Annotated in this window: 102 protein-coding genes, 2 pseudogenes and 3 riboswitches (2 of these 107 running past the window's edge); of the genes and pseudogenes, 60 read left to right on the top strand and 44 right to left on the bottom strand. The window is 68.5% G+C overall.

From position 1 onward, the window contains the following. On the bottom strand, window positions 1-84 hold the 5' portion of the coding sequence (locus OCQ_RS12995) for a SigB/SigF/SigG family RNA polymerase sigma factor (protein ID WP_036396576.1). Its footprint begins 726 nt before the window's first position; only the first 84 of its 810 coding nucleotides appear in the window; the start codon lies at window positions 82-84; the stop codon falls past the left edge of the window. A 777-nt stretch (window positions 85-861) separates the two neighbouring features. Here OCQ_RS12995 and OCQ_RS12990 point away from each other — a divergent pair. Further along, window positions 862-1,761, top strand: coding sequence for an SDR family NAD(P)-dependent oxidoreductase (locus OCQ_RS12990; protein WP_014384806.1), 900 nt, complete (start codon window positions 862-864; stop codon window positions 1,759-1,761). A 38-nt stretch (window positions 1,762-1,799) separates the two neighbouring features. On the opposite strand, the gene OCQ_RS12985 is transcribed toward OCQ_RS12990, so the two are convergent. Beyond that, complete coding sequence (locus OCQ_RS12985; protein WP_041784983.1) at window positions 1,800-2,261, bottom strand: hypothetical protein; 462 nt, start codon at window positions 2,259-2,261, stop codon at window positions 1,800-1,802. 165 nt (window positions 2,262-2,426) lie between these two features. Continuing rightward, a complete protein-coding gene (locus OCQ_RS12980; RefSeq protein WP_014380218.1) occupies window positions 2,427-3,098 on the bottom strand; it encodes a TetR/AcrR family transcriptional regulator in 672 nt (223 codons plus the stop codon). A gap of 184 nt (window positions 3,099-3,282) precedes the next feature. On the opposite strand from OCQ_RS12980, the gene OCQ_RS12975 reads away from it, so the two are divergent. Then, window positions 3,283-5,046 (top strand): N-acyl-D-amino-acid deacylase family protein, encoded by a 1,764-nt coding sequence (locus OCQ_RS12975; protein ID WP_014384803.1) that lies wholly within the window; start codon window positions 3,283-3,285, stop codon window positions 5,044-5,046. 43 nt (window positions 5,047-5,089) lie between these two features. On the opposite strand, the gene OCQ_RS12970 is transcribed toward OCQ_RS12975, so the two are convergent. Next, window positions 5,090-5,692, bottom strand: coding sequence for a TetR/AcrR family transcriptional regulator (locus tag OCQ_RS12970; protein WP_009952430.1), 603 nt, complete (start codon window positions 5,690-5,692; stop codon window positions 5,090-5,092). Between the two features lie 119 nt (window positions 5,693-5,811). Here OCQ_RS12970 and OCQ_RS12965 point away from each other — a divergent pair, with 119 nt between their 5' ends. Further along, window positions 5,812-6,357: an SAM-dependent methyltransferase gene (locus OCQ_RS12965; protein ID WP_014384802.1), complete on the top strand. Its 546-nt coding sequence runs from the start codon at window positions 5,812-5,814 to the stop codon at window positions 6,355-6,357. 17 nt (window positions 6,358-6,374) lie between these two features. Here the strand turns inward: OCQ_RS12965 and OCQ_RS12960 are convergent, their stop codons facing one another. The 5 genes from OCQ_RS12960 to OCQ_RS12940 all read right to left on the bottom strand — a co-directional run bounded on the left by OCQ_RS12960 (window position 6,375) and on the right by OCQ_RS12940 (window position 10,017). Further along, window positions 6,375-7,739 carry a DEAD/DEAH box helicase gene (locus OCQ_RS12960; protein ID WP_014384801.1) on the bottom strand — a complete coding sequence of 455 codons (1,365 nt, stop codon included), beginning with the start codon at window positions 7,737-7,739 and terminating at the stop codon, window positions 6,375-6,377. Further along, window positions 7,736-7,987 carry a hypothetical protein gene (locus tag OCQ_RS12955; RefSeq protein WP_014384800.1) on the bottom strand — a complete coding sequence of 84 codons (252 nt, stop codon included), beginning with the start codon at window positions 7,985-7,987 and terminating at the stop codon, window positions 7,736-7,738. Before OCQ_RS12955 ends, OCQ_RS12960 begins: the two co-directional genes overlap by 4 nt. 76 nt (window positions 7,988-8,063) lie before the next feature. Further along, complete coding sequence (locus OCQ_RS12950) at window positions 8,064-8,435, bottom strand: thiocyanate hydrolase subunit beta (protein WP_014384799.1); 372 nt, start codon at window positions 8,433-8,435, stop codon at window positions 8,064-8,066. 7 nt (window positions 8,436-8,442) lie between these two features. Continuing rightward, complete coding sequence (scnC, locus tag OCQ_RS12945; protein ID WP_009952436.1) at window positions 8,443-9,147, bottom strand: thiocyanate hydrolase subunit gamma; 705 nt, start codon at window positions 9,145-9,147, stop codon at window positions 8,443-8,445. Between the two features lie 33 nt (window positions 9,148-9,180). Continuing rightward, window positions 9,181-10,017, bottom strand: coding sequence for an SH3-like domain-containing protein (locus OCQ_RS12940; protein ID WP_014384798.1), 837 nt, complete (start codon window positions 10,015-10,017; stop codon window positions 9,181-9,183). A gap of 109 nt (window positions 10,018-10,126) precedes the next feature. On the opposite strand from OCQ_RS12940, the gene OCQ_RS12935 reads away from it, so the two are divergent. Continuing rightward, complete coding sequence (locus OCQ_RS12935) at window positions 10,127-10,975, top strand: enoyl-CoA hydratase-related protein (protein ID WP_009952438.1); 849 nt, start codon at window positions 10,127-10,129, stop codon at window positions 10,973-10,975. 80 nt (window positions 10,976-11,055) lie between these two features. Here the strand turns inward: OCQ_RS12935 and OCQ_RS12930 are convergent, their stop codons facing one another. From OCQ_RS12930 to OCQ_RS12895, 8 genes are read right to left on the bottom strand one after another with little or no spacing between them, the layout of a single operon-like run. Then, window positions 11,056-12,732 carry an FAD-binding protein gene (locus OCQ_RS12930; protein ID WP_041784982.1) on the bottom strand — a complete coding sequence of 559 codons (1,677 nt, stop codon included), beginning with the start codon at window positions 12,730-12,732 and terminating at the stop codon, window positions 11,056-11,058. Then, the gene (locus OCQ_RS12925) at window positions 12,729-14,081 is read right to left on the bottom strand and encodes an aromatic ring-hydroxylating oxygenase subunit alpha (RefSeq protein WP_014384796.1); all 1,353 of its coding nucleotides are present in this window, start codon (window positions 14,079-14,081) and stop codon (window positions 12,729-12,731) included. Before OCQ_RS12925 ends, OCQ_RS12930 begins: the two co-directional genes overlap by 4 nt. A 12-nt stretch (window positions 14,082-14,093) precedes the next feature. Further along, complete coding sequence (locus tag OCQ_RS12920; RefSeq protein WP_014711713.1) at window positions 14,094-15,629, bottom strand: acyl-CoA synthetase; 1,536 nt, start codon at window positions 15,627-15,629, stop codon at window positions 14,094-14,096. A 9-nt stretch (window positions 15,630-15,638) separates the two neighbouring features. Next, window positions 15,639-16,511: an enoyl-CoA hydratase-related protein gene (locus tag OCQ_RS12915; protein ID WP_008257091.1), complete on the bottom strand. Its 873-nt coding sequence runs from the start codon at window positions 16,509-16,511 to the stop codon at window positions 15,639-15,641. 16 nt (window positions 16,512-16,527) lie between these two features. Further along, window positions 16,528-16,764 carry a biotin/lipoyl-containing protein gene (locus OCQ_RS12910; RefSeq protein ID WP_008257090.1) on the bottom strand — a complete coding sequence of 79 codons (237 nt, stop codon included), beginning with the start codon at window positions 16,762-16,764 and terminating at the stop codon, window positions 16,528-16,530. After that, window positions 16,757-17,755, bottom strand: a complete 999-nt coding sequence (locus OCQ_RS12905; protein ID WP_014384794.1) for an alpha-ketoacid dehydrogenase subunit beta — start codon at window positions 17,753-17,755, stop codon at window positions 16,757-16,759. The genes OCQ_RS12910 and OCQ_RS12905 overlap by 8 nt, the downstream gene beginning before the upstream one ends. Before the next feature lie 4 nt (window positions 17,756-17,759). Then, a complete protein-coding gene (locus tag OCQ_RS12900; protein WP_014711712.1) occupies window positions 17,760-18,764 on the bottom strand; it encodes a thiamine pyrophosphate-dependent dehydrogenase E1 component subunit alpha in 1,005 nt (334 codons plus the stop codon). Next, window positions 18,764-19,627: a mycofactocin-coupled SDR family oxidoreductase gene (locus OCQ_RS12895; RefSeq protein WP_014384792.1), complete on the bottom strand. Its 864-nt coding sequence runs from the start codon at window positions 19,625-19,627 to the stop codon at window positions 18,764-18,766. Before OCQ_RS12895 ends, OCQ_RS12900 begins: the two co-directional genes overlap by 1 nt. A 285-nt stretch (window positions 19,628-19,912) precedes the next feature. On the opposite strand from OCQ_RS12895, the gene OCQ_RS12890 reads away from it, so the two are divergent. The 4 genes from OCQ_RS12890 (at window position 19,913) to OCQ_RS12875 (ending at window position 23,712) form a co-directional block, all read left to right on the top strand. Beyond that, window positions 19,913-21,136 (top strand): CaiB/BaiF CoA transferase family protein, encoded by a 1,224-nt coding sequence (locus tag OCQ_RS12890; protein ID WP_009952449.1) that lies wholly within the window; start codon window positions 19,913-19,915, stop codon window positions 21,134-21,136. A 269-nt stretch (window positions 21,137-21,405) separates the two neighbouring features. Next, the gene (locus OCQ_RS12885; RefSeq protein ID WP_008257079.1) at window positions 21,406-21,693 is read left to right on the top strand and encodes an ANTAR domain-containing protein; all 288 of its coding nucleotides are present in this window, start codon (window positions 21,406-21,408) and stop codon (window positions 21,691-21,693) included. Window positions 21,694-22,028: 335 nt separating this feature from the next. Next, window positions 22,029-22,880 carry a helix-turn-helix domain-containing protein gene (locus OCQ_RS12880; RefSeq protein WP_008257078.1) on the top strand — a complete coding sequence of 284 codons (852 nt, stop codon included), beginning with the start codon at window positions 22,029-22,031 and terminating at the stop codon, window positions 22,878-22,880. A gap of 7 nt (window positions 22,881-22,887) precedes the next feature. Further along, window positions 22,888-23,712 carry an SAM-dependent methyltransferase gene (locus tag OCQ_RS12875; protein ID WP_008257074.1) on the top strand — a complete coding sequence of 275 codons (825 nt, stop codon included), beginning with the start codon at window positions 22,888-22,890 and terminating at the stop codon, window positions 23,710-23,712. A gap of 23 nt (window positions 23,713-23,735) precedes the next feature. On the opposite strand, the pseudogene OCQ_RS12870 reads toward OCQ_RS12875, so the two are convergent. After that, window positions 23,736-25,423, bottom strand: a pseudogene (locus OCQ_RS12870) (DUF4407 domain-containing protein). Between the two features lie 225 nt (window positions 25,424-25,648). Between OCQ_RS12870 and OCQ_RS12865 the strand changes: the two are divergent. Further along, complete coding sequence (locus tag OCQ_RS12865; RefSeq protein WP_009954143.1) at window positions 25,649-26,206, top strand: hypothetical protein; 558 nt, start codon at window positions 25,649-25,651, stop codon at window positions 26,204-26,206. 106 nt (window positions 26,207-26,312) lie between these two features. Beyond that, the gene (locus OCQ_RS12860) at window positions 26,313-26,741 is read left to right on the top strand and encodes a type II toxin-antitoxin system Rv0910 family toxin (protein ID WP_080588062.1); all 429 of its coding nucleotides are present in this window, start codon (window positions 26,313-26,315) and stop codon (window positions 26,739-26,741) included. Between the two features lie 4 nt (window positions 26,742-26,745). Here the strand turns inward: OCQ_RS12860 and OCQ_RS12855 are convergent, their stop codons facing one another. The 5 genes from OCQ_RS12855 to malQ all read right to left on the bottom strand — a co-directional run bounded on the left by OCQ_RS12855 (window position 26,746) and on the right by malQ (window position 32,738). Then, window positions 26,746-27,027, bottom strand: coding sequence for a LapA family protein (locus OCQ_RS12855; protein WP_008257067.1), 282 nt, complete (start codon window positions 27,025-27,027; stop codon window positions 26,746-26,748). A gap of 93 nt (window positions 27,028-27,120) precedes the next feature. Beyond that, the gene (locus OCQ_RS12850; RefSeq protein ID WP_008257065.1) at window positions 27,121-28,896 is read right to left on the bottom strand and encodes a molybdopterin-dependent oxidoreductase; all 1,776 of its coding nucleotides are present in this window, start codon (window positions 28,894-28,896) and stop codon (window positions 27,121-27,123) included. Between the two features lie 266 nt (window positions 28,897-29,162). Further along, window positions 29,163-29,633: a nuclear transport factor 2 family protein gene (locus OCQ_RS12845; RefSeq protein WP_014384787.1), complete on the bottom strand. Its 471-nt coding sequence runs from the start codon at window positions 29,631-29,633 to the stop codon at window positions 29,163-29,165. Between the two features lie 4 nt (window positions 29,634-29,637). Then, complete coding sequence (locus tag OCQ_RS12840) at window positions 29,638-30,519, bottom strand: LLM class F420-dependent oxidoreductase (RefSeq protein WP_041297849.1); 882 nt, start codon at window positions 30,517-30,519, stop codon at window positions 29,638-29,640. Window positions 30,520-30,554: 35 nt separating this feature from the next. After that, window positions 30,555-32,738: a 4-alpha-glucanotransferase gene (malQ, locus tag OCQ_RS12835; protein ID WP_014384785.1), complete on the bottom strand. Its 2,184-nt coding sequence runs from the start codon at window positions 32,736-32,738 to the stop codon at window positions 30,555-30,557. A gap of 414 nt (window positions 32,739-33,152) precedes the next feature. Here malQ and eccB point away from each other — a divergent pair, with 414 nt between their 5' ends. Together eccB and OCQ_RS12825 are read left to right on the top strand one after the other, a co-directional pair. Continuing rightward, window positions 33,153-34,670 (top strand): type VII secretion protein EccB, encoded by a 1,518-nt coding sequence (gene eccB, locus OCQ_RS12830; RefSeq protein WP_009954151.1) that lies wholly within the window; start codon window positions 33,153-33,155, stop codon window positions 34,668-34,670. After that, window positions 34,667-38,830, top strand: a complete 4,164-nt coding sequence (locus OCQ_RS12825) for a type VII secretion protein EccC (protein WP_009954152.1) — start codon at window positions 34,667-34,669, stop codon at window positions 38,828-38,830. The genes eccB and OCQ_RS12825 overlap by 4 nt, the downstream gene beginning before the upstream one ends. Window positions 38,831-38,873: 43 nt before the next feature. On the opposite strand, the gene OCQ_RS12820 is transcribed toward OCQ_RS12825, so the two are convergent. Continuing rightward, window positions 38,874-40,037 carry a cytochrome P450 gene (locus OCQ_RS12820; RefSeq protein WP_014384783.1) on the bottom strand — a complete coding sequence of 388 codons (1,164 nt, stop codon included), beginning with the start codon at window positions 40,035-40,037 and terminating at the stop codon, window positions 38,874-38,876. A gap of 190 nt (window positions 40,038-40,227) precedes the next feature. On the opposite strand from OCQ_RS12820, the gene OCQ_RS12815 reads away from it, so the two are divergent. From OCQ_RS12815 to OCQ_RS12690, 25 genes and pseudogenes are all read left to right on the top strand, one after another. Next, entirely contained in the window at window positions 40,228-40,422 is a 195-nt protein-coding gene (locus tag OCQ_RS12815) for a ferredoxin (protein WP_009954154.1), read from the top strand. 489 nt (window positions 40,423-40,911) lie between these two features. Further along, window positions 40,912-42,123: a PPE family protein gene (locus tag OCQ_RS12810; protein ID WP_014384782.1), complete on the top strand. Its 1,212-nt coding sequence runs from the start codon at window positions 40,912-40,914 to the stop codon at window positions 42,121-42,123. Window positions 42,124-42,172: 49 nt separating this feature from the next. Continuing rightward, a pseudogene (locus OCQ_RS12805) lies at window positions 42,173-42,334 on the top strand (PE domain-containing protein); the annotation flags it as partial. Between the two features lie 7 nt (window positions 42,335-42,341). After that, window positions 42,342-43,535 carry a PPE family protein gene (locus tag OCQ_RS12800; protein WP_014384781.1) on the top strand — a complete coding sequence of 398 codons (1,194 nt, stop codon included), beginning with the start codon at window positions 42,342-42,344 and terminating at the stop codon, window positions 43,533-43,535. 497 nt (window positions 43,536-44,032) lie between these two features. Beyond that, a complete protein-coding gene (locus OCQ_RS12795; protein WP_014384779.1) occupies window positions 44,033-45,286 on the top strand; it encodes a PPE family protein in 1,254 nt (417 codons plus the stop codon). 331 nt (window positions 45,287-45,617) lie between these two features. After that, window positions 45,618-46,829, top strand: coding sequence for a PPE family protein (locus tag OCQ_RS12785; RefSeq protein WP_014384777.1), 1,212 nt, complete (start codon window positions 45,618-45,620; stop codon window positions 46,827-46,829). 332 nt (window positions 46,830-47,161) lie between these two features. Then, on the top strand, window positions 47,162-47,461 hold the full coding sequence (locus tag OCQ_RS12780) for a PE family protein (protein ID WP_008257045.1): 300 nt from the start codon (window positions 47,162-47,164) through the stop codon (window positions 47,459-47,461). 318 nt (window positions 47,462-47,779) lie between these two features. Beyond that, on the top strand, window positions 47,780-48,076 hold the full coding sequence (locus OCQ_RS12775; RefSeq protein WP_003874404.1) for a WXG100 family type VII secretion target: 297 nt from the start codon (window positions 47,780-47,782) through the stop codon (window positions 48,074-48,076). A 41-nt stretch (window positions 48,077-48,117) separates the two neighbouring features. Continuing rightward, window positions 48,118-48,402: a WXG100 family type VII secretion target gene (locus tag OCQ_RS12770; protein ID WP_008254256.1), complete on the top strand. Its 285-nt coding sequence runs from the start codon at window positions 48,118-48,120 to the stop codon at window positions 48,400-48,402. 107 nt (window positions 48,403-48,509) lie between these two features. Next, the gene (locus tag OCQ_RS12765) at window positions 48,510-49,412 is read left to right on the top strand and encodes an ESX secretion-associated protein EspG (RefSeq protein ID WP_008257042.1); all 903 of its coding nucleotides are present in this window, start codon (window positions 48,510-48,512) and stop codon (window positions 49,410-49,412) included. 267 nt (window positions 49,413-49,679) lie between these two features. Further along, window positions 49,680-51,191, top strand: a complete 1,512-nt coding sequence (gene eccD / locus OCQ_RS12760; RefSeq protein WP_008257040.1) for a type VII secretion integral membrane protein EccD — start codon at window positions 49,680-49,682, stop codon at window positions 51,189-51,191. Then, complete coding sequence (locus tag OCQ_RS12755; protein ID WP_014384776.1) at window positions 51,169-52,992, top strand: type VII secretion-associated serine protease mycosin; 1,824 nt, start codon at window positions 51,169-51,171, stop codon at window positions 52,990-52,992. The genes eccD and OCQ_RS12755 overlap by 23 nt, the downstream gene beginning before the upstream one ends. Window positions 52,993-53,011: 19 nt before the next feature. Continuing rightward, complete coding sequence (eccE, locus tag OCQ_RS12750; RefSeq protein WP_014384775.1) at window positions 53,012-54,211, top strand: type VII secretion protein EccE; 1,200 nt, start codon at window positions 53,012-53,014, stop codon at window positions 54,209-54,211. Next, entirely contained in the window at window positions 54,208-56,037 is a 1,830-nt protein-coding gene (gene eccA5, locus OCQ_RS12745; protein ID WP_041784980.1) for a type VII secretion system ESX-5 AAA family ATPase EccA5, read from the top strand. Before eccE ends, eccA5 begins: the two co-directional genes overlap by 4 nt. A gap of 84 nt (window positions 56,038-56,121) precedes the next feature. Continuing rightward, a riboswitch (M-box (ykoK) riboswitch) is annotated at window positions 56,122-56,296 on the top strand. A 437-nt stretch (window positions 56,297-56,733) separates the two neighbouring features. Then, window positions 56,734-57,903 (top strand): PPE family protein, encoded by a 1,170-nt coding sequence (locus OCQ_RS12740; protein ID WP_014384772.1) that lies wholly within the window; start codon window positions 56,734-56,736, stop codon window positions 57,901-57,903. Between the two features lie 798 nt (window positions 57,904-58,701). Next, a complete protein-coding gene (locus OCQ_RS12735; protein ID WP_407937427.1) occupies window positions 58,702-59,958 on the top strand; it encodes a PPE family protein in 1,257 nt (418 codons plus the stop codon). Between the two features lie 67 nt (window positions 59,959-60,025). Then, complete coding sequence (locus OCQ_RS12730) at window positions 60,026-61,429, top strand: PPE family protein (RefSeq protein ID WP_014380189.1); 1,404 nt, start codon at window positions 60,026-60,028, stop codon at window positions 61,427-61,429. Between the two features lie 56 nt (window positions 61,430-61,485). Continuing rightward, a complete protein-coding gene (locus tag OCQ_RS12725) occupies window positions 61,486-61,812 on the top strand; it encodes a DUF732 domain-containing protein (protein WP_014384769.1) in 327 nt (108 codons plus the stop codon). Between the two features lie 61 nt (window positions 61,813-61,873). After that, window positions 61,874-62,197 (top strand): DUF732 domain-containing protein, encoded by a 324-nt coding sequence (locus OCQ_RS12720; RefSeq protein WP_014384768.1) that lies wholly within the window; start codon window positions 61,874-61,876, stop codon window positions 62,195-62,197. Window positions 62,198-62,483: 286 nt separating this feature from the next. After that, a complete protein-coding gene (locus OCQ_RS12715; RefSeq protein ID WP_041784978.1) occupies window positions 62,484-63,728 on the top strand; it encodes a PPE family protein in 1,245 nt (414 codons plus the stop codon). Between the two features lie 165 nt (window positions 63,729-63,893). Further along, window positions 63,894-65,297, top strand: a complete 1,404-nt coding sequence (locus tag OCQ_RS12710) for a PPE family protein (protein ID WP_014384766.1) — start codon at window positions 63,894-63,896, stop codon at window positions 65,295-65,297. After that, window positions 65,294-65,611 (top strand): DUF732 domain-containing protein, encoded by a 318-nt coding sequence (locus tag OCQ_RS12705; protein ID WP_009957628.1) that lies wholly within the window; start codon window positions 65,294-65,296, stop codon window positions 65,609-65,611. Before OCQ_RS12710 ends, OCQ_RS12705 begins: the two co-directional genes overlap by 4 nt. Before the next feature lie 122 nt (window positions 65,612-65,733). Beyond that, window positions 65,734-66,450, top strand: a complete 717-nt coding sequence (locus OCQ_RS12700; RefSeq protein ID WP_009957627.1) for an MgtC/SapB family protein — start codon at window positions 65,734-65,736, stop codon at window positions 66,448-66,450. Window positions 66,451-66,481: 31 nt separating this feature from the next. Beyond that, complete coding sequence (locus OCQ_RS12695; protein ID WP_014384765.1) at window positions 66,482-67,417, top strand: sterol desaturase family protein; 936 nt, start codon at window positions 66,482-66,484, stop codon at window positions 67,415-67,417. A gap of 94 nt (window positions 67,418-67,511) precedes the next feature. Beyond that, window positions 67,512-68,189 carry an Rv1815 family serine proteinase gene (locus OCQ_RS12690; protein WP_014384764.1) on the top strand — a complete coding sequence of 226 codons (678 nt, stop codon included), beginning with the start codon at window positions 67,512-67,514 and terminating at the stop codon, window positions 68,187-68,189. An 18-nt stretch (window positions 68,190-68,207) separates the two neighbouring features. Here the strand turns inward: OCQ_RS12690 and OCQ_RS12685 are convergent, their stop codons facing one another. Further along, the gene (locus OCQ_RS12685) at window positions 68,208-68,654 is read right to left on the bottom strand and encodes a nitroreductase/quinone reductase family protein (RefSeq protein ID WP_014384763.1); all 447 of its coding nucleotides are present in this window, start codon (window positions 68,652-68,654) and stop codon (window positions 68,208-68,210) included. A gap of 122 nt (window positions 68,655-68,776) precedes the next feature. On the opposite strand from OCQ_RS12685, the gene OCQ_RS12680 reads away from it, so the two are divergent. The 3 genes from OCQ_RS12680 (at window position 68,777) to OCQ_RS12670 (ending at window position 71,644) form a co-directional block, all read left to right on the top strand. Beyond that, window positions 68,777-69,460, top strand: coding sequence for a TetR/AcrR family transcriptional regulator (locus OCQ_RS12680; protein ID WP_014384762.1), 684 nt, complete (start codon window positions 68,777-68,779; stop codon window positions 69,458-69,460). Window positions 69,461-69,597: 137 nt separating this feature from the next. Then, a complete protein-coding gene (locus tag OCQ_RS12675) occupies window positions 69,598-70,101 on the top strand; it encodes a VOC family protein (RefSeq protein WP_009957622.1) in 504 nt (167 codons plus the stop codon). A 49-nt stretch (window positions 70,102-70,150) separates the two neighbouring features. Further along, complete coding sequence (locus OCQ_RS12670) at window positions 70,151-71,644, top strand: FAD-binding protein (protein WP_014384761.1); 1,494 nt, start codon at window positions 70,151-70,153, stop codon at window positions 71,642-71,644. Between the two features lie 91 nt (window positions 71,645-71,735). Here OCQ_RS12670 and OCQ_RS12665 read toward each other — a convergent pair whose 3' ends face one another. Next, window positions 71,736-73,655, bottom strand: coding sequence for an ABC transporter ATP-binding protein/permease (locus tag OCQ_RS12665; protein WP_008257000.1), 1,920 nt, complete (start codon window positions 73,653-73,655; stop codon window positions 71,736-71,738). Between the two features lie 87 nt (window positions 73,656-73,742). Here OCQ_RS12665 and OCQ_RS12660 point away from each other — a divergent pair, with 87 nt between their 5' ends. The 12 genes from OCQ_RS12660 to gcvP all read left to right on the top strand — a co-directional run bounded on the left by OCQ_RS12660 (window position 73,743) and on the right by gcvP (window position 87,139). Beyond that, window positions 73,743-75,386 carry an acetolactate synthase gene (locus tag OCQ_RS12660; protein ID WP_014384760.1) on the top strand — a complete coding sequence of 548 codons (1,644 nt, stop codon included), beginning with the start codon at window positions 73,743-73,745 and terminating at the stop codon, window positions 75,384-75,386. A 37-nt stretch (window positions 75,387-75,423) separates the two neighbouring features. Next, window positions 75,424-77,748: an accessory Sec system translocase SecA2 gene (gene secA2, locus OCQ_RS12655; protein WP_008256997.1), complete on the top strand. Its 2,325-nt coding sequence runs from the start codon at window positions 75,424-75,426 to the stop codon at window positions 77,746-77,748. A gap of 93 nt (window positions 77,749-77,841) precedes the next feature. Beyond that, entirely contained in the window at window positions 77,842-78,471 is a 630-nt protein-coding gene (locus OCQ_RS12650) for a CDP-alcohol phosphatidyltransferase family protein (protein WP_009957616.1), read from the top strand. Next, window positions 78,464-79,375 carry a DUF881 domain-containing protein gene (locus tag OCQ_RS12645; protein ID WP_038536441.1) on the top strand — a complete coding sequence of 304 codons (912 nt, stop codon included), beginning with the start codon at window positions 78,464-78,466 and terminating at the stop codon, window positions 79,373-79,375. Before OCQ_RS12650 ends, OCQ_RS12645 begins: the two co-directional genes overlap by 8 nt. A gap of 52 nt (window positions 79,376-79,427) precedes the next feature. Beyond that, on the top strand, window positions 79,428-79,760 hold the full coding sequence (locus OCQ_RS12640; RefSeq protein ID WP_008256991.1) for a small basic family protein: 333 nt from the start codon (window positions 79,428-79,430) through the stop codon (window positions 79,758-79,760). A 24-nt stretch (window positions 79,761-79,784) separates the two neighbouring features. After that, window positions 79,785-80,597 carry a DUF881 domain-containing protein gene (locus OCQ_RS12635; protein ID WP_008256990.1) on the top strand — a complete coding sequence of 271 codons (813 nt, stop codon included), beginning with the start codon at window positions 79,785-79,787 and terminating at the stop codon, window positions 80,595-80,597. 27 nt (window positions 80,598-80,624) lie between these two features. Then, window positions 80,625-81,023: a glycine cleavage system protein GcvH gene (gene gcvH / locus OCQ_RS12630; RefSeq protein WP_008256987.1), complete on the top strand. Its 399-nt coding sequence runs from the start codon at window positions 80,625-80,627 to the stop codon at window positions 81,021-81,023. Window positions 81,024-81,261: 238 nt separating this feature from the next. After that, window positions 81,262-81,735: a glycogen accumulation regulator GarA gene (garA, locus tag OCQ_RS12625; protein WP_014382626.1), complete on the top strand. Its 474-nt coding sequence runs from the start codon at window positions 81,262-81,264 to the stop codon at window positions 81,733-81,735. Further along, complete coding sequence (gene ftsR, locus OCQ_RS12620; protein WP_014384759.1) at window positions 81,735-82,484, top strand: transcriptional regulator FtsR; 750 nt, start codon at window positions 81,735-81,737, stop codon at window positions 82,482-82,484. Before garA ends, ftsR begins: the two co-directional genes overlap by 1 nt. Window positions 82,485-82,595: 111 nt before the next feature. Continuing rightward, a complete protein-coding gene (locus tag OCQ_RS12615) occupies window positions 82,596-83,090 on the top strand; it encodes a bifunctional nuclease family protein (RefSeq protein WP_008256980.1) in 495 nt (164 codons plus the stop codon). Window positions 83,091-83,345: 255 nt separating this feature from the next. Further along, window positions 83,346-83,975 (top strand): MerR family transcriptional regulator, encoded by a 630-nt coding sequence (locus OCQ_RS12610; RefSeq protein ID WP_008256979.1) that lies wholly within the window; start codon window positions 83,346-83,348, stop codon window positions 83,973-83,975. A gap of 61 nt (window positions 83,976-84,036) precedes the next feature. Continuing rightward, window positions 84,037-84,134, top strand: a riboswitch (glycine riboswitch). Beyond that, window positions 84,135-84,261: riboswitch (glycine riboswitch) on the top strand. It begins immediately after the preceding riboswitch. Window positions 84,262-84,313: 52 nt separating this feature from the next. After that, window positions 84,314-87,139: an aminomethyl-transferring glycine dehydrogenase gene (gcvP, locus tag OCQ_RS12605; protein ID WP_014384758.1), complete on the top strand. Its 2,826-nt coding sequence runs from the start codon at window positions 84,314-84,316 to the stop codon at window positions 87,137-87,139. 20 nt (window positions 87,140-87,159) lie between these two features. Here gcvP and OCQ_RS12600 read toward each other — a convergent pair whose 3' ends face one another. From OCQ_RS12600 to OCQ_RS12570, 7 genes are all read right to left on the bottom strand, one after another. Continuing rightward, complete coding sequence (locus OCQ_RS12600) at window positions 87,160-87,804, bottom strand: TetR/AcrR family transcriptional regulator (RefSeq protein ID WP_014711687.1); 645 nt, start codon at window positions 87,802-87,804, stop codon at window positions 87,160-87,162. Between the two features lie 120 nt (window positions 87,805-87,924). Next, on the bottom strand, window positions 87,925-88,908 hold the full coding sequence (locus OCQ_RS12595) for an oxygenase MpaB family protein (RefSeq protein WP_008256970.1): 984 nt from the start codon (window positions 88,906-88,908) through the stop codon (window positions 87,925-87,927). Between the two features lie 31 nt (window positions 88,909-88,939). Continuing rightward, window positions 88,940-89,830 (bottom strand): oxygenase MpaB family protein, encoded by an 891-nt coding sequence (locus OCQ_RS12590; RefSeq protein ID WP_008256968.1) that lies wholly within the window; start codon window positions 89,828-89,830, stop codon window positions 88,940-88,942. Window positions 89,831-90,180: 350 nt separating this feature from the next. Continuing rightward, window positions 90,181-92,289 (bottom strand): substrate-binding domain-containing protein, encoded by a 2,109-nt coding sequence (locus OCQ_RS12585; RefSeq protein ID WP_014384757.1) that lies wholly within the window; start codon window positions 92,287-92,289, stop codon window positions 90,181-90,183. Window positions 92,290-92,392: 103 nt separating this feature from the next. After that, window positions 92,393-94,588, bottom strand: coding sequence for a malate synthase G (locus tag OCQ_RS12580; protein ID WP_008256964.1), 2,196 nt, complete (start codon window positions 94,586-94,588; stop codon window positions 92,393-92,395). A gap of 312 nt (window positions 94,589-94,900) precedes the next feature. Further along, complete coding sequence (locus tag OCQ_RS12575) at window positions 94,901-95,941, bottom strand: hemolysin family protein (RefSeq protein ID WP_008256962.1); 1,041 nt, start codon at window positions 95,939-95,941, stop codon at window positions 94,901-94,903. Beyond that, the gene (locus OCQ_RS12570) at window positions 95,938-97,308 is read right to left on the bottom strand and encodes a hemolysin family protein (RefSeq protein WP_014384756.1); all 1,371 of its coding nucleotides are present in this window, start codon (window positions 97,306-97,308) and stop codon (window positions 95,938-95,940) included. The genes OCQ_RS12575 and OCQ_RS12570 overlap by 4 nt, the downstream gene beginning before the upstream one ends. Window positions 97,309-97,619: 311 nt before the next feature. On the opposite strand from OCQ_RS12570, the gene OCQ_RS12565 reads away from it, so the two are divergent. Then, complete coding sequence (locus OCQ_RS12565) at window positions 97,620-98,243, top strand: GNAT family N-acetyltransferase (RefSeq protein WP_008256958.1); 624 nt, start codon at window positions 97,620-97,622, stop codon at window positions 98,241-98,243. On the opposite strand, the gene mbtN is transcribed toward OCQ_RS12565, so the two are convergent. The 7 genes from mbtN to OCQ_RS12530 all read right to left on the bottom strand — a co-directional run bounded on the left by mbtN (window position 98,210) and on the right by OCQ_RS12530 (window position 105,687). Further along, the gene (gene mbtN / locus OCQ_RS12560; RefSeq protein WP_014384755.1) at window positions 98,210-99,385 is read right to left on the bottom strand and encodes a mycobactin biosynthesis acyl-ACP dehydrogenase MbtN; all 1,176 of its coding nucleotides are present in this window, start codon (window positions 99,383-99,385) and stop codon (window positions 98,210-98,212) included. The two genes, OCQ_RS12565 and mbtN, sit on opposite strands and share 34 nt — an antisense overlap. After that, entirely contained in the window at window positions 99,386-100,954 is a 1,569-nt protein-coding gene (gene mbtM, locus OCQ_RS12555; protein ID WP_008256952.1) for a long-chain-fatty acid--ACP ligase MbtM, read from the bottom strand. Next, window positions 100,947-101,201: an acyl carrier protein gene (locus tag OCQ_RS12550; RefSeq protein WP_008256950.1), complete on the bottom strand. Its 255-nt coding sequence runs from the start codon at window positions 101,199-101,201 to the stop codon at window positions 100,947-100,949. The genes mbtM and OCQ_RS12550 overlap by 8 nt, the downstream gene beginning before the upstream one ends. A gap of 54 nt (window positions 101,202-101,255) precedes the next feature. After that, entirely contained in the window at window positions 101,256-102,692 is a 1,437-nt protein-coding gene (locus OCQ_RS12545; RefSeq protein ID WP_014384754.1) for a GuaB1 family IMP dehydrogenase-related protein, read from the bottom strand. Between the two features lie 39 nt (window positions 102,693-102,731). Then, a complete protein-coding gene (gene gndA, locus OCQ_RS12540; protein ID WP_014711685.1) occupies window positions 102,732-104,201 on the bottom strand; it encodes an NADP-dependent phosphogluconate dehydrogenase in 1,470 nt (489 codons plus the stop codon). Between the two features lie 101 nt (window positions 104,202-104,302). Further along, the gene (locus OCQ_RS12535) at window positions 104,303-105,253 is read right to left on the bottom strand and encodes a M56 family metallopeptidase (protein ID WP_008256947.1); all 951 of its coding nucleotides are present in this window, start codon (window positions 105,251-105,253) and stop codon (window positions 104,303-104,305) included. Between the two features lie 14 nt (window positions 105,254-105,267). Then, a complete protein-coding gene (locus OCQ_RS12530; RefSeq protein ID WP_014384752.1) occupies window positions 105,268-105,687 on the bottom strand; it encodes a BlaI/MecI/CopY family transcriptional regulator in 420 nt (139 codons plus the stop codon). A gap of 337 nt (window positions 105,688-106,024) precedes the next feature. On the opposite strand from OCQ_RS12530, the gene OCQ_RS12525 reads away from it, so the two are divergent. Next, window positions 106,025-106,447 carry a PaaI family thioesterase gene (locus OCQ_RS12525; RefSeq protein ID WP_008256940.1) on the top strand — a complete coding sequence of 141 codons (423 nt, stop codon included), beginning with the start codon at window positions 106,025-106,027 and terminating at the stop codon, window positions 106,445-106,447. A 50-nt stretch (window positions 106,448-106,497) separates the two neighbouring features. On the opposite strand, the gene OCQ_RS12520 is transcribed toward OCQ_RS12525, so the two are convergent. From OCQ_RS12520 to OCQ_RS12510, 3 genes are all read right to left on the bottom strand, one after another. Next, window positions 106,498-107,883 carry an NAD(P)/FAD-dependent oxidoreductase gene (locus tag OCQ_RS12520; protein ID WP_014384750.1) on the bottom strand — a complete coding sequence of 462 codons (1,386 nt, stop codon included), beginning with the start codon at window positions 107,881-107,883 and terminating at the stop codon, window positions 106,498-106,500. Between the two features lie 196 nt (window positions 107,884-108,079). Further along, entirely contained in the window at window positions 108,080-108,460 is a 381-nt protein-coding gene (locus tag OCQ_RS12515) for a DUF4189 domain-containing protein (protein ID WP_014384749.1), read from the bottom strand. A 212-nt stretch (window positions 108,461-108,672) separates the two neighbouring features. Further along, window positions 108,673-109,350, bottom strand: a complete 678-nt coding sequence (locus OCQ_RS12510) for an SDR family oxidoreductase (RefSeq protein WP_008256934.1) — start codon at window positions 109,348-109,350, stop codon at window positions 108,673-108,675. A gap of 187 nt (window positions 109,351-109,537) precedes the next feature. Here OCQ_RS12510 and modA point away from each other — a divergent pair, with 187 nt between their 5' ends. Further along, on the top strand, window positions 109,538-110,314 hold the full coding sequence (gene modA, locus OCQ_RS12505; protein ID WP_014382617.1) for a molybdate ABC transporter substrate-binding protein: 777 nt from the start codon (window positions 109,538-109,540) through the stop codon (window positions 110,312-110,314). Window positions 110,315-110,350: 36 nt separating this feature from the next. On the opposite strand, the gene OCQ_RS12500 is transcribed toward modA, so the two are convergent. Beyond that, on the bottom strand, window positions 110,351-111,013 hold the full coding sequence (locus OCQ_RS12500) for a DUF2510 domain-containing protein (protein WP_014382616.1): 663 nt from the start codon (window positions 111,011-111,013) through the stop codon (window positions 110,351-110,353). A 229-nt stretch (window positions 111,014-111,242) separates the two neighbouring features. Here OCQ_RS12500 and OCQ_RS12495 point away from each other — a divergent pair, with 229 nt between their 5' ends. The 5 genes from OCQ_RS12495 to OCQ_RS12475 form a co-directional block, all read left to right on the top strand. Next, complete coding sequence (locus tag OCQ_RS12495; RefSeq protein WP_179300665.1) at window positions 111,243-112,040, top strand: ABC transporter permease; 798 nt, start codon at window positions 111,243-111,245, stop codon at window positions 112,038-112,040. A 9-nt stretch (window positions 112,041-112,049) separates the two neighbouring features. Then, entirely contained in the window at window positions 112,050-113,153 is a 1,104-nt protein-coding gene (locus tag OCQ_RS12490; RefSeq protein ID WP_014380167.1) for a sulfate/molybdate ABC transporter ATP-binding protein, read from the top strand. Between the two features lie 141 nt (window positions 113,154-113,294). Then, complete coding sequence (locus tag OCQ_RS12485; RefSeq protein WP_014384747.1) at window positions 113,295-114,437, top strand: alanine and proline-rich secreted protein Apa; 1,143 nt, start codon at window positions 113,295-113,297, stop codon at window positions 114,435-114,437. Between the two features lie 131 nt (window positions 114,438-114,568). Further along, entirely contained in the window at window positions 114,569-114,868 is a 300-nt protein-coding gene (locus tag OCQ_RS12480) for a GlsB/YeaQ/YmgE family stress response membrane protein (RefSeq protein WP_008256923.1), read from the top strand. Between the two features lie 46 nt (window positions 114,869-114,914). Further along, a protein-coding gene (locus OCQ_RS12475; RefSeq protein WP_014384746.1) for a zinc-binding alcohol dehydrogenase family protein crosses the window boundary here: on the top strand, window positions 114,915-115,343 show its beginning. 600 nt of this gene lie beyond the right edge of the window; the window shows 429 of its 1,029 coding nt (coding positions 1-429); the start codon lies at window positions 114,915-114,917; its stop codon lies beyond the right edge, outside the window.

The following is a 115,343-nucleotide window of genomic DNA, read 5'->3' as shown; positions in this document are numbered from 1 at the left end:
CATGTCGACTACGTCGTCGTATGAATCGTCGGATTGTCTGGCGGGCGCCGGAGCGGGACGGGTTGGGGCAATCGTGTGGGTCATCGTGCCGCGCACCTTGTGTTCACTCGATGAATCGTGTAAACACCTGCGCGAGAACAAGTTTGCATTGCTGACTCACTTTCCTGAGTCTATGCAGAAAGACATCGCGGGAATCCCGCACGGTCGCCTCCACTGCATCCTGATCCGCGGGACTTGTCGATTACCCACCGCACACGCGCTACCAACGGGGAATGACTCTCGGGGTGTGTGATCGCCGGAGTCAGTACCAAGCTCAGTAGCCATTGGGGCTAACTGGCCGCTTTGAGCTAAACGGCGACATGTCCAGAAGCGGACTTCATTGGAGACTATACGCCCCCGCGCATCGCACGGCGACCCGTTCCGGTGGGGCTTCGCGCCATCACTTAACTGTTTCCTCGTGCACTCGTCAACGGTCAGCAATCCCCGGATCCGGGGCGGCCGGACGGGACCTGACGTGCCCGCATGGCGCCGAGCTGCGGTGTCGCGAACTTTCCCCGACCGACGATCTAGGGGGCGGCATTCGTCGGCAAACGGAATCGGCGGCCAATCCGATGCCCTTCGCCGCCGATTGCGCTCCGCCTTGGGTCAGTTGCGGGGGGTGCTTGAAGCGCCACCGCTCAGCCGTGTTTGGAGAGCGTCGGGCCGGGGCGCCCACAAGATGATCGGGGTCGATGCTCGCTTCGGTATCGTTCGCCTAATGTTTATCATCCAATCGAGCGGCACGCCTCGCACCGATAACGAGAGCCTTTCGCGCGCAATGCTTTACGCCGAGCTCGGGACGTCTTTCTCCCGGAGCCGTCGGTGACTGGATCCGGCGCGCACGCCCTGCTGGAAGGGCGCGGGGTGGCGGTGTCCGGTGGCAGTCGCGGCATCGGGCGTGCGGTCGCCGAACTGCTGGGCGGCCTGGGCGCCGGTGTGGTGGTCAACGGGCGTGACCGGCACGCGGTGGAGGAGACGGTCGCCGCGATCAGCGCGGCGGGCGGGCGGGCCACCGCGGTGGTGGGCGCCGCGAACGACGAGCGGGTGGCCCAAACGCTCATCGACGAATGCGTCAGCGTGTTCGGGCGACTGGACACGCTGATCAATTGCGCCGGAATCGCCGAGCCGCCGGGCTCCTCTATCCTGAACATCTCGGGGGCCGAGTTCGAGCGGCTGATCGGCGCGCACCTGGGCACGGCGTTTCACACGTGCCGGGCCGCCGCCCCGGTCATGGCCGCGCAGGGGCACGGCGCCATCATCAACACCAGTTCGGTGGCCTTTCTGGGCGACTATGGCGGGACCGGCTACCCCGCGGGTAAAGGCGCCGTCAACTCCCTGACGATGGCCATCGCCGCCGAACTGAAGCCCCACGGCGTGCGGGCCAACGTGGTGTGTCCCGGCGCCCGCACACGGCTGTCCACGGGGCTCGAATACGAAAGACATATCGAAGATCTGCACCGCCGCGGGCTGCTCGACGAGATGACCATGCGGGCCTCGCTCGACAGCGCCCCGCCCGAGTTCGTCGCCCCGCTCTACGCCTATCTCGCCAGCGACTTGGCGCGTGAGGTGACGGGCCAGATCCTCGTCGCCGCAGGCGGTTTCGTCGGCAGCTTCGACCGCCAGACGCCGCGCGTGCTCGGTTATCGCGATCACCATGAGTCCGGACCGTGGTCGGTGGCAGAGGTGCACACGATGGTCGGCGCCGCGACGAAGGCGCGATGAGCGGCGGCACCGAGCGACGAAAAGCCGCCGCCTGCCGCCTAATCCGGCCGGCCGCGTCGTTTACGGACGAACGCACTCGCGGCATGCAGCACCCCGCGGAACGCGTAGGCGGCGGCGACCGACGACAGGACGATCAACAGAATGAACATGGGCAGCCAGCTGCTTCTGGCATGGCTCACGTTCCACCAGACGATCGTGAACAACACCGCGCAGAGCAGCAGCACCACGTCTCGCCAGTTGCCCTGGTAGGACAGTGCGGCCCGGCGCAACGCGCGGCTGCGGTCGGCGGCCTCGACCATGTCGTCGATGCGGGCGTCGATGGTCCGCTGCAGATCGGCACGCCGGTCGGTGGCGTCCGGGGGTAATCGGTCCAGCAGGTCCATGTCCTGTTTGATCATTCCTCGATAGTCGGGACCCTTGAACTGCCCGGCCGCGACCGCGAGCATCACGCCGCCGAACACAGGCGCGCTATCGAGTGCGATTTGTCCCAAGCCCACCATTGCGGCTCCTTGATCGGGTTGTCGTCGACGTCGACTCGTCGAGGATCGCCGAACTCCACGACCAGATCAACCGGCCGGCCGGCCGGACATATCGATGGAAACGTATGGTCACCGACCGCCGGTGCCCCGGCGGGTCCGGTACGCGGCCGACTTCGACCGTCCCGGTCAGGACGCCTTCGACGAGCGCCGGCGCGTTCGCGGCGGCTCGGCGGTGCCCAGCGCATCCATCGTGCGGACCAGCTGCGGGTAGGCGATCGCCGGCCCGATCCAGCGGGTGAGATAGCGCCGCAGATCGGCGCCGCTGCGGGGCGGCCTGCCCGGGTCGGCGAGAAAGGAATGCAGGACCCGCAGCGAGAACTCGTTCAGCTCGTCCAGGCCCGCCTCGTCGAAACCGTAATGCTCCCAATCGATGTCGTAGCGATGCAGCATCGACCGACCGAATGCCAACGCGGTATCGGAGATGATCGAGACCTTCTGGCCACCGCGATGGCGCTGGTTGAGGACGAATTCGACCTGATTGTCCGAGGCCAGCTCCTCGATGGCGAAAGCCATTCCCTCGGTGATGGCCACGACGGGGTCGGTGACGCCGTCGAGGTGCGCCGCCATGCGATCGAGGAAGCCGTCGGCCGAACGCATCGCGGACGCCACCAACAGCGCCTGGGTTCCGGGGAAGTATCGGTAGACGGTCTGGCGGGTGACGCCCAGCGCCCGGGCGACATCGGCGATCCGCAGCGCTGAACCGCGTTCGTCGATGATCTTGTCGGCGGCGTCGAGGATGCGCTCGATCGCCTCCGCGTCGGAAGCCGGCGTATTTCCTGCCCAACCGTGGCTGCGCATGATTTACCGAACGGCAAACCGGTAGGCGGTGATCCCCACAGCTGGATCATAGCGTCCGCCGCCGCACTGTCGTTGCTGGCTAATCGGCGCGTGGCGCGCCGATAACGAGGCCAGACACTATGCCCGGTATGTATGATCACTGCGGATCCAGCAGGCAGGGCGCCTGGCAGAGGGAGGCCGACCGATGCAGTACGACACCGTGATCACCAACGGGCGCTGGTTCGACGGGACTGGAGGACCCTCGGCGGTGCGGGACATCGGTGTGCGTGACGGCCGCGTCGTTGCCATCGCCAAGGGGCTCGACACGGCCGGCGCCGACGTCATCGACGCGACGGGCCAGTGGGTGATCCCTGGCATCATCGACATCCACACTCACTATGACATCGAAATCCTTTGTGCGCCAGAGCTTTCCGAATCGCTGCGGCACGGCGTGACGACCGTGATGCTGGGATCGTGTTCGCTGTCCACCGTTTACCTGGACAGCGTCGATGCCGGTGACATCTTCGGCCGGGTCGAAGCGATTCCCCGGCGCTATGTCATCGAGCACCTCGACGCGGCGCGCTCGTGGACCAATCCCACCGAATACGTGGCCGAACTCGAACGCCTCAACCTCGGTCCGAACCTCGCGGCCTTCATCGGGCACTCGGATCTGCGCGCCGCGACGATGGGCCTGGATCGGGCGACGCGCAAGGACGTGCGGCCGTCCGCCGCGGAACTCGCCCGCATGGAATCGATGCTGAACGACGCGCTCGATGAGGGGTTCGTCGGGATGTCTTCGCAGCAACTGCTGTTCGACAAGCTCGACGGCGAGGTCTGCAGATCGCGCACGCTGCCGTCGACGTACGCGTCCCCGCGCGAGCTGCGCCGCCTGAACGCGATCCTGCGGCGGCGCGACAAGATCCTGCAGTCCGGCCCCGACATCAAGAACCCGCTGTCGGTGGTCTCGCAGCTGCTGACGTCGCTCGGGATCCGCCGGCGCCGCCTGAAGACCAGCCTGTTGTCGGCGGCCGACATCAAGGCCATCCCGTTCGTCATTCACGTCATGGACCGCCTCGCCCGCGTCGTCAACGCCCTCGGCGGCGACTTCCGCTGGCAGCATCTGCCGGTGCCGTTCGAGGTCTACGCCGACGGGATTTCGTTGGTGGTGTTCGAGGAGTTCGGCTCCGGCGCCGCGGCGCTGCACCTGCAGACCGAGATCGAACGCAATCAGCTCATGCGTGACGAGGAGTATCGGCGCAGGTTCCGCAAGGACTACGACAGCAAATACGGGCCCCGGGTCTGGCACCGCGACTTCTTCGATGCCGAAATCGTGGCCTGCCCAGACGAGTCCGTCATCGGCAAATCATTCGGGCAGGTCGGCGTGGAGCGTGGCGGCGTGCACCCGGTCGACGCCTTCCTCGACTTGGTCGTCGAACACGGCGAAAAGCTGCGCTGGCGCACCACGATCTCCAACCACCGACCCGAAGTCCTCAAGAAGATGGCCCAGAGCCCGACCATCCAGATGGGGTTCTCCGACGCGGGCGCGCATCTGCGCAACATGGCGTTCTACAACTCCGGACTGCGGCTGCTGCGGCACGCGCGCGACGCCGAAAAGTCCGGCAGGCCGTTCATCTCGATGGAGCGCGCCGTGCACCGGCTGACCGGCGAGCTCGGGGAGTGGTACGGCATCGACGCCGGGACGCTGCGCGAGGGTGACCGCGCCGACATCGTCGTCATCGACCCCGACAAGCTCGACGAGTCCCTCGACCGCTACGCCGAGCATCCGGTCGAGTCCTACGGCGGGCTGTCGCGGATGGTCAACCGCAACGACGAGACGGTCACGGCCGTGCTGGTGTCCGGGAAACTCGCGTTCGCCGCCGGCAAGGCCACGCCGGCGCTGGGCAAGGAACGATTCGGTCGGTTCCTGCGGGCGGGGAGCCCCTCCCGAAACCTCGCCGCCACCGGGTAGGTAGGCGGCGCGCCGAGCGAATACGCCTGGGCCGCAGGGGTCTTCACGCCACCGAGGCGCCCAGGATGAGGTTGACGGCCTCGTCGAGTTGGCCGGCGATCTCGGCGAAACTGATGAACCGGGCCGTCATCAGCGCACCGGAGAAGGTCATCTGCAGCGTGGACTTCACCGCACGCGGCCAACCCGGCCCCAACGCGGCGCCGATGCGCCTGGACACCTCCTCGCCGATCTGTTCGCGCAGCGGCGTGACCGCCGGATCGTCGGCCATCAGGGCCGCGCCGCACGCGGCGGTCAGCTCCGGCTCGTCGGCGACCACCACCGCCATATCCCGCAGGGTCGCGCTGACCCGGGTCTTGGTCGTCTCGTTGACGTCGGTGTGCAGCGGCAGGTCGCGCAGGAAGCGCAGGTACACCGCCGCGACCAGCGCGCTTTTCGACGGGAAGTAGGTGTAGGCGCTGGCCGGGGACACCCCGGCACGAGTCGCCACGGCGCGCATCGTCAGGTTCGCGTACGACGTTTCCCGCAGCTCCTCGAGCCCGGCATCGAGGACTTTGCGAATCGTCTGGCCCGGCCGGCGATCCGACCTGCGGGCGGCCCCGGCGGCGGCTTTAGCGGCAACGGCCTGGAACGACGCCTCGTTGGACACCCGTCCAGTCTAGGAAGGCGCCGCGCCACCAACAACTTCCGTTCATCGCGGTCGTCTCCACCGCGCGATGCCGCTAGCAGACAACTGTCCAGAAGACGCCGGGTCCTAGAGTGTCGCGTATGGGCGAATCGGACCGGCAACGCTGGGACGAACGGTACGCCGCGAAGGCGCCGCCGTCGCTGGATTCGGTTGGGCCGCCCGGTGTTTTCGCGGGCCACGCGCGGGAGTTTCCCACCGCCGGCACGGCGCTCGACCTGGCCTGCGGGCAGGGAACCGGGTCGGCCTGGCTGGCGTTGCGGGGCCTGCACGTGCTGGGGCTGGACATCTCCGCGGTGGCGGTCGCCCACGCGCGGGAGTTGGCCCGGCGTGCCGCGGTGGCCGACCGCTGTCGCTTCGACGTCGTCGATCTCGACAACGGTCTGCCGGCGGGCGCGCCCGCCGATGTCATCCTCTGCTGCAAGTTCCGGGACCGCCGTCTCGACCGTGCGATCATCGAACGCCTGGCGCCCGGCGGGCTGCTGGCGATCGCCGCGCTCAGCGAGGTGGGGGCGTCCGCGGGGCCGTTTCGCGCGGCGCCCGGCGAGCTCACCGCCGCGTTCGCCGAACTGACCCCGATCGCCGCCGGCGAGGGAGCGGGCCAGGCCTGGCTGCTGGCGCGCCGCTGACCCGTTCCGGACCTCGACTATCTGGTGCTTCCTTGTGGGCGGCTCGAACGGCGACGATCCAGCCGACGCGTCGCGGTGGCGCCGTGGTGCGATGTCGCCGCTTCGGCGGGGGAACTGGTCTTGGGTGACCGGGTGTTGGTCCGCCGACGCCGGTTACCGCCGGTGTTCTGCCGATGCTGGCGCGCGGGAACATTGGCGGGCACCGGGGCCTGATAGGGCGCAACCTCACCCACGAGCGCCTGCACCGCCTCCGACATCGCGGTCACCTGCTGGGGAGCGACTGTGATGCCGGCCTTGCGCAGCAACTCCCGGGTGTCTTGGCGCTGCTCGGGCAGCACCACCGTGACGACGTCACCGGCGCTCCCGGCCCGCGCGGTGCGCCCGGACCGGTGCAGGTAGGACTTGTGCTCGCTGGGCGGATCGATGTGCACGACAAGCTCGACCTCGTCGACGTGTACACCACGCGCGGCGATATCGGTCGCCACCAGCACCCGGGCGCTGCCCGCGGCGAACCTCGCCAGGTTGCGCTCCCGAGCCGGCTGAGACAGGTTGCCGTGCAAGTCGACTGAGGGAATGCCAGATTCGGTGAGCTGCTTGGCGAGCTTTCGCGCTTGGTGCTTGGTGCGCATGAACAGGATCCGGCGTCCGGCGCCGGAGGCGAGCCGGTGCACCAGTTCCTTTTTGGCCTGCGCACTGTCGACGTGGAACACGTGGTGTGTCATCTCGGATACCGGGGAGTTGGCCTCGTCGACGGAGTGCGAGACCGCGTCGCGGAGGAACCGGGTGACGAGCTTGTCGACGCCGTTGTCCAGGGTCGCCGAAAACAACAGGCGCTGGCCACCATTCGGCGTCGCGGCCAGGATCCGCGTGACGCCGGGCAGAAAACCGAGATCGGCCATGTGATCCGCCTCGTCGATCACGGTGATCTCGATCGCGTCGAGGCTGATCAGACGCTGCTTCATCAGGTCCTCGAGGCGGCCGGGGCAGGCGACGACGATGTCGACGCCGGATTTGAGCGCGGACACCTGACGGGTCTGCGAGACGCCGCCGAAGATCGTGGTGACCCTCAGGCCACACGCAGCCGCCAACGGCTCGAGCGTCGCGGTGATCTGCGTCGCGAGCTCGCGGGTGGGTGCGAGCACCAACCCCGAGGGCCGTGCGGGGCGCCGGTTTCCGCGGGAGAGGCGGCTGACGAGGGGAATCGAGAATGCGAGGGTCTTTCCGCTGCCGGTTTTCCCGCGGCCGAGGACATCTCGGCCGGCGAGTGTGTCGGGCAGGGCTTCCACCTGAATCGGGAATGGGTGTGTTATGCCGCGCGCTGCGAGCGCACTGACGATGTGTTTGCCCACGCCGAGATCGGCGAAAGTCTTGTCGGTAGTCACTTTTCGGTGCCTTTCAGGCATCGGTGGTGCCGCGCCGGAGACAAGGAGGTCACGCGGGCATCGGCACGAAGGTGGCGAGATTGCCGGGTGGCAAAATCGATCGCCGCGAGACCAGCTAGTGCGCGATGCACGGTCATCGAGGTGTCAAGCGCGATCTTCATCGCTGGCACCAGTGGGATGAGGAAGCGTTCCACGACGGTGTTGGCATGCAGTGTTGTGAAGCCAACGTTGCCGCCAGCGTAGCGCATCGCCGACCGAAGCCTCTCATCAGCAGCGAAAAACACGCGCTGTTGTGCTGCAACTCACTATTTGCGATGACGTCGCTCAGGATTCCAGCCTGGCGCGCACGGCGGCCAGCCTCGCCTCGAGTTCGGATTCGTCGATGACGCCGCGCGCGACGAGCGAGTGGGCCAGGGCAACCAGCCGGTTCTCCGGGTAGGGCAGTTCGGCGTAGACGGTCGCCGACAGCGTGTCCTCATCCTCCCGCCGCTCGATGAACCCGAGGGCCTCTGCGCCGCAACGGCTTTGGTCGATCGCATCACAAATGCCGTCGAGACTCGTCTGCCAGGGCGGCACCGGGTTGTCGACCCCGTACTTCGCCGCCATGCGACTCCAGACCTGGTTGCGCGCAACGATTTTCGTCAGCGGTGCGACGGTAGAGTCCTCGATGGGACGTGGGGTGTGCGCGGTGCTCATCGGAAGCTCAGGGCGCTGCGGGATGGACGGCGGCGCGGGTCCGGGTGACGGCGTTGGTCGTCACGCCCGGCTTGGGCAGCGCGACACCGATCAGGCAGTCGCGCGTGACGATCTCGGCGAGTTGCTCCTCGGTCCACCCCTGCGTTCCGTCGGGGCGGACGGGCAGCACCATGAAACGGTGCTTCTGGTTGGAGTCCTCCACCCGGATCTCGACGTCCTCCGGCAGGATCAGGCCGAACTCCGCGAGCACCTGGCGTGGCCAGCGGACGATGCGGCGGCGATAGTTGGGCGTCCGGTACCACTCGGGGGAGTTGCCCAGAATCGGCCGCGGATAGCACGAACACAGCGTGCAGACGATCACGTGGTGCAGCGTCGGGGTGTCCTCGAGGACGTGCAGAGCCGTGAAGTCGCTGGGCGTCCCGAAGCCGGTCGGTTCCAGCCAGTCGACCCCCACCTCCTTGCTTGCGGCGAGCGGGTCCGAACGGACCAGCTCCTTGTAGTCGGCGTCGAGCCAGGCCCGCGCCACCAGGTGCGCCGCGGGGGTGGGGCCGATCTGTTCGGCGAACTCGGTGAAGCGTCGATGCTCCTCCGCGGTGAAAAGGCCCTTCTCGATGCACAATTCGCGCAGCGCGATCTCGAGGACTTCGAAGTCGGTGATCTCGTCCACCATGGGCGCTGCGGTGCGCTCGTGATCGTGTTCGTCGGCGCTCATTCGTGGTCCTTTCTTCCGAAGCCGCAGCCGTGGCTAGGCCGATTCGAGCCACCGTTCCGGGATCTCGGTCTGCAGGGTGTCGTTGCCGGGCCCGGTGTAGCCGTGCCACAACTGGGAGAGGTTGAACCGGACGATGTAGAACCACTCGGGCCGTTGGTCCGGGCCGTCCCACGTCTCGTCCTCGGCGGCGGGGCTTTCGTAGGACACGACCGCGATCTCGCCCGTCGCGCCGCGCACATACTCCTGGGTGCGGGTGTAGAGCAGCACGGGGAGATCGCGCACCACGACCCTGTCGCCGACGCTGAACTTCGGTGCGCCGGCCTGCCCGGCATACACCTGGGGGTCGCCCTTGCCCACGGCATGGACGTGGTGGCGGTTGCGGTGGACGGGTGCGGGATCGCCCTCGAACTTCGGCGTCGCCGCCAAGGGCTTTCCGCGCAGGCCGTCGGCGTAGCGTGCCTTGACTTCGGCCATGCGTTCGGCCAATTCGCTCAACCCGATGTGGTGCTTTTCGGTGAGTACGCGTGCCACCGCCAGCAGCCAGCGCCCGTAATAGGGCAGGCCGAGATAGATGGTGCGGCCGAGATCGACGTTGCCCATCCGGCGCCGTTCCTCGGACAGCCAGATCCCACGCCAGCCGAGCACCTCGCACAGGACATACGTGTTGTGCTCCCAGATCTCGTACTGCTTGTTCTCGTACTCGATCGGGGCGTCCGGCTCGCCGCCGACGTCGTGCGGGGTCTTGACATAGGCGGCGAATCGCTCGTGGTCGATGAGATCCGGTGTGGGAGCGTCCGGAAGTTCGGGATAGGCGGATTTGAGCCGGGCCACCAGATCCAGCTGTTGCACCCGGTCGAGAGGAGTCGCCATACCAGCCCCATCCGTCGTCACTGCGCCCCAGTACAGCTCACTCCTCGCGTCGCGATCGCGCAACCGTCAAATCAGCGGCGCGCGGGGCGCGGGAGGGTATGGTCCGACCATGGAGCGTCGCGAGCTCGAAGCGGTCATCTATGAACGCGAACCGCCGATTGCGCGGATCATCCTGAACCGGGCGGACAAGGCCAACACCAAAGACGCGATCCTGGTCACCGAGGTGGACGACTGCCTGCACGAGGCCGACCGCGACAAGGACATCAAGGTCGTCATCCTCAAAGCCAACGGCAAGGGATTCTGCGGTGGGCACGTGGCCCGTTGGGGCCCCGACGAAAACCCGTATCCGGATTTCGGCGAGACGTTCGAGGATCTCTACAAGGGCACCGCCGACCTGTTCCTGTGGCCGACGTTGTACCTATGGGAATTTCCCAAGCCGACCATCTCGCAGATCCATGGCTATTGCATGGGCGGGGGCATCTATCTCGGGTTGCTCACCGACTTCTGCGTGGCGTCCGAGGACGCGTATTTCCAGATGCCCCTTGCCCAAAGCCTCGGCGAGCCCGGCGGGCACACCATGATCGAGCCGTGGCTGCTGATGAACTGGCACCGCACCATGGACTGGCTGCTGCTGGCGCCGACCCTGTCCGCGCAGCAGGCCCTGGACTGGGGTCTGCTCAATCGGGTGGTGCCACGCGATCAGCTCGAGGACACCGTCGAGGAGATGGCGCGCAGGATCGCCCAAATCCCGCTGACCACACTGATGGCGGTCAAGAACAACGTCAAGCGCGCCTGGGAATTGATGGGCATGCGGGTGCACCTGCAAGTCAGCCACATCCTGACGAACATGGTCGGCGCCGCCTCCGATGTGCAGGCGCGGCGCGCCGAGCTCATGCGGTCGGGCATGAAGCCCCGCGAATTCGTCGACCGCGGCGAAAACGAGTCCCCGCCAACGTGACGGCAGTGTCACGTTCGGCGTCGAGCGTGGCGACAGTGTCACGTTCGGCGGAAATGCCCGCCTGACGGGTCCTTTCGCCGTTACTTGCCGGCGGCGTGGCGGGCGGCGACGTACCCGAACACCATCGAGCTGGCGATGCTCGCCCCGGCACCCGGATAGGTCCGCCCCATCACCGTGGCCGTGGTGTTGCCGGTGGCATACAAGCCCTCGATCACCCGATCCCGTTGGTCGAGGACTTGTGCGTGTTCGTTGGTGATCACGCCCCCGCAGGTCCCGACGTCGGACGGGAGTACGCGGGTCGCGTAGTACGGCGCGGTGTCGAGCGGCCCGATCGCGGCGTTCGGCCGATACCCCGGATCGCCGAGGCAGTCGTTGTAGGCCGATTGGCCGCGGCCGAAGTCCGGGTCCAGCCCCTTGGTCGCGTACCGGTTGAACCGCTGGATCGTGCGGGCCAATTCGTCGGCGGGAAGGCCGATTTCGCCGGCCAGCTCCGCGATGGTCGGCGCGCGCTTCACGGCGCCGGACTCGATCAGTTCCGGCGGCAACGGCTGGTTGCGCTTGAGCGGGTTGGCGCTGGTGACGTATCTGCGGACGTATCCCTCGTCGAAGATCATCCAGCAGGGCACGGCCTTGTTGGCGTACATCGCTTTGCCGACCTCGACGTAGGAGTTCGACTCGTTGCAGAACCTGCGGCCGCTCGGGTCGACGTAGATGGCGCCGGGTCGCTGGCGGCCCGAGCCCAGCGAGGCGGCGACCGCGCCGCCGTTGGCGATGAAAACCGAAGGCAGCCACCAGGCCTCGTCGAGCAGATCGGTCTTGGCGCCCAAACGCATCGCCGCCTCGAGCGCCTCACCGGTGTCCCCGGCGTTGGCGATCGACCACTGCCCTTCGTTGGGCTGGTCGCCGCTGTAGCGGCGGCGCATCTCCTTGTTGTGGCCGAATCCGCCCGCGGCCAGCAGGACTCCCTTGCGCGCCTCGACGTGCAACGGCGTGCCGTCGCGCACGATGCGCGCGCCCACCACACGGCCGTCCTCGACGACCAGGTCGGCCATCGCGGCGTTGGTCCACAACGGGGGGTGCCCGTCGCTGAGATCCGTCAGCGCCTTGAGCATTTGACCGATCAGCGATGCGCCGTTGGTGAGGATCTGGCGCCGGCGGGCACGCGCGGCCGCGGTGCGCAGGAACACCCGGGCCGCCACGGCGAAGGCGCGCGGTGAGCGGTTGAAGTATTGAACCGACCGCAATTCGTTGGTCAGCACCACGTATCCGTAATTCTTGGCCAGCGGCGGCTGCACCTTGTCGCGCCAATCACCCAACTGTGCGGCGTCGAAAGGGATGCCCTCGACCGCGCGGCCGGACGCGTTGCCGCCCTTGTGGTTCGGGTAGTAGTCGCTCCAGCCCGCACATCGGATCAGTCGCACACCCTTGCGGGTGAGGAAGTTGATCATCTCGTGGCCGGCCCGCAGGAACGTTTCGCGCCGCTCGGGCGAGGACGCCGCGCCGATGTCGCCGACCACGTCGGCCAGGTAGGCCAGCCCGTCCTCGTGCGAGTCGGCGATGCCGTCGGCCCGCATCAACGGGTTGTTCGGCAGCCAGACGATGCCGCCGGACAGCCCCGTCGAACCGCCGACCAGTGACTGCTTTTCGATGATGAGGGGTTCGAGCCCGCAGTCCAGGGCGGCCAGGCCGGCGACCATGCCGCCCCCGCCGCTGCCCGCGATGAGCAGGTCCACGGAGCGGTCCCACTGCGGGCTCATCGCGCCTCCACGGGGCTCGTCGTGAAGCCGAGATCGGCGATCGGCACGTCGATGGTCGTGTTGGTCTTCTGGATCGCGGGCACCAGCGCGTCGTACGGCAGCCCGGCCAGGAAGCCGTCGATGACACGCTCGAAGTTGGAGATCAATCCTTCGATCTGGTTGGACAGCCGCATGAAGTCAAAGCCCTTGGAATGCAGCCCCTTTTGTTGCCTCGGCAGGTTGGAGAAGTCCTGGGCGGGAATCGGCGGCCAGCGCGGGTCGTCGGGCGCCATCGGTACCGGGGGCGTCGGTTTACCCGCCGATGCGTCGTTGGGAAACCGGGTGAGGGACCAGATCTCGAACAAGGTGTCCTCGGGTCCCAGCGGCCGGATCCGGTACGACGACGCGCTGCTGTAGGTCGGCAGGATGAAGTAGTGCGGGAAGGCGAACCCGATCGCGTCGGTGATGCCGCGGCGGACCAGCTCATTGAGGTCGGGCATGCCGCTGCCGCGCGCGCGATGCCAGGCGACGACGGCGTCGTTGAGGGCGCTGCGCCACGCGGCCATTGCCGCCGCCGGGTCGGGCGGCAGCTCGATGTTCTGCAGGCCCTCGGCGATCCGGATGTCGTTTTCGTGCGTCATCCCGCCCATGCCGTCGCCGAGGGTGCGCATGAAATACAGGCTGCTCGCGACGACCGGGTGCACCGTCGCGGCGACTTCACCCGGCTGCGCGGACGGCAGCAACTGAGGATGGGTCTGCGGGACGTGATAGCCCTCCATGAACGCCGCCGCGGCCAGCTTCCAGTTCACGGGCAGCCGGCACGATTGCCACCACTCGACGCGCAGCGAGTCGACCTGCCAGGCGTCGTAGACCGACGCGAACGGCTCCATCCAGTCCCGCAGCGCCGGCGCGTCGTCGTCGAGGTTGATCCACGCGCAACCGCCCCAGAGCTCGCATCGCACCGCCACCAGCCGAAGGTCGTCGGCGCTCAGGTTTTCCTCGGCGAACGCTTCGGGACGCAGCACGAACGTGTTGTGGCCGTCGAGGCCCCAGCACCAGCCGTGGAACGGGCACACGAAGGTGCGCCGATTCCCGTTGCCCTCCACCAGCTTCACGCCGCGATGCCGGCAGGCGTTGTGATACGCGCGCACGGTGTGGTTGTCCACCCGCGCCACGATGACGGACTGGTCGAGGATTTCGTATTCGACGAAGTCGCCGGGCTTGGGGATCTCCTCGAGCCGGCACGCCATTTGCCACATGCGGGGCCACAACATCTCGGCTTCCAGCGCGTAGAACTCGGGGTCGTAGTAGCGCTGTTTGGGGATCCGATCGGCGGTCCGAACCGCCCACGGTACGTTCCTAGCGTTCATAGCCATCCTCGTTCACACGATCCGCGATACCCGTCCCTGCCAGTACCGTTCGCGGATGCGCCTCTTGTAGAGCTTTCCGTTCGGGTCCCGCGGCAGCTCCGCGTCGAATTCCACGCTGCGCGGGCACTTGTAGCCGGCCAGGCGGGCCCGGCAGTAGTCGATGAGTTCGGCTTCGAGCTCCGGTCCCGCGACCACGCCGTCGGCGGGCTGCACGACGGCCTTGACCTCTTCGCCGAATTCCTCGTTGGGGACCCCGAACACGGCCGCGTCGACCAGCTTCGGATGCATGACGAGCAGGTTCTCCGCCTCTTGCGGGTAGATGTTGACCCCGCCGGAGACGATCGTGAACGTCGACCGGTCGGTGAGGTACAGGTAGCCGTCTCGGTCGACGTATCCCATGTCGCCGAGCGAGCGCCAGCCGCGGTCGTTGCACACCGACGCGGTCTTGGCGGGGTCCTTGAAGTACGCGAAGTCCGGTCCACCTTCGAAATACAGCTCGCCCGATTCGCCGACGGGGAGCTCCCGCCCGTCCTCGTCGAGCACGTGCACCGGGGCCATCGGGATGCCCACCGAGCCGGGGTGGGCGAGCCATTCCCGTGGCCCGATCGTCGTTCCGGCGAATCCTTCGGTCCCTCCGTAGTATTCGTGGATGATCGGTCCGAACCACTCCATCATGCGGCGTTTGACGTCGACGGGACAGGGCGCGGCGGCGTGGATGACGCACCGCAGGCTCGAAACGTCGTACCTGTCCCGGACTTTCGCGGGCAGCTTGAGCATGCGCACGAACATCGTCGGCACGAACTGGGCCTGGGTCACCCGGTGCTCCTCGATCAGCCGCAGCACGGTCTCGGCGTCGAACCTGCGCAGCAGGATCGATGCGGCGCCGACGCGGTTGGCCGCCATGGTGTAGTTCACTCCGGCCGCGTGATACAGCGGCGCGGGGGACAGGTACACACTCGAGGGGCTCATCCCGTATTTGTGGATCAGCGCCAGCTCCAGCACCGCCTGCGCCCAGGACCCGTTGCCGTCCTCGGGCAGCGGCCGCCGCACCGCCTTGGGGCGCCCCGTGGTGCCCGACGAATACAGCATCTCCGAGCCGTCCGACACCGGCGGCGCTTCGCCGGCCGAGGCCAGCGCGTCCTCATACGACTGCCAGCCGGCCATCGACCCCCCGACGGCGATGTGGGTGATCGGCGCGGCATTGGCGGAACGGAGGTGTGCGGCCAGTTCGGGCATCGAGGCGTCGACAAAGACCGCTTTCGCGTCGGAGTCGTCGATGACGTAGGCGACCTCGTCGGGGATGAAATGGGTGTTGACGGGGGTGTAGTAGAGGCCGGAAAGCTGAGCGCCCCAGGCGATTTCGAGGAATTCGGCTCTGTTCGGCAGAACCAGCGCGATGCCGTCGCCGCGACGCAGGCCGGCGTCGTGCAGCAGCGCGGCGACCCGCCGGCTGCGGGCATGCAGCTGGGCGTACGAGATCGCGTCACCGTCCGCGACGATGAGTGCCGGCGACTGGGCGGCACTGCGGGCGTGGTCGGCGATGTTCACCGGCAACCCTTAAGTGGTTGCGGCGCCGTCGGTCTGGGCGGCCGCGGCGGCCTGGCGGCGGGCGTGCTCGGAGGGCAACACCTTGTCCTTGAAGACGGTCTGAATCAGCTGCTGCACGTCCTTGCTGATCGAGGCGAGCGCGACGAGGTCGTTGGAGCTCTGCCAGTGCACCCGCATGCCCATCAGCTCCCAGGCCCGTTTGAGGTTGGCCTTGGTGAGCATCAGCGTCGTCAGCGGCGCCTGGGCGATGTGGCGGGCGATCGCGTCGACCCGGTCGTCGAGGTCCTCACGCTTGACCACCTCGTTGACGAGGCCGACTTCCAGCGCCTTCCTGGCGTCGATCACCTCGGCGGTGAACAGGTAGTAGGCGGCGCGCCGCCAGTTCATGAAAACCCATGGCTCGATGGAACATTCGCCCGACGGCATGCCGAACCCCTGCAGCGGCGGGTAGGAGAAGTAGGCGTCCTCGGAGGCGATGACGATGTCGGTGGTCAGGCCCATGTGCGTGCCGCCGCCCACGCAGTAGCCGTGCACCTGGGCGATGGTGGGTTTGGAGAATTCCCACAGGTTCAATGTCGGCTTGACGAACAAGTCGCTCTGGGCTTTCCACGGATGGCCGGTGACCATCGCGTTCTCGACGAACGACGGGTAGTCGACGGCGTTGTTGCCGATCGCGTGGCCCGAGCAGAAGCCCTTGCCATTGGCCTTGAGGATGAGCACCTTGATGTCGTAGTCGCGGTCGGCGTCGGCCAGCGCCGCGTCGACCTCCTCGGCCAGCTTCTGGTCCTGCGCGTTGGCCTTCTCCGGCCAGTTCAGGGTGACGCGGGCGATGGGGCCGTCCTTTTCGTAGATGATTCTCTCGCGGGTCTCGTTGAGATCCATGGGATACCTTTCTTCGTTATGACGAGATGACGCCGATTTCGGCGCCGATGTCGTAGGTGGTCCCGACCTGGCCCGTCCACCGCACGGTCCCCGTCGCCCCCGCTTCGATCTCCTGCTCGACCTTCTCGGTGGCGATGACGTAGATCGGCGTGCCCGCCTCGACGTGTTCGCCGGCGCCGACGAGCAGCCCGGTCAGTTCGGCCTCCGAGACCGCCACCGAGACCCGGGGGATGCGAATGATGAAGTCAGCCATGCGCCTTCGCCCTCTCGCAGGTGCGCAGGGCCGCTTCGACGATCCGCGCCGGCGACGGATACACCTGGGCCTCGAGCGCCGCCGCGGCCGGGTTGGGGACGAATCGCGCGGCGACCCGCTCGACCGGCGCGGCGAGCTCCCCGAAGAGCTGTGCGTGCAGGATCGCGGCGATCTCCGCCCCGGGGCCCGCGAATTGCACGGCGTCATGGACGATCACGGCTCGGCGCGTGCGGCGCACGGACCCCACGATGGTGTCGACGTCGAGCGGCACCAGGGTGCGCAGGTCGATCACCTCGGCGCTGACACCCCGCTCGCCCAGCGTGTGCGCGGCGCTCAGCGCGTCGTGCACGCAGCGACCGTAGGCGATCACGCTGACGTCGGTGCCCGGCCGCTTGATGTCGGCCTGCCCGAGCGGGATGGAGAACCCGGGCTCGGTGGGGACGGGGCCCTTCTTGCTCTGCAACCGAATCGTTTCGACGAACAGGCACGGATCGGGGTCGAAGATCGCCGCGGTCAGCAGCCCCTTGCCGTCGCGTGGGGTGGAGGGCACGATCACCTTCATCCCGGGGATGTGCATGAACCACGCCTCGAGGCTCTGCGAATGCGTTGCGCCCGTGGCCAATCCGGCATATACCTGGGTGCGGACGGTGATGGGCGCCGACGTGCGCCCGGCGGTCATGAACCTCAGCTTGGCGGCGTTGTTGATCAGCTGATCGGCGGCGATCCCGATGAAATCCATGATCATGATCTCGGCGACGGGCAGCAGCCCGTCGATCGCCGCGCCGATGGCCGCGCCCACGATCGCGGCCTCCGAGATCGGCGTGTCGAGGACGCGGTCGTGGCCGTACTTCGTCGACAAGCCCGCCGTCGGCCCGGAGGCGCCGGGATCGGCGATGTCCTCCCCGAGCAGGAACACCCGTTCGTCGGCCGCGAGCGCCTGGTCCAGCGCGAGGTTGAGCGCCTCGCGCATGGTCATCTCCTTGTCGTCCATGCGCTTACACCGGGAACGCGATCGGGGTGGCGTACACATCGCGGTCGAGTTCGTCGATCGACGGGTAATTCGCGCCCAGCACGGTCCGCAGGGCCGCCTCCACCGCGGCCGCCGCGTCGCTGTCGATGCGGACGAGATCGTCGTGATCGCAGACGCCGGTCGCTTCCAGGTGGCTGCGGAACCGGGGCACCGGGTCGGCGGCCAGCGCCGCCTCGAGTTGTTCGGCGGGGATGTAGGGCGTCCGGTCGCCGAAGTAATGGCCGCGGAAGCGGAACGTGACGCACTCGATGAAGGTGGGGCCGCCTCCGTCACGCGCCCGCCGCAGCGCGTCGTCGAGCGCCGCTTTCACCGCGAGCGGGTCGTTGCCGTCGACGCGCACGCCCGGCATGCCGTAGCCGGCGGCCCGGTCGGCGACGTGTTCGAGCTTCATGGTGTCCGATGTCGGTGTCATCTCGGCGTAGAGGTTGTTCTGGCAGACGAAAACGAGCGGCAGGTCCCACAGCGCGGCCATGTTGGCGGCCTCGTGAAACGAGCCGGTGTTCGTGGCGCCGTCGCCGAAGCTGACCACCGTGACGCGGTCGATGCCCTTGCGTTTGGCGGCCATCGCCAGCCCGACGGCCACGGGTGGCCCGGCGCCGACGATGCCCGTCGAAAGCATCACGCCCTTGGCGGGATTGGCGATGTGCATGGTGCCGCCCTTGCCCCGGCCGGCGCCCACCGTGCGGCCCATCATCTCGCCGTAGATCTCCTCGAGCTGGACGCCCTTGCCGATCAGGTCGTGCAGGCCGCGGTAGGTCGTCACCAGCTGGTCGTCGGGCCGCAGCGCCACGCCCATCGCTGCGGCGATCGCCTCCTGGCCCCGCGAGGGCCAGTACACGCACATGAACTCGCCGGTGCCGATGCCCTTGGACAATCGATCGTCGGCCGCCTTCATCAGCACCATCAATTCGTACAGGCGACGCTCGACGCCCTGCGAGACCGATTGCGGTGCATCGTGTTCGGTGGTCATCACGCTCCCGACCAGGGTTTGACCTTGAGGAAGCCCCCGGCGTCGACGCGCAACTGCTGTCCGGTGATGTAGCGCGCCGCGTCCGAGGCGAGGAACAGCACCGCCTCGCTGATGTCTTCGGGCTCGACGTAGGGGACCGGCATCGCCTGCACGAGCGGGAACACCGGCTCGGCATCCTCGCGAGTCGGCTCCGCCAGATCGGGCCGGAAGGCGCGATACATCGGTGGGCTGTGCAGCATGTCGGTGTTGACGTTCGTCGGATGCACAGCGTTCATCCGGATGGAAAACCGGGCGAGCGCCAACGCGAAGTCGTTGACGTAGTGTGCGGCAGCCAGTTTCGCGAAGGCGTACCCGGCCCCGCCGGGGCCACCGTCGATCCCGCTGGTATTCATCGATGACATGAACGCCGCGTTGGAGCCGATGACGATGATCGACGCGCCGGAGCGCAGGTGTTTGAGGCTCGCGTGCACCAGGTTCAGCACGCCGATGAGATCCACGTCCACCGCGTCGGCGAAGGCTTGCGGCGGCAGACCCGCGGTCAGGGGGCAGATGCCCGCGTTGGCGACCACGACGTCCAGATGCCCGAACTCGGCGACGCCGGCATCGATGGCGGCGGACAAGGCCACGCGGTCGCGAACGTCCGCGACCGCCGTGTACGCGCGTTGCCCTTCCTTTTCGACCAGCCGCGCCGTCTCGTCGAGGTCCTCCGGACGGGCCAGGGGGTATTCGTTGGTTTCGATGTCGGCACACAAATCCACCGCGATGATGTCCGCGCCCTCGGCGGCCAGCATCCGCGCGTGCGAGCGGCCCTGGCCGCGTGCGGCGCCGCTGATGACGGCCACCTTGCCCGCTACTCTGCCCATCGGCCGCCCTTCGTCCGTCCGGCTACGTCGCGATTCACATTGGGGCCCAACGGTATTCGGTGTAACGGCAGCGGGCCCGGGCGAGGATGAGGGGGCCGGTCACCCGTCTGGGCGGTGGCGGGGCGCGCGATCACCGCGGCGGTTGGCGAAACGAGACCTTCGGCCGGCTCCATCGCATCTCTTCCCGGAAAAACTGCGCTGACCTGCGGATGGGCTATCACTACGCCCAAGACTAGCTAGAATATCTAAAATAGCAAGGAATGGCGGCGAGCGAGGGGATTGGCGATGTCCGACGGGGTACTGCGCGGCGTGCGGGTGGTGGAATTGGCGTCGTGGACGTACGTGCCGTCGGCCGGTGCGGCCCTGTCGGACTGGGGCGCCGACGTCATCAAGGTGGAGGGTGTCACCTCGGGCGACCCGGGCCGCGCGCTGGTCGTCGGAGGTTTCACCCGGCAAGCCGCCCGCCCCGACGCCGACTTCATCCTCGAGTTGGGCAACCGCGGGAAGCGCAGCATCGGGATCGACATCAAATCGGCGACCGGCCGTGAGCTGTTCGGCCGGCTGCTGGCCAGCGCGGACGTCTTCTTGACCAATTGGCTTCCGGGCGCGCTCGAGCGGGCCCGCCTGACCGTCGACGACATCCGCTCGTTCAACCCGAAGATCATCATCGCGCGCGGCACCGGGCTGGGCGTGCGGGGACCGGACCGGGACAGGGGCGGGTTCGACGCCGCGACGTACCTCGCGCGGGGCGGGGTCGCGTACACGCTCACACCGTTCGGCACCGAGACCCCGGCGGTTCAGGGGCCGGGTTTCGGTGACCTGCAGGGTGGGGCGACACTGGCCGGCGGTGTCTGCGCCGCCCTGTTCCACCGCGAACGCACCGGCGAGCCCACGATCGTCGACTCCTCGCTGCTGGCCCAGGCGATGTGGTCGATAGCGCCGTCCATTTCGGCCGCCGACTTCTTCGACATCGACGGGATTCCGGGCGCCCCGCCGGGGCTGGCCATCAACCCGCTCGTCAACCGCTACAAGACCAAGGACGGCAGGTGGATCCAACTGGTCTTCCTGCAGCCGGACAAGTTTTGGGTGGGCTTCTGCCGGCGCATGGGCCTGGCCGAGCTGGCCGACGACGAGCGATTTGTCCCGTCGAGCAACCTGATCGCCAACGCGGCCGCGGCGACCGAACTCTTCGCGGATGCGTTCGCCCGCCACGACCTCGCGCACTGGCAACGTGTGCTTGCGGACGAACCCGGCGTGTGGGGCGCCCTGGCGACGCCGCGGGAGACCCTCAACGACCCGCAGGTCGAGCCCAACGGATACGTGGTGACCAACGTGGACGACCACGGCGAGAAGTACCGGATCGTCGCCGCCCCGGTGCAATTCGACGAAACCCCGCCGGCGCCCGCGCGTGCACCCGAACACGGCCAGCACACCGAGGAGATCCTGCTGGAGCTCGACGTCGATTGGGACGACATCGCCAAGGCCAAGGAGCTCGGGGCGATTCTCTAAGGCCGCGCGCGGGGGAGCGACCTAATCGCGGGATTCGCAACCCGTTTCGATACCACGCGTCGCGGATTCCGTGGTTAGCAGCCGATTCCGAAAGGGTCACGGGCGGATATCAATGTCTCCCGCGGTCTGGCAGAACGCAGGCCATCGACAAATCATGGCACAGGGCGCTTTTGAGGTATGCGGCCGCGACGATGCGTAGCACACACGAATTCCTCGTCCGGTACGTGAGTGGCGGATTCATTGACGGCGCCGCAGGAGGTATCCACAGCATGACATCGAACTGGGTTCCCGCCCAGACTTCGTGCGGCCCGCACTCCGGTCGCATCCTCGACACCGCGCGGGGCATCCTCATCGGCCTGCGCCGGTGCCCCTCGGAGGCCGCCCTGGACGAATTGCACAGTGCGGCATTGCGGCACAAGGTTCCGGTGTTCGCGATGGCATGGGCGCTGGTGCACCTGGCCGGCGACGGTCAACAGACACCCAGTTTCGCCGACGCCCAGTCCGCGGCGCGGCACGAATGGGGTCGGTTGTTCGAGTCCGCCGCAGTGCCCTGTTGAGCGGGCACCAAGACGTTGGGACGGCCGAGCTTTCGAGGGGTAACCCGGCCGTCTCCAACTCTCTCGACAACTCTTTCGATAACTCTTTCGATGAAGCACCCGACCGTTCTGCGGGTCGCGCCTTCGGGCTCGAGCTCTATTGGCCGGCTCGCGGGCGCGGCAGCAGGCGCTGGCGGAAAAATCGGGCGGCCCGTCGACCGATGTTTGAAACCGACTACGGCATAAGCCTGTTCCGCTGACGGGCGCACACCGAATCCAAAAGATGTGGGCGTCGAGCGAAGTGCGAGAATGTCATCTGTGGCCGGTGTCCAACGCGATGTGAACCGGGTCCGCTGATGGGCTCGGGGCCCCGGCTGTACCGCCCGCGCTCTAAGCTGGCGGACCATATCGAATTCTTCGGGCATTGGCTCCATCGCGGGGCCACCTACCGAAGCCGGGCGCTGCCGCGCGGCGCGGTGACGATCGTCTTCGACGTCGGCCACCGCCAGCAACTGGACCTCTATGCCGCCGACGGCACCACCAAGATGAGCGTTCTGCCTGCCTTCATCACGGGATCACAGAACACGCCCTACGTCTCGGACATCGCTGCCGACGAGCCCGTCGTGGCCATCCATTTCCGGCCCGGGGGCGCATTTCCGTTTCTGGGCATACCGTTGGGCGACCTGGCGGATGGACCCGTGGGCGTCGGTGAGATCTGGGGACGGCAAGGACGCGACTTGCACGAGCGCCTGATCGAGGCACCGTCCGTCCCGGCCAGGTTTCGTCTGCTGGAGCAGTTCATGCTCGCGCAGGCGCGCTCGTCGGTGCATCGCCATCCCGGCGTCGCCGCCGCGATGGCTGCGGTCGAGGCCGATCCCTCGATTCGACTGGCTGACGTCCGCCGCATGACCGGACTGTCCACCAAGCGGCTCATCGCCCTGTTCCGCGACGAAGTTGGCTTGCCCCCAAAGGAATTTGCCCGTGCCCGGCGCTTCCAAGCCGCGCTGAAGCGCCTTGGTGACGGCACGCCCGGCGCCCGCATCGCCGCCGACCTAGGGTATTTCGACCAGTCCCATTTCGTGCGGGAATTCCGGGCTTTCAGCGGGACGACGCCGACCTGCTACCGGCGGCAGCGCATCCTGTTGCCCAGCCACGTCCCGCTCGGGCGGCACAAATATCCAAGACCATTCGTTCGTGTGTGCTCATGATTGCGACATGGAAGACACCAGATTAGCCGTCGCCCACACGGGCCTGTTGGTTGCCGCGATGCGCGCCGAGGAATCCGCGCGCCGGGACCGACTGTTCACCGATCCGTTCGCAGAACGGCTCGCCGGCGACGAGGGGCGCGAATTGCTTGCCCAAGCCGTGGCGAAGACGGGCGCGACGTCACCGCAGATCGCCATCCGGACGCGCTTCTGGGATGAGCGCCTGCTGCGGGCTCAATCGGACGGCATTTCGCAGGTCGTGATCCTCGCCGCAGGCATGGACGCCCGCGCATACCGTCTGCCGTGGCAGCCGGGCACCACCGTTTACGAAGTCGACCAGCCCCGGGTGACCGCCATCAAGGACGAACGGCTCGCCGGCGAGCAACCCCGGTGCCAGCGGGTTGCGGTGGGCATCGATCTGACCGACGATTGGCCGAAGGCGCTGCGTTCCCAGGGGTTTTCGTCGTCCGCACCGGCGGTGTGGCTAGTCGAGGGTCTGCTGCAGTACCTCGATGCATCGGATGTCGACGCCTTGTTCGCCAGAATTGACGCGTTGTCCGCGCCGGGTTCGCGGGTGCTCTATGACCTGGTCGGGGCGACGTTGCTGGAAGCCGAATTCCTGCAGCCCACCCTGGAATTCATGCGGCGCCTCGGTGCGCCATGGACGTTCGGTACTGACGCACCGGCGTCCCTCGTCGAGCGGCACGGCTGGACAGCCCACGTCACCGATGTCGCCGAGCCTGGAACGAAGTGGAATCGCTGGGACCACCCGGTGGTCCCGCTCGACGTGCCCGGAATACCGCGCGGCTACTTCGTCGAAGCGGTCAAGGCCTAGCTTCGGTCCGCAATAACGCCAGGCTATTTCGGCGGCGGCAGTTGGCGCGGGCCTTCCGACATACCCAAATCCCGCGGCGCTCCGCGCGTCGCCAACTCCGGTGCGTGTCCGGCGGCCGGCAGGCGACCCTCGCCGGGTGTGTAGCGCGATGAGGTGACGAATTCCGCCCGGTCAGACGGCGTTTCGGCACCACCTTCGCCCGCGGGCAGTTCGGCGCTCGACGCCTCGGAGTTGACGGTCACCGTGCGGGTTCGCTTGAGCGCGAACGTGATCTCTTCGGTCTCTTCGAGCACCCCTTCGAACACGTGGCGCGCGGTGCGTAGCGGCTGGGTCGTGGTGTCGATCACCCGCGCCACGAACGGCGGTACCAGCGGCCTGATCCAGCGGGCGGCCGCCCTGGTCGCCTCGGGGAGCGACGGGATCAACGGCGCGTTTCGCTCATCGGGGCGCGCGATCTCGTCGCCCGCCTCCGGCGCGGGCCGCTGGGCGATCGCCCGGCTGGCCGCCTCCGCTTCGGCGGCGATCGGCAGATACCCGCCGTCCTCGACCGGTTCGACGGCCCGCCGCGACGGCGCGTGCACCGGGCTCTCGAGGGCCTGCAGGACACGGCGACGCTGATGCTCGCGGTCGATCTCGGTCTGCGCCTCGATGGCGAGCCGGGCCTGGGTCAATTGGTGCTCGGCCCACATGATCTCGGCGTCGCGGCGGACCTCGGCCCGCTTGATCGCGATGGCGGTCTCCGCGTCGAGTTCGGCGCGGTCGCGCTCCGCGCGCGCGGCGGCGTGGCGATCATAAGTTGTCTGCCCGCGCCACAACCCCAGGATCAGTGGCGCCAGGTACAGCAGCACGCACGCCCCGACGGTCAGCACACGCAGGGCTTGGGCCCCCGCGGTGTTCCACGCGAGGTCATTCATCGCGACCCACCGTGCGCCCAGGCCCCGGCCGGCGTCGGCGATGACGCCGCGCCGCGCATCCTGCAGGTCTTGCTCCTGTCGCGAGATCGTGGCATCCAACGCCGGCGCGCGGCTGTCCCGCGCGGACAGCGCGGCGTCGAGTTCATGCTGGGCGTCGTTGAGAAGCTCGTTGCCAGTGCGGGTTTCGGGTCCGGGGCCCGAACGCCGGTGATCCGGGTCTGCGGGCAACCGGGAGTGGGGTGATATTCACAGCGGGCGACGACCAGGGCCCTGTCCTGCCGATCGCGGGCCTGCGTGACGGCGCGCTCGAGCGCGGCGCGCGCCTCCTCGGTGCGCTGTAGCGATGCCGATGCCTGCGCGACCGCGGGCGCCGATTCCGCGGCGCGCGCAGCGCGTTCGTCGAGGCGCCGGTCGATTGAACCGGACAGGATCACCAACGTGGCTAGTTCGCCGACGATGACGCCGACCGCGGCCGCCATCGCGGCGCGTCCCACGAGGCCCGGGCGGCTCCGGTGGGGGCCCGGCACGGTGGCGCGGGTTACCGCGCCGGCCAGCAGGCCGAAGGCGACGGTCAGCGGCACGACGGCAACGCTCGTCGCGCGGGCCGACCCGCCCACTGCCAGCGCCGCGACCAGCCAGGCCAGCGCGGCTCCCAGCATCACGACGGCGCCGGCCACGCCGTGGGCGGACCGCTCGTGGCGTTCGCCGGCCTCGCGGCCGTGTCCGCCGCCGAGCCAGATGAGCGCTTCCGCGACCCTGGCCAGGCCCGGGCGGCGGTCGATTACTTCCTGGGGCATGAGACTGAAAACACCTCCGCGGTCAAGCCTCCCAGGCCCGGGGCCGACGCATCGAATCGAAGCCGCCACGTGTGGCGGGCCTCACAGGCCGGCGGGATGGACGCATCACCAGCCGGGCGTCGGCCGGGCGGGCCCGGTGCGACGGGACGGGAACGGGCGCGTAATTCCTGCGACGCGAGCGGATCAGCGGTCGTTCGGGCAGGTGACGTGAGACGGTATAAGCCTATGTCGAATCACGATTTTGTCACCTACGAGGAATTCGGTCGCAGGTTCTTCGAGGTCGCCGTCACCCCCGAGCGTGTCGCCGCCGCGTTCGCCGACATCGCCGGCAGCGAGTTCGCCATGGAGCCGATCGCGCAGGGACCGGGCAAGATCGCCAAAGTCAGTGCGAATGTCTCCATCCAGGAGCCCCGCGTCACCCGCCGGCTGGGCGACAGCATCACCTTCGTCATCCACATACCGCTGTCGATCGACCTGCTCGTGGACCTGTGGCTCGACAAGCAGCGCTTCGTGGTCTCGGGTGACATCGCCCTGCGAGCGACCGCGCGCGCGGCCGAACCGCTGCTGCTGATCGTCGACGTCGCCAAGCCGAGGCCTTCCGACATCACCGTCAACGTCTCGTCGAATTCCATCCGCGGCGAGGTGCTGCGGATCCTGGCGGGGGTGGACGGCGAGATCCGGCGATTCATCGCGCAGTACGTCGCGGCCGAGATCGACGCGCCGGCGTCGCAGGCGGCACAGATCATCGACGTCGCTCAGCAACTCGAACAGGCGTGGCCCTGAGGCTGCCCCACGAATAGCGCCGGCGGTGTTGGGGTACCCACCCACGGTTGTGCGTTTGACCACGTGGGTGGCGGCGCTTGGGATCGGGGAGGAGCGGAGGAACGCCTTGGCTCGAGTAGATGTTTCGGTGTCCTCGAAGGTGGAGCCGGAAGCGGCCTGGAAGCTGGCGTCGGACCTGGACCGGTTCGACGAGTGGATGACGATCTTCGCTGGGTGGCGAAGCCCCGTTCCCGACACGATCGAGGAAGGCACCTGTGTCTCGTCGTGCGTGAAGGTCAAGGGTTTCCGCAACGTCATCCATTGGACCGTCACCCGGTACGACGAGCCGAAATCGATTGAGCTGCAAGGCCGCGGCCGTGGTGGAATCCGGCTCAATGTGGAGATGACCGTGTCGGCGAACGACCCGGGATCGACCTTTCACCTCACCGCCGACCTCAAAGGCGGCCTGCTCAGCGGGCCGATCGGGGGACTGGTCGCCAGGGTGCTGCGATCGGACATGCAAAAGTCCGTGAACAACCTCGCGTCGTTGCGGTAGGGACCTATCGGCCCGGGTGACCGATCACCCATTCGCGCTGCGCCTGGCGAATCCGCCTGCGGTCCATCGCAAGCCACGCCAGGCCCGCCCCGAACGCGAGCATCGCGACGATCGCCGCGACGACGCCCGCGTGAGCCTGTCCCAGGGCAAAGTTCGCCACGCACACCACGAACGCCAGCGCGGCCGCACAGACCACGACCAATCCGGGCGTCTGCGCCGCATCATGCATCGAGTCGTCGCCGCGGCGGGCAACGGTCCGATCATCATCGACAGGGCTGTGCCTCATGGGCGTCTCCTCTGCTGTCGCTTCCGTCCGGCCGATGCAGTGGAGCTACCCAAAACACCGGCTGGACAAACGACTTGGCGGAGTCGACGGCCGCTACAGGGTCTGGTGCCGCCCGAAGTACTTGTGGTCCTCGCTGTAGCCGCCATAGCCGCTTCCGATGTCGCGGTAGTCGGCGACGAATTCGATTCCCTTGATCCACTTCACCAATTTGAATCCGTGCTGCAGCTCGTTGCGCAGCCGCAGCGGCCTGCCGTGCATGTACGGCAGCTGCTGGTCGTTCATGTTGTAGGCCAGCATCGTCATGTGGTGGTCCATCTGACCGATGTGATGGGCGTTGTAGTAGATGCCCCCCGTGGCGCCCAGACCCATCGAATAGAACACCGCCCACTTCGCCTCGGGCAGCGGCTTGACGATGTCCATGATCGTCTTCATTTGCACGCCACCCCATTTGGCGACGCCCGACCACGCCTGGATGCAGAAGTGCTGGCTGATCTGCTCGTGGTAGGGCAACGCCATCAAGTCCTCGAGCGAGAACTCCATCGGGTGCTCGACCAGGCCGTAGACCTTCAGCCGCCAGTTCTTGAAGTCGTCGCGCTCGAGCTCTTTGTATTCGACGGTCTCGGGGAGGCGGCCGTTGCGCCAGTGGTGCGGCGAGATGTCCTTTTCGGTGAAGGCGCCCGGCTTGGGGTCCAGCCGTTCGAGCGCCCGCTGGAACGGCCCGACCAGGGCGTACCCGACCCGCTGAACGACCCGCGGGTGCTTGATGGTGAACGGGGTGGCCCACACCCACGCGACGGCCGTCAGCACCATGGCCGCGGCGAAGATCCAGAAACCCATCCAGCTGTTGTCGTCGCGGGAGGCGAACATGTGGTTGAGGTTCCGCAGTGCCTCGGTGGTCAACACCATCGTCACGTGCACCAGGATGAAGAACAGGAAGTACACCAGCACCAGGAAATGCAGCGACCGCGCGTGCTGAATGCTCAGGCGCTTGCTCAGCCAGTGCACGCGCTGCGACAGCGCCGGCGACATCCCCAGGCCGGTGATCAACGCGGCTGGCGCGGCGATGAAGACGGTGGTGAAGTACGACAGCAGCTGCAGGCCGTTGTAGGCGACCCAGCCGTTGTCGGTCGGCCAGTCCAGCGACATGTACTGAATCGCGACCGACGCGGCATTGGGAAAGACGTCCCAGCTGGTCGGCACAATGTGGCGCCACTGCCCGGTGGTGAACAGCAACACGTAGAAGACCGCCCCGTTGAGGAGCCACAACACGTCGACGCCGAGATGCCACCATCGCGCCAGCCCGATGGAGTGCCGGAATCCGGGCAGGCCGAATTGCGGCGGCAGGGCGACGGTGTCGGCGTTGGCGGTCCACAGCTCGTCGTCCGGCACCGGCGGGCCGACCCGCAGCCACTCGTCCTTGCCCGGGGTGGCGTTGCGGCTGAAATAGAGCCGGGGATGGTCACAGAGAATCTGAATCCCCGTCCTGATGATGAACATCATCATGAACAGGTTGAAGAAGTGCGTCCAACCGATCCACGCGGGCAGCCCGTCGGGGGCACCGCTGTGCGGATCGGTCCCGGGGTAGCGCGCGATGAACGACTGAATGGCCGGCATGTTGTGCAGGCCCTTGCCGATCGCCACCGACGCGATCAGCAGTCCAAAGCCGATCGGGATCAACCACAGAAGGTTGAACCACCGGTCACGGCCGACGCGCAACTTCGGGGCGGTCGCCCGCCTGGTCAGATCGAACCCGCCGCCGTACTCCTCGACATCGATGGTGTCGTGGGCGGTATGGATCTCGTGCCGATAACCAGGATCGGATGTCAGCGGCGTGCCTACCGCCAACGTCGAGACTGAGCCGTTCCCCACCGGGTCAATACGTTTGCTTTCGGCATGCGTCACGGGGTTGAAAATACACCAAAACACCTGGATAAATCCAAGTTTGATTGGAAAAAATCCTTCCGTGGCGCGTCGTGTCCCGTCGTGTGATCGTCGGCAACAGTTGCCAGGGGGCGGAATCCGCTCCGGCTCGAACGCCGGTTGCCGCAACTGCCTACGGAACGCTCAATTCTTTCCGCAAACACGGCTCCTTGGCGATTGCTGTGAATTCTCTCCCAACCTCCTAGCAGACGAGGCTAGGCGGTGTCGCGCGGTAACAGCCGGCGCACCGGGCGCGTCTCGAGGGCGTTGATCGTCAGCGCGCGGCGGGCGATCCGCCAGCCGGCGGCCGTCAGCTCGTATGCGTCGTCGTAGCGCAGGTGCCACACCACATCCACCACCTCGTCGCCCCGCGGGTTCCAGTGGTGGGCGACGCACGCGACGCGCCCGCGCGCGGCCCCCCGCCGCCCGGCCGCCTCGTACACCTCGCCGACGATCGCGTGCTCGGTGCGCGCGACCGCGGCCACGGCCCCGACGGCCCTCGCGATGGCGTCGCGGCCGCGATGCGCATTTGTCGGCAACAGATCGGCCGGTGGCGAGGGCACGACCAACTCGGCCTCGGTGGTGAAAAGCTCTGCGACGGCGCCGAATTCACGGTCATCGACGTGGGCGGCGTACCGGTGAACCACATCGCTGAGCGCCATTCGCTCGTCGGCGGAAAGCGTCATCGGTTCACGAAACCAGCGACAGCCGCTGCGCGCACGCCGACAGGGCGTCCTTGGCCGCCTCGAGGTCGGCGGTCGGCGGCATGGCCAGCACCAGCCGGTCGGCGCCCTGGTCGACCAGGCCCGCCGCGCGCTCGGCGTCGATCTTGGTGACACTGTGGCCCAGCGACACCTCCAGTGCCGCGGGGTCGCGGCCTGCCGCCGATGCCTCCTCGCGCATGAGCCCGATCAGCGACGCCAGCGCCGGACCGGTGACGCCAAGGGGCTGGAACCCGTCGCCGAAGCGCCCCGCACGGCGTGCGGCCGCTCGGCTGTGGCCGCCTATGTGCACCGGAAACCGTTCCCCGGCAACGGGTTTGGGATAGCTCATCACATTGTCGAAGCTGAAGAAGTCACCGTGGAAGGACGCCCCCTGGGGTCGGTCGGCCCACAGCGCGCGCAGCACCGCCAGCTGCTCGTCGGCCCGCCTGCCCCGATTGTCGAAGTCCGCGCCGCACGCCTGCAGCTCCTCTTTGAGCCAGCCCACGCCCACACACAGCCGCAGCCTTCCACCGGAGAGGGCGTCGACGGTGGCGACCCGCTTGGCGAGCACCACCGGGTGGTGGTTGGGCAGCACCAGCACCCCGGTGGCCAGCCCGAGGCTGGTGGTGTGGCCGGCCAGAAAGGCCAGCAGATCCAGCGGGTCCGGGATGGGGCAGTCGGGGGCCAGCCCGACCCGCCCGGAACGGTCGTAGGGATAGACGCTGTCGTAGCGCGTGAGCAGGACCGTGTGCTCGACGGCGACGATCGATTCGAATCCGCAGGCTTCGAGGTGGCGCGCGAAGGCCACCATCCACTCGGGGTCCGCGGTGACACCGTCGGCGACCGGGGCCACCACTGAGACCTTCATGGTTGGTGAAGCTAACAAGCCGACCGGTCGCGCGGTCAGCGGGCCGCGCTTTGAACGCTCTCCGAGCTTTCCGAGGCGGCCGGGGCGATCGCGGCGCGCACGGCCTCGGCCAGCGTGGCGGCCCGGGGGTCGGTGAACACGTCTTCGAGCAGCACGTCGCGCCCGTCCGGACCGGTCAGCGGGACCCGCCAGTTGGGGTATTCGTCCGTGGTGCCGGGCTGGTTCTGGGTGCGACGGTCACCGACGGCGTCGGTGAGCGCCAGCCCCAGCAGCCGCGACGGCGTCCGGCCCAGGTACTTGTACAGCGCCAGGACGACCTGCTGCGGGTCGTCTTCGCCTTCATCGAGCAGCCCCACCCGGCGCAACTCGGCCAGCCACGCCGCCAACTCGGCACGGTCGGACTCGAGCTCCTCGGCGACGGGCCGGGTCAGCAATCCCAGCGAGTCACGCAGCCGCACATGGTCGCCCGCCAGGTAGCCGGCCGTCGGCGGCAGGTCGTGGGTGGTGACCGAGGACAGGCAGTACTCCCGCCAGCGCTCCGCCGGCAGTGGTCCGCCGTTCCCGTCGCGGTCCAGCTCGAACCAGAGGATCGACGTGCCCAGCAGCCCCCGCAACAACAGGTAGTCGCGCACCCACGGCTCGACCGTGCCGAGGTCCTCGCCCACCACCACCGCGCCGGCCCGGTGTGCCTCCAGGGCGACGATGCCGATCATGGCTTCGTGGTCGTAGCGGACGTAGGTGCCCTCGGTGGGTGATGCACCCCGCGGGATCCACCAGAGCCGGAACAACCCGATGATGTGGTCGATGCGCACCCCGCCGGCGTGCCGCAGCACCGCGCGGATCAACGCGCGAAACGGCCGGTACTCGTGCTCGTCCAGTCGGTCCGGCCGCCACGGCGGCTGCGACCAGTCCTGGCCGAGCTGATTGAACTCGTCCGGTGGCGCCCCGGCGGTCACGCCCAGCGCCATCACATCCTGCAGCGCCCAGGTGTCGGCGCCGTTGGGGTGCACGCCGACGGCCAGGTCGCCCATGATGCCCAACGACATTCCGGCCCGGATCGCCTGGGACTGGGCCGCGGCGAGCTGCTCGTCGATTTGCCATTGCAACCAGCGGTGGAAATCGACTGTGTCGGAATGTTTTTCGACAAAGTCTGCGACCCCGGACGCGTCGGGATGTTGCAGCGATTCGGGCCAACAATGCCAGTCATCGCCGTATTGTTCGGCCAGCGCGCACCAGGTCGCGAAGTCGTCGAGCGCGCGGCCCTCCCGGTCGCGGAACGCCGCGTACGACAGCTCCCGGCCCGCCGACCGCGGTTCCTCGTGCAGCAGCTTGAGGGCGGCCCGTTTGGCCGCCCACGAGCTGTCGCGGTCGATGGTGTCGACGCGGCCGGCGCGCTCCTGGACGTCCGCGCGCAGCCGGCGGACCCGGCTGCGCTTGCCCAGGTCGGCGAATTCGGGGATCGCCTCGACGCGAAGATAAATCGGATTGACGAAGCGCCGCGACGTCGGCAGGTACGGCGATGGCTCCATCCGGCCCTTCGGACCCGCAGGCGCCGCCGCATGCAGCGGATTGACCAGAAGGTAATCGGCGCCGTGGCGCGACGCCGACCACACCGCGAGGTCGGTCAGATCGGTGAGATCGCCGACGCCCCAGGACCGCCGGGACCGCACGCTGTAGAGCTGAACGGCCAGGCCCCAGGCGCGACGGTTGCCGAGCCGCTCCGGCAGCCCGAGCCAATCCGGCGTCACGATCAGCGCGGTGCTGGTCTCGGAGTCCCCGGACCGCAGGTGCACCCGGTGATACCCCAGCGGCAGGTCGGTGGGCAGCAGGAAGCTGGCCTCGCCGACCCAGCGTCCGTCCAGGTCGAACGGCGGGGTGAAGTTGTCGACCTGCGCGACGTCGCCGCGCACCGTGCCGTCCTCGAGCGTCAACCACACCTCGGCGGGAGCACCATGGGTGACGTGGGCCCAAAACCGGATCTGCTCACCGGTGCGGCCGACGATGGTCGCCGGCAGCCGCCGCGCCCAGTGCGACCGCAGCTTGGCGGTGAGCGCGAGGTTGCGTTCCTGTTCGTCGTCGGCCGCGACGCCGAGCGCGGCCAGCACGGCCTTGAGCGTCGCCTCCGACACCCGCACCCGCCTGCCGCTCCAGTCCTCGTACTCCGTCGCGATGCCGTACCTCCGGGCGAGTTCGATCAGCGACGGTGCGAGTTCGGTCATAGGGCCATCTTGCTGCCAGGATTCGCCGACCGGCGACCCGGACCCGACGCAGTTGGCGTTTTCTTTGCTGGACGGCCGCCTTCCGTTCATCTGCCCCGCCCGTCGGTGACCCGCCCCGCGCGCTCGACAGGACGCCGGCGCGATGGGCCACTACGATGCCGTGAGGGGATTCGGTGGCTGGTCTTGGGGGAACAGAAACTGCCAGCTCAACGGCGCCGGTCGGGGCCGTCCGCGCGGGGGCGCCGGCGCGGTGAACGGGCCGGATCCGGGCGCGATGAGCAGAGGCAGAAGTGAATGCGCTTCGGCGCCGCATGGCGAGGTCCGTGCAGGTGCCTTACCGTTGTCATGTAATTCGCGCTGGATCGGTTCACAGGGGCCGAATCCAGGCGTTCGAGCAACCCGGATGGTGAATTAGTGGCGGAAGAGAGTCGCGGGCAGCGCGGGTCGGGGTACGGCCTTGGGCTGTCGACGCGGACCCAGGTCACCGGCTATCAGTTCCTTGCCCGCCGGACCGCGATAGCGCTGACCCGGTGGCGCGTGCGCATGGAGGTCGAGCCCGGCCGACGGCAGAACCTCGCCGTGGTGGCATCGATTTCGGCCGCCCTGGTGATCTGCCTGGGCGCGCTGCTCTATTCGTTCATCAGCCCGGCCGGCCAGATCAACGAGTCGCCGATCATCGCCGACCGCGACTCGGGCGCCCTGTACGTCCGGGTGGGGGACCGGCTGTATCCCGCGCTGAACCTGGCGTCGGCGCGGCTGATCACCGGCCGCCCGGACAATCCGCACCTGGTTCGGTCGAGCCAGATCGCCAGCCTGCCGCGCGGCCCGATGGTGGGCATCCCGGGTGCGCCGTCGAGCTTCCACCCCACCAGCCCGGGCGCCTCGTCATGGTTGGTCTGCGACACCGTGGCGAACTCGACCGGCGCGGGCGCCCCGTCCGGCGTGACGGTCACGGTCATCGACGGCAATCCCGATCTGAGCCACCACCGGCGGGTGCTGACCGGGACGGACGCGGTGGTGCTGAACTACGGCGGCGACGCCTGGGTGATCCGCGACGGACGCCGCTCGCGCATCGACGCCGCGAACCGGTCGGTGCTGCTGCCGCTGGGCCTGACCCCCGAGCAGGTCAGCATGGCCAAGCCAATGAGCCGCGCCCTCTACGACGCGTTGCCGGTGGGTCCGGAACTGACGGTGCCCCAGATTCAGAACGCGGGCGCCGGCGCGTCCTTCCCGGGGGCGCCCGGACCGATCGGCACGGTGATCGTCACCCCGCAAATCAGTGGGCCGCAACAGTATTCGCTGGTGTTGGCCGACGGTGTGCAGACGCTGCCGCCGTTGGTGGCCCAGATCCTGCAGAACGCCGGACCGGGCAACACCAAACCCGTGACGGTGGAACCGTCCGCGTTGGCGAAGATGCCGGTGGTCAACAAGCTGGACCTGTCGTCCTACCCGGATGCGCCCCTGAACGTGATGGACATCCGCGAGAACCCGGCGACCTGCTGGTGGTGGCAGAAGACCTCCGGTGAAAACCGGGCCCGCGTGCAGGTCATCTCCGGCGCGACCATCCCGGTCGAGACGAAGGACGTCAACCGGGTGGTGTCGCTGGTCAAGGCGGACACCACCGGCCGCGAAGCCGACCAGGTGTTCTTCGGGCCCGACTACGCGAACTTCGTCGCCGTCACCGGAAACGATCCCGGTGCCAAGACCACCGAATCGCTGTGGTGGCTCACGGACGCGGGCGCCCGGTTCGGGGTCGACGACACCCGTGAAGTCCGAGAAGCGTTGGGCCTGAAGACGAAACCGGCCCTGGCGCCGTGGGTGGCGCTGCGGCTGCTGCCGCAGGGGCCGACGTTGTCGCGCTCGGATGCGCTGGTGCAGCACGACACGCTGCCGATGGATATGTCCCCAGGAGAGTTGACGGTACCGAAGTGAAACGTGGATTTGCCCGGCCGACACCGGAGAAGCCCCCGGTCATCAAGCCGGAGAACATCGTCCTTCCGACCCCGCTGAGCATTCCGCCGCCGGAGGGCAAGCCCTGGTGGCTGGTGGTGGTCGGTGTGCTGGTGGTCGGCCTGCTGATCGGCATGGTCGGCATGACGTTCGCCAGCGGCTCGCACGTGTTCGGTGGCGCGGGCGCCATCTTCCCGATCTTCATGATCGGCGGCGTCGCGATGATGATGTTCGGCGGCCGGTTCGGCGGCCAGCAGCAGATGAGCCGGCCGAAGCTGGACTCGATGCGCGCCCAGTTCATGTTGATGCTCGACATGCTGCGCGAGACCGCCCACGAGTCGGCCGACAGCATGGACGCCAACTACCGGTGGTTCCACCCCGCGCCCACCACGCTGGCCGCCGCGGTCGGATCCTCGCGCATGTGGGAACGCAAGCCCGACGGCAAGGACCTGAACTTCGGCGTGGTCCGTGTCGGCGTCGGCATGACACGTCCCGAGGTGACCTGGGGCGAGCCCCAGAACATGCCGACCGACATCGAGCTCGAGCCGGTGACCGGTAAGGCGCTTCAGGAGTTCGGGCGCTATCAGAGCGTCGTTTACAACCTGCCCAAGATGATCTCGGTGCTGGTCGAACCCTGGTACTCGCTGGCCGGGGACCGCGAGCAGGTCCTGGGTTTGATGCGGGCGATCGTCTGCCAGCTGGCGTTCTCCCACGGCCCCGACCATGTTCGGATGATCGTGGTCAGTTCGGATGTGGACGAATGGGACTGGGTGAAATGGCTGCCCCACTTCGGTGATCCGCGCCGCCAGGACGCGGCGGGCAACGCGCGCATGGTGTACAGCTCGGTGCGCGAGTTCGCCGCCGAGCAGGCCGAATTGTTCGCCGGCCGTGGGTCTTTCACCCCCCGCCACGCCAGCTCGGCCGCCCAGACCCCGACGCCGCACACGGTGATCATCGCCGATGCCGTTGACCCCCAATGGGAGTACGTGATCAGCGGCGAGGGCGTCGACGGGGTGACGTTCTTCGATCTCACCGGCTCGCCGATGTGGAGCGCGGTGCCGGAGCGGACCCTGCGGTTCGACAAGATGGGTGTGATCGAGGCGCTGCCCCGCGACCGCGACACCTGGATGGTGATCGACGAGAAGCCGTGGTTCTTCGCCCTCACCGACCACATCAGCGTCGCCGAGGCGGAGGAGTTCGCGCAGAAGCTGGCGCGCTGGCGGCTCGCCGAGGCGTACGAGGAGATCGGCCAGCGGGTGGCGCACATCGGCGCCCGAGACATCATGTCCTACTACGGAATTGACGATCCCGGCCACATCGATTTCGAGGCGTTGTGGGGCAGCCGCAACGACTCGATGGGCCGGTCGCGGTTGCGGGCCCCGTTCGGTGTGCGTTCCGACAACGGCGAGCTGTTGTTCCTGGACATGAAGTCGCTGGACGAAGGCGGCGACGGCCCCCACGGCGTCATGTCCGGGACGACGGGTTCGGGGAAGTCGACCCTGGTGCGGACGGTGATCGAATCGCTGATGCTCAGCCACCCGCCGGAGGAGCTGCAGTTCGTGCTGGCCGACCTCAAGGGTGGGTCGGCGGTCAAGCCGTTCGCCGGGGTGCCGCACGTGTCCCGGATCATCACCGACCTGGAAGAGGACCAGGCGTTGATGGAGCGCTTCCTCGACGCGCTGTGGGGCGAGATAGCGCGTCGTAAGGCGATCTGCGACAGCGCGGGTGTCGACGACGCCAAGGAATACAACTCGGTGCGCAGCCGGATGCGGGCGCGCGGCCAGGACATGGCGCCGCTGCCGATGCTCGTGGTCGTCATCGACGAGTTCTACGAATGGTTCCGCATCATGCCGACGGCGGTCGACGTCCTCGACTCGATCGGCCGTCAGGGCCGCGCCTACTGGATCCACCTGATGATGGCGTCGCAGACCATCGAGAGCCGCGCCGAAAAGCTCATGGAGAACATGGGTTACCGGCTGGTGCTCAAGGCGCGTACCGCCGGTGCGGCGCAGGCGGCCGGCGTGCCGAACGCGGTCAACCTGCCTGCCCAGGCGGGCCTGGGGTACTTCCGCCGCAGCTTGGAGGACATCGTCCGGTTCCAGGCCGAATTCCTTTGGCGGGACTACTTTCCGCGCGGCCTCACCGACGACGGGGACGAGGCGCCGGCGTTGGTGCACAGCATCGACTACGTGCGCCCGCAGCTGTTCACGAACTCGTTCACCCCGCTGGAGGTCAGCGTCGGGGGGCCCGAGGTCAACACCCCGGCGATCCCCACCGACGGCGACCTGCCGGAGGTGGAGGGACCGGACGACGACGTCGAAGGGATCCGGACGCCGAAGGTCGGCACGGTCATCATCGATCAGCTGCGCAAGATCGACTTCCAGCCCTACCGGCTGTGGCAGCCGCCGCTGAACCAGCCCGTCGCGATCGACGAGTTGGTGAACCGGTTCCTCGGCCGCCCGTGGCAGCAGGATTACGGCACCGCGCGGGATCTGGTCTTCCCGATCGGGATCATCGACCGCCCGTTCAAGCACGACCAGCCGCCGTGGACCGTCGACACGTCCGGTCCCGGTGCCAACGTCCTGATCCTGGGGGCCGGTGGCTCGGGCAAAACGACCGCGCTGCAGACCCTGATCTGCGCGGCGGCGCTGACCCACACACCCGAGCAGATCCAGTTCTACTGCTTGGCCTACAGCAGCACCGCCCTGACCACGGTCGCCGGGCTGCCCCACGTCGGCGAGGTGGCCGGTCCGACCGACCCGTACGGCGTGCGCCGCACGGTGGCCGAGCTGCTGGCCCTGGTGCGGGAGCGCAAGCGCACCTTCCTCGAGTACGGGATCGCCTCGATGGAGGTGTTCCGGCGGCGGAGGTTCGGCGGCGAGCCCGGGCCGGTCCCCAATGACGGGTTCGGTGACGTCTACCTGGTGGTGGACAACTACCGGGCGCTGGCCGAAGAGAACGAGGTGCTGATCGAGCAGGTGAACGTGATCATCAACCAGGGCCCCTCGTTCGGGGTGCACGTGGTGGTCACCGCCGATCGCGAATCCGAGCTGCGGCCGCCGGTGCGCAGCGGCTTCGGCTCCCGGGTCGAGTTGCGGCTGGCCGCCGTCGAAGACGCCAAGCTGGTGCGGTCCCGGTTCGCCAAGGATGTTCCGGTCAAGCCGGGTCGCGGCATGGTCGCGGTCAACTACGTCCGCCTCGACGCCGACCCGCAGTCCGGTCTGCACACGCTCGTGGCCCGGCCCGCGTTGGCGAGCACGCCGGACAACCGGTTCGAGTCCGACAGCATCGTCGAAGCCGTCAGCCGCGTCGCGAGCGGCCAGGCCCCGCCGGTGCGCCGGTTGCCGGCGACGTTCGGCATCGATCAGCTTCGCGAGATTGCCGCCCAGGACACCCGCCAGGGCGTCGGTGCGGGCGGAATCGCTTGGGCCATCTCGGAATTGGACCTGTCGCCGGTCTACCTCAACTTCGCCGAGAACGCGCACCTGATGGTCACCGGCCGCCGCGAATGTGGGCGTACCACGACGCTGGCCACCATCATGTCCGAGATCGGGCGGCTGTACGCGCCGGGAGCCACCAGCGCCCCGCAGCCGCCGGCGGGGCAACCCTCGGCGCAGGTGTGGCTGGTGGACCCGCGGCGTCAGCTGCTGACGACGCTGGGTTCGGACTACGTGGAGAAGTTCGCCTACAACCTCGACGGCGTGCAGGCGATGATGGGCGAACTGGCCGCGGTCCTGGCCGGCCGCGAGCCACCGCCGGGCCTGTCCGCCGAAGAGTTGCTGTCGCGGTCGTGGTGGAGCGGACCGGAGATCTTCTTGATCGTCGACGACATCCAGCAGCTGCCAGCCGGTTTCGATTCGCCGCTGCACAAGGCCGCACCGTGGGTGACCCGGGCCGCCGACGTCGGCCTGCACGTGATCGTCACCCGGACGTTCGGTGGTTGGTCGTCGGCGGGCAGCGACCCGATGTTGAGGGCGCTGGCCCAGGCGAACGCGCCCCTGCTGGTGATGGACGCCGACCCCGACGAGGGATTCATCCGCGGCAAGATGAAGGGTGGCCCGCTGCCCCGCGGCCGCGGCCTGCTGATGGCCGAGGACACCGGCGTGTTCGTTCAGGTCGCCGCGACGGAGATACGCAAGTAGGAGCCGGCCGCCGCGCCGGGGCGGCCCGGGAAATACCCGGGGCTCAGCCCCAGCGCAGCGGCAGCTCCTTGAGAGCGAAACTCTTTGACGGGTAATTGATCACGGGGGAGTAGTCCGCGGGCAGCTCGAAATCCGGGATCTGGTTGAGCCACTCCGCGACGATCACCGTCAGCTCGATGCGCGCCAGGTGCGAGCCCAGGCACCGGTGCGGACCGCCGCCAAAACCCCAGTGCCGGTGGACTTTCCCGTCCATGTTGAGCTCGTTGGTGGACATCGGGTCGCTGTCGTCGCGGTTGACGGCCGCCATGCACAGCCGCACCGAGGTGCCCGGCGGCAACGTCATGCCGCCGACTTCGACGAACTCGGTGGTGATCCGGGGCGCCACCGGCGCCGACGGTTCCAGCCGGACGATCTCTTCGATGAAAACCCTGATCTGCTTGGGGTTGTCGCGAAGCTCCGCGCGCAGCTGCGGCCGTCGCGCCAGTTCGAAGAGCGAGAATCCGATCGCCGCGGTGACGGTGTCCAGGCCGGCGAGGATCAACAGGTGGCTCATGCCGAGCAGCTCGATGTCACTGAAGTCGCCGCCGCCGGTCATCACCTGCGACAACATGTCCGAGCCGGGGTTTTGCCGGCGCTGCGCGATGGCGTCGACCAGGTATTGCAGCAGCTGCTGGCCCTTCGCCATATCGGCCTGGGTGAGGAACGGCTTGTCGGCGATGACGGAATCTTTCCAATCGATCAGGCGATCGCGATCCTCGAGGGGCAGACCGTAGAGGTCCAGGAACACCTGAAACGGGTACAGGCTCGCGAGATCCGCCATCACCTCGCACTCGCCCCGACCGGCCAGCGCGCCGATCATGTCGCGGGCGTGGCGCTCCAGCGCGGGACGGGACTTACTCAGCGCGTGCGGGCTGAAATACGGCTGCAGGATCTTGCGGTAGCGGGTGTGTTGCGGTGGGTCAAAAGCCAGCGGCAGCACCGGCAGCGGGTGGCCGGGGGGCTGCAGCACCGTCGAGGAAAAGACCTTGGGGTTGCGCAGCGCGGCCAGCACGTCTTCGCGGCGGGTGAGGTAGTAGTGGCCGTTCATGAACACCACCGGCCCCGCATCGCGCAGCGTCTTCCACCCCAGCCCGCGGTCGGCGCTCATCGGCAACTTGTCGACATCCAGCCGGGGTAAGTGGAACGAGCCGTATTGGCCGTCGCTCATGCCGGCACCAACATCCGGGGGCGCATCAATATTGCATGGGGGGCAAAGGAACACGGATCCGAACAGCCGGGCCCATTCGAGCCATTCGGCGCCCGTCCTTGATGGCGAACATCCTCGATACTTTACCGACCGACTAATCTGGGTATCGGACCGTGAAGCGCCGTATCGGACCGCCTAGGGAGGAAACTTCGTGAGGGTTCGCCTGGAGCAGTCGAAATGCGTGGGCCACGCCCAGTGTTACGCCGTCGACCCCGACCTTTTTCCCATTGACGAGTCCGGCTATTCAATTCTTCAGGAGCGTGACGTCCGGCCCGAAGACGAGCAGGTGACTCGCGATGGCGTCGCATCCTGCCCCGAGATGGCGCTGATCCTCGACGAGGACTGACGGCGCAACGACGCCGCCGGACGGCCGCGGTACCGCGCCGTGCAAGCAAACGGTGAATGAACAAACCGTTGCCCTATATGAACTGCTGCCGACCGGGAATGAACAGTGGTTGGCCATTGATAAACAGCGGCCTTTGCGTGTCGGCGTTTGCCCCATAACGAACTAATCTCAGTGCCGGGCGGCAGTTCGGAGGCATGGAGCTGTCGCCCGGTTGCTGAAAACGGGATTGGCCGAGGCAGAAGGTGCATGTCGTTTTTGACCAGAAGTCCGAGAAGCGTGGTGGCAGATCACCTTTCCGGACGCAGCCCCTTGGTCAGCATGCACCGGCCCGCCCGGCCGGCCGAGTCGCGGACCGAACGGCCGCTGACGGGCTCCCGCGGACGCAGCCATCGACCGGTGGGGTCGTTTACAGAGCCGTGATTACCGCCACCACTGATTCCCATGTGACAGCCGAAATCGCCTGCGGGCTCGGCCGACTGAGGAGGATAGGTGCTTGACTTCGGTGCGTTACCGCCCGAAATCAATTCAGGTCGCATGTATGCGGGTCCGGGCTCGGGGCCGATGATGGCCGCGGCCGCCGCGTGGGACGAGATCGCGGCGGAGGTGGGCGTGGCGGCCAACGGGTACAACTCGGTGGTCACGGAGCTCATCAGTGGGCCATGGGTGGGGCCGGCGTCGATCTCGATGATCTCGGCGATCACCCCGTTCATCAGCTGGCTCAGCGCGGTGGCCGCGCAGGCCGAAGAAGCCGCCAGTCAGGGCCGGGTGGCCGCGGCGGCGTTCGAGGCGGCGTTTGCGATGACGGTGCCGCCGCCGGTGATCGCGGCCAATCGGGTGTTGCTGGCGAATCTGATCGCGACGAACTTCTTCGGGCAGAACACCCCGGCGATCGCGGCCACCGAGGCGCAGTACATGGAGATGTGGGCCCAGGACGCCGTGGCGATGTACGGCTACGCCGCATCGTCGGCGATGGCCTCGGAGTTGGCCCCGTTCGCGCCGCCGCCGAAAACCTCAACGCCGGACGCGGCAAGCAACCAGGCCGCCGCGGTGGCGAAGGCCGTGGCCGAACCGGCGGGCAACACGGCGCAAAGCACGTCACAGGTGGCCTCGCCACAAGCGTTGTCGCTGAATGCATCTCAAGCCATGCAGGCGCCGACGACCGCAACGAATGCGGCGTCTACCGGGACCACGACCTCACTCAAGAACATCTTTGGCGACCCGACCTTCAACGACACGATCTTCAAACGCACCACGGGTCTGGCGTACTTCTCTAACGGTATGGGGCAGTTCGCGTCGTCGATCGCCCAGCAGCTGACCTTTGGTCCCGGTGGTAGCACGGCGGGTGCCGGCGGTGCGTGGTTCCCCACGCCCCAGTTCGCAAACTTGGGATTGGGCAACCTAGGTGGCGGAGCGGGCCACCTGAGCGGGGTTACCGCGAGCGCCGGGCAGGCCGCCCGGATCGGGACGTTGTCGGTGCCCCAGCATTGGGCGACGCTCACCTCGGCGGTCAACCCGGCGACGGTGCCCGACCTGGAGGCCACCCCCGTGCAGGCCGCGGCGACGGGAACCACCGGACCGGCCAACGGGCTGTTGCGTGGCATGCCCGCCGGGGCACTGGGACGCCGGGGCGCCGCCGGCGGCTACGTCAATAAATACGGATTCCGCTACAGCGTGCTGACACGCCCACCCTCGGCCGGATGACACCCATGGATACCTCGACAGACGGAGGCGATGCCCCATGACCCACCTCATCCCGGAGGTGACTGCGGCGCAGGCCGCTGCGCACGCACAGATTTATCAGGCCGTCAGCGCACCCGCGGCGGCGATCCACGAAACGTTCGTCAACACCCTGAGCACCGGCTCCGGGTCGTACGCGGTGACTGAGACGGCCAACGCGGCCGCGACGGGTTAAGGAGTCAATGATGTTGGATTACGGGGCTTTTCCGCCGGAGTTCAATTCGGCGCGGATTTATTCGGGTCCGGGGTCGGGTTCGTTGGTGTCTGCGGCGTCGGCGTGGAGTGCGTTGGCGGCGGAGTTGAATTCTGCCGCGCTCAGTTATGAGCAGGTGGTGACCTCGCTGAGCAGTGAGGAGTGGTTGGGTACGGCCTCGGCGATGATGGCCCAGGCGGTGGAGCCTTATATCGCGTGGATGACGTCGGCGGCTGCGCAGGCTGAGGAGGCGGCTACGCAGGCGCGGGCGGCGGCGGCGGCTTATGAGGCGGCGTTGTCGTCGTCGGTGCCGCCACCGCTGGTTGCGTCTAACCGCATGCAATCCAAGCTGTTACAGGCAACCAACGTGTTGGGACAAAACACCCCGCTGATCGCCCAACTGGAGGCCCAGTACGGCGAGTACTGGGCCCAGGATGCCGGAGCAATGTACAGCTATGCGGGCCAGTCATCCTCGGCGACCAAGCAGACGCCCTTTAAGGAGCCACCAAAGATCACCAACGAGTCCGGGACGGCCAACCAGACTGCTGCGGTCACCAACGCGACGAGCAACTCGACTGCGACCGACACGTCAAAAATCTTGCAGACGATGGCGGCACCCGGGTCGAGCGGGACCAACCAGCCCACAGCCGGGACGACCCCGACCGCGACCGCTCCCAGCTCGGGCGGAAGCGGGAGCGGGAGCGTGAGTGACCTCGTCAGCGCCTACAACCCCTTCGCCAGCCTCTTCTATAACACTGAGGGTTTGCCGTATTTCAGCATTGGTATGGGGAACAACTTTGTGCAGATTTCCAAGTCGTTGGGGTTGATCGGTAGTGCGGCCCCGGCGGCGGCCAAGGCCTTGCCCGCGTTGGGGGGTTTGGGCGGGATGCTCGGTGGTGGTGCGGCCGCGGCGCATCCGGTGGCGGCGTTGGGCAGTGCGGCCTCGATCGGGGGCAAGTTGTCGGTGCCGGTGGCCTGGTCGGGGGCTCCGGCGGCGGCGCCGGCGCTCGGGCATGCGATCCCGGTCAGCACCATCAGCGCGGCTCCCGAGGCCGCCGGCGGGCCCGGAAACCTGCTCGGGGGCATGCCGTTGGCCGGTGCCGGCGCCGGCGGGCACGGCGTGGCCGGCCCCAAATACGGCTTCCGACCCACCGTCATGGCCCGACCACCCTTCGCCGGATAGCCTCCCAAGCCCAGCGACACCGGCGCGATCGAAAACACGCCCTGCCCCGAAAGCACCTGCGGCAGGGCGTGTTTCGCCGCGTCCGCACCAATCCCACCGTCCGTCGCTAGGGAGTTGTCGGCCCGCCGGTGGGCGTCGCGACCGTCGTCGCGGCGACGAACCTCGCATCCGCTTTATCTGCGGCCGGATTTTTTGTCCCGCGGCGGGGGTTTCCGCGCCGCGGCGACACCTCGAATCGTCCCGCCCTGGCGAGTGCTGACGCGATATTCCCGCAGGTAACCGCCAGCCGCGGCGGCGCGCGCCCCGGGACGGCCGGGCGTCGGCGCGCGCACGCAGAACCGCTGGGGCTGGTTGTCGCCGCAGCTGCGGCCGGGCGAGGAACCGGCGAGGGGGCGGTGCGCCCATTTAGCCTTCCCAAGCAAGCAACTGCCCGATGTCATCGACTCGAGACCAGGTACGAGGGGATACATGTCGTTCGAGCCCGGCGCCTCATAGCCATGGACTTCGGGGCGTTTCCGCCGGAGATCAATTCCGGTCTCATGTACGCGGGCCCGGGCTCGGGGCCGATGATGGCCGCGGCCGCGGCCTGGGATGGGCTCGGCGCCGAGTTGGGCACGGCCGCAAGCGGTTACGCCTCGGTGATCTCGGAACTGACCCACGCCCTGTGGGTGGGTCCGGCATCGGCGTCGATGTTGTCGGCGGTTATGCCGTATGTGAACTGGCTGGGTGTCCTCGCCGCGCAGGCCGAGGAGACGGCCGGCCAGGCTCGCGCCGCCGCGGCGGCGTTCGAGGCGGCGTTTGCGATGACGGTGCCGCCGCCGGTGATCGCGGCCAACCGGGTGTTGCTGGCGAACCTGGTGGCGACGAACTTCCTCGGGCAGAACACGCCCGCGATCGCGGCCACCGAGGCGCAGTACATGGAGATGTGGGCCCAGGACGCCGGGGCGATGTACGGCTACGCCGGTTCGTCGCTGGCCGCCTCGGAGTTGGTCCCGTTCACGGCGCCGCCCAACACCACGGCCCCGGACGCGACCGGCGACCAGGCCGCCGCGGTGGCGAAGGCCGTCGCCGAACCGGCGGGCAACACCGCACCAACCACCTCGCAGCTGGCATCGCCACACGCGTTGTCGCTCAGCGCAACTCAGGCCGCGCAGACGCCGGCGGCGGTCACCAACTCCTCGGAATCGGGGTTGCTCACCAGCACGCTGCAGAACTTGCTGCAGTCCGGGCTCCCGACCCCGACCAACAACTGGCTGGGCCTGACCCCCACGATCTACGACACGATCCTGAAGCGGACGACGGGTCTGGCGTACTTCTCGAACGGTATTGCGAGCTTCTGCACGTCGATCGCGCAGCAGTTGACGTTTGGTCCCGGTGGTAGCACGGCGGGTGCCGGTGGTGCGTGGTTCCCCACACCGCAGTTCGCGAGTCTGGGCCTGGGCAACCTCGGTGGCGGGCTGGGCCATGCGAGCGGTGGGGTCGCCGCGGGTGCCGGGCAGGCCGCGCGGGTCGGGGCGTTGTCGGTGCCCCAGCATTGGGCGACGCTGACCTCGGCGGTCAGCCCGGCGACGGTGTCGGAGATGGAGGCCACGCCGGTGCAGGCGGCCGCGACGGGCACTTCCGGGCCGGCCAACGGTCTGCTGCGGGGCATGCCCGCGGGGGCGCTGGGTCGCCGGGGCACGGCCGCGGGCTACGTCAACAAATACGGATTCCGCTACAGCGTGCTGACACGCCCACCCTCGGCCGGATAAGCGGCGGAATTCGGCATGCACACCCTCACCTTTAGCCGCGCCCGGATTTTATCCCCGGCCCCGATACCGGCGCCCCGGGCCACCACGACATCGCGCCGCCGCGACCCGCGCGGGCGACCCCTCGGCTCCGGCCGTTTGCGCAGTTCCGGATCGTTATCCGGGCCGACGCCCGCGCGGTCCGTCGGCGCGCCGCGGCCGCTGGCGCCGCCCACCCGGGCGGCCGACCGTGACGCCGCCCGCCGGGCGAACGCGGCGAGGCCGGTCACCAGCGCATTAACGTCGTTCGCAACTCGACGCATCGATCCGCAGATCACAGGTTAAGGGGCTATTCGTGCTGGACTATGGGGCTTTTCCGCCGGAGTTCAATTCGGCGCGGATTTATTCGGGTCCGGGGTCGGGTTCGTTGGTGTCTGCGGCGTCGGCGTGGAGTGCGTTGGCGGCGGAGTTGAATTCTGCCGCGCTCAGTTATGAGCAGGTGGTGACCTCGCTGAGCAGTGAGGAGTGGTTGGGTACGGCCTCGGCGACGATGGCCCAGGCGGTGGAGCCTTATATCGCGTGGATGACGTCGGCGGCTGCGCAGGCTGAGGAGGCGGCCACGCAGGCGCGGGCGGCGGCGGCGGCTTATGAGGCGGCGTTGTCGGCGTCGGTGCCCCCGCCGTTGGTGGCGTCGAATCGGATGCAGGTCAGCCAGTTGCAGGCGACGAATGTGTTGGGGCAGAACACGCCGTTGATCGCGCAGTTGGAGGCTCAGTATGGGGAGTATTGGGCGCAAGATGCCGGGGCGATGTATGGGTATGCGGGTCAGTCGTCGGCGGCGACCAAGCAGACGCCGTTTCAGAAGGCGCCCGAGATCACCAATCCGTCGGGGCAGGCCACTCAGAGCGCCGCGGTGACCAAGGCGACCACGGATTCCACGGCGACCAACACCTCCAAGGTGTTGCAGTCGATGGCCCAACCCGCCAGCAAGGCCACCGCCAACGCGACCGCGCAGGCGACGACCGCCACCGACCCGTTGACCGAGCTCTGGTTCCTGCTGACCGGGCAGACCACCTTCCCCACCAACCTCGGCACGCTGGTCAACGGCTACACCCCGTTCGCGGGCCTCTTCTATAACACTGAGGGTTTGCCGTATTTCAGCATTGGTATGGGGAACAACTTTGTGCAGATTTCCAAGTCGTTGGGGTTGATCGGTAGTGCGGCCCCGGCGGCGGCCAAGGCCTTGCCCGCGTTGGGGGGTTTAGGCGGGATGCTCGGTGGTGGTGCGGCCGCGGCGCATCCGGTGGCGGCGTTGGGCAGCGCGGCCTCGATCGGGGGCAAGTTGTCGGTGCCGGTGGCCTGGTCGGGGGCTCCGGCGGTGGCGCCGGCGCTGGGGCATGCGATCCCGGTCAGCACCATCAGCGCGGCTCCCGAGGCCGCAGGCGGGCCCGGAAACCTGCTCGGGGGCATGCCGTTGGCCGGTGCCGGCGCCGGCGGGCACGGTGTGGCCGGCCCCAAATACGGCTTCCGACCCACCGTCATGGCCCGACCACCCTTCGCGGGCTGAGCCGCGGCCATAGGTGATCGACCAGCTGAAAAGGACGAAAGGAGGTTCGAGGGACGCGCTATCGGCAAAGACCATCGCGCCCGCCGGTGCGACGAGTTCGTCGCCGTCGGGGGCCACCAGCAACTTTTTCGACCCGGGACAGATGCCGTTTGTTCCGGCTGTCGAGCGAAGGGCTGCGGTCGAGGTCAGACGCTGTTACTGTGTCGTTAACGAAAGTGAATTCGCAGTACCACCACGTGAACAATTGCAAACACGCTGCGTCCACCCCGGCCTCAGGGGTCGCAGTCATCTACTCTCGCAGAGTCGGGGAATGAACTAGGAGGGAAACAAATATGTCGTTCGTGACCACACAGCCGGAGGCTTTGGCCGCGGCGGCCGGGAATCTGCAGGCTATCGGGTCGACCTTGAGCGCCCAGAACGCAGCCGCTGCAGCCCCAACGACGGGGGTGGTACCCGCCGCTGCCGACGAGGTGTCGGCCCTGACCGCGGCTCAGTTCGCCGCGCACGCGCAGATGTACCAGGCGGTGAGCGCCCAGGCCCAGGCCATTCACGAGGCGTTCGTCAACACCCTGTCCACCAGCTCCGGTTCGTACGCTGCGACCGAGGCAGCCAACGCGGCCGCCGCCGGCTGATTCGTATCGGCGGTTCGGGCTTGGGGCAGATTGTCACCGACGTGGGTTCCAACGTAGCCGCCCATCGGGGGCCGAGCGCGGGGCCGCAGGAACGGTCCCGCGCAGCATCCCCCACAGCAACACGCACTCCGTCAACTCAAACGCCGCGGTTCGGGTCTGACGTCCGTCTCACCGTGACAACGCCCGGTGGCCGCCGGCTGACGGAAAGGGGGGGTTATTTCTATCTGTTCGGCACGGCGGTTGCGTAATCCGTAAACGATCCGGCCACCGTCTTAAAGCACATCACCCATTCATTACCTAAATAAGGAGACAGCCGACATGGCAACACGTTTCATGACCGACCCGCACGAGATGCGGGCGATGGCGGGCCGTTTCGAGGTCCACGCCCAGACCGTCGAGGACGAGGCTCGCAAGATGTGGGCGTCGTCGATGAACATCGCGGGCGCGGGCTGGAGCGGCCAGGCGCAGGCGACGTCGTATGACACCATGGGCCAGGTCAACCAGGCCTTCCGCAACATCGTCAACATGCTCCACGGGGTGCGCGACGGGCTGATCCGCGACGCGAACAACTACGAGCAGCAAGAGCAGGCCTCGCAGCAGATCCTCAGCAGCTAGCCCAGAACTGCTGCTGCCCAACACTTTTAAGGAGCCATGTAATGAGCATTAACTACCAGTTCGGCGACGTAGACGCCCACGGCGCCCTGATCCGCGCCCAGGCCGCGTCCTTGGAGGCCGAGCACCAGGCCATCATTCGCGATGTGCTTGCTGCCGGCGACTTTTGGGGCGGTGCCGGTTCGGTCGCGTGCCAGGAGTTCATCACCCAGTTGGGTCGCAACTTCCAGGTGATCTACGAGCAGGCCAACTCCCACGGGCAGAAGGTTCAGTCCGCGGGCAACAACATGGCCAGCACCGACAGCGCCGTCGGGTCCAGCTGGGCCTGACGCCTCGACCACAGGCGCGGCAGCACACCACCCGTCGGTGTGCTGCCGCGTCCTGCGGTTACCGTGCAGTGTGAGCTTGACCTACCCAGGGACCAGTTGAGGATTTGATGGACCAACAGAGCACCCGCACCGACATCACCGTCAACGTCGACGGCTTCTGGATGCTCCAGGCGCTGCTGGACATTCGCCACGTCGCCCCGGAGTTGCGGTGCCGGCCCTACGTTTCCACCGACTCGAACGACTGGCTCAACGAGCATCCCGGAATGGCGGTGATGCGCGAGCAGGGCATCGTCGAGAACGACGAGGTCAACGAGCACGTGGCCGCCCGGATGAAGGTGCTCGCCGCGCCCGACCTCGAGGTCGTCGCGCTGCTGTCGCGGGGCAAGCTGGCTTACGGCGTCCTCGACGACGAGAACCAGCCCCCGGGCTCGCGCGACATCCCCGACAACGAGTTTCGGGTGGTCCTGGCGCGTCGCGGCCAGCACTGGGTGTCGGCGGTTCGGGTCGGCGGCGAGATCACCGTCGACGACGTCGCCGTCGCGGACAGCGCCTCGATCGCGTCGCTGGTGATCGACGCGCTGGAGTCCATCCACCACGCCGAGCCCGCCGCGATCAACGCGGTCAACGTGCCGCTGGAGGAGATGCTGGAAGCGACGAAGTCCTGGCAGGAGTCGGGTTTCAACGTGTTCTCCGGCGGAGATTTGCGCCGGATGGGCATCAGCGCCGCCACCGTCGCCGCGCTGGGCCAGGCGTTGTCGGACCCCGCCGCCGAGGTCGCGGTGTACGCCCGCCAGTACCAGGACGACGCCAAGGGGCCCAGCGCGTCCGTGCTGTCGCTGAAAGACGGCTCCGGCGGCCGCATCGCGCTCTACCAGCAAGCCCGGACCGCGGGTTCGGGGGAGGCGTGGCTCGCCATCTGCCCGGCAACCCCGCAGCTGGTGCAGGTCGGCGTCAAAACCGTGCTCGACACCCTTCCCTACGGCGAGTGGAAAACTCACAGCAGGGTGTGACCTTCGCGCGAAACACAGATTTCATCAATGTGGTCGCACTCAACATGCGGTTGAGCTGCGAACACGGCATACTTCTGTCAAGGCATCAGCAAACTGAAAACCGGTGTCAACCACAACTCTTAATCGCAAGGCGAGGCAGATGGAATTCCAATTAGTAGGAATGCGCTGCGCGGGGGATCGCAGCACCTCGGCGAGAACACCGGCGCCGGCCGGCACGCGAACGGCGGCACGGTCTCACACATTCATCACGGTAGGGAGTGCAAGGCGATGACTGCGGTCGTTGAAGTACCACAGCCTGATGTAGAGGGCATCTCACAGCCCCAGGCGGTCGTCGTCGGCGTGATGGCCGGCACGGGCGTCCAGATCGGCGTCCTGCTGGACGCGAACGCCCCCGTCTCGGTGATGACCGACCCGTTGCTGAAGGTCGTCAACAGTCGGCTCCGCGAGCTCGGCGAGGCCCCGCTGGAGGCCACCGGCCGCGGCCGGTGGGCATTGTGCCTGGTGGACGGCTCGCCGCTGCGGGCGACCCAATCGCTGAGCGAGCAGGACGTCTACGACGGCGACCGGTTGTGGATCCGGTTCATCCCGGACACCGAGCACCGCTCGCAGGTCATCGAGCACATCTCCACCGCGGTCGCGGCGAACCTCAGCAAGCGCTTCGCCGCCATCGACCCGGTGGTTGCCGTGCAGGTCGGTGCGTCGATGGTGGCCATCGGGGTGACGGCCGCGACCGGTCTGCTGGGCTGGTGGCGCTGGCACCACAACTCGTGGCTGCCGACCGTCTACGCGGGCGTGATCGGCGCGCTGATGCTGGGCGTTTCGCTGTTGCTGTTGATGCGGGCCACCACCCTGCAGGAGCGGCGCGTCGCCGACACCATGCTGTTGAGCAGCCTCGCGCCGGTGTCGGTGGCAGCGGCGGCCGCGCCGCCCGGCGGTGTGGGGTCGCCCCACGCGGTGTTGGGCTTCGGCGTGCTCACCATCGCCGCGATCCTCGCGCTGCGTTTCACCGGGCGTCGGCTGTCGATCTACACCGCGATCGTCACCGTCAGCTCGATCGCGGCGGTGGCCGCGTTGGCGCGGATGGTGGCCATGACCAGCGCCGTGACGCTGCTGACCTGCGTCGTGCTGGTGTCGGTTCTGATCTACCAGAGCGCACCGGCGATCTCACGACGGCTGGCCGGCATCCGCCTGCCCGTCTTCCCGTCGGCCACCAGCCGATGGGTGTTCGAGGCCCGGCCCGACCTGCCCACCACCGTGGTGCGCAACGACGGAGGCCCCCCCGTTCTGGAGGGACCCGCCTCGGTCCGCGACGTCCTGACGCAGGCCGAACGCGCCCGCTCCTTCCTGTCGGGTTTGCTGATCGGGCTCGGCGTGCTGATGGTCGTCTCGCTGACCGCCCTGTCGGACCCGCACACCGGGCAGCGCTGGCTGCCGGTCCTGCTGGCGGGCTTCAGCGCGGGATTCCTGTTGCTGCGCGGCCGCTCGTACGTCGACCGCTGGCAGGCGATCACCCTGGCCGGAACCGGCGTGCTGATCGTCGGTGCCGTCGTGGTGCGGTACGCGCTCGTGTTGCAGTCTTCGCTTGCGGTCTCGATCTGCGCGGCGATTCTGGTTCTGGTGCCGGCGGCGGGGCTGACGTCCGCGGCCGTGGTGCCGAACACGGTCTACAGCCCGCTATTCCGCAAATTCGTGGAATGGATTGAATACCTCTGCCTGATGCCGATTTTCCCGCTGGCATTGTGGTTGATGAATGTCTATGCAGCAATCCGCTATCGCTGACCGCAAAGTGTGGCGTGGCCGCGCGACCGCCGCGACCGTCGCCGCCGCCCTGCTCGCCTCGGGCGCGTTGGCGAATCTGCCGCCCGCCTATGCGATTTCGCCTCCGACGATCGACGCGGCGGCGGTGCCGCCGGACGGCCCACCCGGGCCGGGCGCGCCCATGAAGCAGAACTCGTACTGCACCGAGGTGGGCGTGCTGCCCGGGACCGACTTTCGGCTGCAGCCCAAATACATGGACATGCTGAACCTGCAAGAGGCGTGGCAGTTCGGTCGCGGCGCCGGCCAGAAGGTGGCCGTCATCGACACCGGCGTCACGCCGCATCCGCGGTTTCCGCACCTGATCCCGGGTGGCGACTACATCATGTCCGGCGACGGGCTGTCCGACTGCGACGCGCACGGCACCCTCGTGGCGTCGATGATCGGCGCGGCGCCGGCCAACGGCGCCGGGGTACCGCCGGCGGCACCGCGCAAGCCGGTCACCATTCCGACCACGGAGCCGCCGCCGAAAGCGCCGCCGCCGCAGACGGTGACCCTGTCGCCGCTGCCCCAGACCGTGACGATGGTGCCCCCGCCGCCCCAGGAGCAGCCTGCTCCAGGCCCCTTCGGGGCGCCCCCGCCGCCACCGGCGCCGCCGCAGCCCGGCGGACCGCCCCCCGGGCCGTCGCAAGGCGGGCAGGCCCCGGCGGGCAACCACGGAACCGGCACGGTGACCATCCCCGGCTACTCCGGTGGCGGGCACGTGGTCACGGTCGACAATCCGCGCCCGCTCGACCCGCCGCCGCCGGCACCGCCGCCACCCGTACCCACCAAGGGCGGACCGGACGCATTCAGCGGGATCGCGCCGGACGTCGACATCATCGCGATCCGGCAGTCCAGCCAGGCCTTCGGCCTCAAGGACGCCTACACCGGCGATGAGGATCCGCAGACGTCGGCGAAGATCGACAACGTCCAGACGATGGCGCGGGCGATCGTGCACGCCGCCAACATGGGTGCGTCGGTCATCAACATCTCCGACGTGACATGCATGAGCGCGCGCAACGTCATCGACCAGCGCTCGCTGGGCGCCGCGGTCCGCTACGCGGCGGTCGACAAGAACGTCGTCATCGTGGCCGCGGCCGGCGACACCAGCAAAAAGGACTGCAAGCAGAACCCGCCTCATGATCCGTTGCAGCCCAACGATCCTCGCAACTGGAATGCCGTCACCACCGTCGTGACGCCGTCCTGGTTCAGCGACTACGTCCTGACCGTCGGCGCCGTCGACGAAGAAGGGCGCCCGCTGAGCCAGGGCAATCAGGGCCAGGCGTCGACGAGCGTGGCCGGGCCGTGGGTGGGCATCGCCGCGCCCGGGACGGACGTCGTCGGGCTGTCGCCGCGGGACGACGGGCTCATCAACGCGATCGACGGACCGGACAACACGCTGCTGGTTCCGTCCGGCACCAGCTTCTCCGCGGCGATCGTGTCGGGGGTGGCGGCGCTGGTGCGCGCCAAATTCCCGCAGCTGTCGGCGTATCAGGTCATCAACCGGCTGACGCGCACCGCCCGCGCGCCCGCGCGCGGGGTGGACAACCAGGTCGGGCACGGGGTCGTCGACCCGGTCGCGGCGCTGACCTGGGACGTGCCCGACGGTCCGGTGAAGCCGCCGCAGCAGCTGTCGGCGCCGCTGACCGTTCCGAAACCCGCCCCGCCGCGGGATATGGTGCCAGTATGGGTTGCCGCCGGAGGATTGTTCGTGGCGCTGCTCATCGGCGGCGGGGTGTTCGGCACGGCGATGCTGATGAAGCGATCACGGAAACAGCAATAGGGGCGGAGCAGCAGCACTCATGAAGGCACAGCGCAGGTTCGGGTTGTCTTTGTCGTGGTCGCGGCTGACCACGGTGTTCCTGGTCGACGTCGTGATCATGGCGGTGGCCAGCCACTGCCCGGAGTCCTGGCAGGGCACCTACCGCATCGCGTTCTGGGTGGGGGTGGGTCTGGCCGTGCTGGTCGCGCTGCTGTCGCTGGTCACCTACCACGGCCTGACGGTGACGTCGGGGATTGCGACCTGGCTGTGGGATTGGTCCGCCGACCCGGGCTCCGCGCTGGCCGCCGGCTGCACCCCGGCCATCGATCACCAACGCAGATTCGGCCGCGACAAGGTCGGCGTGCGCGAGTACCAGGGCCAGCTCGTCACGGTGATCGCCGTCAACGGCGGCGAGGACGACCCGGCGTCGCGCCACCGCCACCGGTCGTCCCGGCCCACCTTGCTGGTGCAGGCCGTCGCCTCGGGGCTGCGCCAGTTCGACATCCACCTCGACGACATCGACATCGTGTCGGTGAAGGTGCGCCGCGGCGGGAATGCCGCCGAGTTGTCCAAGCTCGACGACTGGGGCCCCGAGGAATGGGAGGTGGCGAACGATAAGCCCACCTCCTACGTGCGCAGGACCTGGCTGGTGCTGCGGATGAACCCGCAGCGCAACGTGGCCGCCGTGGCGGCCCGCGATTCGCTGGCGTCGACCCTGGTGGCGGCCACCGAACGGCTCGCCCAAGATCTCGACGGCCTGACCTGTGCGGCAAGGCCGTTGACCGCCGAGGAACTCGCCGAAGTCGACCGCGCGGTGCTCGCCGACCTGGAGCCGACGTGGAGCCGTCCGGGATGGCGCCGCCTCAAGCACTTCAACGGGTTCGTGACGAGCCTGTGGCTGACGCCGTCGGACATCACCACCGACAAGCTCGAGGAGCTTTGGGAGGACGACACTTTCGCCACCGTGCTGACCATCCGGCTCACGTCTCGCGGCGGCCGTCCGCAGGTGTCGGCGTGGGTGCGTTATCACACCGAGAAGCGGCTGCGCCGAAACGTGTCGTCGGGGCTGAACCGCCTCACCGGTCGTCAGCTGGCCGCGGTGCGGGCCAGCCTGCCCGCCCCGACGGCCCGCCCGCTGCTATCCGTGCCGAGCCGTCCGTTGCGCGCCGACGACGATGAGCTCTCGCTGTCCGTCGACCAGCTGCGAGGGAGCTCGGCGGGCGTACCTGTAGCGCAATGACGAGGCCCCAATCAACCGCCGAAGGCGCCCGTAACGCGATGGTCGCCGGCCTGTTGGCGTCGGGCGTGTCGGTCAACGGGCTGCAACCCAGCCACAACCCACAGGTCGCGTCGCAGATGTTCACCACGGCGACCAACCTGGACCCGTCGATGTGCGACGCCTGGCTGGCGCGGATGCTGGCGGGGGAGCAGAGCCTCGACGTGCTCGCCGGTGCCTGGTCGTCGATCCGGACGTTCGGGTGGGAGACCCGCCGCCTCGGGGTCACCGAGTTGCAGTTCCGCCCGGAGGTCTCCGACGGGCTGTTCCTGCGGCTGGCGGTGACCAGCGTGGAGTCGCTGGCGTGCGCTTACGCGGCAGTGCTTGCCGAGGCCAAACACTATGCGGAAGCGGCGAAGCTGCTCGACGGCGTCGAACCCCGCCAGGCCTTCGACGAGGAGCTGGTCAGCTACGTGCGCGGCGTGCTGTACTTCCGCACCGGGCGGTGGCCGGACGTGCTCAACCAATTCTCCGAGGGCAAGGGGTGGCGTCAGCCCGAGCTGAAGGCCGCGGGGGCGGCGATGGCCACCACCGCCCTGGCCTCGCTCGGCGTGTTCGAAGAGGCGTTGCGCCGCGGCCAGGACGCCATCGAAGGCGACCGGGTACCGGGCGCGGCCAACATCACGCTGTACACGCAGGGCATGTGCCTGCGCCACCTGGGCCGCGAGGACGAGGCCGTCGAGCTGCTGCGGCGCGTCTATTCGCGTGATCCCAAGTTCACCCCCGCGCGCGAAGCGCTGGACAACCCGAACTATCGCCTGATCCTGACCGACCCCGAGACGATCGAGGCCCGCACCGACCCGTGGGACCCCGACAGCGCGCCCACCCGCGCTGAGGCGGAGGCCGCCCGTCACGCCGAGGAGGCCGCGAAGTACCTGGCCGAGGGCGATGCCGAGCTCAACGCCATGCTGGGCATGGAGCGGGCCAAGCGGGAGATCAAGCTGATCAAGTCGACGACGAAGGTGAACCTGGCGCGCGCCAAGATGGGCCTGCCGGTGCCGGTGACCTCGCGCCACACCTTGCTGCTCGGTCCGCCAGGAACCGGAAAGACCTCGGTGGCAAGGGCTTTCAGCAAGCAGCTGTGTGGGTTGACGGTGCTGCGCAAACCGGTGGTGGTCGAGACCAGCCGCACCAAGCTGCTGGGTCGGTACATGGCCGACGCGGAGAAGAACACCGAGGAGATGCTCGAGGGCGCCCTGGGCGGCGCGGTGTTCTTCGACGAGATGCACACCCTGCACGAAAAGGGCTACCAGCAGGGCGACCCCTACGGCAACGCGATCATCAACACTTTGCTGCTGTACATGGAGAACCACCGCGACGAGCTGGTCGTCTTCGGGGCCGGCTACGCCAAGGCCATGGACAAGATGCTCGAAGTGAATCAGGGTCTGCGGCGGCGCTTTTCGACGGTGATCGAGTTCTTCAGCTACACCCCGGACGAACTGGTCGCGCTGACCCGGTTGATGGGCCAGGAAAACGAAGACGTCATCACCGATGAATCGGCGCAGGCCCTCCTGCCGTCCTACACCAAGTTCTATCTCGACGAAACATATTCGGAAGACGGCGATCTCATCCGCGGCATCGACACGCTGGGCAATGCCGGTTTCGTGCGCAACGTGGTGGAAAAGGCCCGCGATCACCGCAGTTTCCGCCTGGACGACGAGGACCTGGATGCGGTCCTGGCCAGCGACGTGACCGAATTCAGCGAGCGCCAACTGCTGCGGTTCAAGGAGCTGACCCGCGAGGATCTCGCCGAGGGCCTGAACGCGGCGGTCGCCGAGAAGGCGAACTAACCGGCCAGGCGGCTACGCGCTGGTACGCGGTTGTGTTGCACGTCAATTTGACTCGGCGTAGCCCGAGTGCCATCATGGCCTGTGCAAGCACCTCGCTAGGTGAGGCGTCTGCACGGACATAGGCCACTGACCTCGAACGTCGAGAGACGCCCAGGGTCAGGACAGCTCCTCCCGGATTAAGGGTTGAGCCCAAGTGGCTTCCGGCTCTGGTGACCGGATACGCCGTGTGGTGCCGAAGCTCTGACGAGAGGGGTGCGCGCCCAACGATTCTCGCGTTGGGCGCCTATCCCCGCGTGCAACGTATGGCATCCCCGTATGCCCTGGCCGCGAGGAGGTGAGAGCGGAATGAGTCCCGGTGATAGTCCGTATCCCAGATCGATGACCATTTCGTTGCGATCCGACCCCGGCCACGTTTCGTAGCCTGAATCGGCTCCTTCCACATATTCTCGCGCACGCCAACGCATTACGCGTGCGTGCGCGAGTGTGCGCGGAATTAGCCTGATTCGGGCGAACCACGGCTGAGTTCGGTCTCTGCTGTGAGGAGAACTCCGATGTCGTTTCCCATGTCGCGTTGCCACGCGGTGACTGAGTTATCAGCGCTGGCCCCAACCCAATTCAGCGTCGACGCCACGCGCCGCACCTCGAGGGCGCGGGCGCTGGCCGACACGATCGCGACCGGCTAGGGGAGGGCCCGAAATGTTCGTGGACTTCGCAACGCTCCCACCCGAAATCAACTCCGCGCGTATGTATGCCGGGCCTGGGTCGGGCCCGATGCTGGTTGCCGCGTCGGCGTGGAACGGGTTGGCCGCGGAATTGCGTTCGGCCGCACTGTCGTACGGGTCGGCGCTCTCTTCGCTGACCAGCGAGGAATGGCACGGCCCGGCATCGGCGGCGATGGTCGCGGCCGCGACGCCGTACGTGGCGTGGATGAGCACGACCGCCACCCAAGCCGAGCAGGCCGCGACCCAGGCCGAGGCCGCCGCCGCGGCCTACGAGGCCGCGTTCGCGGCCACCGTGCCACCGCCGGCGATCGCGGCCAACCGCGCGCAGCTGGCGACGCTGATCGCCACCAACGTGCTGGGCCAGAACACGCCCGCCATCGCGGCCACCGAGGCGCAGTACGGCGAGATGTGGGCCCAGGACGCGGCAACCATGTACGGCTACGCCGGCTCCTCGGCCGCCGCCACCCGCCTGCCCATGTTCACCGATCCCACGCAAACCACCAGCCAGGACGGCCAAGCCCGCCAGGCCGCCGCGGTCGCCCAGGCGACCGGCACCTCCGCGGGAAACCAGCAGGCGACCGTGTCGCAGCTGAACACCGCCGTGCCCAACGCGCTGCAGACCCTGTCGTCGCCGACGGAATCGTCGACCGGATCGACGTCGGGCCTGTCGTCGATCCTGGACCCGAACAGCAATTTCTGGAACACGATCACGTCGACCGGCGCGCTCGACCCGGCGCAGGTGGTGCAGACCGTGACGAGTTCGACGCTGATCGGCGCCAGCACCGGCGCCCTCAACGACCTGGCGAGCGGCGCGCCGGTGGCGACCGGCATCGGAACAAGCGCCCAGTCACTGTCGGGGTTGGCGGGCGTAGGCAATGCCGGCGCGTCGGTCTCGGCGGGACTGGGCCGCGCGTCCCTGGTCGGCCCGCTGTCGGTGCCGCCGAGCTGGGCCCCGCCCGCTCCGGTCGCCAGCCCGTTGCCGTCGGCGCTGGGCGGCACCCCGATGGTGGCCCCGCCCCCGGCGATGGCGGCCGGCATGCCCGGCATGCCGTTCAGCCCCATGGGCAACCACGGACTCGGACGCGCCGTCCCGCAGTACGGATTCCGGCCGAACTTCGTGGTGCGCCCGCCCGCCGCCGGGTAGGTCTCCGGCACGAGCGCCCTTGGCTTTGGCCGAAAACCGTTACCGCCCGGATCTTTACAACGGCACATGGAAAAATTCGCGGTGCCGACCGCAGCGCCGCGGTGCGTCGAGAGGTCTGTGTCACACCCGAAAGCCGCTGCGCCCTACGGGAATTCGTCCCACAGGAAATTGTCAGTGGCCCACCAGCGGCACGGCAGGCTGGCCGCGTCTAGTGGTATGAACAGACCGTACGACACAGCGTGACCACACCCGCCAGTTCGGCGATGACGACGCCGTCGGCTCGAACTGGGGCTTAATCGCATTTCGCGAAAATGGCGCGGAATCGCGCCTTTGGCGATTCCGAAAGCGAAAACTCATCGTCGATAAAGAAAGTTTTTCGGCGGTCGCGTCGCGTCTCAATGCGGACACCATCGAAGCAATACGTCAGCACGCCCAACCTGCCCGACGGGCGCATACCGGGTGATTTGCGCCACTAATCGAAAGGATCTCATGCGCCGTTCTCACACCGGTCCCGAAGGCCGCGACATCGATGTTTTACACGGCTTTACCTGGCGGGAACGCCGCCTGAATACCAACGGTGCAATATCTTCATTGCGATAGCAGCGTGGCTTGACTACTCATTCGTCCGCCTTTTATGGCGCCGGTTTGCAGCTAGGAGAGTAGGGCTTGCTGTCTTCCAACCCACGGAATGTGCGCCCGCATTCGAAGGCTTGTTTCGTGAATTCCCTTCCAGGCGCGAATTTGTCGAGCCCGCGATGCCGCGCTCGGCGTGGCCGAGACTCGAGGAGGTCCTGAATGCTGGACTTCGGCGCGTACCCGCCGGAATACAACTCGGGCCGAATGTATGTCGGCGCGGGATCGGGCCCGCTGCTGGCCGCCGCCGCGGCCTGGGACGAGCTGGCCGCGGAATTGCAGACGACGGGGGCGTCGTACAGCTCGACCATCGAGACGCTCGCGACGGGCCCCTGGACGGGCCCCTCGTCGTTGGCGATGGCGGCCGCTGCCGCCCCGTACGTCGCCTGGATGCACGCCACCGGGGCGCAGGCCGAGGAGGCCGGCGCGCGGGCCAAGCTCGCCGCCGGCGCCTACGAGGCGGCGTTCGCGGCCACCGTGCCGCCGCCGGTGATCGCGGCCAACCGCGCCCTGCTCGCCACGCTGGTCGCCACCAACATCCTGGGCCAGAACACCCCGGCGATCGCCGCCACCGAGGCCCACTACATGGAGATGTGGGCGCAGGACGCCGCCGCCATGTACGGCTATGCGGCATCCTCGGCGAGCGCGTCGGCGCTGACCCCGTTCGCACCGCCCCCGCGCACCACCAACGATTCGGCCGGGCCCGCCCAAGCCGCCGCGGTCGCCCAGAGTGGCGGGCAGTCCGGCTCCGACACCGTCACCCAGCTGTCGCAGCTGAGCGGCACGCTGCAGCCTGCGGCGCAATCCGTGGCGAACGCCGGCTCGTCGGGAACGTCGTCCGCCGAACTGACGACGCCCAGTTTCATCACCAACTGGAACGAGTTCTGGTCGGTGGTGACCGGGGTGTACTCGCCGCAGTCGTGGACCACCATCCCCGGCGGCCCGTTCCTGTCGTTCGGCCAGGCGTACGCCTGGGGACAGAACGGGCAGGGTGCGGCCGCCTATCTGGCTGGCCCGAAAGCCATCTCGGGCGCGTTGGCCCCGCTCACCAGTGGCGCCAACGCCGTCAAGCCCATGCTCAGCTCCGCGATCGGGGCGGGGCAGGTCTCGGGGTCGATGGGCAAAGCCGCTCTGGTCGGCGGCATGTCGGTCCCGCAGGGCTGGACGGAAGCCGCCCCGGCGATACGGACGCTCGCCCAGGGGTTGCCGACGAACTTGGCGGCGGCGCCGGCCGCGTTGGCCGGCGAGGAGGGCGTGTTCAGCCAGATGGCCCTGTCGAGCTTGGCCGGACGCGCCGTGGCGGCCGCCGCAACCCGTCCGGTCGGCGGCGCCGCGACGGCGATGGGAGCGCTGGGCGGTGTTGCCGCGGAAGCCGATCCGGCCGCAGCCACCATCATCGTGATCCCCTGCATCGAGGAATGACCGCGATGACCAAACCGCATGGCCGCCAGTCGCTTTCGCTCGAATGTCGAGGCAGGGGGTAGCAGGGTTGTTTTACGGAGCCTTTCCGCCGGAGTTCAATTCGGGCCGGATGTACAGCGGTCCGGGCGCCGGATCGCTGGTGGCAGCGGCGACGGCCTGGCAGAGCCTGGCCACCGAATTGCAGTCCACCGCGACGTCCTATGCGGCGACGATCTCGAGCCTGACCGCCGGGCCCTGGGCGGGTCCGTCATCGTTGGCCATGGCGTCCGCGGCGGCCCCGTACGTGGCCTGGATGCAGCAAACCGCCGCCGCCGCCGCACAATCCGCGACCCAGGCCACCGAGGCGGCGGCCGCCTACGAGACGGCCTTCGCCGCCCATGTGCCGCCGGCGGTGATCGCCGAAAACCGGGCGCTGCTGGCGCAATTGGTGGCGACGAACCTCTTCGGGCAGAACACGTCCGCGATCGCGGTGAACGAGGCCCAATACGGCGAGTTCTGGGCGCAGGACGCCACGGCGATGGACACCTATTTCGCCTCCTCGGCGACCGCTTCCAACAAATTGACGGAGTTCGGCCCGGCGCCCCAGACCACCAACGCGGCGGCCGAACCGATGCAAGCGGCCGCGGTGACGTCGGCCGCCAGCACCCCCGCCGCCAACGTGGCGAATGCCGCGGCGACGGCGGCGACCACCACGCTGCCCTACAGCGGGCCCTTCTCCGGCGCGGCGAACCTGGCGTACCTCTACCAGACGTTCATGACCAATCTCTTCAACACCGTCCCGGGCGGGGCGAGCTTCTACACCGCGATGTACAACGCCGTGAAGGTGCCGCTGGGCCTGACCACCCAGTTCAACGACGTCGGCCTGTTGGTCAACTTTCCGTTGTCGCAGTGGCTCAAATTCGCCCCTCCCATCGCGTACGGTGCGTTGCCCAAGGACGCGCTCGGCGCGGGGCTCGGCGCGTTGGGCTTCGGTCGGGGCACGCTGTACAGCGCGATCAACCCCATCGCCGGCATGGGCAATGCCGGCACCCTGGTGGGCAAGCTCTCGATCCCGCCCAGCTGGGCCACGGCCACGCCGTCGGTCAGGACCGTCGCCGCCGCCCTGTCGGCCGCCGGGACCGAGGCCGTACCGGCGGCGGCACTGGGCGAGGGAAGCCTGTTCAGTTCGATGGGCCTGGCCGGGATGCTGGGCAGCGGGCTGGGCTCCGGGGCGCCCACCGTGGTCCGCGGCGGGGTGCGCAACCGGATGGCCGCGATCAAGGACCTCAAGGACAAGCAATCGCCCGAACAGCTGAAACGCCTTGTCGCACAGATCTCGGAGAAGCCCGAAAGCGTGCAGCACCACAACGTCGATCAGGAAAACCTCGACGCGCTGCTCGAGCAGCTGGCCAAGAAGCCCGGCATCCACGCGGTGCATCTGAAGAAGGGGGACAAGTCCAAGGTCCTACCGACGGACGCCCAGTTGGGTTAGGGGACAAGGCAATCGGTGTTCACGCCGCGACCGCGCGTGATGACGGAAGGTGATGAGTGATGACACGACTACTGGCGCTCCTGAGTGCCTTCGCGACGATTGGCCTTGCCGCACCGGCTCACGCCGATCCCGGGCCGGAACCGGGTGCTGACGACGGAGGCTTCATCGCGGCGCTGCGGCAAGCCGGGTTCAGCTTCGACACGCCGGGCTCGGCCGTCGCCGCCGGACGGGCCGTGTGCTCGTGTCTGGACAACGGCGAACCCGGTTTGGAGGTCGTCCACGACGTCAAGACCCGCAACCCCGGGATGGACATGGAGATGGCGTCCAATTTCGCTGTGCTCTCGGCGAAGTTCTACTGCCCCAACCAACTCTCCAAGGCCTGACGCGTCGGCCGTCCGCCGGGGCGGCCGAATGCCTCGTCGCCGCATGGGAGAATCGCGAGTCATGAGACTGCTGGCGGCGCTGGGCGTCGGCGTTTCGGTCGTCCTCGGTCCGACCCCGCTCGCGCACAGCGACCCGGGGACGACCGGGGGCGACGAGGCCGCTTTTCTTGCGTCGCTGCGCGGCGCCGGCATCACGTACTCGACCCCGGATGGGGCGGTAAAGTTCGCCAAAGCCGTATGCGTGTCGATGGCAAACGGCGAGTTGGGTCCCCAAATGGTGGACGAATTGAAGAGCCAAAACCCCGGACTCACCGACGACCACGCGACGTCGTTCTTGGCGATCGCGGCGAAATTCTATTGCCCGCAGCAGCTTAACAAAAGATAGCTCCGTAGCCCACGGCGGCCGTGCGGTTCTGCCGCACCGAAATCCCTTGCGCCTAGCGAACATTCACCGCGGGCATCCGCGACCGGTGGAGCGGGCTCCGGCGCCGAACGCCGATCCTGAGAATTTCTCAGTCGAAGGACGCGTGGGAGCGGCGCCGGTGCAACACATGGAATACACATATGCCGCCCCGGCGAATCTCATGAATTCCATTTGAGCCGTGGCTTGTTTGCGGGAAGGCCGCATATTCGCTCCTACCCTGGCGCCAGAGGAGGACGGGAGGCAACGGGTGGACTTCGGGGCGCTGCCACCAGAGGTCAATTCAGGACGGATGTACGTGGGTGCCGGATCGGGGCCCCTGCTGGCCGCCGCCGCGGCATGGGATGCGCTGGGAGCCGAACTGTATTCCTACGCGGCGGCCTACAGCTCGACGATCGCCGGCATGACCGTCGGGTCGTGGCTGGGACCGGCGGCGGCGTCGATGAGCGCCGCGGCCGCGCGCTACGTGGCGTGGGCCACGGCGACGGCCGCCCAGGCAGAGCAGGTGGCGACCCAGGCCAGGCTCGCCGCAGCGGCCTACGAGACCGCGTTCGCGGCGACGGTGCCCCCACCGGTGATCGCCGCCAACCGCAGTCTCGTGATGACGCTGATCGCCACGAACATCCTCGGCCAGAACACCGCGGCCATCGCGGCGGCCGAAGCGGAGTACGCCGAGATGTGGGCCCAGGATGCCGTGGCGATGTATGCCTACGCCGCCTCGTCGGCGGTGGCCACGCGGCTGACGCCCTTCACCGAGCCGCCGCGGACCACCGATTCGTCCGCGGTGGCACGACAATCCGCGGCGATCGCGCAAAGTGCCGCCTCGGACATCCCGTCCGAGCTGTCGGCCTTGATCAACGTGACGCCGACGATGCTGCAAGGACTGGCGGCGACCCCGTCGGCCGCGGCGGCGACGCCGGCGGCATCGATCATCGAAGCCATTTACCCCATCACGGCCGCCCTGCGGCCCTTCTTCGCGGCCGTCACCGGCGCGTACAGCCCCATTGGCGCGATCATCGTGCCCGGCGGATGGTGGCTGCTGTCGCTGCAGGCCCTGGGTCTGTCCCAAAACGCGCCGGGTGTCGCCGAACTGCTGGGCGGCGGAAAGGCCATCGCCGGGGGGCTGTCGCCGCTTGCGCCGCTGCGGGGCGGTTACGTCTCCGCGGTGACACCGGAGATCGGGGGCGTGGCCGGGTCGATGGGCCGCGCGACCCTGGTCGGATCCCTGTCGGTTCCGCAGGGCTGGGCCACCGCCGCCCCCGTCATGAAGACGGTCGCGTCGGTACTGCCGGGCGCGAGTTTAGGAGCCGTCCCGGCGATGACCGCAACGTCGCAGGGGGCGATGTTCGGCGAGATGGCCATGGCGAGCGTGGCCGGACGCGCGCTGGCGGGCGCGGGCGTGCGCACCGTCAGCAACGGCACGACCGGCGTCGCCGCGGCGGCCGCCGACGGCGTCGCGACCACCGCCACGATCATCGTGGTGCCGGCGGATTGATGGGCCTTGACATGACACCAATGGCATTGATCCAGCGGACCGCGGGGGACGACCGATGTCTTCGGTGACCTCACCGCCGCGAACGTCGGCGATTCACGGCATGTTTGCCAGCACTCCCGGTTCGCCGGCGGCCAGCGGCCCGGGTGGCGCGGGAAGGTCACGCCGATGAATTTCGCAGTGCAGCCACCCGAAATCACCTCAGGCCAGATGTACACCGGCCCAGGGGCGGGACCGATGCTGACGGCCGCCGCCGCCTGGGACGCGTTGGCCGCCGAGCTGCAGTCCACGGCGTCGTCCTACGGTGCGATCGTCGAGGGCCTGGCCAACGAGGCGTGGGCCGGCCCATCGGCGGTCGCGATGGCCGCCGCGGCCGCGCCCTACGTGGCATGGATGTCGGAGACCTCGGCGCAGGCGAAGACGGCGGCCGTGCAGGCCACGGCGGCCGCGGGCGCCTACGAGAGCGCCTTCGCGGCGGTGGTACCGCCGACCGAGATCGCGGCCAACCGCGTCCGGCTGGCAACGCTGTTGGCAACCAACGCCTTCGGGCAGAACACCGCCGCGATCGCCGCCACCGAGGCCGAATACGCGGAAATGTGGGCCCAGGACGCCGCCGCGATGTACGCCTACGCCGGCGCGTCGGCGGCCGCCACGCGACTGGCACCGTTCACCGAGCCGCCCCAGACCACCAACGAAACCGGGATCGCCGCGCAGGCGGCCGCGCTGGGCGAGGCCACCGGCGTGGCAAGCGGCACCGCCGCGGCCACGGACGCGGCGGCCCCGCCGTCGGGCATCTTCAGTGACCTGCTCGAGGCCATCGGCAACGCGTCCCGCGGTTACATGGAGTTCTGGGACCAGGTGCTCAACACCCTGACCGGGTCGCCGTTGGCCGGGACGACGTGGCAGAACACCTTCGGGATCCTCGCCGACATCGGCCGGTTCAGCACCGTCGCCAACGACAGCATGAGCCCGATCAACCTCGCCATGACCGAGTTCAAGATGTTCTACAACCTGCCGGTCGAGGGCCTGGACATCCCGAAGTCCGCGCTGGGGGCCGGGCTCGGGATGCGGTCGGCCGGCGCGGGCCTGACCAGCGCGGTATCGGCGGGCATGGGCGAGGCGAACGTGGTGGGCAAGCTGTCGGTGCCACCGGCCTGGGCGTCGGCCACCCCGGCGATCCGGCTGGCCAGCGGCCTGGCGCCGAGCGCCGGCATCGCCGCGGCGCCCGCGGCCGGAATCCCGGGCAGCCTGCTCGGTCAGATGGCGCTGGGCAGCCTGACCGGAGGCGCCCTTGGCGCCGTCACGCCGCAGGTCGTGAGCGGCGGGGGCGTGCGGGCCCGCGCCGGGGGAGCGACGAAGGCCGCCGAGCCCGTCAAACTCGATGACGTCATCGCCAAGCTGCAAAAACAACCGGAAGCCGTGCAGCACTGGAACGTCGACAAGGCCGGACTCGACGATCTGCTCGACCAATTGTCGAAAAAGCCGGGCATCCACGCGGTGCACGTGTCCAGCGGAGACAAGCCGAAGGTGACGCTGCCCGACGCCCGGCTCGGAAAGGCGGGATCGGCATGAAACGTTTCGCTGCGCTGCTCGGCGCCGTCGGCGTGATCGGTTTCGCGGCGCCCGCGCACGCCGAGCCGGAGGGTGACGATGCCGCGTTTTTGGCCAACCTCGACAATTCCGGCATCACCTATAGCAGCTCCAGCCAAGTCATCACCTCCGCCAAGGCCGTGTGCGGGTTGATGGGCCGGGGCGAAACCGGTTTGCAGGTCGTCAGCGACATCAAGGATCAAAACCCCGGGATGACGATGGACGCCGCCGCCAAGTTCGCGGCCCTCGCCTCGAGCGCCTACTGCCCCCACCACATCACGCCCAAAGCCGGTTAGCCTGAGACTCGCCGCCCGCGGGGGATACCTCCCGACGTCGGCGGTTCGGTTGGGCTCCACTTGCGGTTAATCCGGATTTGGTTAGCTCCCTTCGCCGTCGAGCCACCGGGAAGGAGCGTGTCGTGGAAACGCTGAGCGCCGTCGATTTCGCGCTCCGCCTCGGCGTCGGCGTGGGTTGCGGCGCCCTCATCGGCCTGGAACGGCAGTGGCGGGCCCGTCGGGCCGGCCTGCGCACCAACGCGCTGGTTGCCGGCGGCGCAACCCTGTTCGTCCTGTACGCCGCGGCCACGTCGGATTCCAGCCCGACCCGGGTCGCGTCCTATGTGGTGTCGGGCATCGGCTTCCTCGGCGGTGGCGTGATCCTGCGGGAGGGCGTCAACGTTCGCGGCCTCAACACCGCCGCCACCCTGTGGTGTTCGGCGGCCATCGGCGTGCTGGCCGCTTCCGGGCACCTGGTCTTCGCGTTGATCGGCACCGGCACGGTCATCGGCATTCACGTGCTGGGGCGCCCGCTCGGCCGGTTGATCGACCGCGACAACAGTGCCGACGAAGACGAAAGCCTGCTGCCCTATCTGGTGCAGGTGGTCTGCCGCCCCAAGCACGAGAAATACGCGCGCGCCCAGATCGTTCAGCACGCCGGCGGCAACGACATCACGCTTCGCGGGATCCACACCGGGCATCCGGCCGACGACGAGATCACCTTGACCGCCCACCTGCTGATGGACGGCGACGCCCCCGCCCGGCTGGAGCGGCTGGTGGCCGAGCTATCCCTGCTGCCGGGCGTTCGCGCGGTCCAGTGGTACGCCGGCGACGACGTGCAGACCGACGATCGTCGCTGAGCGGCGCGGCGGCCGTCGTAGTCTTACCTGTGTGAGCGCCCTCTCCGGCTTCCTGTCCGCCTTGCCCCCGCAGATGCGGGACCCGGTGCTGCTCGCCATCCCGTTCTTCTTGCTGCTGCTGACCCTCGAATGGACCGCGGCCCGCAAGCTGGAACACCTCGCGGCCGACGCCGCGCGGCCCCCGTCGGGGGCGCACCGCACCCGCGACTCGCTGACCAGCATCTCGATGGGGCTGGTTTCGGTGGCCACCACCGCCGGCTGGAAGACCCTGGCCCTGCTCGGCTACGCCGCGATCTATGCCTACGTGGCGCCGTGGCACCTGTCGGTGGCCCGCTGGTACACGTGGGTGATCGCGATTCTCGGGGTCGACCTGCTGTATTACGCCTACCACCGGATCGCCCACCGGGTGCGGTTGATCTGGGCGACCCATCAGGCCCACCACTCCAGCGAGTACTACAACTTCGCCACCGCGCTGCGCCAGAAGTGGAACAACAGCGGCGAGATCTTGATGTGGATCCCGTTGCCGCTGTTGGGAATCCCGCCGTGGATGGTGTTCTTCAGCTTCTCCGTGAACTTGATCTACCAGTTCTGGATCCACACCGAGCGCATCGACAAGCTGCCGCGGCCGTTCGAGTTCGTCTTCAACACGCCGTCGCACCACCGGGTGCACCACGGAATGGACAAGGTGTACCTCGACAAGAACTACGGCGGCATCTTCATCATCTGGGACCGGCTCTTCGGCACCTTCCAGCCCGAGCTGTTCCGCCCCCACTACGGCCTCACGAAACAGGTGGACACCTTCAACATCTGGAAGCTGCAGACGCGCGAATACGTCGCGATCGCCCGCGACTGGCGAACCGCGACCCGGCTGCGGGACCGGCTGGGCTACGTGTTCGGTCCGCCCGGCTGGGCCCCGCGCACGGCCGGCCAGACCGATGCGGCCGCCGCGCTCGTGACCTCTCTGTAACATCGGCGCTGCGCGGCGCGAAAAGCTGAACGTGGAGGACGGTTACGCCGTAACCTCGACCTCCCGTCGGTGTCCGCCCGATGGATCGGAGTTCATGGTGCATCGCCTGGCAACGCGCGCCTTCGCCGCGTCGGTTACTGTCGCCGCGCTCGCCTCCTTGCTGCCGGCCGCGCCGGCAAAGGCCGATGTCCTGGTGTATCCGGGCATGGAGATACGCCAGGACAACCGCGTCTGCACGTTGGGATACGTCGACCCGGCCCTGAAGGTCGCGTTCACCGCGGGGCACTGCCGCGGCGGGGGCGGAGTGGTCACGGATCGGGGCGGCACCGTCATCGGCCGCCTGGCGGCCTTCCGGGACAACACCCCCAGCGGGACGACGGTGTCCACGAGCCAGGTGATCAACGATTACGAGGCGATCGTGCTGGACAACGACGTCACGGCGAACAACATCCTGCCGAGCGGGCGTCCGCTGGTCTCCGACCCCGGACTGGCGCTGGCGCCCGGGCAGCCGATCTGTCACTACGGCGTGATCACCGGGGAGACCTGCGGGACGGTGCAGAGCGTGAACAACGGCTGGTTCACCATGTCCAACGGCGTGCAGAGCCACAACGGCGACTCCGGCGGGCCGGTGTATCTGGCGCCCGGTGGCGGCCCGGGACAGCTCGTCGGGATCTTCAACAGCGTGTGGGGGGACTTCCCGGCGGCGGTGTCGTGGGGGGCCACCTCGCAGCAGGTTCGCGAGGATCTCGGGGCGCGGGACAACGCCCGTTAGGGCCCCGATCGGACGCCGTCAGCCCGCCTTGGTCAGCGCGAACACCGGAATCGTGGGCGCCGCGGCGCGGAACTCCTCGTCGCTGCTGTCCGGCGTCAGCCCCGCGACGTAGTCCTTGACCTGCCAGTACCACCGGGACAGGTAGCGCCGCAGCAGCTCGGGCTTGGCCGCGTCGTCGACCTCGGTGGCGCGAACGCGGTGCCGGCGCCACCGGGGACCCACCTCGACGACGGCCGCGGCCCGGACGTTGCGCGCCCACTGGGTGTCGCCGCGGGGCGAGACCAGGTAGTCCACCCCGTCGACGGTCAGCAGGTTGACCACGACCGCGCGCTGCTTGCCCGACTTGCGCCCACGAACGCGCAGCGCACGGGTGCCGGCGATGCTGATGCCCGCGTCGGCAAGCCAGCGGATCACCACGTTGGCCGCGCGGGCGGCCCGGTTCGGCTCTTCATAGCGCGTGGGCATGGCGGGTCCTTCCGGCGAAGCTCCTCGGAATTAACGAGAGCGGCGCTCTCGCTTTTGATGACGCTGCCACACCCCGGTTCGGAAAGCAAGAGCAGCGTTCTCGGTTGTGTCAGACTGACCGCGTGGGCAAACGCCAGCAGTCGCGGGAACAGATCGAGGCGCGCATCATCGAACTCGGTCGCCGCCAGCTGGTGGAACGCGGTGCGGCCGGACTGTCGGTGCGCGCGATAGCCCGCGACCTGGGCATGGTGTCCTCGGCGGTGTACCGGTACGTCGCCAGCCGCGACGAGTTGCTGACCTTGCTGCTGGTCGACGCCTATTCCGACCTGGCCGACACCGTGGAACGCGCCCGCGAAACCGTGGGAGAACTGTGGAGCGACGACGTCATCGCCATCGCGAGGGCGACCCGGCGGTGGGCCGTCGCGCACCCCGCGTGCTGGGCGCTCCTGTACGGCAGCCCGGTCCCCGGTTATCACGCGCCTCCGGAGCGCACGGTGGCCGTCGGCACCCGGGTCGTCGCGGCCTTGTTCGACGCCGTCGCGTCCGGAATCGCCACCGGGGACATTCGCCTGACCAATGACCTTGCGCCGCAACCGATGTCGTCGGACTTCGACCGCATCCGGCACGAATTCGGATTTCCCGGTGACGATCAGGTGCTTGCCAAGTGCTTTTTGTTGTGGGCCGGGGTGCTCGGTGCCATCAGCCTGGAGGTGTTCGGGCAATACGGCGCGGACACCCTGACCGACCCGGAAGCGATCTTCGACACCCAGGTGCGACTCCTGGTGGACGTGCTCGCCCAGCATTGACGCCTTGGAGCGCCGGCGGGACAGGGGCGCGAATTAGAACGTGTTCACCCCGGGATTTCGGGCGGGGAACGATTCGGCATGGCAAAGTCGTTCGGCCCCTTTCTGGCGGCGCGGCGGCTGGACTATTGTGCGAGACGATGACCCCTCTTCTCGAATCGCCGACGCAGATCGCCTGGGTTACCACCGACCTCGACGCGACAGAAACGGCGCTCACCGGCCTGTTAGGCGTCAGGAAGTGGGTGCGCATCCCCGACGTGCACTTTGCTCCGGACGCCTGCAGCTATCACGGCAAGCCCGCCGATTTCATCGCCAGCATCTCTCTGAGCTATCTCGGCGACATGCAGCTGGAGCTGATCCAACCGGTGCGGGGCGAGAACATCTATAGTGACTTTTTGCGCGAGTGCGGGGCCGGTTTGCACCACATCTGCATGGAGGCTGAAAGCCCCGAGCAATTCGAGGCGGCGCTGGTCCAGGCCGCCGAGCGGGGCGCCGCGGTCGTGCAGCAAGGCGTGATGCCCGGCGGAATCCAATTCGCCTACGTCGCGGCGCCGCAGGCGGGCGTGCCGTTTGTGGAGTTCGCATACATCGCGCCCGAAATGAGGGCGTTTTACGACTACATCAAACAGGAGCAGCGGCGATGAGCCGCGCCGGCGACGATGCAAAGCAGAGCGATCAGGAGGAGTGGCGCCAATGAGCACCGAGATACCGCCAACAGTCAGCGCCAACGACGTGACGTCGTGGTCCGACGAGGTCGACGTGTTGGTGATCGGCTTCGGCATCGCCGGCGGCTGCGCCGCGGTCAGTGCGGCGGCCGAAGGGGCGCGGGTGCTGGTGCTCGAACGCGCGGCCGCGGCCGGCGGCACCACTTCCCTTGCCGGAGGGCACTTTTACCTCGGCGGCGGGACCGCGGTGCAGCAGGCGACCGGCCAGGACGACTCCGCCGAGGAGATGTACAAGTACCTCGTCGAGGTGTCGCGTGAGCCCGAACTCGACAAGATCCGCGCCTACTGCGACGGCAGCGTCGAGCATTTCAACTGGCTGGAAGACTTGGGCTTTCAGTTCGAGCGCAGCTACTACCCGGGCAAAGTCGTCGTGCCGCCGGGCACCGAGGGCCTCAGCTACACGGGCAACGAAAAGGTGTGGCCCTTCTGCGAGCGGGCCAAGCCGGCGCCGCGCGGGCACTCCGTGCCGGTCCCCGGCGAGCTGGGCGGCGCGGCCATGGTCATCGACCTGCTGGTGAAACGCGCCGACGCCCTGGGCGTGCAGACCCGCTATGAGACCCGGGCGACCAATCTGATCCTGGACGACGACGGCGCCGTGGTCGGCGTCGCCTGGAAGCACTTCACCGAAACGGGCGCCATCAAGGCCAAGGCCGTCATCATCGCGGCCGGTGGCTTCGCGATGAATCCGGAGATGGTCGCCGAGCACACTCCCGCATTGGGCCAGCCGCGGCGCACCAAGCATCACGGGCTGGCGGCGCCCTACATCCTGGGCAACCCCAACGACGACGGGCTGTCCATCCGGATGGGGGTCTCGGCGGGCGGGGCCACCAAGCACATGGACGAGCTGTTCATCACCGCGGCGGCCTACCCGCCCGAAATCCTGCTGACCGGTGTCATCGTCAACAAGGAGGGCAAGCGCTTCGTCGCCGAGGACTCCTACCATTCGCGCACCTCGGCGTTCGTGCTCGAGCAGCCGGAGCAGACCGCCTACCTGATCGTCGACGAGGCGCACACCGAGATGCCCGCGATGCCGCTGATCCGTTTCCTCGATGGCTACGAGACGATCGCGGAAATGGAAGCCGCGCTTGGCATCCCGGCCGGCAACCTCGCGGCCACGCTGGACCGCTACAACGAGTTCGCCGCCGCCGGTGAGGATCCCGATTTCCACAAGCAGCCGGAATTCCTTGCGCCGCAAGACAATGGGCCGTGGGCGGTGTTCGATTTGTCGCTCGGCCGCGCGATGTACTCGGGCTTCACGATCGGCGGCCTCGCGGTGACCGTCGACGGTGAGGTGCAACGGGACGACGGCACCGTGGTGCCCGGCCTGTATGCCGCCGGCGCCTGCGCGTCAAACCTCGCCCAGGACGGCAAGGGTTACGCCAGCGGGACACAGCTGGGTGAGGGTTCGTTCTTCGGGCGCCGCGCCGGAGCGCACGCGGCGCGGCGGGCCGGGGGAGCGTAGGCGCGCGACGACCCAGCGCCGGAACGCACGCGGCCCGAAGGGCCGGGGGAGCGTAGGCGCGCGACGACCCAGCGCCGGGGCAGCGTAGCCGCTAGACCTGCGCGGGCTCCTTTTCGACCGGCCCCAGCTGCCACGCGCCGCCGCCGAGCAGGTGCAGCTGCTGCTCGTGGTGCTGCTCGACGGCGGGCCGATGGCTCACGCTCACGAGCACGCATTCCGGCAGCTCCGCCCGAACCAGTTGGTACAGCGCGTATTCCAGGCCGCTGTCCAGCGCGGAGGTCGCCTCGTCGAGGAAGACCGCCTTCGGCCGGGTGAGCAGGACGCGCGCGAACGCGACGCGCTGCTGCTCGCCGGGGGACAGCACTTTGGCCCAGTCCTGCTCCTCGTCCAACCGGCTGATGAGCGGCGCCAGAACAACCTTGGTGAGCACGTCGCGCAGTTGGTCATCGGCGACGCCGTCCGGCGAATTCGGGTAACACACGACGGTGCGCAACGTGCCGAGCGGCACATATGGCAACTGCGACAAGAACATCGTCTCGTTGTCGCCATCCGGACGGCACAGCGTTCCCGAGGCGTAGGGCCACAATTCGGCCAGGCTGCGCAGCAGCGTCGTCTTGCCCGCTCCGGAGCGTCCGGTGATCACCAGGCTGTCGCCCAGGTCGAGCTGGATGTCCAAAGAGTCGACCAGCTGGTCGCCCTCCGGCGTGCGCACCTCGATGCCGCGCAGTTCGACGGCGGTCTCCTCGCTGGGTTTGACGAGGATGGTGGGCAGCGCGCGCCCCTTGTCGTTGGCATCGACGAGGCCGTGCAACCGGATGATCGCCGCCCGGAAGGCCGCGAACGCGTCATAGTTGTTGCGGAAGAACGACAGTGAGTCGTTGATGTTGCCGAAAGCCTGCGCGGTCTGGGTAACATCGCCGAAGGCGATCTCCCCGGTGAACAGGCGCGGCGCCTGAATCGCCAACGGCAGCGGAATGATGGTCTGCGTCGCCGACCAGTTCCATCCGTTGAAGATAATGGTCCGGCGCACGTACCTGCGGTAGTTGTCGATGATCGGCGTGAAGCGCCGCCACAATTGGGTACGTTCGACGCGCTCGCCACGGTAGAAGCCCACCGCCTCCGCGGCGTCGCGCAACCGCACCAGGGCGTAACGGAATGCGGCGTTGAGTTTCTCGTTGTTGAAGCTCAGCCAAATCAGCGGGCGCCCAAGCCAAATCGCGACCACCGTCACGATCAAGACATAGACCAGGACGGTCCAGAACATCGCACGCGGCACGTTCGCGCCGAAGAGATTGAAGTCCCCGGACAGGTTCCACAGGATCGCGGCGAACGAGATCACCGATGCCACCGCGTTGACGGCACCGAACAGCAGGGTGCTGGTCGTCCCGTTGGACGGGATGTTCGGGGTGCCGCCCACCCCCGCGGTGAAGATGTCGATATCCTGCTGGATGCGCTGATCGGGGTTGTCAATGGTCTTGTCGATGAACAGATCCCGGTAGTAGGCCCGGCCCGCGAGCCAGTCGTCGGTGAGATGGCCCGTCAGCCACATGCGCCAGGCGATGATGAACCGCTGCGTCAGGTAGATGTCGAGGATCACCCGGGCGATGAAGATGGCCGCCAGCAGGATGAAAATCCCCAGCGAGACCCAAAAGTTGTGGATCCCCGAGTGTTTGACTTCCTCGTTGCCCGTGGCGAGCCCCTTGAGTGCCACCTGCAAAGCCGTGTACATGTCGTTGCTCTGATAGCTGAACAGCACGTTGAGCCGGACCGAGAACAGCACCAGCAGTAGCAGCACGCCGAGTCCCAGCCATGCCTTGACGCTGGTCGGCCCGACGAAGTAGCCGCGCGTGATCCGCCAGAATTGACGGCCCCACGGGGTCAGGTACCTGGCTGCGACCAGCGCGGCCAGCAGACAGACGGCACCGATGACCCACGCGATGGCGAGCCACCGCAGGGAGTCCTGAAATGCCGACGACCAATCAATGGACGGTTTGAAGAGCTTCGAGTCCAATTTCGGCGTCTCCTTCTGAGGTCGGCACTTCCCCGCAAGCTACCCGAGCCCGCAAGCTACCCGAGCGGTTGTCGATAGGCTGCGCAGATGAGCATCGACGCTCCGTCCAGCCAGACCGTACATGCCGGCCGACTCGTCGCGCGCCGGCTCAAAGCCAGCGGAATCGACACCGTCTTCACGCTGTCCGGCGGTCACCTGTTCTCGATCTACGACGGCTGCCGCGACGAGGGTATCCGGCTGATCGACACCCGCCACGAACAGACCGCGACCTTCGCCGCCGAGGGCTGGTCGAAGGTGACCAGGGTCCCGGGCGTGGCGGCGCTGACCGCGGGGCCGGGCGTCACCAACGGGATGAGCGCGATGGCGGCGGCGCAGCAGAACCAGTCGCCCCTCGTGGTGCTGGGCGGCCGGGCGCCGGCCCAGCGCTGGGGGATGGGCTCGCTGCAGGAGATCGACCACGTGCCGTTCGTCGCGCCGCTGGCCCGCTTCGCCGCCACCGCGCAATCGGCGGCCGACGCCGGGCGGCTCGTCGATGACGCGTTGCGCGCCGCGGTCGGCGCGCCGTCGGGCGTGGGATTCGTCGACTTCCCGATGGACCACGTGTTCTCCATGTCGGACGACGACCCGCGCCCGGGGGCGCTCGTCGACGTGCCGCCCGGGCCCGCGCCCGATGACCGGGCGCTGACCCGGGCCGTCGGTCTCCTGGCCGCGGCGAAGCGCCCGGTGATCATGGCCGGCACCAACGTGTGGTGGGGACACGGCGAAGCCGCGCTGCTGCGCCTGGCGGAGGAACTCCAGATCCCGGTGCTGATGAACGGGATGGCCCGCGGCGCGGTCCCGGCCGACCACCCGTTGGCGTTCTCCCGGGTTCGCGGAAAAGCGTTGGGGGAGGCCGACATTGCGCTGATCGTCGGCGTGCCGATGGATTTCCGGCTCGGCTTCGGTGCGGTGTTCGGGCAACAGACCCAGCTCGTCGTGGTCGACCGTGTCCAACCCGAGCGCCGCCATCCGCGGCCGGTGCAGGCCGAGCTCTACGGTGACCTGCTGACGATCCTGGCGGCGCTGGCCACCGCCGGGGGCGCCGGGCACCGAGACTGGGTCGAGGAACTCCGGGCGGCCGAGACCGCCGCGCGCGCCAAGGAGAACGCCGAGCTCGCCGACGACCGCGTCCCGCTGCACCCCATGCGGGTGTACGCGGAGTTGGCGCCCCTGCTGGACCGCGACGCCATCGTCGTCATCGATGCCGGCGACTTCGGCTCCTACGCCGGCCGGGTGATCGACAGCTACCTGCCGGGGTGCTGGCTGGACAGCGGCCCCTTCGGCTGCCTGGGTTCGGGGCCCGGCTACGCCCTGGCCGCCAAGCTGGCCCGGCCGCAGCGCCAGGTGGTGCTGCTGCAAGGCGACGGCGCGTTCGGCTTCAGCGGCATGGAATGGGACACGCTGGTCCGGCACAACGTGCCCGTCGTGTCCGTGATCGGCAACAACGGCATCTGGGGCCTGGAAAAGCACCCCATGGAAGCCTTGTACGGCTATTCGGTGGTGGCCGAACTGCGCCCGGGGACCCGCTACGACGAGGTGGCGCGCGCCCTGGGCGCCCACGCCGAGCTGGTGGCCGCACCCGGCGAGCTGCGGCCCGCCCTGGAGCGCGCCTTCGCCAGCGGAATGCCCGCCGTCGTCAACGTGCTCACCGACCCGGACATCGCCTATCCACGCCGATCCAACCTCGCATGATGAGTGGGCGCCGCAGCCCACCGCGTACCGTTGACCTGTGCCTAAGACGACCCGCGCTCAACCCGGACGGCTGAGCAGCCGCTTTTGGAAGCTGCTCGGCGCCAGCACCGAAAAGGACCGCAGCCGCTCCCTCACCCAGGTCAACGACTCCTCGGAATACGACGGCGAGGCGGCCGGTCTGAGCGACGAGCAGCTGCGCAAGGCGGCCGGGCTGCTCAACCTCGAGGACCTCGCCGACTCCGAGGACATCCCGCAGTTCCTCGCCATCGCCCGCGAGGCCGCCGAACGGGCGAGCGGGTTGCGGCCGTTCGACGTTCAGCTGCTCGGGGCGCTGCGGATGCTGGCCGGCGACGTGATCGAGATGGCCACCGGCGAGGGCAAGACCCTGGCCGGCGCGATCGCCGCCGCCGGGTACGCGATCGCCGGGCGGCACGTGCACGTGGTGACGATCAACGACTACCTGGCGCGCCGTGACGCCGAATGGATGGGTCCGCTGATCGAAGCCATGGGGCTGTCGGTCGGCTGGATCACCGCCGAGTCGACCAGCGAGGAGCGCCGGGCCGCGTACGGCTGCGACGTCACCTACGCCTCGGTCAACGAGATCGGCTTCGACGTGCTGCGCGATCAGCTGGTGACCGACGTCGACGACCTGGTGTCGCCCAACCCCGACGTGGCCCTCATCGACGAGGCCGACTCGGTGCTGGTCGATGAGGCGCTGGTGCCGCTGGTGCTGGCGGGAACCACGCATCGGGAGACCCCGCGGCTCGAAATCATCAAGCTGGTCGGTGAACTCAACGCCGACACCGATTTCGACACGGACTCCGACAGCCGCAACGTCCACCTGACCGACGCCGGCGCGCGCAAGGTCGAAAAGGCGCTCGGCGGCATCGACCTGTACTCCGAGGAGCACGTCGGCACCACGCTGACGGAGGTCAACGTCGCGCTGCACGCGCACGTGCTGCTGCAGCGCGACGTGCACTACATCGTGCGCGACGACGCGGTGCACCTGATCAACTCCTCGCGCGGACGCATCGCCCAGCTGCAGCGCTGGCCCGACGGGCTGCAGGCCGCCGTCGAGGCCAAGGAGGGCATCGAGACCACCGAAACCGGCGAGGTGCTCGACACCATCACCGTGCAGGCGCTGATCAACCGCTACGCCACCGTGTGCGGCATGACCGGCACCGCGCTGGCCGCCGGTGAGCAGCTGCGCCAGTTCTACAAGCTCGGTGTGTCGCCGATCCCGCCGAACAAGCCCAACATTCGCGAAGACGAGTCCGATCGGGTCTACATCACCGGCGCGGCCAAGAACGAAGCGATCGTCGCGCACATCGCCGACGTCCACGAGACCGGGCAGCCGGTGCTGGTCGGCACCCGCGATGTCGCCGAGTCCGAGGACCTGCACGAACGGCTGCTGCGCCGCGGCGTGCCCGCGGTGGTGCTCAACGCGAAGAACGATGCCGAGGAGGCCCAGGTCATCGCCGAGGCCGGCAAGTTCGGCGTGGTCACCGTGTCGACGCAGATGGCCGGGCGCGGCACCGACATCCGGCTCGGCGGCTCCGACGAGGCCGACCACGACCGCGTCGCCGAGCTGGGCGGGCTGCACGTCGTGGGCACCGGCCGGCACCACACCGAGCGGCTGGACAACCAGCTGCGGGGCCGCGCCGGGCGGCAGGGCGACCCGGGGTCGTCGGTGTTCTTCTCCAGCTGGGAAGACGACGTCGTGGCGGCCAACCTGGACCACAACAAACTGCCGATGGAGACCGACGAGGACGGCCGGATCGTCAGCCCCAAAGCGGCCGGGCTGCTCGACCACGCCCAGCGGGTCGCCGAGGGCCGCATGCTCGACGTGCACGCGAACACCTGGCGCTACAACCAGTTGATCGCCCAGCAGCGCGCCATCATCGTCGATCGGCGAAATACGTTGCTGCGCACCGCGACCGCGCGCGAGGAGCTGGCCGAGCTGGCGCCGAAGCGCTACGAGGAACTGGCCGAGGAGATCTCCGAAGAACGCCTCGAGACGATCTGCCGGCAGATCATGCTCTATCACCTGGACCGCGGCTGGGCCGACCATCTGGCCTACCTGGCCGACATCCGCGAGAGCATCCACCTGCGGGCGCTGGGCCGGCAGAACCCGCTGGACGAGTTTCACCGGTTGGCCGTCGACGCGTTCGCGTCGCTGGCCGCCGACGCGATCGAGGCGGCCCAGCAGACCTTCGAGACCGCGAACGTCCTCGAGGAGGAGCCGGGACTGGACCTGTCCAAGCTGGCGCGGCCGACGTCGACGTGGACGTACATGGTCAACGACAACCCGCTGTCGGATGACACGCTGTCCACCCTGAGCCTGCCCGGCGTGTTCCGCTAGACCACCCGCCGAGCGTGCGGCCAGCCGGGCGTTCGCGCTCGAGTGTGCGCCCAGCCGGGCGTTCGGCGTGGAGGCGCGTTAAGGTCACGGCTCATGGAGCCGGTGCTTCCGCCCAACCGGGTGCTGACGGTCCCCAACGCGCTCAGCGCCATCCGCCTGGCGCTCATTCCGGTGTTCATCTACGCCTTGCTGGTCGTGCACGCCCACGGATGGGCGGTCGCGATCCTGATGTTCAGCGGCGCCTCGGACTGGGCCGACGGCAAGATCGCGCGGTTGCTCAATCAGTCCTCGCGGCTCGGCGTGCTGCTCGACCCCGCCGTCGACCGCCTCTACATGGTCGCCGTTCCCGTCGTGATGGCGTTCAGCGGGATCGTGCCGTGGTGGTTCGTCGCGATCCTGCTCGCACGCGATGGCCTGTTGGCCGCGACGCTGCCGCTGCTGTGGAGCCGGGGTCTCTCGGCGCTGCCGGTGACCTACATCGGCAAGGCCGCGACGTTCGCCCTCATGTCGGGCTTTCCGCTGGTGCTGCTGGGCACGTGGGACGCGCTGTGGAGCCGGGTGGTGGGCGCCTGCGGATGGGCGTTCCTGATCTGGGGCTTGTACGGCTACCTGTGGGCGTTCGTGCAGTATGCGGTCCAGATGACACTGGTGTTGCGCCGCATGCCCAAGGTCGATCGCGGGTCGCGCCCGCCGGCCGTGGCGAAGGCGACCGACCATGGCTGACGTGGACCGCCGGCTCGGCGGCTATGACCCCAACGCCGGTCACAGCGCGCACGTGGCGGCCCGGCCGCAACAGATTCCGGTGCCCTCGCTGTTGCGCGCGCTGCTGTCCGAGCACCTGGATCCCGGCTACGCCGCGGCGGCGGCCAAGCGAGCTACCACCGAAGGACGCCAGCGCGCGTTCGGTTGGCTGTGGCAGGCCCTGGCCGCGCTCCTCATCGCCACGGTTTTCGCCGCCGCGGTGGCGCAGGCCCGTTCGGTCGCCCCCGGGGTGCGTGACGCCCAGCAACTGCTGTTGGGCAACGTGCGGGCGATGGAAGGCTCGGCGACGCAGTTGGCGCAGCGGCGCAACCAGCTCTCGACACGACTCGACGACGTGCAGCGCCGCGTGCTGGCCGACGATGCCGAGGGGCAGCGGTTGCTGAAACGGCTCGACGCGCTCAGCGTGGCGGCCGCCAGCACGGCGATCATCGGTCCCGGCCTGAAGTTGACCGTGACCGATCCGGGCGCCAGCCCGAACCTTTCCGACGTGTCCAAACAGCGGGTCGGCGGCAGCAGGCAGATCATCCTCGACCGCGACCTGCAGCTGGTCGTCAACTCGTTGTGGGCCAGCGGCGCCGAGGCGGTCTCGGTCGGCGGCGTGCGGATCGGGCCCAACGTGACCATCCGGCAGGCCGGCGGCGCGATCCTCGTCGACAACAACCCGACCAGCAGTCCGTACACCATCCTGGCGATCGGGCCGCCGCGCTCGATGCGCGACGTCTTCGACAACAGCCCGGGGCTGCAGCGCCTGAGGCTGCTGGAGATTTCCTACGGTGTGGTGGTTACGGTGGATGTTGCCGACGGTCTTTCGCTGCCCGCCGGATCCGTCCGGGATGTCAAGTTCGCCAAGCAGATTGGGCCATAGTGAGAAAAGTCCCGAACACACAGTTTCGCCTGTGCGAGACGGGAAACCCCGCATGATCGGTATCGCGGCGCTGGCGATCGGCATCGCGCTGGGCCTGGTTTTTCACCCCTCGGTGCCCGAAGTCGTGCAGCCCTATCTGCCGATCGCGGTGGTCGCGGCGCTCGACGCCGTGTTCGGCGGGTTGCGTGCCTATCTGGAGCGGATCTTCGACCCCAAGGTCTTCGTGATCTCGTTCGTGTTCAACGTCTTCGTGGCCGCGCTCATCGTCTATGTCGGCGACCAATTGGGGGTGGGCACCCAGTTGTCGACGGCCATCATCGTCGTGCTCGGTATCCGCATCTTCGGCAACGCGGCGGCCCTGCGCCGCCGGCTGTTCGGGGCGTGACGCCATGACCCGATCGAGCTCAGCGTGAGTCAGGATCCGACGGATCGCGACGCCGGCGCGGCGCCGGATCAGGCCGCGCCACACGGGCGTCACGAACAGCGCGGGAAACACCCCCGCGGCGGGTTGTCCGGCATGCTGCGCGGCGGCCGCTCCCGCCTGGGTTTCGGCACGCTGGCCGTCCTGTTGTGTCTGCTTCTCGGGATCGCCATCGTCACCCAGGTTCGCCAGACCGAATCGGGCGATTCGCTGGACACGGCACGCCCCGCCGACCTGTTGGTGCTGCTGGATTCGTTGCGGCAGCGCGAGGGCACACTCCGCAGCGAGGTGAACGAGCTGGAGAACACGCTGAATTCGCTGCAGGCGTCCGGCAACAACGACCAGGCCGCCATCCAGTCCGCCCAATCCCGGCTGGCGGCGCTGTCCATCCTGGTCGGCGCCGTGGGCGCCACCGGGCCCGGCGTCACCGTCACGATCGAGGACCCCGGGCCGGGGGTTTCCCCCGAGGCGATGCTCGACGTGATCAACGAGTTGCGCGCGGCGGGCGCGGAGGCGATCGAGGTCAACGACGCCCACCAGTCCGTGCGGGTGGGCGTCGACACGTGGGTCGCGGGTGCGCCGGGGTCGCTGACCGTCGACTCCAAAACGCTGTCGCCCGCGTATTCGATTCTGGCGATTGGTGATCCGCCCACCCTGGCCGCGGCGATGAACATTCCCGGCGGCGCGCAGGACACGGTCAAGCGCGTCGGGGCGCGGATGTCCGTCCAGCAGGCCGACCGGGTGGACGTGACCACCTTGCGGCAACCAAAACCGCACCAATACGCTCAGCCCGTCAAGTGAGCAATTCCCGAACAGACAGGATCACTCGTGAGCGATATCCCGCCCGATCTGCGCTACACCGCCGAACACGAATGGGTTCGTCGAAGCGGCGATGACACACTGCGGGTGGGCATCACCGACTTTGCACAGTCGGCGTTGGGCGATGTCGTGTTCGTTCAGCTGCCCGACGTGGGCGCGGAGCTGACCGCCGGTGAATCGTTCGGCGAGGTCGAATCGACGAAATCGGTGTCGGACCTGTACGCCCCGGTCTCGGGCAAAGTGTCGGCCGTCAACACCGATCTGGAAGGCAGCCCGCAACTGGTCAACTCCGATCCGTACGGGGCCGGGTGGTTGCTGGATGTGCAGGTATCCGACGTCGCCGAAGTGGAGTCCGCCATTTCTTCGTTGCTCGACGCGGAGGCCTACCGCGGAACACTCACCGAATGACGATTGCTAATGTCCCTGCAGCCTCGCACGGCGAGGCCGACGGTGCAGCCGGCACGTCGGGGAACCGACGTTTCGGATCGCCAAGTGGTGGGCGCATTGCAGGCCGGTGCGCGGTACCGTCGACAGATCTACCTTTTGAAGACCGGCATACCGGGCAACAAGACCTGGTGCGGAGGCCGGCCGAGCGGCCCGGACAGACAACGCCACAGCGGCCAGTGAGGAGCAGCGCGTGACGGACATGGACTCAGGAAGTCAGCAAGACCAGAATTCGGACGAAGTCACGGTAGAGACGACCTCTGTCTTTCGCGCCGACTTCCTCAACGAGCTCGACGCACCCGCGCAGGCGGGCACGGAAAGCGCGGTATCCGGAGTCGAGGGACTCCCGGCGGGTTCGGCGCTGCTGGTCGTCAAACGGGGTCCCAACGCGGGATCGCGGTTCCTGCTCGACCAGCCCACCACGTCGGCGGGCCGGCACCCGGACAGCGACATCTTCCTCGACGACGTGACCGTCAGCCGCCGCCACGCCGAATTCAGGTTGGAAAACAACGAATTCAGCGTCGTCGACGTTGGTAGTCTCAACGGCACTTACGTCAACCGTGAGCCCGTGGACTCCGCGGTGCTGGCCAACGGCGACGAAGTGCAGATCGGCAAGTTCCGCTTGGTGTTTCTGACCGGACCCAAGCAGGGTGAGGATGGAGGATCTTCGGGCTAGTGAGCGCACCCGATAGCTCGGCACTGGCCGGGATGTCGATCGGGGCGGTCCTGGAATTGTTGAGGCCGGACTTCCCCGATGTCACCATCTCCAAGATTCGCTTCTTGGAGGCCGAGGGGCTGGTGACGCCGCAACGGGCCGCGTCGGGTTACCGGAGGTTCACCGCGTACGACTGCGCGCGGCTGCGCTTCATCCTTACCGCGCAGCGTGATCACTACCTGCCGCTGAAGGTCATCCGGGCGCAACTGGACGCCCAGCCCGACGGCGAGCTACCGCCGTTCAAAACCTCCTATGCCGTCCCGCGCCTGGTGTCGGTGAACCGAACCGCGGAGGCCGGAGCGGACGCGGGAGCGGACACCTCGGCGGTGGCGGCCACGCACGTCCGGCTAAGCCGCGAAGACCTGCTGGCGCGTGCGGGCGTGGACGACGACCTGCTGACGGCCTTGCTCAAGGCCGGCGTCATCACCACCGGGCCCGCGGGTTTCTTCGACGAGCACGCCGTCGTGATCCTGCAATGCGCGCGGGCGCTGTCGGACTACGGCGTCGAGCCGCGTCATCTGCGCGCATTCCGGTCGGCGGCGGACCGGCAGTCGGATTTGATCGCCCAAATCGCCGGGCCGGTAGTCAAAGCCAACAAGGCCGGTGCCCGGGATCGCGCCGACGATTTGGCGCGTGAAGTTGCGGCGCTGGCCATCACGTTGCACACGTCGTTGATCAAATCCGCCGTTCGCGACGTTCTGGATCGCTGAGGACTAGACTTCGGTCGACAGCTTGGTTTCGGCGGTAGGGCGGATTTTTGACCTCGCCGCCGCTGGGAATGCCAATCCAACCGGCGCCACGAATGCGGAGGACAGACACAAATGGGTGAGGTTCGTGTTGTCGGCATTCGCGTAGAGCAGCCGCAAAACCAGCCGGTGTTGTTGCTGCGCGAAACCGACGGTGACCGTTACCTGCCGATCTGGATCGGCCAGTCGGAGGCTGCCGCCATCGCCCTCGAGCAGCAGGGTGTCGAGCCGCCTCGTCCGCTGACGCACGATCTGATCAGGGATGTCATTGCCGCGCTTGGGCATTCGCTCAAAGAGGTGCGGATCGTCGATCTGCAGGAAGGCACTTTCTACGCCGACCTGGTGTTCGACCGCAACATCACCGTGTCGGCGCGGCCCTCGGATTCGGTGGCGATAGCGCTGCGCGTCGGCGTCCCGATCTACGTCGAGGAGCCCGTGCTTGCCCAGGCCGGGTTGCTGATCCCCGACGAGACCGACGAAGAGGGCGGCACCGCCGTCCGCGAGGACGAGGTGGAGAAGTTCAAGGAATTTCTCGACAGCGTGTCTCCCGACGATTTCAAAGCCACCTAGCGCGCTGCGGGCGGATCGCGCTCGACTAACCTGGTGGGGACATCACGGATCCGTCTCAACTGGCAACGTGATGTCGACACGCTGGCGGATAGCCCGCCCAGTTGGCCCCGGGGCGGCCATACTTTGATCACGACTTCAGGCGCGGCGGCTATCGGAAAGCGTAAGCTCACTAGCACTCGGGCCTGAGCAGACGTGGCTGCGGTGCAGCCAACAACGCAGCTAACGACGAGAGCGCGATCGCGGAGAGGAACCACCGTGAGCGAGCAGCCACGCCAAGAACAGCTCAACCTAGCTGAGCAGGGCACCGACGCGAGTAGCGACCGCAGCATCACCGCGGCCGGCCCCCCCGTGCAGCCCGGCCTGTTCCCGGACGACTCCGTGCCCGACGAACTCGTCGGCTACCGCGGTCCCAGCGCGTGCCAGATCGCCGGCATCACCTACCGGCAGCTGGACTACTGGGCGCGCACCTCGCTGGTGGTCCCGTCGATCCGCAGCGCGGCGGGCTCCGGAAGCCAGCGGCTCTACTCGTTCAAAGACATCCTGGTTCTCAAGATCGTCAAGCGGTTGCTCGATACCGGCATCTCGCTGCACAACATCCGCGTCGCGGTCGACCACCTGCGGCAGCGCGGTGTTCAGGATCTGGCCAACATCACCCTGTTCTCCGACGGCACCACCGTCTACGAGTGCACGTCGGCCGAAGAGGTCGTCGACCTGCTCCAGGGCGGGCAGGGCGTGTTCGGCATCGCCGTGTCCGGCGCCATGCGCGAGCTGACCGGCGTCATCGCCGACTTCCCGGGCGAGCGGGCCGACGGCGGCGAGTCGATCGCCGAACCCGAGGACGAGCTGGCGTCCCGGCGCAAGCACCGCGACCGCAAGATCGGCTGACGGCGCGCCCCGACAGCGCGCGACCGCGCGCACCCGTGGCCGAGTAAACTGGGCCGCGCATCGTATTCGAGCGGGAGAGTTCCGTGACGGCCAGTCACGGACGCCGAAGGAGCAACACCTCTCCGTCAACCTCTCAGGCACCCGGACCGCGCGAAACAATGATGCCTCTGGAAAGCGGTGACGACCCGGCGGGTCGACACCCGCCGATGGGGAAAGGCGCCCGGGACAGGCATCCGGCGCCGAATCTCTCAGGCGCCCGGCGCAGGGTGAAGACAGAGGGAGAGGGCCGTTCGTCCTCTGCCTCGATCCGTCGTCGCCCGCCTACCCAGGAGTTTCCAGTGCCCGATCAATCCACGTTCGCCGCCCGGCACATCGGCCCGGACAGCCAGGCCGTCGCCGCCATGCTCGCCGTGATCGGTGTCGACTCCCTCGACGAGCTGGCGTCCAAGGCGATCCCGGCGGGCATCCTGGATCGGCTCGCCGACAACGGCGCCGCGCCGGGACTTGACCGCCTGCCGGCACCGGCCAGCGAGACCGAGGCGCTGGCAGAGTTGCGGGCGTTGGCCGACGCCAACACGGTGGCCGTGTCCATGATCGGTCAGGGCTACTACGACACGCTCACGCCGCCGGTGTTGTTGCGCAACATCTTGGAGAACCCCGCCTGGTACACGGCGTACACGCCGTATCAGCCGGAGATCAGCCAGGGCCGGCTCGAGGCGCTGCTGAACTTCCAGACGATGGTCGCCGACCTGACCGGCCTCGAGGTCGCCAACGCCTCCATGCTCGACGAGGGGACCGCCGCCGCCGAGGCCATGACGCTGATGCACCGCGCGGCCCGCGGCAAGAGCAACCGGCTGGCCGTCGACGCCGACGTCTTCGCCCAGACCGCGGCCATTCTGGCCACCCGCGCCAAGCCGCTGGGCATCGAGCTCGTCACCGCCGACCTGCGGAAGGGCCTGCCCGACGGCGACTTCTTCGGCGTCGTCGCCCAACTGCCCGGCGCCGGCGGCCGGGTCACCGACTGGACGGCTCTGGTCCAGCAGGCCCACGACCGCGGCGCGCTGGTCGCGATCGGCGCCGACCTGCTCGCGTGCACGCTGATCACGCCTCCCGGTGAGATCGGCGCCGACGTCGCCTTCGGTACCACCCAAAGATTCGGTGTGCCAATGGGATTCGGCGGACCGCACGCCGGCTACCTGGCCGTGCACGCCAACCACGCGCGCCAACTGCCCGGCCGGCTGGTGGGGGTCTCGCTGGATGCCGACGGCAACCCGGCCTACCGGCTTGCGCTGCAGACCCGCGAGCAGCACATCCGCCGCGACAAGGCGACCAGCAACATCTGCACCGCGCAGGTGCTACTGGCGGTCATGGCCGCGATGTACGCCAGCTACCACGGCGCCGAGGGGCTGACCGCGATCGCGCGCCGCGTGCACGCTCACGCCGAGGCGATCGCCGCCGCGCTCGGTGATGCGCTGGTGCACGACAAGTACTTCGACACCGTGCTGGCCCGCGTGCCGGGCCGCGCCGCCGAGGTGATCGCCGCGGCCAAAGCCAAGGGCATCAACCTGTGGCGCGTCGACGACGACCACGTGTCGGTGGCCTGCGACGAGGTCACCACCGACGAACACGTCGCCGCGGTGCTCGAGGCCTTCGGGGTGCAACCGGCCGAGCCGGTGTGCGCCGGCGTCATCACCCGCACCTCGGAGTTCCTGACCCATCCCGCCTTCACCCAGTACCGCACCGAGACGGCGATGATGCGCTACCTGCGCACCCTGGCGGACAAAGATATCGCCTTGGACCGCAGCATGATTCCGCTCGGCTCCTGCACGATGAAGCTCAACGCGGCCGCCGAGATGGAGCCGATCACCTGGCCGGAATTCGCCCGCCAGCATCCGTTCGCGCCGGCCTCCGACACCCCCGGGCTGCGGCGTCTGATCGCCGACCTGGAGACCTGGCTGGTGCATATCACCGGCTACGACGCCGTCTCGCTGCAACCCAACGCCGGCTCGCAGGGCGAATACGCCGGCCTGCTGGCCATCCACGACTACCACGCCAGCCGCGGCGAACCGCACCGCGACATCTGCCTGATCCCGTCGAGCGCGCACGGCACCAACGCGGCGTCGGCGGCGCTGGCCGGGATGCGGGTGGTGGTGGTGGCCTGCCACTCCAACGGCGACGTGGACCTCGACGACCTGCGCGCCAAGGTGGCCGAACACGGGGCGCGGCTGTCGACCCTGATGATCACCTACCCGTCCACGCACGGCGTCTACGAGCACGACATCGCCGACATCTGTGCCGCGGTGCACGACGCGGGGGGCCAGGTCTATGTCGACGGCGCCAACCTCAACGCGCTGGTCGGCCTGGCGCGGCCGGGGAAGTTCGGCGGCGACGTCAGCCACCTGAACCTGCACAAGACGTTCTGCATTCCGCACGGGGGCGGCGGGCCGGGCGTCGGGCCGGTAGCCGTGCGTTCGCATCTGGCGGCGTTCCTGCCCGGGCACCCGCACGCCCCCGAGCTGCCCCACGGGCATCCGGTGTCCTCGGCGCCGTACGGGTCCGCCTCGATCCTGCCGATCAGCTGGGCCTACATCCGGATGATGGGCGCCGAAGGTCTGCGCGCGGCGTCGCTGACCGCGATCACCTCGGCCAACTACATCGCCCGTCGCCTTGACGAGTACTTCCCGGTGCTCTACACCGGCGAGAACGGCATGGTGGCCCACGAGTGCATCCTGGACCTGCGCGGCATCACCAAAGACACCGGCGTGACCGTCGACGACGTCGCAAAGCGCCTGGCGGACTACGGCTTTCACGCGCCCACGATGAGCTTCCCCGTGGCCGGCACGCTGATGGTGGAACCCACCGAGAGCGAGACCCTGACCGAAGTCGACGCCTTCTGCGAGGCCATGATCGCGATTCGCCGCGAGATCGATCGGGTGGGTGCAGGGGAGTGGTCCGTCGACGACAACCCGCTGCGCGGCGCCCCGCACACGGCCGAGTGCCTGGTCATCGGCGAGTGGGACCACCCGTACACCCGCGAAGAGGCCGCCTATCCGCTGGGCAAGGACTTCCGGCCCAAGGTGTGGCCGCCGGTGCGCCGCATCGACGGCGCCTACGGCGACCGCAACCTGGTCTGCTCGTGCCCGCCCGTGGAGGCGTTCGCCTGACGGCGGGGTCTGGTGCGGGATCACCCCGGCGTTCGCGCCGGGGACTGCAACGCCAGCGGCACCAGGTATCGGCGGGCGAAGTCGCGGGCCTCGTTCGGGTTGTAGATCGGGATGACGGACTCGGGCGTCTTGATCAGCGAAATGATCAGGCGCCCGATCATCTCCCCGACGATCTCGGTGTCCAGGTCGGCGGCCAGTTCGCCACGCTCCTGCCAGCGGCGCAGCCACGTCGCGATGTAGCCGCGCGTCATGGCGATCAGGTGCTCGTCGGTCAGGTAGGCGGACAGCTCCCCGGCGGCGGGCGATTCGCGGATGCTTCGGGTCAACAACTTGGGGGCGGAGGCCTCGTGCACGAACGCGGCGAAGACTTCGGCGATCCCTTCTTCCGGTGATCCCGCGCGACCCGCGACCTCGGAGACCAGCGTGCTCAGCCGCAGCGATTCGTCCATGATGGTCAGCCGCACCAGGTTTCGCTTGTGCCGAAACCGGCGGTAGACGGTGGCGACGCCGACACCGGCGGTGTCGGCGATGTCCTGCATGGTGGTGTTGGAGAATCCGCGCTCGGTGAAGCAGGTGCGTGCCGCGGTGACGATCGTGCGGGCGGTCGGATCGAGGCTGGCCAGGCCGTCGGGCAGCGCGCCGAGCAGCATCGCGGGGTCTGACATCTGCCCTCCAGCCGGTTGGGGTATCAGGTCAATTCTGCGCTCCATCAGCGTATTCACCGGCATTCGCGGCGCGCCGGTGCGGGTGCGCCGCCACCACCGCGAGAAAGCCGGGCTTGCGGGTCAATTCCGCTCGGGCGCCACGAAGGAATCCAGCAGCACCGAACGGTAGCGGTCGCGGAGCCGCTCGTATTGGTAGCGGTTGTAGGCCAGGGGTTCCAACGTCAGCCGGCGCGGCAACCATCGCCAGCCCAGCTGCAACGCGGCGACGTAGACGACGAACTCGACCTGCTCGCGCGCGCCCCACCGCACCTTGAGCAGCCGGCGCATCGTGGGGTGGGCGACGGCGGCCGAACACACGACCACCGGGCGCGATGCCAGAGTGGTCAGCACCGGCCAGACCACTTGCAGCACGGGCCGCAGTTGCCGGGAAACCAGCAGCTTCGGGATCGGCGGGGCGACGAAGCTGCGATTGGCGAATTGCAGAAACTCGTTGTCGGCCAACTCTTTTGCCGCGACGGCGTCGTAATGTTCGAGCATGTCGTGCAGGGTCGCCGGCAGCTTCCCCTGCTTGCTGGGCAGCTCCAGAAACTGCAGTTCCGAACGCAGGGTCTGATAGACGACCTCTTTCTCCGCGAGGGTGAGGCGACGCCCGCACACCCGCAGATAACCCTGGTACAAGAGGTTGAGACCGCTCACGGCCACCCAGGTCCACACCTCGGGGTTGAGCGCGCTGTAGCGGGTGTCGCTGAACGAGTCCTTTCCCGTGCCGCGGACGTCGCGGTGCAACCGTTTGAGATCGTCCCGCGACGCCTTCACGTCCGAGCTGTCACCGAAGGCGGCGAGGGCGGTGAACGCCGCACTGCGGATCCCACGGTCGGTGAAGTTGTCGGCGAAGCGTCCGCTGCGGTCCACCGCGGCCGCGATTTCGCGATGCGCGACCTGGTCGAGGGCCAGGCGGCCGAACGCCGCGGCCAGCGGCGACCCGGCGAACCACCTGACGTCGTCGGCCAGCGCCCGGTGCGCGGAATTCCATTCCGCTTCGGGGGGCACGAACGTCGCCGCGGAAGCGTTGCCGCGCCGGTCGATTCGGCTTGTCATCGTCATCCCGTTCCTCCTTGTGCGCGTCGGTGGGCCGTCACACGACGGTCGCCCCGATCCGGTGCCGCAAACGCATGTCCCACACCACCGCCTGCACGCCGAGGCGCGTCAAGAACCGCGGCGTGAACAGGTCCAGGACCCCGAGGAGGCGCTGCCAGCGGTCGAACCGGCGTTGCTGCGCGGCCGTCCAGCCGAACCCGAGCTTTTCGCGCAGCTGCGGCGGCAGGTACCCCAGCGTCATGAAGAGGTTCCACCCGCCGAACAGCGCCGAGACGGGGGCGGGCAGAAAATCCAGGCGCGCGATGCCGATCAGGTAGCTGCGCATGCGGTCGTCGAAGTCGAGCCGGTCGAGTTGCTCCTGCCAGTACCGGTCTGCGGCTTCGCGGTCGGCGGGCCACATTTCCGGCGGCACCTGCAATGTGGTGGCGAACACCGACGCCGCCCGGTGGATGGTGTCGGGGTCGCGTCGGGAACGGCCGCCCCGCAGCCTGCGGGTGTCCTCGAACACCGCGGCCATGCAGGAGGCGACCCACAGCTGTAACTGCGGGTCGAAGGCGTTGTAGCGCACCGGGCTTTGCGGGCCGGAGCGCACCTGGGCGTGTGCGGCGTTGACGGCCTCCCGGTACACACGGCGGTCCCGTGCGTTGCCGGCGATGGCCACCGCGATGTAGGTGAAGGTGGTGCGGGCGCGTTTGAACGGATGCTTGTACAGGTTGCCGCTGTCCACCTTGCTTTCCATCACGCCATAGGCCACACCGGAATTCGCCAGCTGCATCACGACGTTCGCCGCGCCGTAGGCGGGGGACAGCCACGGCGATATCTCCTCGGCGAGAAACGAGGTGTCGGCGGAATCCGTGTCCGCCCGCCGGTCGCGCCGCTCGGGTCCGGCCGGGACGTCCTCCGGGTCGGTGGGCAGGGGCTGGGCCATGGGGTGCCTTCCTGGGTTGGCCAACGGCTCAACGAGATTCGGTGCGGTGCGCGAAGGGGAGGCGGGCGCGCCCGGGTGCCGCGCGGCCGCCGAGCAGGGCGCGCCAGGCGCTCCCGCGTCGCCGGGTCGCCGAAGGGGGTCCGGTCGGGCGCAAGGCCGGTGTCGCGGCGGCGTCCAGCGGTGCAGAGGACATCGTTGCGCTGCGTCTTCCTGGATCAACGTTGATAGAAAGAACGGTTTGTTCTATCACGAGTGTGGCACAGCCGACCGCGATTGGATAGACGGTGTCCGAATTTTCCGGTTTTCCGTGCACGATGCCGGCGGCCACATCGTGACCGACGCCGGGCCGGCTAGCCCAGGAAGGCGTTGACCGCCGTCGCGAGCTCCGGGGACGCCGACGTTGCGATGTTCTGGTAGCTGCCGCCGCTGAGCTGGGCGACGGCTTCCCACGTCGATCGGTCCGGATCGGCCCCGAAATCGATGACGTTCACCGCGATCGGCTTGGCCGGGTCGGCGCTCTTGCGGATGAAATCCTGTAGCCCCGGACCGTCCAGGGTTTGGTCGGTGTGGGGTCCGGAGGTGATCACCAGAAGCGAATTGGTTTGGCCCGCACGGTAGTTGGCCTGCATGTCTTGGTAGATCATGCGCAGCGTGGTGAACGACACCGCGCCGCCGCCCGAGGAGTATTGCTTGTCCAGGGCGGCCAATAGTGCGGCCGAGCGTGGCTGGCCGCTGGAGCCGCCGACGGGGTCGGCCAGCGGGCCGCTGGCCACCTCGGAGCGGCCCTCGTGACCGTCGAAGGTCCACAGGCCGACGACGGCGCTGGCGGGCAGGGCCTTGATCCGGTCCTGAAGCGCCGCAATCACGTTCGCCAGCCGGGACTTCGCGCCTTCCTGGCCGGGCATCGACTGGTCGAGCATGATCGTCGTGGCCTGCCCGGTCGACGGGGCGGCCATGGCCTCGGCAAGGGTGGCGCGCATCGGGTCGTCGCCGACGGTCAGCGTGGACGGCAGCGTCGGGAAGGTGGTCACCGGGCTGCTGGGGGTTTTGACCCCGTTGACCCGGAAGCCCGCCTTCGCCAGCTTGGCCAGCTGATCGGGCTTGTGCATGAAGCGGGAGAACTCGCTGGCCGCCGTGGCCTGTTCGCGCGTGAGCCACGAACCGCTGAGCAGCACGGTGGGATAGTCGGCCACCGGCGCGGGACCCGGCGGCAGCCAGGAAGCCAAGGCGCTCTTGGCATCCGGGAGCGATTGGCCGCGCTGGAACAGCTGCTGTTCGGTGGTGATCACGGCGTGCACCGGCGCGGTCGCCGGGTCACCGGGCTTCAGCAGCATGTTCATCGCCTCGGTCAACGAGTTGTCGGCGAGCTTGGGTTGCGCGCTCAACAGGGAGCGCACCGCGCCGGTGCCCTGGGGCACCGGCGCGCCGGGCGGTACGGACGCGGCCGCGACCGCCTCACCGGCAAGAAACGATGCGTCCCCGTTGCCGCCCATCGGCAGCGCCAGTCGCAGCGACCCCCACGCGGGTAAGTTCAACCCCGCCAACGCGTTCGGGTTGGTCTGCAGCCCGGGCAGTGCCGCCCAGTTCTGCTTGGCGAGGGCCGGTGCCAGTTCGGGACGCACGGCAAGCACCACCGGGGAGCTGACCAGTGAATGGCTCTCGCTGATCGTCTTCTGAGTCGCGGCTCCCGCCAGCCGGGCGGCGGAGATCGAACTGCCGGGGATCCACAGCGCCGGCTGGCCGCCCAGTTCCGCCGGCCACTTGCCGATGAAACCGTTGAGCACGGCGTCGGAGTCGGCCGGCTTGACGTTGACCACCATGCAGCGGTCGCCGATCGGTCCCGCCGATTTGTTGTAGCTTTCGGCGAGTTCCTGAACGGACGTGGCGATCGACGGGTCGGCGACGACGGCGACGGTCTCTTGACCGCCGACGCAACGGCCGGCCGCCTTGTGCGACCGCTTGGACAGCACGTCGCCGAAGAAGCTCCACAGGATCACCGATCCCACCACGACGACGACGGCGACCAGCGCGACGATCACCCCGATGCTGACGCCGCGGCGACCGCCCTCGCTGCGATGGCCGCCCCGCCAGTCGGCGAGCCCCCGGTGCCCGCCGCGAAACAGCGAGGGGGATTCGGCCGGCGGTTCCGAACTCGCCGGTCCGCCCTGGCGCGGCGGAAACTCCGGGTACTCGTCGGCCGTGCTGTCGGCGAACGCGTCGCCCGCGGCGTACGGCTCGTCGTCGGCGTAGGGCTCATCGTCGTCGGGATAGCGACGTTCGTCCGAGTAGTAGTCCTCGTCCGCGTAGTCGTCGTCGGCGTCCGAGTAGTAATCGGCCGCCTCGCCGGCGTCCCGCTGCTGATGTCCTGCGTCGTCACCTCGGGACGGCTCGTCGACCACGTCGTCGCGAGAAGGCTCGTCGAGGGAGTCGTCAGGGTCGGGCGCACTGTGCCTACCCATAGCAGTGCCCGCGGCCTTTCCGTCGTTCCATCCGAATGAACTCGCCGCCGATTTTAGTCATCCGCGGCACTATTACACGTGCGAACCCGATTCCAGCGCAGGCTCAATTCGACTGCGCGGCGCGCGCCTTGGCCTCGCGCCGACGGCGGTGCAGGATCGGCTCGGTGTAGCCGTTGGGCTGCTGCGTTCCGGTCAGGATGAGGTCCTGCGCCGCCAGGAACGCCAGGCTGTCGTCGAAGTTGGGCGCCATCGGCAAATACGCCGCATCCTTGGCGTTTTGCTCGTCCACCAGCGGGGCCATCCGCTCGAGGCTGGCCCGCACGTCCTCCTCGGTGATCACACCGTGGCGCAGCCAGTTCGCCAGCAGCTGACTCGAAATCCGCAGTGTCGCACGGTCTTCCATGAGCGCCACGTCGTGGATGTCGGGCACCTTCGAGCAGCCGACGCCCTGGGCGACCCAGCGCACCACGTAGCCGAGGATGGACTGGCAGTTGTTGTCGACCTCCTCGCGGATCTCCTCGGGAGCCCAGGCCAGTTCCTTGGCCAGCGGGATGGTCAGCAACTCGTCGATGTTGGTGCGCTTCTTGCCCGCCAGCTCCTCCTGCACGGCGCCCACGTCGACGTAGTGGTAGTGCATCGCGTGCAGGGTGGCCGCCGTCGGCGAGGGCACCCACGCGGTGGTGGCTCCGGCCTTGGGCTGGCCGATCTTCTGCTCGACCATGTCGGCCATCAGTTCGGTCATCGCCCACATGCCCTTGCCGATCTGCGCCTTGCCCTTGAACCCGGCGGCCAGGCCGATGTCGACGTTGGCGTCCTCGTAGGCCTTGATCCAGGTGGTGCCCTTCATCGCGCCCTTGCGGATCATCGGACCCGCCTCCATCGAGGTGTGGATCTCGTCGCCGGTGCGGTCGAGGAAGCCGGTGTTGATGAACACCACCCGGTCGGCCGCGGCCTTGATGCAGGCCTTGAGGTTGACGGTGGTGCGCCGCTCCTCGTCCATGATGCCGACCTTGAGGGTGCCCTGCGGCAGCCCGAGGACGTCTTCGACCCGGCTGAACAGCTCGCAGGTGAACGCGACCTCGTCGGGCCCGTGCATCTTGGGCTTGACGATGTAGATGGACCCGGTGCGGCTGTTGGCCAGCGGCCCGTTCGCCTCACTCGTCTTGAGCCCGTGAATCGCGGTCAGCCCGGTGAACAGCGCATCCATGATGCCCTCGAACACCTCGTGACCCTCCGCGTCGATAATCGCGTCGTTGGTCATCAGGTGGCCGACGTTGCGGACGAACAGCAGGCTGCGGCCCGGCAGGGTCAGCTCGCCCTCGCCGTCGGGCGTGGAGTAGGTGCGGTCCTGGTTGAGCACCCGGGTGAAGGTCTTGCCGCCCTTGTCGACGTCCTCGGACAGGTCGCCCTTGTTCAGGCCGAGCCAGTTGCGGTAGCCGAGCACCTTGTCGTCGGCGTCGACGGCGGCCACCGAGTCCTCGAAGTCCATGATCGTGGTCACGGCCGATTCCAGGATCACGTCCTTGATGCCGGCGGCGTCGGTCTTGCCGATCGGCGAGTCCGGATCGATGAGGATCTCGATGTGCAGGCCGTGGTTGACCAGCAGCACCGACCAGCTGGGGGAGCCGAGCTCGCCGGTGTAGCCGGCGAACTTGTCCGGGTCGGCCAGGCCGGCGGAACCGTCGGCGGTCGCGACCTTCAGGCGGCCGTCCTCGACGGACAGACCGGTCGCGTCGGCCCACGAGCCGGATTCCAGCGGCACGGCCTCGTCCAGGAATTTGCGCGCGTAGGCGATGACCTTGTCGCCACGCACCTTGTTGTAGCTCGACCCCTTTTCGGCGCCGTCGTCCTCCGAGATGACGTCGGTGCCGTACAGGGCGTCGTAGAGCGAACCCCACCGGGCGTTGGCGGCGTTCAGCGCGAACCGGGCGTTGAGCACCGGCACCACGAGCTGGGGGCCCGCGGTCGTGGTGATCTCGTCGTCGACGCCCGAGGTGGTGATCGTGAAATCCGCGGGTTCGGGCAGCAGGTAACCGATTTCGGTGAGGAACTCGCGATAGGCGTCGATGTCGAGCGGCTCGATGACCCGCTGCCGGTGCCACTTGTCGATCTGGGCCTGCAGCTCGTCACGCCGGCGCAGCAGATCCTGGTTCTTCGGGGTGAGGTCGGTGACGACCTTGTCCACGCCGGCCCAGAAGCTGTCCGGGTCGATATCGGTGCCGGGCAAGGCCTCTTCGTTCACGAAGTCGTAAAGCACCCGGGCGACGCGCAAGTTCCCCGCCGACACGCGATCAGTCATGATTCTCCTCCGTCATGGGCCGCCCTGGACCCTCCATGGGCCGTCGAGGGACCAGAAAGGCCCAGATTGGCAATGTCATCAGCCTACCGAGCACAGCCTGGCGAGCGTTATTCGCCGACCTGCCACAGCAGGTCAGGACGCGCTGACAGCCCCAAGAATGATGCTGCGGTGGTAACCGGAATCGATGTCCAGCAACGCACATTCCGTGCGCAAGCGGCACTGTGCCCTCCGGCGCCCTCCAGCACTTTCTTAACTGGTAGCCGTGAAAGATCATACGGGCTGCGCGCGGTCGGGCCCGCCGGGCCAGTCTCGCTAGGCCTCGCGCATCGTCCCGACGAAGTCTTCGACCAGGTCTTCCATCGCCACCATGGCCACCACGGCGCCGATCTCGTCGATGACCAGCGCCAGGTGGCTGTTGCTGCGGCGCAGCCGCGACAACGCCTCGGCCAGCGGCAGCGACCTCGGCAGTCCCGGCAGGGGCCGCACCTTTGCCAGATCGATCACCGTCTCGGGATCGTCGTCGAGCGTCAGCACGTCCTTGATGTGGAGGTAACCGACGAAGCTGCCGTCGACGTTTGCCACCGGGAAGCGGGAGTAGCCGCTCTGGGCCAGGGCTTCCTCGACCGCTGCGACCGTCGGGCCCTTGCCGGCGCCGGCCACCGGCACCGCGCGCACCCCGGACAGGGGCACCGCGACGTCGCCGACCACCCGGTGGCGGATCTGCAGCGCACGCGCCAGCCGGGTGCCCTCCTCCTGGTCCAGCAGCCCCTCGGACGCGGACTCGGCGATCATGGCGCTCAGCTCGCCGGGGGAGACCGTGATCTCCAGCTCCTCCTTGCGCTCGACCCCGAGCGCGCGCACCACCACGCTGGCGCACTTGTCGTAGAACACGATGAACGGCCGGGCCGCCCGCACGTAGGCCAGGTACGGCGGGACCAGCAGCATGGCCGTGCGCTCCGGACCGGCCAGCGCAATGTTCTTGGGCACCATCTCGCCCAACAGCACGTGCAGCGTCACCACGATGACCAGAGCGAGCGCCAACGACAGCGTGTGCAGCAGCGCCGGGTGAATCGCGGTCAGCCCGAGCCCCGTTCGCAGCAGGTCCGAGACCGCCGACTCACCGATCCGGCCGAGCAGCAGCGACGCGGCCGTGACGCCCAGCTGCGCGCCGGCCAGCATGGACGGCAGCTGCTCCCCGGCGCGGATCACCGTGACGGCGGCGGCTCTGCCCTGTTCCGCCAGCGCTTCGAGGCGGTCGCGCCGCGCCGAGATGAGCGAGAACTCGGCCCCGACGAAGTACGCGTTGACCGCGATCAGCAGGCACGCCAGCAGCACGCCCATGGTGTCGCTCATCGGTGTGCCTCCGGCGCGGGAATGTCGCCGTGACCGCTCAGTTCGGTCAATTCGAGCAAGTCGATCCGGCGGCCGTCCATCCGGATGACCCGCGCCTGCCAGCGCGTCACCGCGTCCAGCAAGCCGTCGGCGTCCAGGCCGGGAAGCTTCACCGTGTCACCGGCCGCCGGGATGTGACCGATCTCGCGCAGCACCAATCCGCCGATCGTCTCGTAGGGGCCCTCGGGCGCCCGGAATCCGGTGGCGGCGGCCACCTCGTCGATGCGCAACAGGCCCGACACCCGCCAGCCGGTGCCGGCGGGCACCACGTCGGGCGTGGCGTCGTCGTGTTCGTCGCGGACATCGCCCACGATCTCTTCGATCAGGTCCTCGAGGGTCACCATGCCCGCGGTGCCGCCGTATTCGTCGACGACGAGTGCGGTTTGCAAACTGTTGGCCCGGATCTCGGCCATCACCGCGTCCCCGTCGAGGGTGGAGGGCACCACCGCGACGGGTTGCGCCACCGTGGTCAGCAGCGTGCGCCCGCGGTCGGCGCGCGGGATCGCGAACACCTGTTTGACGTGCACGATGCCGACGGTCTCATCGAGGTCGCCGTCGACGATGGGGAAGCGGGAGAACCCGGACTCGGCGGCCGCGGTCACCAGGTCGGCGACCGTGTCGTCGGTCTGCAGCGCCACGATCTTGGAGCGGGGCGTCATCAACTCCTCGGCGCTCAGCGTGCCGAACTGCAACGATCGCCGCACCAGCGCCGCCGTCGAGGCGTCCAGGGCGCCGCTGCGCGCCGACGAACGCACGAGCGACAACAGCTCTTGCGGGGACCGTGCGGACCGCAACTCCTCGGCGGGCTCGATGCCCAACCGGCGCACGATCCAGTTCGCCGCGCCGTTGGTCAATCGGATCGCCGGGGTCAACAGCAGCGAGAACAGCACCTGAGCCCCCACTACGGCGCGCGCGGTCGACAGCGGCCGCGCCACCGCCAGGTATTTGGGGACGAGCTCACCGAACACCATCGACACCGACGTCACGATCACCAGCACCAGCGCGGCCATGATCGCGTCGCCGACCCGGTCGGGGATGCCGAGCGCGTCCAGCCAGGGGTGAGGCAGGTCCTCGACCATCGGATCGGTCAGGTAACCGGCCGCCAGCGTCGTGACGGAGATCCCGATCTGCGCGCCCGACAACTGAAACGACAGCCGCTGGTGCGCGCGGCGGATCCAGCGGTCGCGGCGGCCGCCGCCGCGGGCGTTTGCCTCCACGGCGCTGCGGTCCAGGGTGGTCAACGAGAATTCGGCGGCGACGAAGACGGCGTTGCCGAAGATCAGCACCGCGATCGCCACAATGCTGATCACGGTGACGGTGACGTTCATGAATTACGCCGCCCGCGGGTCGACGGTGGTGGGCCGGTGACCGGGGGAGGCTCCGCATCGGGCGGCTCGTCCGACGGCCCGTGCGCCGGCAAGCCGATGGCCTGCGCGGGTGCCTGCGGCACGTCGATCCTTTCGCTGCCTGGTGACCGAGCGGACGCGGTTGCTTCCGTCTTTGCTGCCTAATGCTAGCCCGGGCGACGGCGCCGCGGCGCCGACCGCTCGCGGCGGCGCCGCGGGTTGGCGCCGGAAACCGCCGCTGACCGAGGGCAACTACGGTATGCCTACCCTTACTCAGGTACGCTCTGCGCACTATGCCCGACGCCCCACCGGACACGCCTGCCGTCCAGATCCTGCCGCGCGAACGCTTCGACATCGCCGACGAGGTCGCACAGATCCCCCGGCCACCCACGCCCGCCCTGGATGCCCCCTTCGGGCTGCGCGCGGCCCAGCTCGAGGACGCGGACATGGTGGCCGAGTGGATGAACCGGCCGCACCTGGCCGAGGCGTGGGAGTACGACTGGCCGACCCCGCGCTGGCGGCAGCACCTGGACGCCCAACTCGAGGGCACCTACTCCCTGCCGTTGATCGGGAGTGTGCGCGGCAGGGATATCGCCTACCTCGAACTGTATTGGGGCGCAAAGGATCTGATCTCGCGCTATTACGACGCCGCGCCGTACGATCTGGGGCTGCACGCCGCCATCGCCGACGTGAAGCTGGTGAACCGGGGCCTGGGCCCGATGCTGTTGCCCCGGATCGTGGCCAGCGCCTTTTCGGCGGAGCCGCGGTGCCGCCGGATCATGTTCGACCCCGATCACCGCAACACCACCGCCCGCAGGCTGTGCGAGTACGTCGGATGTGAGTTCCTCGGCGAGCACGACACGACGAACCGGCGCATGGCGCTCTACGCGCTGGAAGCCCCCACCACCGACGCGTAGCCGGCGTAATCGGGCGCCATTGCGGCGGCGACCAACTCCCACAACACCTCGTCGGTGCCGCCGCCGACGCGGGCGAGCTTCATGTCGCGCCACCACGCACCCAGCGGCGTCTCGTCGATGAGGTAACCCGCGCCGCCGAATATGTGCATGCATTCCGACATCACTTCCTCGCCGAGGCGGGCCGCGGTCACCTTGACACCCGCGGCCGCGCGCAGATCCAGCCGGCCCTGGGCCGCGATGCCGAGCAGGCCGTGCCGCAGCAGGTCGACGCGCGCCTGCAGATCCGCCATCCGCAGCCGCAGCGCCTGGTGCTCGAACAACGTGTGACCGAACTGGCGACGAGTCATCATGCGCGCCAACGTGATCCCGATCGCCCGCTGGCACGACGCCGCGATCTGACCGGCGATCGACATCCGCTCGTGGGCCAGCCCCCAGCTGATGGCCGCCAGCCCGGTGCCGGCCCGCGCGACCAGGGCGTCGGCGGGGACCCAGGTGTCGATGTGCACGGCGGCGGTGTCCAGCGGCCCGGCGCCGACCTTGTTGTAGGGCCGCTGCACGCCGACCTGGGCCGTCGGCAACGCGATCAGCGCGACGTTGCCGTACTTGCTGGACGAGTCGTGGTCGACGCTGCGCGCCACCACCATGATGTGATCGGCGATGGGGGACAACGAGACGAACTTCTTGATCCCGCGGACATCGAAACCCCCGTCCCGAGAGGAGATCTCGGTCTCGACGATCTGCAGGTCGGAGCCGCCGGACTCCTCGGAGGCTCCGATGCACAGCACGGCCTGCCCCCGGATCGCCCGTTCGCAGATGTCCCGCAGGTAGTCGGACTTGCCGAACCGGCGCAGGACGGCGATCGCCGAGTCGTGCAGGCTGACCCCCACCCCGATGCCGGCCGAGGACAACCTGCCCAGGGCGAAGGCGAGCTCGACCAGCTTGCCGACGTCGGGCAGCGCGCCGTCGCCCCATTTTTCGCTGAAGACACCGCGCGCACCGAGGTGTTCGATCAGTTCACGCGGAAACTGTTGGCGCGCTTCGGCTTCCGTCGTCCACGCCAGGACCTGTTCGTTGAACGCGTCGGCCAGCAGGCCACGGTAGCCGTCGAGGCTCGTCGGGGTTGTCTCAGGCACTGCCGTCACTTAATCCACCGCCTCTAGGGAGCGCCGCACTTCCAGGCGGCGCAGCTTGCCCGACGACGTTCGGGGCAGCGACCCCGGCGCCATGAAGATGACGTCGGAGGGAACGACGCCGCACACGGATGCGACGCGCGCGATGACGTCGGCGCGCGCGCCGGCCTGATCCGCCCCCCGGAATTCGGCGGCGACGATCAGGCCGGGGCGCGCGGAACGTTCGCCGGTGGCCAGCGCCACCACGGCGCCTTCGCGCACCCCGCGGACTCCGGCGGCAACCGTCTCGATCTCGGTCGGGAAGATGTTGCGTCCGGCGATGGTGATGAGCTCCTTAGCCCGGCCGCACACCACCAGGCCGCCGTCGGCGATGAAGCCGAGATCGCCGGTGGGAAACCAGCTTTCGCGGTCGACGGGGTCGTGCCCCAGGTAGCCGTCCATCATCGACGCGCCGCGGATCTCGATCTCACCGATGTCGCCGTGCGTGTCGTCGCGCGGCGAGATCCGGATCTCGGTGCCTGCGATGGGTTCGCCCAGCATCGCGTGGCGGCGCGAGCCCGCCTCGTCGGTGACGTCGGCGAACCGCAGCCCGGTGCCGGGGGCGGGCACGCTCACCGCGCACGTCGACTCCGCCAGCCCGTAGGACGGGGTGGCGGCGCCGGCGTCGAACCCGAAGGGGCCCATCGCGTCGGCGAAGCGCTCGAATCCCTCGCAGTCGACCGGCTCCCCGCCGTTGATCGCCACCCGCACGGCGCCGAGGTCCACGTCGGAGACCCGGCGGGCGTACCTGCCGACCAGGTTGTAGGCGAAGTTCGGCGCCGCGGTGATCGTCGCGCGGCTTTCCGACAGCCAGCTCAACCAGCGAAACGGCGAGGCGGTGAAAGCCGATGTGGGAGAAAGCCATACCGACATGCCGCCCAGCGACGACGCGAGCAGGAAGGACAGGCCCATGTCGTGGTAGAGCGGCAGCCACGAGCAGCCGACGTCCGCGGGGGTGACCGAGAGGCGGTGATTGAGGCCGCGCAGGTTGGCCAGCACCGCCCGCGGCGACAGCGCGGCAGTCTTGGGCGAGCCGGTCGAGCCCGCCGTGCCCTGCAGGATCGCGGGATTCTCGCGTCGGGCCGGCGGCTCGCCACACGTGCGGCCCGTGCGCGCCGCGGGCCCAACGTCTTCGACGACCATGTCCTCGTCGAGGCCCGCGGGATCGAGCGATTGCAGGCCGTCCAGATAGGAGCCGTGGCTCAGGACGGTGCGCACCCCGATGCCGCGGAAGCGGGTCAGCGTCGCATCGGCCCACCGGCGGCCCTCGGCGCCGCGCACCGGCCCGGGCAGGATCGAGACGCTCGCGCCCGTCAGCCAGGCACCCTGAATGGCGGCGACGAACTCGACGGTCGGTTCGCCGACCAGTCCCACCGCGGCCGGCCGGCCCCGGTCCAGCAGCCACGCGGCGACGCTCTCGGCCAGCCCGTGCACCTCGGGCCAGGGGTGGCGGTGCCAGGCCGAGGCCTCGCGGTCGAACACCACCAGATCGCTGGTGCCGCCGCGCATCGCGACCGTCAGCGCCGTGGCCAGCTCACTCATCGCGATGTTTGGCGGCGATCGCGGCCTGCAGGTCGCCGACCGTGTCGCAGTTCAGGAGTTCCTCTTCGGACAGCGAGACACCGAGCCGTTCTTCGATGGCCACCATGCCCACGGCGAAGGCCACCGAATCCAGCCCGACGTCGTCGACCAGTCGGGCGTCGGGGGTCAGGCGGGACGCGTCGACGTTGAGGTCCTCGCGCAGGATGCTCAGCAGCTCGGCGCTGACGGTGGGGGAAGAGGAGGTCATGGCGCAGTAGGCTAGCAGGCCCTATTAGGCAAGGCTAGCCTTACCCTGCGCGTGTCACCACCCCAGCGGGAGTGGATGCCCCTCGGCGAAGCCCGCGGTCGACTGCACCCCGACCACGACCCGCTCATACAGTTCCGCCAGGTTCGCGGCGCCGACATAGGTGCAGGTGCTGCGCACCCCGGAGGTGATGTGATCGAGCAGATCCTCGACACCGCCGCGGGCGGGGTCCAGCCCCATCCGCGACGTCGAAATGCCCTCCTCGAACAACGCTTTGCGGGCCCGGTCGAACGCGGTGTCGGCGCCGCTGCGGGCGACCACGGCCCGCTTGGACGCCATGCCGTAGCTCTCCTTGTACGGCTGGTCCTCGCGATCGCGCATCAGGTCGCCGGGCGACTCGTAGGTGCCGGCGAACCATGACCCGATCATCACGTTGGACGCGCCCGCGGCCAGCGCCAGCGCCACATCGCGGGGATGGCGGATGCCGCCGTCGGCCCACACGTGCCCGCCCAATTCCCTTGCCGCCGAAGCGCATTCGACGATGGCCGAGAATTGCGGGCGCCCGACCCCGGTCATCATCCGAGTGGTGCACATCGCGCCCGGCCCGACGCCGACCTTGACGATGCTCGCCCCGGCGCCCAGCAGGTCGCGGGTTCCCTCGGCCGAGACCACGTTGCCCGCCGCCAGCGGCACGCCGAGGTCGAGCGACGCGACCGTGCGGATCGCCTCCAGCGTCTTGACCTGATGCCCGTGTGCGGTGTCGATCACCAACAGATCGATCCCGGCCTCGACCAGGGACCGCGCCTTGGCCCCGACGTCGCCGTTGATGCCGACGGCCGCGCCCACCCGCAGCCGGCCGCGCGCGTCGACGGCCGGCGCGTACAGGCCCGCGCGGATGGCGCCGGTGCGGGTCAGCACCCCGGCCAGCGTGCCGTCGGCGTTGGTGACGACCGCGACACCGATCGGGGACTGCTCGAGCAGGTCGAAGATCTTGCGCGGCTCGGTGCCCACCGGGGCGGTGACGAAGTCGGTCATCGCGACGTCGCGCACCCGGGTGAACCGATCGACACCCAGGTAGGACGATTCGCTCACCAACCCCAGCGGACGGCCCTCGAAAGCCACCACGGCGACCCCGTGCGCCCGTTTGTGGATCAGGGCCATCGCATCGGACACCGAGTCGTCGGGCTCGAGCACCACCGGGGTGTCGAGAACCAGGTCGCGGCCCTTGACGAACTCGACCGTCTGCTCGACCGCGGTGATCGGCAGGTCCTGCGGCAGGATCACCAGCCCGCCGCGGCGCGCCACCGTCTCGGCCATCCGCTTGCCGGCCACCGCCGTCATGTTGGCGACGACGACCGGAATCGTCGTGCCCGAGCCGTCCGCGGTGGACAGGTCGACGTCGAACCGCGACGCGACCTCCGAGCGGTTGGGCATGATGAAGACGTCGTTGTAGGTCAAGTCGTATCCGGGCCGGTGCCCGTCGAGGAACCTCATCGCAACGCGAACCCCCTTACGCCCTCCAGTGTGGCCCAGCTAGGCGGGCACTTCGGTGCGATCGCCGCTCCACAGCGTGTGGAAGCGCTTGTCGGGGTCGTCATCGATGCGGCCGTAGGTGTGCGCGCCGAAGAAGTCCCGCAACCCCTGGGTCAGCGCGGCGGGCAGCCGCTCGGTGCGCAGCGCGTCGTAGTACGACAGCGCCGAGGAGAACCCGGGGATCGGGATGCCCAGCTGGGTGGCGGTCACCACGACACGGCGCCAGCCGTCGATGGCGTCCTCGATGGCGCTGCGGAAGTACGGTGCCACGATCAGCGTCGGCAGGTCGGGGTCCTCGTCGAAGGCGTCCTTGATCCGGTTGAGGAATTTAGCCCGGATGATGCAACCGCCGCGCCAGATGGTGGCCAGGTCGCCGGGCGTGATGCCCCAGTCGTATTCGGCGCTGCCGGCCTGAATCTGGTTGAAGCCCTGGGCATAAGCGATGATCTTCGACGCGTACAGCGCCTGCCGGATGTCCTCGGTGAACTGCTTCGCATCGCCGGGCTTGGTGCCCAAGCTGCCCGATGCCAGCCCGGTGGTGGCCTTGCGCTGGGTCACCGACCCCGACAGCGCGCGGGCGAAGACGGCCTCGGCGATGCCGGTGACCGGCACGCCGAGATCCAGGGCCGACTTGACCGTCCAGCGGCCGGTGCCCTTCTGCTCGGCCTCGTCGAGGATCAGGTCGACGAGCGGCTTGCCGGTCTTGGCGTCGGTCTGGCGCAAGACCTGCGCCGTGATCTCGACGAGGAAGCTGTCCAGGTCGCCGGAGTTCCACTCGTCGAACACGTCGGCGATCTCGCCGGCGGTCTTGCCGAGGCCGTCGCGCAGGAGCTGGTAGGCCTCGCCGATCAGCTGCATGTCGGAGTATTCGATGCCGTTGTGCACCATCTTGACGAAGTGCCCGGCCCCGTCGGGACCGATGTGGGTGCAGCACGGCACACCGTCGACGTGCGCGGAGATCTCCTCGAGCAGCGGGCCCAGCGACTTGTACGACTCGGCCGGGCCGCCGGGCATGATCGACGGCCCGTTGAGCGCGCCCTCCTCTCCGCCGGAGATGCCCGCCCCGACGAAGTGCAGACCGCGCTCGCGCATCGCCTTCTCCCGACGGATGGTGTCGGTGTAGAGCGCGTTGCCGCCGTCGATGATGATGTCGCCTTTTTCCATGGCGTCGGCGAGTTCGTTGATGACGGCGTCGGTGGGATCGCCGGCCTTGACCATGATCAGCACCCGTCGCGGCTTTTCCAGCGCGTCGAGGAACTCGGCGATGGTCTCCGACCGCACGAACTTGCCGTCGCCGCCGTGCTCCTTGAGCAGCGCGTCGGTTTTGGCGATCGACCGGTTGTGCAGCGCCACGGTGTAGCCGTGCCGGGCGAAATTGCGGGCGATGTTCGACCCCATCACGGCCAGGCCCGTGACGCCGATCTGCGCGGTGCCGGTCTTGGAACCCGCCTGGGTGTCCGACGAACTCATGTCTTCGCCTCTCAATCGGGAGAACATTTCGGCAAAAGCTTTCGGTGACACTGTGGCACAGCGCAGGAATGTGCGCCCCGGGTGATCGGCTCTGCGCGACGTCAGAGGTTGAACAGGCGTTCCAGCTCGGTGAGCCAGGGCACGGCGAGCGCGATGGTGGGCACCACGAACACCGCCGCCGCGGCGAGGTAGGCGGCCGCCGCCAGCGCGGCGCTGTTGCCGCGCCCCCCCAGCCGGCGCACGCGCAGCACCGTGCTGGGACCGCTCGCCGCCAGCGCGCCCGACGGCGCCCGCCCCGACGCGCAGGCGACCAGCGCCCGGGCCAGGGGAGCGCGGCCGGCGGCACGCACCGCGGCGTCGTCGGCGAGCAACTCGACCAACAGCTGGACGGCGCCCAACGCGTTGGCGCTGCGGACCAGCCGCGGGAAGGCCGCGTGCACCGCGGTGAACGCCTCCAGCACCAGGTCGTGCCGCGCCCGCAGGTGGGCGCGCTCGTGGGTGAGGATGGCCGCGACCTCGGCGTCGGCGAGCGTGCTCAGCGTGCCCTCGCTGACCACCACCCGGCTGCGCACGCCCGGTAGGCAGTAGGCGAGCGGTTGCGGGACATCCAGCACGCGCAGATCGCGGGTGCGGGTGCAGGACTGCGACAGCGCCGCGTCGTGGCCGACCCCGACCAGGTCGACAACCATCCGGTGGTGGGCCCGGCGCTTCCGATTGGCGATGGCCACCCGGGCGAGGGCGACCATCAATCGGGCGCCGACCAGCACGGTTAACGCGAAAACCCCGATGTATGCCGCCCACAGCGGCCACCCGAGCCGGTCGGCGGCGCCGACGATGCTGGTCGTGGGTCGCCCGTCGGGACCGGGCATGAGCAACCGGGTGGCGATCGCGATCCCGGCGCTGAACGCCGACAGGACCGCGGCCAGCGCGACGGCCTGCCACAACACCATGGCGGCTCTGGGGGCGCGCAGCGGCCACCGCGCGCGTGCCAACATGGCCGGCACGGGACCGGTCAGTAGCACCGCGAGAATGGTGAAAGCCAGCGCGGACACACTGTTAGTGTCTCTCAGCCCTCCGGGCCTGCGCCAGCAGATGGCGAGTTGTTGCGTTGATTGGCTTCCAGTTCGTCGAGCGCGCGTCGCAGCGCCTCGGCCTCGTCGGCGCCGACGCGCTCGACGAAGTGCACCAGCGCGGCCTGCCGGCCGCCGGAGTCCTCGGCTTGGGCCAGCGCGTCCACCATGAGGCCGGCGACGAGTTCGTCGCGGCCATGCACGGGGGCGTACCGGTGTGCCCGGTCGTCGCGGATCTGGGAGACCAGGTTCTTCTTGGCCAGCCGCTGCAGCACGGTCATGATCGTGGTGTAGGCGAGGTCGCGCTGCGCCGACAATGCCTCATGGACCTGGCGCACCGTCTGAGGCTCGGGCGCAGACCACAGATGGTCCATGACGGCCCGTTCCAGATCCCCCAGCCGTGTCAGTTTGGCCATAGTTCGTTCATCTCCTGAGCGTCGAAACCAGACTACTCCCGCTTACTACCGACCGTCGTACGGAAAGTTGACAAATCTCTGTGCCGGCCACCGCGCACGCCCCGTCGCGAACAAGTCGAACCATACCCCTTGCAAAGTTAGGGCAGCCTTGCCTATGCTACTCGAGTCGAGCGATAACGGACCGCGTGAGAGTCCTGAGGGCTGCAGTGACCCCCGGTCTTACTCGATCGGCGAGCCCCGTGCCCTGTGCACGGGGCTCAGCCGTTTTCGGGGGTGAATCCGGCGAGTTGTGCTGCCGCCAAAGCCGTCCCGCACGCGATGGTGTAGACACAGGGACGTGCCAGAGCCGCAGGAAACGATCATCCCGCCGCATTTCTCCGCGCCGTTCGACCGCGAGATCGGCTTGCAGTTCACCGAACTCAGCCCCGACGGCGCCCGCGCCCAACTCGAGGTGACGCCCAAGCTGTTGCAGCCGATGGGGCTGGTGCACGGCGGCGTCTACTGCTCGATGATCGAAAGCATGGCCAGCGTGGCGGCCTACACCTGGCTGGCCACCCGCGGTGGCGGAAATGTCGTGGGAGTCAACAACAACACCGACTTCCTGCGCTCGATCGGCTCCGGCATGGTGTACGGCAGGGTCGAACCGATCCACCGGGGCCGGAGCCAGCAGTTGTGGTTGGTCACCATCACCGACGACGACGACCGCGTGGTCGCCCGAGGCCAGGTGCGCCTGCAGAATCTCGAGCTTCGCGAGGGCTGAGCAGGGGACGCCCGGATGCGCCGAATCCCGCTGCCGGGCAACGGGTTTCGCTAGCTCGCACGCCTGGCGACGGGGCGCTTGGTCTCCGCCGCGAGCACCGCCAGCTGTTCGAGCCGGGTGCGGGCGAACGCCTGCTGTTCGGTGATGGTGAGCTGGCCCCGTCGCGTGCTCAGGAATGTCACCGTCCACGACAGCAGCGTGCTGATCTTGGTCTTGAACCCGACCAGGTAGACCAGGTGCAGCACCAGCCACGCGAACCAGGCGAACAGGCCGCTGAATTCGACCGGGCCGATCTTGGCCACCGCGGAAAACCGCGACACCGTGGCCATCGACCCCTTGTCGAAATACTGGAACGGTTCCCGCTCGGCCGGGTTGGCGCCGTCGAGCTCGGCCTTGATCGTGCTCGCCACGTACTTGGCGCCCTGGATGGCGCCCTGGGCGACTCCCGGCACGCCTTCGACTGCGGCCAGGTCGCCGATGACGAACACGTCGGGGTGGCCCGGGACGGACAGGTCGGGCAGCACCTTGACGCGCCCGGCCCGGTCGAGTTCGACCGTCGACTGGTCGGCGAGGTCGCGGCCCAGCGGGCTGGCCGAAACGCCGGCGGACCATACCTTGCAAGCGGATTCGATGCGCCGGACGGTGCCGTCGGAGTCCTTGACGGTGATGCCGTTGCGGTCGACGTCGGTGACCATGGCGCCCAGCTGAATCTCCACGCCCATCTTTTCCAGCCGGTCGGCGGCCCGCTGGCCCAGCTTGTCGCCGAAGGGCGGCAGCACCGCGGGGGCGGCGTCGAGCAGGATCACGCGCGCCTTGGTGGAGTCGATGTGGCGGAACGAGCCCTTGAGCGTGTAGGTCGCCAATTCGGCGATCTGCCCGGCCATTTCGACGCCGGTGGGTCCGGCCCCGATCACGGTGAAGGTCAACAGCTTGGCACGTCGCTCCGGATCACGAGACCGTTCGGCCTGTTCGAAGGCGCTCAGGATCCGCCCGCGGACCTCGAGCGCGTCGTCGATCGACTTCATGCCCGGGGCGAACTCGGCGAAATGATCGTTGCCGAAATACGACTGGCCCGCGCCCGCGGCGACAATCAAGCTGTCATAAGGGGTTTCGTAGGTGTGGCCGAGCAGATCCGACACCACGAACTTGCCCGCCAGGTCGATGTGGGTGACGTCGCCGAGCAACACCTGGACGTTGCGCTGCCGGCGCAGCACGACCCGGGTGGGCGGGGCGATGTCGCCTTCGGACACGATGCCCGTCGCCACCTGGTAGAGCAGCGGCTGGAAGAGGTGGTGCGTGGTGCGGGCGATCAGTTTGATGTCGACGTTGGCGTGCTTGAGTTTCTTGGCAGCGTTGAGCCCGCCGAAGCCCGACCCGATGATGACGACCTGGTGGCGACGCTCCGGTCCAGCTGCGTTACCTGGCTGGGGGCTCATGTTTCCGCTGCTCCTGACGAGGGCTTTTGGACGCGCGATTGCAACTAGCAACCACGCTAGTCAGGCGGATACCCCGCAACCTAACTCGCAACATGTGTAATCAACCACACCGTGCGCATCACGCCTGGTCGTCGACCGGCACTGTGGTGAAGTTATCAATCCCGCAGAGACAGCAGCGCCGCGCATCGCGTGGCCGTCACTGGGGGGCGCCTTCTCCCGCGCAGTGGTCGTGGCCGGCCTGGACCGTTCCGCCGGGTGCGCGCGCCAGCGCCGCCGCCTCGGCGTCCTCGCGCGTCGGACCCCAGCCCCCGAAATATCGGGATTTGGCCCCGTTCAAGGCGAGCGCCACGCAGCCGCCCTGGCCGCTGGCCAGCAGACGACAGTCGCTGATGCTCTTGCGGCACGTATCCATGGCCGCCTTTTCGGCTGCGCCCTGGCTGGCCGCGCCATCGGCGATGCTGATGTGCCCGGTGGAGTCCGATATCGCCATGGCGATCCAGTTGTCGTCGGCATGCGCGAGGGGGGCCGGGGCCAACGCCACGCCGACGGCAAGCGCGGCCCATGCTCGTTTATTCATGGCCTCCCCGGCTTTTCTTCTGCGCTGCGCGACCGTGGCGCAGGTAAACGCTATTCGGGAAGTATTACCGCGCCACGACGAATCCGCGAGCCGCGTAGGGCCTACAGCCCGACGAGCGGGCGCAGCGCCGCGCCGGCCTCCTCGACGACGCTGATCACCGTAGCGATCGGCCGGGCACGGGAAAAGGGTTTGCGACGGGCGCGGGTTACGCCTCAGGCGAACTGAGCCAGCGCGCCGTGGCTCACGTGCAACGTCTGACCGGTGATGTGGCGTGCCGCCGATGTGGTCAAGAACAGCGCCAGGCGGGCGACCTCGGCGGCCACCGGGGCGGGGGTGCGGGTGAGTCCGTCGTAGCCCGCCTGGGCGCTGCGCCCACTGGCGACGGCGTTGACGGTGATTCCACGGGTGCCGAAGACGCTCGCCTGCCCGGCGGTCCAATTCGCCAGCGTCGCTTTGATTGCGGCGTCGGCGCTGCCCGCCGGCGGGTTCTCGGGTACCACGCTGATGATCGACCCGCCCGAGCGCAGATGATCGCCCACGGTCTGCAGCGTCAGCACCGCCGAAAGCACCGTCGCGTCAAGCGCTTTGCGCCACGCGTTTGCGGTGTCGGCGATCGAGTAGGTGCGCGGGTCGCCGGCCTCCCAGGTGGGCGCCGGCACGTTGACGATGGTGTCCAGGTGGTGGGGGAACAGCGGGCGAGCCTCTTCGAGGCTGGCCGGGTCGGTGGTGTCGCAGACGATCGCCTCGACCTCGAGTTCCTTGGCGGCGATCTCCAGATCGCTCTTGCGCGCGCCCACGAGGGTCACTTTGTGGCCGTCATCGCGGAAGCCCTCGGCCACCGCGCGCCCCAGCTCTGTGTCTCCGCCGGTAACCAGTACCTCCACTGCCATGACCTCCTCTGCCTGGGACCTCAGCGCGTTATGGCGTCAATCCCCGTATATGTTACTGGACAGTAGCTAGCTGGCGAAATTTTTGCGGCCGCGACGCGCGGATCACTTGGGTAACTATTTGTGCGTCACTTTTTGCGGCGATTCGGCCGCCAGGGGGACCGCATCGTCGGCGGGCTAGGGTGCATCCATGCGTCGGATCGGGTTCCGGACCGGGTTGGTTTCGGCGATGTTGGTGGCGGGGCTGGTCGGGTGCGGGTCCACGCCGCCGCCGGCGCAGTCGCCGCAGGCGTCCGGGAAAGTGATGGTGTTCGCCGCCGCGTCGCTCAAGCCGGTGTTCACCCGGCTGGGCCAGCAGTTCACGGCCGAAAACCCGGGCAGCGGCGTCGAATTCGAGTTCGCCGGCTCCTCCGAGCTGGCCACCCAGTTGACGCAGGGCGCGACCGCCGACGTCTTCGCGTCGGCCGACACCGCGCAGATGGACACGGTCAGCAAGGCGGGCCTGCTCAGCGGCGCCCCGCGGACCTTCGCGTCGAACACGCTGGTCATCGTCACCGCGCCGGGCAACCCGAAGCAGATCGGATCCTTCGCCGATCTGGCCAAGCCCGGGCTGAACGTGGTGACCTGCCAACGTCCGGTGCCGTGCGGGTCGGCCACCCATCGCGTCGAAGACAGCACCGGGGTGCGGCTCAACCCGGTCAGCGAGGAACTCAGCGTGACGGACGCCCTCAACAAGGTCACCAGCGGCCAGGCCGACGCCGCGCTGGTCTACGTCACCGACGCCAAGACGGCCGGGAGCAGGGTCGCGACCGTGACCTTCCCCGAGGCCGCCGGCGCGGTGAACGTCTATCCCATCGCGGTGCTGAACAAGGCCGCGCATCCATCCCAGGCGCGGAAGTTCGTCGACCTGGTGACCTCCGCGGCCGGCCAGCAGATCCTGGCGCAGGCCGGCTTCGCCAGGCCCTGACCGTCGTCCTCACCGCAACTCGGCGAACGCCCTCGGTTAGGGCTGGAAGGCCGGAAGAATCGAGCCGGAATCGCGGATCTCCCAGATGCTGTTCTTGGTCACGCCGTCGAAGTTGATCTTGTTCAACGTCTCCCGCGAGTAGGTGAGGTCGATGGCGACCTGGGTCGAGGTGTTGCCGTACGGGTCGGTCATCGGGAACGTGCCTTGAACGTTCACGGCGGAAGCGTCGGGGTAGGTCGCTCGGGCGTACCTGAGAATGTCGATGGTGTCCAGCCGCGCACCGTCTTTGATCAGCAGCTCGGTGTAGTTGTCTCGAATGGCGAATCGGGCGTCGACGATTTCGCCGTCCGGGCTTTGCGTGGTCGTGAAGGTGACGCCGTCGGGCTTCTTGGGACCGGCCGGCGTCGACGGCGCCGCCTCGGTCGGTGTCGACGGCGCGGACGAGGGCAGTTGGCTGTCGTTTCGTTCGAAACCCCAGCTTTTGCCGACGATCACGAGGAGAACCAGCACGGTGAGTACAGACAGCGCCAGGGCCACCTTCCCGGAAAGGCCCTTCTTGGGCGGCTCCGTGGCGAAGGCCCATTCGCTGGTCCAATTGGTCCCGTCGAAATACCGTTGCAGCCCATGGCCTACCCCGGCGGGATCCGGGTACCAGCCCGGCGCCGATTTGGGCGGGGGCGGCGCCTGTTCAGATGGCATCCAAGCACCTTCGTCCTGACGGTGACCTTCCGGCTACCCGCGGCGATCGCCGCGCAAAACCATTCTCGCGCACCGGCTGACCACCAGTCATCGGGCCACCACTTACCGCCGGCGTCGGCGGGTCCCGCCCCCACTGCGGCGCGCCGAGCACGCCGTTCCGGTGTAATGCGAGGAGCGGGTGAGCGGGTTCCGCGGAGTTGTCGAGGTGGCCGTCGGCAGGAGGCTGGGTATTAGCGCGCACAGCACGGATCTGCCCCGCTGGGTGTACCTGCCCGCGGCCGTCGGGACCGCCTTCGTGGGGCTGCCATTGCTGGCCGTCGCGGTGAAGGTCGATTGGCCGCATTTCTGGTCGCTGATCACGAGCCCCTCGTCGCGCACCGCGCTGGCGCTCAGCCTTCGGACCGCGACCGCCAGCACGGTGTTGTGCGTGGCGCTGGGCGTGCCGATGGCGCTGGTGCTGGCGCGCAGCACGGCGCGGCTGGTGCGGTTGCTGAGGCCGTTGATCCTGCTGCCGCTGGTGCTGCCCCCGGTCGTCGGGGGCATCGCCTTGCTCTATGCGTTCGGGCGGCTCGGACTGCTCGGCCAGTACCTCGAGGCCGCGGGCATCAGCATCGCGTTCAGCACCACCGCCGTGGTGCTGGCGCAGACGTTCGTCTCGCTGCCGTTCCTGGTGATTTCCCTCGAGGGCGCGGCGCGTACCGCGGGGGCCGACTTCGAGGTGGTGGCCGCGACGCTCGGGGCGCGGCCCAGTGCGGTCTGGTGGCGCGTCACCTTGCCGCTGTTGGGGCCGGGAGTCGCGTCGGGCGCGGTGCTGGCGTTCGCCCGCTCGCTGGGAGAGTTCGGCGCCACCCTGACCTTCGCCGGCTCGCGGCAGGGGGTGACCCGCACGCTGCCGCTGGAGATCTATTTGCAGCGGGTGACTGACGCCGACGCGGCCGTGGCGTTGTCGCTCCTGCTGGTCGTGGTGGCGGCCCTGGTGGTGTTGGGGCTGGGCACACGCCGGCTGACCGGGGCGGACGCGAGGTAGGGCCGGGCCATGAGCGAATTGCAGCTGCGCGCGGTCGTCGCCGACCGCCAGGTGGATGTGGAGTTCTCGGTGTCCGCGGGGGAGGTGCTTGCGGTGCTCGGGCCCAACGGCGCGGGCAAATCGACTGTCCTGCATGTCATCGCGGGCCTCCTTCGACCCGACCACGGGACGGTGCGGCTGGGCGATCGGGTCTTGACCGACACCGCGGCCGGGATCGACGTCCCGACGCACGACCGCCGAGTGGGGCTGCTGCTGCAAGACGCATTGCTGTTCCCCCACATGACCGTTGCCGCCAACGTCGCTTTCGGACCGCACAGTCGTCGCGCGAGCCTGCGTCCGGCCCGCGCGACGCAGAAAGCGACGGCATCCCGCTGGCTGCGCGAGGTGGACGCCGAGCGGCTCGCCGACCGCAAACCGCGACAGCTCTCCGGCGGGCAGGCTCAGCGGGTCGCCATCGCAAGGGCGCTGGCGGCCGAACCCGACGTGTTGCTGCTCGATGAGCCCCTGGCCGGGCTCGACGTCGCCGCGGCCGCGGCGATCCGGGCGGTGCTGCGCGAGGTCGTCACCCGCAGCGGCTGCGCCGCGATCCTGGTCACCCACGACCTGCTCGACGTGTTCACGTTGGCCGATCGGGTGCTGGTGCTCGAGTCCGGCAAGGTCGCCGAAATCGGGCCGGTGCCCGACGTGCTCACCGCGCCGCGCAGCCATTTCGCGGCCCGCATCGCCGGTGTCAACCTGGTCAATGGGACGGTCGACCGCGACGGCTCGCTGGTCGCGGTCGGCGGCGACCGCTGGTACGCCGCCCCACCCGAGCGGGGCGAACTGGTCTCACCCGAGCAGCATGCGATCGCGGTGTTCGCGCCCACGGTGGTCGCCGTCTATCGCGACCGGCCGCACGGCAGCCCCCGCAACGCCGTGGAAGTCACCGTGGCGGAGATGGATGTCCGCGGGTCGGCGGTGCTGGTGCGCGGCGCCCAGCAACCCGATGGCGCCCCCGGCCTGGCCGCCGAGATCACCGCGGACGCCGCCGCGGAGTTGCGGCTGGCGCCGGGGGACCGGGTGTGGTTCTCCGTGAAAGCCCATGAGGTGACGCTGTATCCGGCCGCGCACTGAGCGCCGGCGGCGGAGTGCCCGGCGGCGTCCGCCGTCCGCAAGGCAGTCGGCAGGTTGCACATTGGCAACATCGACACAACTGCGCTGCAATAGTCCGCAAAGCTCCTTGCGTCACAGCCGTAACACGGTAGGTTCGTCGCCATGGAGCAGGTGGAACCGATTTCGACACGCCGCAAAGGACTGTGGACGACGCTGGCGATCACCACGATGAGTGGTGCCAGCGCACTCGCCATCGCGTTGCCGGCGACCTCGAGCGCCGATCCCGAAGTCCCGACCCCCGTCCCGCCGAGCCCGGCCGCTCCGGCGGCTCCGGCCGCTCCCGCAGCTCCCGCGGCTCCGGCGGCACCCGCCGCTCCGGCGGCTCCGGCCGCGCCGGCGGCTCCGGCGCCGAATGGGCAACCGGCACCGGGTGATCCCAACGCGGTCCCACCGGCCGTGGCCCCCAACGGGGCACCGCCACCGCCCGTCGACCCCAACGCGCCCCCACCACCGCCCGTCGACCCCAACGCGCCGCCACCACCGCCCGTCGACCCGAACGCGGGGCGGATCAACAACGCCGTGGGTGGATTCAGCTACGTCCTGCCCGCCGGCTGGGTCGAGTCGGACGCTTCCCACCTGGACTACGGTTCGGCGCTGCTGAGCAAGGTGACCGGCCCGCCGCCGATGCCCGACCAACCGCCGCAGGTTGCCAACGACACCCGCATCGTGATGGGTCGCCTCGACCAAAAGCTTTACGCCAGTGCGGAAGCCGACAACGCCAAGGCCGCGGTGCGGCTGGGTTCGGACATGGGTGAGTTCTTCATGCCCTATCCCGGAACGCGGATCAACCAGGAGAGCACCCCGCTCGCCGGCGCCAACGGCAGCACCGGGAGCGGGTCGTACTACGAAGTCAAATTCAGTGACGCCTCCAAGCCGAACGGCCAGATCTGGACGGGCGTGATCGGTTCGGCCAACGGCGGGAACGCGCAACGCTGGTTTGTGGTGTGGCTCGGAACCTCCAACGACCCGGTGGACCGGGGCGCGGCCAAGGCGCTCACCGAGTCGATCCAGGCCTGGACACCGCCGGCGGCTCCGGGAGCCCCGCCGGCTCCGGGTGCGCCCGCACCGGCGGTTCCTGGTGCGCCCGCGCCGGCACCGGCGGTTCCTGGGGCGCCCGCCCCGGCTCCCGCACCTGGGGCTCCCGCAGCGCCGGCGGCTCCGGGGGCACCGGTCCCGGGCCAGGCGCCGGCCGTGGAGGTCAGCCCCACTCCCGCGCCGGCACCGCAGCAAACTCGCTCGGCCTGATATAGGCCGACGGAAAACCGGTTGGTCAACCGTCTCCGATTCGGCACTCGTTTCGTGACCCAAACTGGGTATACCGAAGTGACGGCCCAGCAAAGCGCTGGGCTTTGCCAGCGAGTGCAAGGAGACCCGCAATGGACATCATGGCAGCTACGGAATTCCTCGCTCGATCAAGCACGCTCACCAGCGTCGGCTGGATCGGTTACATCATCATCGGTGGTATCGCCGGTGCGATCGCCAGCAAGATCATCCGCGGTAGCGGAGCCGGGATCCTGATGGACATCGTGATCGGCATTGTGGGCGCGCTGGTTGGCGGTTTCATCCTGAGCTTCTTCGTCGACACCGCCAGCGGCGGCTATTTCTTCACCTTCTTCACCGCCCTGCTCGGCTCGTTGCTCCTGCTCTGGATCGTCGGCATGGTCCGCAGGACCTAGCCGCCGAACCCGTTGCGGCCGTGGTGGTTAGCGGCATGATGGAGCGATGGCATCACCGGTGACCACCACGGCAATGCGCGCCTGGCGCGTTCGTCGACCCGGGCCGATGGATACCGGCCCGCTCGAGCAGGTCACCACCGAGGTGCCACGGCCGGGCCCGTCCGAACTGCTGGTGGCCGTGCGAGCGTGCGGGGTGTGCCGGACCGACCTGCACGTCACCGAAGGCGACCTTCCCGTCCACCGCGAGCGGGTCACGCCCGGGCACGAGGTGGTGGGGGAGGTCGTCGAACTAGGCGCCGAGGCCGGCGACGAGTTCCGGGTGGGGGACCGGGTGGGCATCGCCTGGCTGCGCCACACCTGTGGCGTGTGCAAGTACTGCCGCCGCGGCGACGAGAACCTCTGCCCGAAATCCCACTACACCGGCTGGGACGCCAACGGCGGCTACGCCGAATTCGCCACCGTCCCTGCCGCTTTC

Origin of the sequence: Mycobacterium paraintracellulare, from assembly GCF_000276825.1 — a bacterium.
Taxonomy (GTDB): domain Bacteria; phylum Actinomycetota; class Actinomycetes; order Mycobacteriales; family Mycobacteriaceae; genus Mycobacterium; species Mycobacterium intracellulare.
This window is presented reverse-complemented; position numbering and strand designations above follow the sequence as displayed.

What these genes read in the sequence shown, in the direction of transcription:
- OCQ_RS12955 (WP_014384800.1), bottom strand. Translation starts at nt 7,987, where the DNA reads ATGCGCTACGCTGGCGGCAACGTTGGCTTCACAACACTGCATGCCAAC.
- garA (WP_014382626.1), top strand. Translation starts at nt 81,262, where the DNA reads ATGGACTCAGGAAGTCAGCAAGACCAGAATTCGGACGAAGTCACGGTA.
- OCQ_RS12705 (WP_009957628.1), top strand. Translation starts at nt 65,294, where the DNA reads ATGAAACGTTTCGCTGCGCTGCTCGGCGCCGTCGGCGTGATCGGTTTC.
- OCQ_RS12915 (WP_008257091.1), bottom strand. Translation starts at nt 16,511, where the DNA reads ATGGATCTCAACGAGACCCGCGAGAGAATCATCTACGAAAAGGACGGC.
- OCQ_RS12595 (WP_008256970.1), bottom strand. Translation starts at nt 88,908, where the DNA reads ATGACGATGACAAGCCGAATCGACCGGCGCGGCAACGCTTCCGCGGCG.
- OCQ_RS12585 (WP_014384757.1), bottom strand. Translation starts at nt 92,289, where the DNA reads ATGGGTAGGCACAGTGCGCCCGACCCTGACGACTCCCTCGACGAGCCT.
- OCQ_RS12510 (WP_008256934.1), bottom strand. Translation starts at nt 109,350, where the DNA reads ATGGCAGTGGAGGTACTGGTTACCGGCGGAGACACAGAGCTGGGGCGC.
- OCQ_RS12940 (WP_014384798.1), bottom strand. Translation starts at nt 10,017, where the DNA reads ATGGCGACTCCTCTCGACCGGGTGCAACAGCTGGATCTGGTGGCCCGG.
- OCQ_RS12875 (WP_008257074.1), top strand. Translation starts at nt 22,888, where the DNA reads ATGGAAGACACCAGATTAGCCGTCGCCCACACGGGCCTGTTGGTTGCC.
- OCQ_RS12565 (WP_008256958.1), top strand. Translation starts at nt 97,620, where the DNA reads ATGCCCGACGCCCCACCGGACACGCCTGCCGTCCAGATCCTGCCGCGC.
- OCQ_RS12590 (WP_008256968.1), bottom strand. Translation starts at nt 89,830, where the DNA reads ATGGCCCAGCCCCTGCCCACCGACCCGGAGGACGTCCCGGCCGGACCC.
- OCQ_RS12530 (WP_014384752.1), bottom strand. Translation starts at nt 105,687, where the DNA reads ATGGCCAAACTGACACGGCTGGGGGATCTGGAACGGGCCGTCATGGAC.
- OCQ_RS12895 (WP_014384792.1), bottom strand. Translation starts at nt 19,627, where the DNA reads ATGGGCAGAGTAGCGGGCAAGGTGGCCGTCATCAGCGGCGCCGCACGC.
- malQ (WP_014384785.1), bottom strand. Translation starts at nt 32,738, where the DNA reads ATGACCGAACTCGCACCGTCGCTGATCGAACTCGCCCGGAGGTACGGC.
- OCQ_RS12980 (WP_014380218.1), bottom strand. Translation starts at nt 3,098, where the DNA reads ATGCGCAGCCACGGTTGGGCAGGAAATACGCCGGCTTCCGACGCGGAG.
- OCQ_RS12600 (WP_014711687.1), bottom strand. Translation starts at nt 87,804, where the DNA reads ATGTCAGACCCCGCGATGCTGCTCGGCGCGCTGCCCGACGGCCTGGCC.
- OCQ_RS12795 (WP_014384779.1), top strand. Translation starts at nt 44,033, where the DNA reads ATGGACTTCGGGGCGTTTCCGCCGGAGATCAATTCCGGTCTCATGTAC.
- OCQ_RS12710 (WP_014384766.1), top strand. Translation starts at nt 63,894, where the DNA reads ATGAATTTCGCAGTGCAGCCACCCGAAATCACCTCAGGCCAGATGTAC.
- OCQ_RS12570 (WP_014384756.1), bottom strand. Translation starts at nt 97,308, where the DNA reads ATGAACGTCACCGTCACCGTGATCAGCATTGTGGCGATCGCGGTGCTG.
- OCQ_RS12845 (WP_014384787.1), bottom strand. Translation starts at nt 29,633, where the DNA reads ATGACGCTTTCCGCCGACGAGCGAATGGCGCTCAGCGATGTGGTTCAC.
- OCQ_RS12685 (WP_014384763.1), bottom strand. Translation starts at nt 68,654, where the DNA reads ATGCCCACGCGCTATGAAGAGCCGAACCGGGCCGCCCGCGCGGCCAAC.
- OCQ_RS12775 (WP_003874404.1), top strand. Translation starts at nt 47,780, where the DNA reads ATGGCAACACGTTTCATGACCGACCCGCACGAGATGCGGGCGATGGCG.
- OCQ_RS12765 (WP_008257042.1), top strand. Translation starts at nt 48,510, where the DNA reads ATGGACCAACAGAGCACCCGCACCGACATCACCGTCAACGTCGACGGC.
- gndA (WP_014711685.1), bottom strand. Translation starts at nt 104,201, where the DNA reads ATGAGTTCGTCGGACACCCAGGCGGGTTCCAAGACCGGCACCGCGCAG.
- eccD (WP_008257040.1), top strand. Translation starts at nt 49,680, where the DNA reads ATGACTGCGGTCGTTGAAGTACCACAGCCTGATGTAGAGGGCATCTCA.
- OCQ_RS12675 (WP_009957622.1), top strand. Translation starts at nt 69,598, where the DNA reads ATGACCCCTCTTCTCGAATCGCCGACGCAGATCGCCTGGGTTACCACC.
- OCQ_RS12855 (WP_008257067.1), bottom strand. Translation starts at nt 27,027, where the DNA reads ATGAGGCACAGCCCTGTCGATGATGATCGGACCGTTGCCCGCCGCGGC.
- OCQ_RS12965 (WP_014384802.1), top strand. Translation starts at nt 5,812, where the DNA reads ATGGGCGAATCGGACCGGCAACGCTGGGACGAACGGTACGCCGCGAAG.
- OCQ_RS12925 (WP_014384796.1), bottom strand. Translation starts at nt 14,081, where the DNA reads ATGAACGCTAGGAACGTACCGTGGGCGGTTCGGACCGCCGATCGGATC.
- OCQ_RS12545 (WP_014384754.1), bottom strand. Translation starts at nt 102,692, where the DNA reads ATGAGGTTCCTCGACGGGCACCGGCCCGGATACGACTTGACCTACAAC.
- OCQ_RS12770 (WP_008254256.1), top strand. Translation starts at nt 48,118, where the DNA reads ATGAGCATTAACTACCAGTTCGGCGACGTAGACGCCCACGGCGCCCTG.
- OCQ_RS12930 (WP_041784982.1), bottom strand. Translation starts at nt 12,732, where the DNA reads ATGAGCCCGCAGTGGGACCGCTCCGTGGACCTGCTCATCGCGGGCAGC.
- OCQ_RS12910 (WP_008257090.1), bottom strand. Translation starts at nt 16,764, where the DNA reads ATGGCTGACTTCATCATTCGCATCCCCCGGGTCTCGGTGGCGGTCTCG.
- OCQ_RS12575 (WP_008256962.1), bottom strand. Translation starts at nt 95,941, where the DNA reads ATGAGCGACACCATGGGCGTGCTGCTGGCGTGCCTGCTGATCGCGGTC.
- OCQ_RS12975 (WP_014384803.1), top strand. Translation starts at nt 3,283, where the DNA reads ATGCAGTACGACACCGTGATCACCAACGGGCGCTGGTTCGACGGGACT.
- OCQ_RS12720 (WP_014384768.1), top strand. Translation starts at nt 61,874, where the DNA reads ATGAGACTGCTGGCGGCGCTGGGCGTCGGCGTTTCGGTCGTCCTCGGT.
- OCQ_RS12615 (WP_008256980.1), top strand. Translation starts at nt 82,596, where the DNA reads ATGGGTGAGGTTCGTGTTGTCGGCATTCGCGTAGAGCAGCCGCAAAAC.
- mbtM (WP_008256952.1), bottom strand. Translation starts at nt 100,954, where the DNA reads ATGAGTGAGCTGGCCACGGCGCTGACGGTCGCGATGCGCGGCGGCACC.
- OCQ_RS12840 (WP_041297849.1), bottom strand. Translation starts at nt 30,519, where the DNA reads ATGAAGGTCTCAGTGGTGGCCCCGGTCGCCGACGGTGTCACCGCGGAC.
- OCQ_RS12490 (WP_014380167.1), top strand. Translation starts at nt 112,050, where the DNA reads ATGAGCGAATTGCAGCTGCGCGCGGTCGTCGCCGACCGCCAGGTGGAT.
- OCQ_RS12515 (WP_014384749.1), bottom strand. Translation starts at nt 108,460, where the DNA reads ATGAATAAACGAGCATGGGCCGCGCTTGCCGTCGGCGTGGCGTTGGCC.
- OCQ_RS12985 (WP_041784983.1), bottom strand. Translation starts at nt 2,261, where the DNA reads ATGGTGGGCTTGGGACAAATCGCACTCGATAGCGCGCCTGTGTTCGGC.
- scnC (WP_009952436.1), bottom strand. Translation starts at nt 9,147, where the DNA reads ATGAGCGCCGACGAACACGATCACGAGCGCACCGCAGCGCCCATGGTG.
- OCQ_RS12740 (WP_014384772.1), top strand. Translation starts at nt 56,734, where the DNA reads ATGTTCGTGGACTTCGCAACGCTCCCACCCGAAATCAACTCCGCGCGT.
- OCQ_RS12500 (WP_014382616.1), bottom strand. Translation starts at nt 111,013, where the DNA reads ATGCCATCTGAACAGGCGCCGCCCCCGCCCAAATCGGCGCCGGGCTGG.
- OCQ_RS12865 (WP_009954143.1), top strand. Translation starts at nt 25,649, where the DNA reads ATGTCGAATCACGATTTTGTCACCTACGAGGAATTCGGTCGCAGGTTC.
- OCQ_RS12890 (WP_009952449.1), top strand. Translation starts at nt 19,913, where the DNA reads ATGTCCGACGGGGTACTGCGCGGCGTGCGGGTGGTGGAATTGGCGTCG.
- OCQ_RS12580 (WP_008256964.1), bottom strand. Translation starts at nt 94,588, where the DNA reads ATGACTGATCGCGTGTCGGCGGGGAACTTGCGCGTCGCCCGGGTGCTT.
- OCQ_RS12645 (WP_038536441.1), top strand. Translation starts at nt 78,464, where the DNA reads ATGGCTGACGTGGACCGCCGGCTCGGCGGCTATGACCCCAACGCCGGT.
- OCQ_RS12520 (WP_014384750.1), bottom strand. Translation starts at nt 107,883, where the DNA reads ATGAGCCCCCAGCCAGGTAACGCAGCTGGACCGGAGCGTCGCCACCAG.
- OCQ_RS12935 (WP_009952438.1), top strand. Translation starts at nt 10,127, where the DNA reads ATGGAGCGTCGCGAGCTCGAAGCGGTCATCTATGAACGCGAACCGCCG.
- OCQ_RS12950 (WP_014384799.1), bottom strand. Translation starts at nt 8,435, where the DNA reads ATGAGCACCGCGCACACCCCACGTCCCATCGAGGACTCTACCGTCGCA.
- OCQ_RS12550 (WP_008256950.1), bottom strand. Translation starts at nt 101,201, where the DNA reads ATGACCTCCTCTTCCCCCACCGTCAGCGCCGAGCTGCTGAGCATCCTG.
- OCQ_RS12485 (WP_014384747.1), top strand. Translation starts at nt 113,295, where the DNA reads ATGGAGCAGGTGGAACCGATTTCGACACGCCGCAAAGGACTGTGGACG.
- OCQ_RS12820 (WP_014384783.1), bottom strand. Translation starts at nt 40,037, where the DNA reads ATGAGCGACGGCCAATACGGCTCGTTCCACTTACCCCGGCTGGATGTC.
- OCQ_RS12640 (WP_008256991.1), top strand. Translation starts at nt 79,428, where the DNA reads ATGATCGGTATCGCGGCGCTGGCGATCGGCATCGCGCTGGGCCTGGTT.
- OCQ_RS12900 (WP_014711712.1), bottom strand. Translation starts at nt 18,764, where the DNA reads ATGACCACCGAACACGATGCACCGCAATCGGTCTCGCAGGGCGTCGAG.
- OCQ_RS12905 (WP_014384794.1), bottom strand. Translation starts at nt 17,755, where the DNA reads ATGGACGACAAGGAGATGACCATGCGCGAGGCGCTCAACCTCGCGCTG.
- OCQ_RS12670 (WP_014384761.1), top strand. Translation starts at nt 70,151, where the DNA reads ATGAGCACCGAGATACCGCCAACAGTCAGCGCCAACGACGTGACGTCG.
- OCQ_RS12755 (WP_014384776.1), top strand. Translation starts at nt 51,169, where the DNA reads ATGCAGCAATCCGCTATCGCTGACCGCAAAGTGTGGCGTGGCCGCGCG.
- OCQ_RS12650 (WP_009957616.1), top strand. Translation starts at nt 77,842, where the DNA reads ATGGAGCCGGTGCTTCCGCCCAACCGGGTGCTGACGGTCCCCAACGCG.
- modA (WP_014382617.1), top strand. Translation starts at nt 109,538, where the DNA reads ATGCGTCGGATCGGGTTCCGGACCGGGTTGGTTTCGGCGATGTTGGTG.
- OCQ_RS12885 (WP_008257079.1), top strand. Translation starts at nt 21,406, where the DNA reads ATGACATCGAACTGGGTTCCCGCCCAGACTTCGTGCGGCCCGCACTCC.
- OCQ_RS12800 (WP_014384781.1), top strand. Translation starts at nt 42,342, where the DNA reads ATGATGTTGGATTACGGGGCTTTTCCGCCGGAGTTCAATTCGGCGCGG.
- OCQ_RS12880 (WP_008257078.1), top strand. Translation starts at nt 22,029, where the DNA reads ATGGGCTCGGGGCCCCGGCTGTACCGCCCGCGCTCTAAGCTGGCGGAC.
- eccE (WP_014384775.1), top strand. Translation starts at nt 53,012, where the DNA reads ATGAAGGCACAGCGCAGGTTCGGGTTGTCTTTGTCGTGGTCGCGGCTG.
- OCQ_RS12480 (WP_008256923.1), top strand. Translation starts at nt 114,569, where the DNA reads ATGGACATCATGGCAGCTACGGAATTCCTCGCTCGATCAAGCACGCTC.
- OCQ_RS12660 (WP_014384760.1), top strand. Translation starts at nt 73,743, where the DNA reads ATGAGCATCGACGCTCCGTCCAGCCAGACCGTACATGCCGGCCGACTC.
- OCQ_RS12690 (WP_014384764.1), top strand. Translation starts at nt 67,512, where the DNA reads ATGGTGCATCGCCTGGCAACGCGCGCCTTCGCCGCGTCGGTTACTGTC.
- eccA5 (WP_041784980.1), top strand. Translation starts at nt 54,208, where the DNA reads ATGACGAGGCCCCAATCAACCGCCGAAGGCGCCCGTAACGCGATGGTC.
- OCQ_RS12780 (WP_008257045.1), top strand. Translation starts at nt 47,162, where the DNA reads ATGTCGTTCGTGACCACACAGCCGGAGGCTTTGGCCGCGGCGGCCGGG.